The following is a 115,343-nucleotide window of genomic DNA, read 5'->3' as shown; positions in this document are numbered from 1 at the left end:
GGACTAGACCTAGCCATTAGTTCGGTATCAGAAAGCAGCAATTGCCTTAATATTAATCAACCTTTAGCAACGCAAGTAGACAATTTTGAATGCAATTTAATTGCTGCTGAGCTTACTAAACCACACTCTTCTTTAAGGGAAGTGGCTGAAGCTTTGCAGTTACCGCGTAAAACCCTGCACGACAAACTACGTAAATACGGACTTAATCTCTCGACCAGTGGCGAAAATCCGCCAAGTGGCGGCTGATTATGGCGAAAAATCGCCTATAAAAACAATCAATACGGCGTATTGATTCATAACCTTTTCCTTTAATCAGCACTATTCCAAATAAAAACAGTTGTCTTAGGCATCAACACACTAAACTTTAGTTGCATAAAGCAATCATTAGGCACGCAACCTGCATGATTAGCTGCATGAGTTTGGATACTTGAGTTCTGTCTAAATGCTGTCCACTCTAAATAGCATTGATCCTAAAACAATAAAATTACCCTATTGCGACAATTCTAAAAGAAAGAGGAAATCTTAATGTTTAAAACAGCTACTAAAGCATTGTTTTGTGCTGCATCACTGACGGTGGCAAGCTTGGCGCTTGCTACTGATCCTATTGTTATTAAATTTTCACACGTTGTAGCCGAACACACACCTAAAGGTCAGGGTGCTTTATTGTTTAAAAAACTTGCTGAGGAACGTTTGCCCGGTCAAGTGCGTGTGGAGGTTTACCCTAACTCTTCGTTGTTTGGTGACGGTAAAGAGATGGAAGCGTTATTGCTAGGTGATGTGCAGTTAATTGCCCCTTCTTTGGCTAAATTTGAGCATTATTCAAAGCCAATCCAAATTTTTGACCTGCCTTTTTTGTTTGACGACATTCATGCTGTTGACCGTTTCCAAAAAGGCCCTGTTGGTCAAGAATTGCTAACCACGATGGAAAGTAAAGGCATTACGGGTCTAAGCTACTGGCACAACGGTTTAAAGCAGCTTTCTGCTAACAAAGCATTGCGTGAACCTAAAGATGCACGGGGCTTAAAATTCCGTGTGCAAGCGTCTGCTGTACTGGACGAGCAGTTCAAAGCCATTCGTGCTAATCCACGTAAAATGAGCTTTTCTGAAGTTTATCAGGGTCTACAAACCGGCGTTGTTAACGGTGCAGAAAACCCCTACTCAAACATCTATTCACAGAAGATGCATGAAGTTCAGTCACACATCACTGAATCTAACCACGGTTTGTTAGATTATATGGTTATTACCAATACTGAGTTTTGGAAAGGCTTACCTGCCAATATTCGTACTGAGCTAACGGCAATCATGGCGGAAGTTAGTATGGAAGTGAATAAGCAAGCTGAAAACATTAATCAACGTGATAAACAAGCCATTTTAGACGGTGGCAACACTGAAATTCTTTATTTGACTAAAGCTGAGCGTGAAAAGTGGCGTAAAGCAATGAAGCCAGTGTGGAAGAAATTTGAGTCAGACATTGGTGCCGATCGCATTAAAGCCGCAGAAGCAGCTAATAAGCAGTAAAAAAACAACACCCGTTAGTCCATGAAGGATTAGCGGGGGTTTTTTCTGGAGATTTTTTATGCAGCAGCTACGCCTAATTTGGGATCGTTTTGAAGAAGGATTTATTGTCTTTTTATTGACCGCCATGACTTTGGTTACTTTTGTTTACGTTATCTTGAACAATTTTTATACTTTTTTTTATAGCTTAGGCGATCGCTTTGAAGCTAGTTCAGTAGGCCTGTCAGAATTCTTTTTTACGATTGGCGATTTTATTTTAGACATGGCTCAAGACATGACTTGGAGTAACGCCTTAACCAAAGCTTTATTTGCTTGGCTGCTATTTTTTGGCATTGCTTATGGTGTACGCGTCGGTGGACACATCGGCATTGATGCGTTAGTTAAATTAGCCTCCAAAAAGACTCAAAAATACATAGCGCTACTTGCCTGTGTGATTAGCCTTGGCTATGCAGCACTGATAACGGTCGCCAGCTTTGAGTGGGTAAGTGCATTATTTGAGGTTAATATTGGTGCCGATGATTTAGGTCAGTTTGGCATTAAACAGTGGCATATCACTTTAATTGTACCTTTAGGTTTTACCTTGGTTTTTATACGCTTTGCAGAAATATTGGTACGCATCCTGCGTAATGAGCAAATTGGCTTAGGCTTAGCCGATGAAGCTGCTGATGCAATGAAACTAAGTGAACAGAAAACCAATAACAAAGAGGAACAACAGTAATGACGATTCTTTTCCTCTTTATGGCACTTTTTGCACTGATGTTTATTGGTGTGCCAGTAGCGGTTTCTTTGGGTTTGGCAGGTTCTGTCACCATTATGCTATTCAGCCCAGATTCTGTACGGTCACTGGCGATTAAGCTATTTGAAACCAGTGAACACTACACACTGTTAGCGATTCCTTTCTTTTTGCTGGCGGGTTCTTTTATGACCACTGGCGGTGTTGCAAGGCGTTTAATTGACTTTGCTAATGCTAGTGTTGGTCATATTCGTGGTGGTTTAGCGATTGGCGCAGTTATGGCCTGTATGTTATTTGCTGCACTTTCTGGTTCAAGCCCTGCCACGGTTGCTGCAGTTGGCTCTATTGCGATTGCTGGTATGGTGCGCTCAGGTTATCCACAACCTTTTGCTGCAGGTATTGTGACTAATGCCGGTACGCTAGGTATTTTAATTCCACCTTCCGTGGTTATGGTTGTTTATGCTGCAGCAACTGAAACTTCCGTCGGCAAGCTATTTATGGCCGGTGTTGTACCAGGCGTATTATTAGGTTTAGTGCTGATGGTGGCAATTTATGTGATTGCTGTTAAGAAAAACCTACCAGCCTTACCCAAAGCTACGCCACGCCAGTGGTTTGCTGCTGCACGTAAAGCCGCTTGGGGTTTGTTGTTGATGGTGATTATTCTGGGTGGTATCTACTCAGGAATGTTTACCCCAACCGAAGCTGCTGCCGTTGCTGCGGTTTATTCGGCATTTATTGCCTTGTTTGTTTACAAGGATATGACGTTTAAAGAAGCACCTAAAGTAGTGCTTGAAGCCGCTAAACTTAGCATCATGCTGATGTTTATTATTGCCAATGCCATGCTTTTTGCGCACGTTTTAACTACCGAACAAATACCCCAGCAAATCACCGCAATGGTATTAGAAGCCGGTTTACAGCCGTGGATGTTCCTTTTAGCGGTGAATATTCTCTTGCTGATTGCCGGTGCATTTATGGAGCCTTCAGCGATTATTTTAATTTTGGCACCGATTCTGTTCCCTATCGCTATAGAGCTAGGTGTCGATCCTATTCACCTGGGTATTATTATGGTGGTGAATATGGAAATAGGACTGATAACACCTCCGGTGGGCTTAAACCTATTTGTCACCTCTGCTGTAACAGGAATGTCTTTGGCTGAAGTGATTCGTGCTGCTATGCCTTGGCTAATGCTACTACTGGGTTTCTTAGTTCTGGTTACCTACGTTCCAAGCATCTCCATGGGTTTACCCAACCTACTGGGTATGTAATTAATTTTGCACTCCTTCTTCACAGTCTGTTAATTCATGGCTGTGAAGAGGAGGCAAGTATATAATTCTGCAATGCCTAACCAACCTTTGTTACAAAACCTAGCCCAACACATTAAACACCTAGCCCGTGAGCTGGGTTTTTCTGCCTGCGGTATTAGCGGTATTAATTTAGGTGAACACCCTGCTTATTTAGAAAAATGGTTAGCGGCTGGCTACCAGGGTGATATGCAATGGATGGCCAACAACCTAGACAAACGCCGTGATCCCCGCTTGTTAGAAGCAGGCACGCAAGCCATTATTAGTGTGCATTTAGATTATTTACCACCAGAAACCCAAGCCATTAAAATACTCAATAGTGCTGACAAAGCTTATGTGAGTCGCTATGCGCTAGGGCGTGATTACCACAAGCTTATTCGTAAACGCCTGTCTAGTTTGGCAGAACACATGAATCAGCAGCTAGCCCAAATGCCTGAACTGCAAGCAGCTTTTCCAGATTTTCAAGCCCGTGCTTTTACCGATTCTGCTCCTGTTTTAGAAAGAGGTATCGCCCAGCAAGCCGGTTTGGGCTGGATAGGTAAGAATTGCATGTTAATAACACCCAAGGCAGGTAGCTGGTTTTTTCTTGGCGAACTTTACATTAATCTACCGCTACCAGCCGACGAGCCTTTTAAAAAAGACCATTGTGGTGCTTGCACGGCTTGCCATACGGCTTGCCCTACTCAAGCTTTTGTTGCCGATGGCGTTTTGGATGCTCGCCGTTGCATTAGCTATCTAACTATTGAGCTAAAAGGTAGTATTCCAGAAGAGTTACGGCCTTTAATGGGCAACCGTATTTATGGCTGCGATGATTGCCAGTTAGCTTGCCCTTGGACACGTTTTTCACCCACCACTAAAGAAGCCGATTTTTACCCACGCCACCAATTAGATAGTAGCGATTTAATTGATTTATTTAACTGGAATGAAGCGACCTTTTTAAAAAATACCCAAGGTTCACCCATTCGCCGCAGCGGTTATATTAACTGGCTGCGTAATATTGCGGTGGCTTTGGGTAACGCGCCCACTAGCGCTGCGATAATAGACACTTTAACGACTAAATGTGATTACCCAGATGCGATTGTTCAAGAGCACGTGCTTTGGGCTTTAGCTAGGCATAAGCAAACGGGCTATTAAAAAACTAGCTATCAGAAAACTAGCTATCAGAAAACAACAAATAATCTTCTAAATAACTCATTAAATCCCTTTCATTGGTTAGGCGTTTACAAACATCAAACACCTGCTGCGCTTCTTCACCCCACCTTAAACGAAACATCACTAACCATTGCTTGGCTCGCATTACTCTTACTATTTCTTCATAAAACTGTGCGTCCAATACTAACCATTGCAGTAAAAAGCCCAGTACTCTTTTAAAGTCGACTTGCTCAACTTCTTTACCCGTAAGGTGCTGTTTAATTTGTTTGGCTAACCAAGGGTTGGTCATGGAAGAACGCCCTAGCATCACGTCTTTTACACCGCTGACTTCAACACAGCGTTGATAATCAGCGACCGTCCAAATATCACCATTGGCAAAGACGGGTACATCTACCACTTCAGCAATTTTGGCGATCCATTCCCAATGTGCCGGTGGTTTATAACCTTGTGCTTTGGTTCTGGCGTGAACAACTAGCTGGGTAATGCCTGCAGCATTCAGTGCCCGAGCGTTGTCGAGGGTTAATTCGGTATCGTCATACCCTAAACGCATTTTTGCGGTCAGCGGTGTGTTGGACTCTTTTAGTGCTTGTGCAACCGCGTGGGTTGCTGCATAAAGTTTATCGGGGTAACGCAGCATACTTGCGCCGCCCAAGTGTCGATTAACTGTTTTAGCCGGACAGCCATAATTAAGGTCTATTACTTTAGCACCGGCGGCAACGCCAATTTGAGCATTGATAGCTAAGGCTGCTGGATCGCTGCCCAACAATTGTAAATGCACTGGCGTACCTATAAGCGTTTGGGCATTTTGTCGCAGCTCTGGGCAAATACGTTGGAAAACTTTTAGTGGTTGTCGACCTTGCGTTACACGTAAAAACTCGGTGACACAAAAATCCCAACCACCTTGACGGGTAATTAGGTCGCGCGTGGTGGCATCCATAACGCCCTCCATTGGCGCTACAGCAATTAAAGCAAGGGTCTTGGTATTCAAAAGTTGCTCACAAATCAAAAAAAAGGTGATTTTTCAAGGTTCGCAGTTTACCTAGCTGCTTTAGCAAATACACGACTCTTAGCCAGTTTTTGATTAAAAGTTTAAAAAGGTAGTCATTCTTGTAGTTGCTACAAAAAAAAATCTGGTGCAAGGTTAAGCCTGCAAATTAAAGCACCGAAAGAGGACGTGCAATGCAATCAACCGATCTAATGATGGAAGGTTTTAACCTAATGCTGATGGGCATGGGGTTTGTTTATGCCTTCTTGACATTGCTGGTAATCGCTACCACTTTAATGTCGAAAATTATTCTGCGTTTTTCTAAACCTGAGCCTGTTGCAATACCTAAGAACAAAGCTTTTGCTAACTCAAATCAAGGACAAAACCCAGACTTAATTGCTGCTATTAGTGCCGCAATTCACCTACACAGACAGCGTAAATAGTACGACAAAAATAGCAAGACAAAAAACTTAACTATTAACGAACCCCATTTAGACTTTATAGGTAATGATGATGACTGCACCCAAGAAAAAGCTTGGTATAACTGATGTTGTGCTTCGTGACGCTCACCAATCGCTATTTGCAACACGGATGCGTTTAGACGATATGCTACCCATTGCTGAAAAGCTTGACCAAATTGGTTACTGGTCGTTAGAAAGCTGGGGTGGCGCTACATTTGATTCATGCATTCGCTATTTGGGTGAAGATCCTTGGGATCGTATTCGTCAACTTAAAAAAGCCATGCCTAAAACACCACAGCAAATGTTATTGCGTGGTCAAAACTTACTCGGCTACCGCCATTACGCTGATGATGTAGTCGCAAAATTTGTTGAACGTGCTGCCACTAACGGTGTTGATGTATTCCGCATTTTTGATGCCATGAACGATCCACGTAACCTAGAAAGTGCCATTAAAGCGGTTAAAGCTTGCGGTAAACACGCGCAAGGTACGATTTCTTATACCACCAGCCCAGTACATACCACAGAAATGTGGGTCGACTACGCCAAAGTATTAGAAGACAAGGGCGCAGATTCCATTTGTATTAAAGATATGTCGGGTATTTTAACGCCTTACAATGCTTTTGATTTAGTCACACGCCTTAAAGCTCAAACAGGTTTAGAAGTTCAGCTGCACGCCCACGCAACGGCTGGCTTGTCTGATATGACCATTCTAAAAGCCGTTGAAGCCGGTATTGACCGTGTGGATACCGCTATTTCTTCTATGTCGATGACCTACGGCCATTCAGCCACAGAATCAGTAGTGGCAGCACTTGCTGGCACCGACCGCGATACAGGCTTAGATTTACTGGCATTAGAAGAAGTCGCCGCTTATTTTCGTGAAGTGCGTAAAAAATACGCTCAGTTTGAAGGTTCTTTACGCGGTACTGATTCACGCATTCTTGTTGCACAAGTACCAGGCGGTATGTTGACCAACATGGAAAGCCAGCTTAAAGAGCAAGGTGCTGCGGATAAGTTTGATGAAGTATTAGCTGAAATTCCTCGCGTACGTGAAGACCTAGGTTTTATTCCTTTAGTTACGCCAACGTCACAAATTGTGGGCACGCAAGCCGTTATTAACATTCTAATGGGCGAACGTTACAAATCCATTTCAAAAGAAGTGCAAGGCATTTTAAAAGGCGAATATGGCGCAGCGCCAGCACCTTACAATGCAGAACTGCAAGCCCGTGTTTTAGAAGGCAAAGCAGCCATTACTTGCCGCCCTGCCGACATGATTGACGATGAAATGGACAAGCTAGCGGTTGAAGTTAAAGCGAAAGCGAAAGAAGAAGGCATTAAGCTAGCCACGGGTGAGCAAGCAATTGATGACGTATTAACCTACGCGCTGTTCCCACAAATTGGTCTTAAATTCTTAAAGAACCGTGGCGATGCTTCTGCCTTTGAACCTGTGCCAACTTTAGAAAGCGCTCAAGCTACAACAGCACCAGCGGCTAAAGCTTCAGCAACAGCGGCGAATGACTCTGGCGTTTACACGGTTAAAGTTAATGGCCAAGCCTATGTGGTTGAAGTGGCTGAAGGTGGTGATGTTTCCGCGATTAGCACGGCTGCGCCCATTGCCACTGCTACAGCAGCGCCCGCGGCAAGTTCTGGTTTAACAGTGGATGCACCGCTGGCGGGTAACATTTTCAAAATCATGGTAAAACCCGGTGAAGCGGTTGAAGCGAATCAAGTGGTTATTATTATGGAAGCCATGAAAATGGAAACTGAAATTCGAGCAGCAAAAGCTGGTACTGTCAACGAAGTCACTGTGCGTGAGGGTGATGCCGTACAGGTTGGCGATACCCTACTGACTCTCTAAGTGGAGCTGATACATGGATAAAATTCTACTACTGTGGGAAGGCTCCGGGCTATATAACCTAAGTTTACCGCAGTTTGTGATGATTACTATTTGCCTATCGCTGCTTTACCTAGCCATAGTCAAAAAGTTTGAGCCTTTGCTGCTATTACCGATTGGTTTTGGTGGTTTATTAGCGAACATTCCTGAAGCGGGTCTTGCACTATCAGGCTTTGAGCAGGCATTAGCCGTATTTGATACGCACACCATGCAAATGTTTGCTGATAAAATTGGTGTGGTGTTAGATGGTGGTAGCAAGGTAGCCAATAAAGAGATATTGCTGCCTGCTATTAAAGGTTTGCAAGATCCATTAGCGCTACACGAGCTTAAAGGCATTGCAGCAGCGGCAGGCTACACCGATGGTATGCTATACACTTTTTATAAGATCACTATTGCTTCTGGTGCTGCACCTTTAATTATCTTTATGGGTGTTGGTGCTATGACTGACTTTGGTCCACTGCTAGCTAACCCGCGCACGTTATTTTTAGGTGCTGCGGCGCAGTTTGGTATTTTTGCTACCGTGCTAGGTGCAGTCGGACTTTCAAGCTTAGGCATTGTTGATTTCAACATTAACCAGGCAGCTGCTATTGGTATTATTGGTGGTGCTGATGGCCCGACAGCTATTTATGTTGCCAGCATTTTAGCGCCTGAGTTATTGGGTGCGATTGCGGTTGCGGCCTATTCGTATATGGCGCTAGTACCATTAATTCAGCCACCCATTATGCGTTTGCTTACCACTAAAGAAGAACGTGCGATTGTGATGAGCCAGCTACGCCCAGTCACCAAGCGTGAAAAAATTATTTTTCCGATTGCGGTACTGGTATTAGTGGCACTCTTTTTACCTTCTGCGGCACCTTTGTTGGGTATGTTTTGTTTGGGTAATTTAATGCGCGAATCGGGTGTGGTTGATCGTTTATCAGACACAGCACAAAATGCGCTAATCAACATTACCACCATCTTTCTTGGCTTGGCGGTAGGTTCTAAGTTGGTTGCTCATTTATTCTTAACGGTAGAAACCTTAGGTATTCTAGCGCTAGGTATTATTGCTTTTGGTATAGGTACAGCAGCAGGGGTACTTATGGCCAAGCTAATGAACAAGATGAGTAAAATACCAATTAACCCTTTAATAGGCTCTGCCGGTGTTTCAGCAGTGCCTATGGCCGCTCGCGTTTCTAACAAGGTAGGCTTGGAGTCTAATCCTCACAACTTCTTGCTGATGCACGCGATGGGACCTAACGTTGCAGGTGTTATTGGTTCTGCAGTGGCTGCAGGTGTGATGATTATGTATTTAAAATAGCGATTAATACTTCAGTAATACAATAAAAGGCCGACGCATTACACGTTGGCCTTTTTTTCTAGCTTCTCTTAATGGAAGCTTAGTATTGTAATTTATGAATGTTATGCAGCCAGTTTTAATTTTGCTTGTTCAGTTTCGCTATAAAGCGCTTCTTCCCAAGCCTGACGCAAACGTAACTCTTCAGCAATTGCTAATAAAGTTTCAATATTCATATTAAGGCCCCTCTGCCTGTTTTCTACTACTTTGGGCGAATGCCCATCTACAATATAGCAGGTGACTAGCAAGTCAGCCACCTTATATCAATAAAGATTTTTTATAAGGTTTTCATTAAGTTATGATTGATTTTATCTCGCATCTGCACAAAATTTAAACGTTGTTTATTACCCGTTAATTTAAGGAGTTACGCTATGGTTTTTGCGATTTATGAACAAGGTCTACGCATTCATACGCCTAAAGAACAGCTATTAGTAAGACCCAGTATTCGCCAAGCACAAGCCATTAGCGCTAGCCGCCGTTTGCTGGATCACAAAGGTGATACCGGGCATAGCCAAGACATAGGTAATGACATCTGGAATAGCAATTACATAGATCCAATAGCCAGAGAAAAAGAACAAGGAAAAGAATCAGAGCAAGAACAAGAAAAAGAGATACATCAGCAAAAAAAAGCTGCCAAAGCTTATATCGACGTTGAGCACAGTAAAAGAAAAAGAGTGCCTTTATTGCCGGTTAGTTTAGTCATGCGTAGTCATGTTATTACCCTACCGGCAACGGCAAATTTAAACGAAGCTTGGAAATTAATGCACAAAGAGCAAATCCACTATTTGATTTTATTGGATGAAGCAGGCGAATTAGCCGGTGTGTTGGATGACCGAGAATTATTAAAAGAAGCCGCGGGTGTTGGCGAACTTAGCAAACAAGAAGGCATTGATTTAGCTAATACTCAAGCCATTTTACTCGTTAATGCGCCTTTAGTTACTGCCACTGATGAAACAGACATTCGTGACATTGCAAGGGTTATGCTGGCGCAAAAAGTTAGAGCCATGCCGATCATTGATGCTGAAGGGGTGTTACAGGGCTTGGTGACACGTTCTGATTTAATGCTAGGGCTGGCTAACCAAACCCTAGAACTTTGGACTTAGCGCGTATTTAGCTGCATTAAAGCCGAGAGTTTATTTTGTAAGCGATCGGTTATTAAGCGCTCTTCTTGTTTGGCTTGCTGCTGTTTTTTTTGCGCTTCACGCTGTTTGTTATTTTGTGCTAACTTTTGCAACTGCGCTTGTGCAAAGTCGGCTTCTTGTTGCGTCACACTACCGGCAGGCTGACCTTGTAAATCTAATCTAACAGCACCTGCTTTTAAGCAATGTAAGTAACGTGGTAACTTTACATAGCCTGCTAACGCACGCTGAATTTTTTTCAACTCGCCACCTTCTGCTGCTAAAAGGTCATCATGGATGCCGACTTTTAAAGGTTTTGGCTGGCTAAGTATAAATGCGCTGCTATAGATTTTTATCCAATGTTTTAAGCGTTGCTGTGAATTCAGTTTATCTAACGCACTCGTCGCTTCTACAGCAGCAACGACTGCTGCTGGTGCGGTTGGCACTGCTGGTACGGTTGGCAGATCAAGTTGCTGAGTTAATTTTTCTAGCTTTGTTTCTAATTGTGCAACGCGCTTGGTTAGTTGCTGAATGTCTTGCTGAGCAGTGCCTAGTGCGCCCAAGCCTTTATCAGCATAACTTTCTAGCTGCTCAAGTAGATTATTCACATCCAATATTGATTCTAATGACATAAATAGCCCAACCTAAAATTTACGCTGTAAACAGCGAATAGCATAAGCATAACGATTGCCTTCTTGTGCAGAATAGCTATCACGACTCGTTTCTAACCATTCATCCTTATTCACTTCAGGAAACCAAGTGTCACCTTCTGGCATGGCATCGACTTCGGTTAAATAAAGGTAGCTAGCCAAAGGAAACGCTTGCTCATAAATTTGTCCACCACCAATCACCATGATTTCTGTAGCTCCATCAATAACAGCTTGAGCATCAGCAATTTTTAATGCGGCAGCAAGATTGGCGGCTATTTTTATGCCCGAATGGTTAAACTCAGGATTACGACTAATCACGATATTGGTGCGCCCTGGTAACGGACGACCAATCGACTCAAAAGTGTTACGTCCCATTACTAAAGGCTTACCTAGTGTGATGCGTTTAAAATGCTTTAATTCTTCTGGCAAATACCAAGGCATGGAATTTTTATGGCCTATCACGCGATTTTTAGCCGCTGCAACAATAATGGCTATGGGTGTTTCTAGTGGTTGATTAGCTAAAGTCATACGGCTACCGGTGCTTTAATAGGATCATGGTGCTGATAATTTTCAATGCTTATATCATCAAACGTAAACTGAAATAAGTCTTTTACAGCAGGGTTCAGTTTTACCTGTGGTAAAGCAAAGGGTTCACGGCTTAGCTGTAAATCCGTTTGCTCTAAATGATTAGCATACAAGTGTGCATCGCCTAGTGTGTGTACAAAATCACCCACTTCTAAATTACAGACTTGTGCAATCATGTGGGTTAGCAAAGCATAGCTGGCAATGTTAAAAGGTACGCCTAAAAAAATATCGGCGCTGCGTTGATACAACTGGCAAGAAAGCCTGCCATCAGCAACATAAAACTGAAACAAACAATGGCAAGGCGGTAATGCCATTTCATCCACTAACGCAGGATTCCAAGCACTAACTAACAAACGGCGTGAATCGGGGTTGGTTTTAATCTGCTGAATTAAGTTACTTATCTGATCGACAGAATCACCCTTGCCGCTAGGCCAAGAACGCCACTGATAACCATAAACTGGCCCTAAATTGCCTTGTTTATCTGCCCACTCGTCCCAAATTGAAACACCATTTTCTTTTAAGTAAGCGATATTGGTGTCACCTTTTAAAAACCACAGCAGCTCGTGAATAATGGAACGCAAGTGTACTTTTTTAGTGGTGACTAACGGAAAACCTTGCTGCAAGTCATAACGCATCTGATAACCAAACACGCTGTAAGTGCCAGTGCCAGTACGATCTGACTTATAAGTACCTTGGGTACGCACATAGCGCATTAAATCTAAATAAGCTTTCATTGCCTTAGCCCTTAAAAATAGCCTTTCAAAATCTAGCTAGTATGCCTTTTTTAAGCTGTTTTAGCAGTAGAGCGGTAAGCAAAAAATATAAGCAGCGCCCCAGCCAAAATCATTGGTAAAGACAATAACTGTCCCATGCTTAATCCAGCCGACAATAAACCTAAATGGGCATCGGGTTCACGGGTGAATTCAACTAAAAACCTAAGCGTACCATACCCGATTAAAAACAAACCGCTAACGCTACCAGCGGGGCGAGGCTGGCGCGAAAACCACCAAAGTAATGCAAATAACAACACGCCTTCTAAAGCAAACTGATACAGCTGTGAAGGGTGACGCGGATCAGCGCCAGCAACGGGAAAAACCATGCCCCAAGACACATCCGTGACGCGCCCCCATAGTTCACCATTAATAAAATTACCAATGCGTCCTAAACCTAAGCCTATTGGCGTAAGTGGGGCAATAAAATCGCCAAGCTGTAACCAGTTAATTTTATGCTGCCGTGCAAATAACCACACTGCTAACGCAACACCCAAAAAGCCACCATGAAACGCCATGCCGCCTTCCCACACTTTAAATAACCATAAAGGATCAGCCAGCACGCGATCAAAATGGTAAAACAACGCATAACCCAAACGCCCACCTAAAATAACGCCAACAGCACTGTAAAACAGTAAGTCCCCTATTTGGTCTTTGGTTAAACCCATGCGTTCAGCTCGACTACGTGCCAACCACCAAGCCGCCAAAAAACCCACCAAATACGTTAAACCGTACCAATGCACTTGCAACGGCCCAAGACTAATAGCCACAGGATCAATGTTAGGATAAATCAACATAAATGCATCAACTCTCGTATAAAAATATTCTATTATTAGAAAAATAGCAGCTTAAAACCCACTATAAATAGCAAAGCTGCAAACAAACGCTTTAATAGCAGTTCAGGTAAAAAGTGGGCTAAACGCGCGCCAACACGCGCAAAAGGCACACTAGCCACACTAATACCAATGAAAGCAGGCCAATAAATGTAACCCGTCGCAAGTTCTGGTAAATCTGAGTGTTGCCAACCTGCCCACAAGTAACCCAAAGCACCAAATAAGGCAATCGGAAAACCCAAAGCAGCAGAAGTACCGACCGCTTGGCGCATACCTCCATTACACCAGACCAAAAAAGGGACGCTTAACGTGCCGCCACCAATGCCAAAAATTGTTGAAGCCCAACCAATCACGCCACCTGCTGCTGTTAGTACCGCCGAACTCGGCTCGCCTTCTTTAGGTTTAGGTTGCAGTTTTAAAACCATTTGGACTGCCACCAAGATCACAAAACCACCAATGATTGCTTGCAACGCTACACCACTTAATAAATTAGCCGTCCAAGCACCGACCAGCGAACCCAATGCTAAACCTAGCGTAATTTTTTTAACCCACGCCCAACGAACGCCCTGCTTTTTATGGTGTGCAAAACTTGAACTTAACGAGGTCGGAATAATGGTTGCCAAAGAAGTACCTACGGCTAAATGCACCAATATTTCCTGCGAAAAACCTAATGTAGAAAAAGTAAAGACTAAGACAGAAACAATAACTAGGCCACCACCGATACCAAATAAACCGGCTAAAAAACCAGCCGCAGCGCCTAAGACTAAATAGGTTAAATAAACCACAAGTTTGACCTCATTTTTTTTGTAACCAACGTAGCACCAGCTCGCGCAATTCGTTGGGCTTATAGGGTTTAGCTAAGTAATCGTCCATACCTTGCTGTAAAAAACGCTGGCGCTCCACCGCAATAGTATTTGCTGTTAAAGCGATAATCGGAATAAGGGCATTGGTATTAGGTAACTGTCGCCAGCAACGCGTTGTTTCAAGACCATCCATATCAGGCATAAAGATGTCCATCAATACCAAGTCATAGTTTTTTTCTTGCCCTAACACTAAAGCTTTTGCCCCATTTTCTGCAACATCAACCTGATACCCTGACTTTTCTAACACACTGGCAGCTAACATGGCATTCACGGGACCATCATCCACCACCAAAATGCACCCTAAAATAAGCTTTTCAGATTTGGCTGCTAGCAACCGCGCAGGCAATTCAATTTGTATCTGTAAACCACCCGTAGGCAAAGCTTCAATATTTAAGCTACCACGCATTTCATGCACTAACTGACGGGTTAATAATTGCCCTAATCCTAAAGCACCAGACGTTGACTCATAACTGCTGCTCATCGGCGTGGTTAACTGAAAACGGCGCAGGCGTTCACTTTCAATCAAGCCGCCCCCTTGGTCTTTAAGGGTTAATTGCAAACGATTTGAATCTGTCCAGTTTAACAGTAGATAGATATCACCTTTGATAGACATCTGAATAACTTGCCTTAATAAATGACGCATTAAACGTAATAATTTACGTCTATCTAGTGTCAACTGTTTAGGCATATTTGATTTTGAATTAATAACTAAACAACGCCCAGTATCAGTTAGCAAGTTCTTACTTAAATTATGACAGTCATCAATTAATAAATCAATAATTAAGCAGTCCTCCGATAAGGTTTTTATTTCTAGTTCGTCTGTATCTGATATGTCTTGCATATCATCTAATAAATACTGCAAATCTAATAGCTTCACTTGACAGTAGCTAGTTAAATTTTTATCGAAGCCTTGGGCGTTTTTTATTAATTCTAATAATAATTGATTAGCATCATTGACTGCTACTTTAAAAAATGCGGCTTTCATTTTTGCTGCTAAGTTTGCGCGTTGCTTATCACCTATTAACTGCTGTTGAATTTTTTTAAATTCGCTAATATCAAGTAATAACAGCAAACCTTCTTGGTCGCTAGTGTAGTGAAAACTAACCCAGTAGCTGCTAGTATCTTGTTTGCCAATTCTTAGTTCGAATTCATTTTTTTGAGTATTCATCATTAAGCTTTTTAAACCTAATAACCCAGCTAAATTTGCTCCTTTTAAATTACTTTTAGTGCTACCAGTAAGGTGCTCAAAAGTAGCATTGCAAGTAACCACCAAACCGGCTGCATCAAACTGGCAAACCATTAAAGGGCCATTAATTAAATTTATAAAGTCTGATTTATCAATAACTAATGGTGAAGCTATTGAAAGGCTTTCTTCTTGTAATGAATTTGGTTTTTGATTATTAATCAATTGTTGGTCACGGCGAAACACTAAAGAAACCAACACAAAAAACATAATGAATAAGAAAGCCCCACATAAAAAAATCATTAAACGATAATCGTCTATCAGTTGGTTTTCAACTATGAAAGCTTTCTCTGCTGCGACAATGTTAATTACCTTCCAATTAACAAGAGTAATTGTTGACCAACTTAATAATATTTTTTTACCTTTAACCTCAAGATTAATTAAACCAGAAGCGTCTAAACGTAAAGGATCTAATGCATTAGCAAGATTAGGCTGCTTTAAAAAATTGACGTCGACTTTATCAAATTTTTCTTGTGATTTTTTGTCAACCATTGCTTGCCAAGGTATATTCGACCAATCTGATTCGGCTTGATAAGGAAACACTAACAGCTTACCTGTTGCATCCATCAGCAAACTATAACCGCTCCAAGGAACAGACATCTGTACTAAACGTAACGCCAATTTATCTAAATGAGCACCTGATTCATCATCACCCAACAACTCAACCTTTAACGGTTCATTGGATAAATGCTGCGCCATTTGGCTAGCTGATTCAAGCAAGCGTTCTTCAATTTCTCGTTCAGCAAGGTTTTTTATTGAATGAAAATTAAGATTTATTAACAACGCCATTAATAAAAAAAGCATTGAACCTATAATTGCCATGGGCATTAATAAGCTAAACCAACGGCTTTTAATTAGTTGTTGCTGTGTAATAATGAATGAAGAATCAGAGGCTGGCACTGAAAACTCCTTGTCTAAAACGATTAAAAAAACGAGTATAGCAACACAAGCAGCAGGGAGCTTTGGAAAACTTTTACTTTGCAGCGTGGAACTAATAATGTGTCTATTGGCGTTATCTTGGCAACAAAATGCTGACTACCCTTTTTTACTGGCAACCAACCGAGACGAATTTTTACAGCGTCCGACTCGCCCTGCTAATTTTTGGCCAGAGCAGCCTGATATTCTTGGTGGTAAAGATTTAGAAGCGGGTGGCAGTTGGTTACTTACAAACAAACACGGTCGCTGGGCAACTTTAACCAACTTTAGAGATGGCCGTGACCTAGCCGCAGGTAAATGGTCTCGTGGTGAATTAGTACTTCAGGCTTTGCAGCAGCCTTTAGGCGAGTTACCCACTTGGCTAGAAGCTAATCAAGCCAATTTTGCAGGCTTCAACTTGCTTTGGGGTGATGAGCAACAAGCTTGGTATTTTTCAAACCGTTTAGCCAAACCAGCACGTCAATTAGGATCGGGTCTTTATGTATTAAGTAATGCAACACTAGAAACTGAATGGCCAAAAACACGCCGCTTAAAAACAGCGATAGAAACTTGGCAAACAACGGATGGCTGCCATCCAAATCAGCTTTTTGCTATACTTGCAGACCCAACACTAGCCGCCGATAAAGACCTTCCTGATACGCATATTGGTTTAGAAACCGAGCGTTTTTTATCGTCTATTTTTATTAAAGGCGAGCACTACGCAACGCGTACCTCGACACTGGTGTGGCAAACAGCCGATGGCTACTGGCACTTACATGAAAAAAATCATCCAGCTAATCAGAAGCTAGTTAATGAACAGCAATTCAAATGGCAAAGTTGCCCGTCTAATTAAAATATTGTATTTTTTAAAGCTAATGCATTTAAAACCAACATTGGTATTTAGCTTGCTGCTACTGCTAAATGCTTTGCCTACTTACGCAGTCGGTTTATCAAGCTCGTCAAACATTCAATTTAAAACACCTAGCCATGAAGCTTTGGTAAGTTGGGTTGACTCAACACTCATCAGTTATTACCCAGAAGAACAATTACAGCAGCGTGATTACTTAGCTCAACTTTACCAACAAGCGGAGTTTAATCATTTTTGGTTTGATAAAGATGGCAAGCCTAATAGTGCTGCACACTTATTATTAAGCGACCTTAAACCTTGGTTAGCGCTTGAGCCTCACCCTAAGCTAAAGCGTTATCAGCAATTGGCAGAATTGTTGCAGCAGCCAGTCAACACCAGCCTACCAAGGCATCGTCAAGCCACGGACTTATTAATTACTGACCTATTTCTTAGCTACCAAACTGACTTATTACAAGGCTATTGGGCAACATTTGATTTAGATCAAGATCATGGTATTACTAACGCTTACGAGCGCTGGGATAACTGGCCGGATGAAGTAGTTAGGCGAAACTTAGCTGATGTTTTTCCTATTTGGCTGCAAGCACTTCACGGTCAGTCGCCGGTTATTTGGGCCGTTAATCGCATTCAAGAAACGCAACCCAACAGCCGTTATTATCAACCTTGGCGGCAAGCTTTTGCTGAATTAGAAGCCATAGCTAAGTTAGGTGACTGGCCAATAGTCGCTGACGATTTACAAGAAGGTATGCGTGATGCCGAAGTAACTAGGCTAGCATTACAACTCATACACCAAGGTGATCTACAGAATTTAAATGCCTATTTACCAGATGGTCTTCAGCAGCCATTATTTGATGAAACACTAACCGCGGCTTTAATCAATTTTCAACAAAGGCATCAACTTAAAACCACGGGCATCACTGATGAGCAAACGCGTGCTTGGCTAAACCTTGCCCCTCAAGAAAGAATGCGATTACTTGCGCATAACATCCGCCGCTTACATCACCTTCCTAAACAACTGAATCAACGGCATATTATGGTGAATATGGCTGACCAGCGGCTCACTTTTATCGAGGCGCAGCAACTTAAACTTGACATGAAAATTGTGATTGGGCGTAATGGTTTACGCACCCCCATTATGAACCAGTGGCTGACATCCATTGTATTAAACCCACTTTGGAATGTACCTAACAGCATCGCTCGTAAAAGTATTTTGCCACGCGCACAACAAAACCCTGAATATTTAAGTTCACGCGACTATGCCTTGGTCAATGGTTGGCACACGCCATCGCGCTTTGTGTCATTAGATCAATTGCCTGCTGATGCGTTTGAAAATGAAAAATCTGGCTATCGCATTGTGCAAAAAACAGGCAACTACAATCAGCTAGGCAAAGCCAAATTTCGTTTATCGAATCAACAAGCTATTTATTTGCATGACACGCCTTATCGACAGGTATTTAGCGCAGAGAATCGTGACCTAAGTCACGGTTGTGTGCGTCTAGAAGCAGCAGATCAACTGGTACTTGCTGTATTAAACAGCGATACAAATTGGACTGAAGACAAAGTAAATCAAACTTACCAGCAAGGCGAAGAGCGTTATTTAAAGGTTTATCCTAAAGTGGCCGTTTATTTAATGTATTGGTCGGTTTGGACTGATGCGGCAGGACGTTTACAATGGCGCAAAGACATTTACCACAAAGACACGCTAGCAGAAGATAAGCACCTAGCTTTTCGGCCCTGATAACCAACCCAAACCTAACTCACCCATAAATACACCTAAATGCCCAACCACTTGATCGGTACTGGCGCATTTAAGCACACGTGCTAGTAGTTCACGCGCCTGCTCAAGCGTCACGCGGCGAATCACGGCTTTAACCCTTGGCAAACTGGCTAGGTTCATAGAAAGGCTTTGATACCCCATGCCCAGCAACAAAATAGCACCCGCCGGATCACCAGCAAGCTCACCACAAATACTTAATGGCAAGCGTGAAGCGTGCGAGTCAACAGCAATTTTTGCCAATACTTGCAGCACTGCTGGATGATAACCACTGTAAAGTCGTGCTACCTTGGGATTATCACGGTCAATAGCTAACATATATTGAGTTAAGTCGTTGCTGCCTACCGATAAATAATCCACTCGTTCAGATAAGGCTCTTATTTGAAAGACTGCAGCTGGTACTTCAATCATTGCGCCTACTAAAGGTTTAGCAATGCGTAGTCCTTCATTTTGACGCAATTCTACCCAAGCGCGGCGAATTAATGCTAGGGCTTCTTCTACTTCACGCACTGAAGAAATCATCGGCAATAAAATACGCAAATTATCTAAACCTTCGCTAGCACGTAGCATGGCGCGTACTTGAGTTAAGAAAATTTCGGGGTGATCTAAAGTAAAGCGAATGCCTCGCCAGCCTAAAACAGGGTTGTCTTCTTCAATCGGGAAATAAGGCAAAGGCTTATCGCCACCAATGTCTAGCGTACGCATAGTCACTTGGCGTGGTGCAAAAGCGGATAACTGCTGTCGATAAAGACTAACCTGTTCTTGCTCACTAGGAAAACGCTCAGCCATCATAAACTGTACTTCGGTACGGTATAAGCCAACGCCTTCAGCACCATAAGCCAACGCCCGACCATGATCGACCGATAAACCCGTATTCAGCAATAACGGCACGCGATGCCCGTCACGGGTAATGCACGGCAAACCAGCTTCGGCTTCTAATGCATCCGACAGTGCTCTGTCTTCTTCAATAAAAATTTCATATTGGCGGCGCAGTAACTCATCAGGATAACTAATTACCTGACCACGGTAGCCATCAAGAATTAATAACTGCCCTTCTAACTGAGCAAAGGGCAAGTCAGTCAAACCCATCACAACCGGAATACCCATCGCACGGGCTAAAATGGCTAGGTGGGAGTTACTTGAACCTTTTACACTAATTAAACCAGCTAATTTTTCTTTAGGTACTTCACCTAAAAGTGCGGGTGATAATTCTTCACCCACTAGCAAGGTATTATCTTCATATTCCCGTGGCGCTTCGCCACCGGCTTGTAAATAAGACAGTACCCGACGACCCAAATCACGAATATCCGCAGCGCGTTCTCTTAGGTAAGAATCTTCAACTTTTTCTAAATACTTAACGTGGCGTTTCACTACAAAAGCTAAAGCACCTTGTGCCCAATCGCCTTCTTCAATGTGCTTTAATACTTCTGCACCCAAAGACTCTTCATCCAACATTTGAATATAAGCATCAAACAGCGCTTGTTCTTGTGGGCTAACTCGATTAGCTAGTTTTAAACCCACGGCACGAATGTCATCACGTACCGATTTAAGCGCCGCTAAAAAAACCTTTTTTTCCTCTTCAATGCATTCACACTTGCGCTCTGGCACGCTGTCTAAATCGGCAGGCGGCATAATCACCCTTGCTCGACCAATTGCAGCACCCGATGAAGCAGGCAAACCTTGGAAACGCACCATAGCTTGACGCTGACCAGGAATGATTTTTAAGCTACCACTTAATTGAGCATGGGCAAGAACAGCCGCTAATTGAGCAGCGATAGTGACTAAAAAAGCTTCTTCACCTTCATCAAATTTACGTTTAGCCATTTGCTGTACGACCAGCACACCCATCGCACGGCGTTGATGAATAATCGGCACACCTAAAAAGCTGTGGTACCGCTCTTCACCCGTTTCTGGTAAATAACAATAACGTGGATGCAACGGCGCATCATCAAGATTAATGGGTTCTTCACGCTGCCCAACATAACCAACCAACCCTTCTGAAGGCGCTAAGCTAACTTGCCCAACAGCAGCAGCATTTAAGCCCAGCGTATTCATTAAGACATAGCGTTCTTGGCAGGCATCCATTAAATACACAGAGCAAACATCGGTATTCATGGCTTTACGAACCCGACGTACTACAATAGACAGTGCCGTTTGTAAATCTCTGGCAGCACTCACTTCTTGCACAATTTTACGCAAAACATCCAGCATATTAAACGTGGTTGGCGTATTAGTCATTTATGTCCACCCAGCATTCGATGTAATCTAGGGCCTAACTCTAATAACGCACGGCGGTAAACATCGCGCTTAAAAGGTACCACTTGACCCAATGGATACCAGTAACTTACCCAACGCCAACCATCAAACTCTGGTTTAGGTGAGCAATCAAAACATACTTTTGAATCAGCGCAACGAATTTGCAACAAAAACCATTTTTGCTTTTGACCAATACACAAAGGACGGCTATTACGGCGTACCATGCGTTTAGGCAAGCGATAACGCAGCCAGCCGCGTGTTGCACCTAGCAGCTCAACTTGATCTGGCGACAAGCCAATTTCTTCTTTTAATTCGCGGTACAGGGCTTGCTCCGGTGTTTCATCATTTTTAATACCACCTTGTGGAAACTGCCAAGCGTCTTGACCACAGCGCCTCGCCCAAAGCAACTGACCATCACTATTTGTGATAATAATGCCAACATTCGGGCGGTACCCATCTTCGTCAATCAACGTTACGCCCTCAAAAAATTCTTTATTAAGCATTGTTCCACAAAGAATGAAAAGTATTCAACTTAACACTGATGTAAAATGTAATAAACCTTCTTAATTTAGTTACTTGGAGTTTAATACCGTGAGTTTAGCTTTGTTTGACCTAGACAACACCTTGATAGCAGGTGACAGCGATCATGCTTGGGGTGAATTTTTGGTAAATAAAGGATTGGTCGATGCTGACGAATATAAAAAAGCCAATGACCGCTACTACGCTGCTTATCAGCAGGGCACTTTAGATATTCACGATTATCTCGCTTTTTCGTTGCGCCCTTTAACCCAGTATTCCACCCAAGCAATGTTGGCTTGGCGTGCGCTGTTTATTGAAGAAAGTATTCTTCCATTGATGCTTCCCAAAGCTGTCGCACTTTTAAACCAGCACCGCGAACAAGGTCATCAAATTTTAATTATTACGGCAACTAACCGTTTTATTACCGAACCCATCGCTCAGTTGCTGGGCGTAGAATCAATGATTGCAGCAGAGCCAGAATTTATTGATGGTAGCTACACTGGAAATATTGTTGGCGTGCCTAGTTTTCAGGAAGGAAAAATTACCCGCTTAAATGAATGGCTAGCCAACAAAGATTTAAGCTTAAAAAATAGCTGGTTTTATAGCGATTCACACAATGATTTGCCGTTACTAGAAATTGTTGATAACCCCGTTGCAGTCAATCCAGACGATACATTACGTGTCCGTGCTAACCAAGCAGGCTGGCCCATTATCAGCCTACGCGACTAAGCAAGATGAGTTGGTCTTTAAAAACACTAGGCATTATGCATTCTTGTTATCAAGAAAAATTTGCTGTGCCTCGGCAACCAGGCCTAGCACCTAGCGCTTATGCCACGCTAGAGCTACTACCGCCTTACAATCTGCCAGAATGCGTTGCAGGCTTAGACGACTTTTCGCACCTATGGGTCAGCTTTATTTTTCACCAAAATATAGATCAAGGCTGGAAACCTAAAGTTCGCCCACCGCGTTTAGGTGGTAATAAAAAGGTCGGTGTATTTGCCAGTCGCTCCACTTTTCGACCTAACGGGTTAGGTTTATCTGTGGTTAAACTAGAAAGCATTGATTTAACTGAAGGGGTAAAACTTCATTTATCGGGTACTGATTTAATTGACGGCACACCCATAGTCGATATTAAGCCCTACATTCCTTGGGTTGATGGTCAGCCTGAAGCCTTTGCAGCGTGGGCGCACGACCCCCCCGAACTGTTGACCGTAAAAATACACGATTTAGCGGAGCAACAATTAGCAGCCCATCCAAAAGGTAGTCAATTAAAGCAACTTATTATTGAAGTATTGGCGCAAAATCCACGACCGGCTTACCAAAAAATAGACCCTAAGCGCATTTATGGCGTAAAACTAGCAGGCTTAGATGTACGCTTTTCTTATCAGTCCGATGCTAGCCTAGAAGTGATAACTGTTTACTAACAGCCATCACTTCTTAAACCCAAAAAAGCCTAGTCGAAGTTAATACCTAAACGACGACCCACTTCTTCATAGGCTTCAACCACGCCACCCAAACCTTGGCGAAAACGGTCTTTGTCAAGTTTTTCACGGGTGGTTTTATCCCATAAGCGGCAACCATCGGGTGAAAATTCATCACCTAAAACAACGTTACCTTTGAAAATACCAAACTCTAATTTATAGTCAACCAACAGCATTCCAGCAGCATCAAACAACTGCTTTAAAATCGTATTTACTTTATAAGTAAGCACTTTCATTTCATCAAGTTGAGGCTGTGTTGCCCAACCAAAAGTAATACACAAGGCTTCGTTAATCATCGGATCGCCTTGTGCATCATTTTTTAAGAATAATTCATAGGTGGGTGGGCTTAGTTCTAAGCCTTCTTCCACACCTAAACGGCGCACTAAACTGCCTGCACTGATATTACGCACTACGCATTCTACCGGCATCATCTTCATGCATTTAACTAAAGAATCACGGTCATTTAAGCGTTTTTCAAAGTGGGTAGGAATGCCTGCTTCTTTTAATTTTTCCATAATAAAGGCGTTAAAAATATTGTTTACCTTGCCTTTACGTTCTAGCTGTTCTTTTTTCTTACCATCAAAAGCACTGGTATCATCACGAAAGTGCATGATTAATAAGTCAGCATCATCCGTTTTATAAACAGACTTGGCTTTACCTGCATAAAGTTCTTCGCGCTTTTCCACAAATTTCTCCGAAAAGGTAGGTCATTGATTAGGTTAAAAATAACAGAGTAAACAAAAATACTAAGCTTGAATATCACGCCAACCAAAACCCTCTGCCTGATCTGCCAAAGCAACCCAGTCAGGCGTAGTATTAATGGCTTCAGCTAGCCTTGTACAAGCCAAGTAAGGTTGGTTATTTTGCTCGCTTAAATGTGAAGCGACTAGATGGGTTAAATGCTTAGTGTCGATTTGCGTTAAAAAATCAGCCGCCTGCTGATTGCTTAAATGACCGAAATCACCCCCCACGCGTTGCTTTAGCGAAGCAGGATAAGGGCCACGCGCCAGCAATACTGGATCATGATTAGCCTCTAATACCAAAGCTTGACAACCACTAAAATGGCGTAATACATGGGGTGTAATGCTACCCAAGTCGGTTAAAACACCTAAACGATTAGCACCGTCACTGATTACAAATTGAATTGGTTCTCGTGCATCATGTGGCACAGTAACGGGGCAAATTTCTAAATCATTAATCGCAAAAGCCGCTTCTGGATTGATGCCACGCCAATCGGGTATTTCGCCTTTAATACGGCCAGAATTGTTAGTGCCACTGGAGGTGTATAAAGGCAACTGATAACGCCTTACCAACGCACCTGCACCGGCAATATGGTCGGTGTGTTCATGGGTAATTAACACAGCAGTTAGTTGTTCAGGTTCTAAACCTAGACGCTGCAAACGGCGTGTTGTTTCTTTCATCGCAAAACCACAGTCAATCAACACATGGGTGCTGCCACAACTAACCAAAGTAGCATTACCTTGACTACCGCTACCCAATGAAGCAAACCTGATTTTGCGACTTTTCCTCAACGCAACTGCCGCTCTAGCCAAGTTAATAACTCTGATTCAACCGCTGACGGTGCTGCTTGGTTTGGGCTAATGTCCAGTACCAGATCCAGCTCTTGACTGTACTCGGTTAAATAAAGTTGATAATGGTGTTCTTCTGGCTTAGGGCCACGGCTAAAGAGGCGAGCAAAAAAACCAGAAGGGCGCAAGTCTTGGGGCACATAGCGAATGTATAAACGGCCTTCGCTGCGGTTAATGTCTTCAAGCATTTGCCAATCGTCGGTAAACTTATCGTCTAAAAGGTTCACCAGTTCTGCCCAGGCGCGTTCGTATTCCAGTTGCATCACCAATACTTGCCTATCATCGCGGTCGGTTAAGCGCACCAGCTGATTGTCTTGTAGCGATTGCGCCTGCAAAGAAACGCTGTGGCTACCTTCACTTAAACTAGCGATCAAAAACTCAGCTAAAGATTTAAGGCGGCTACGGTCATAATCACTCCAAGGCAAATTTCTACCAGCTTCATACGAATTTAAACGTATCTCTGACGTGCCACGGCGTACACCTTGGCGTAAATCCATGCGCTGTGCAGGTAATCGACTCTCTGAATCAGCGGCAAGGGTTAATTCGCCACGGCGTGGACTTGCCGAAACCATCGCTACATCAAGGCTTTCAGCAAAAGCACGTAAGCTAGTCCACACTTCACTGGGGCTACGCATTACCAACAGCCAAGCACCTTGCTCATCAACCCGTTCAGTGACTAAACCTTCCGTTTCATTCATCACCCTTAACGACTCAGGACGAGGTGCTTTTAGCTGAGACTCATTAAAACTACGGTTAGCCTCAGCAATGGGCATTACATCATGCTCAGAATAATTAGCAGGTAAGTCATTTTTTACCTGATGAGCTTGGTGATAGTCACTATTACGATCACGGTACTCACTGCTGCTGCAACCGGCTGTTAGCCCTACTAGCAACAGTAAAGGCGGTATAAACAGGCGCAACGGCAGTTTGGCTAGCGTCATTTTTGTAAAACTCCAGCCAACTGTAAGGCTTCATGAATAGTGGTGTGGTATTTGGTCGATAAAGGCGTTAGCGGTAAACGAATACCGATATCAATTAAGCCCATATCGTAAAGCGCCCACTTGGTAGGAATCGGATTAGATTCAACAAACAAGCCCGTGTTTAAAGGCATTAAACGGGTATTAATTTGATGCGCTTTGCTGCTGTCGCCCGCCATCGCTGCTGCACACATTTCGTGCATTTGCTTAGGTGCAACGTTAGCAGTCACAGAGATATTACCGCTGCCGCCCATTAAAATTAATTCACAAGCGGTGGCATCATCGCCTGAAAAAATCTGAAAATCCGTGCCTGCAACGGCATCAATCAATACTTTGCCACGCTCTAAGTCGCCCGTTGCATCTTTTAAAGCGACAATTTTATCAAGCTGAGCAAGGCGTAATACTGTTTCATTGTGCATATCAACTGCAGTACGGCCGGGCACATTGTAAAGAATAATCGGTAAATCACTGGCTTCAGCAATGGCTTTATAGTGTAGGTACAAGCCTTCTTGCGTGGGTTTGTTGTAGTAAGGTGTGCTGATTAAGCAATAATCAACGCCTACTTTATTAGCGTAACGGGTGAGCGCAATCGCTTCTTTAGTTGAGTTAGAACCTGTACCAGCAATCACGGGAATTTTACCATCAACCCTTGCCACAACTTTGCGAATAACCTCAAAGTGTTCTTCAAAACTTAAGGTAGAAGGTTCACCCGTTGTTCCAGCGGCAACTATACCGTCGGTACCGTTTTCTAGGTGGAAGTCTACCAAACGATCCAATGCAGGCCAATCAACCTCGCCTTGCACTGTCATGGGCGTTACCAAAGCTACTAGGCTGCCTTTAATCATGCCGCTTCTCCAAAAAATTCAGAAATAAAACCTGTGCTCTATTGTCACGCCTCAGGCACTTTGTCTCAAGCAGAAAATTGAGCCTGTGCTATATTTAACGTTAATTTATTGAATAACGGAGCTAAAACATGAGCTTAACGCTAAATCAAACAGTCCCTAATTTCACCGCAGCCGCAACCAGCAATCAGCAAGTTGCTTTAACGGCATTGCAAGGTAAAAAGCTTGTGTTGTATTTTTACCCTAAAGATAGCACGCCCGGTTGTACCACCCAAGGTGGTAACTTTCGTGACTTATACAACGAATTTCAAGCCGCCAATACTGAAATTTTTGGCATCTCGCGGGATAGCCTTAAAAGCCACGAAAAATTCAAAGCTAAACAAAGCTATCCTTTTGAATTAATCAGTGACGAAGACGAAGCCTTGTGCCAATTGTTTGATGTGCTGAAACTAAAAAAGCTGTTTGGCAAAGAATACATGGGCATTGAACGCAGCACCTTTTTAATTGATGAGACCGGTAAGCTGGTTAAAGAATGGCGTAAAGTTAAAGTAGCTGGGCACGTTCAAGCAGTGCTAGCAGCGGTTAAAAGCTAATAGCGGCAGCAAACTCAAACTACATTTCCATTAAGCTGCGTAGGTTTTCTAATTCCCTACGCCGCTCACGAATGGACGACTGCACCACCCAAGGCTGATTTTGTAAACGAGCTTGTTCTAACGCTAAATCCAGTTGTGTAAAGGCTTGTTTAAACTGCCCATTCAATTGAAAGTATTCTGCCCTAGCGCGATGTAGTTGAATTTGTTTATCAACTTTACCGGCTGCTTCTGCTAGCTGAAACCAGACAGCAGGGTCTTTAGGGCGAGCTTGACTTAGCTGCTGCAACACACGCAAGGCTTGACTCCACTGTTGCTGGCGACTAAAAACATCTGCCCGTAGCTGTTGTGCTGGGTAATAACTGGGTGCATAAAGCAACAAATCATCCAGCTTATTGATAGCAGCATCCCCACGCTCTATTTCAGCTAAGGCTTCGGCATACAAATACTGCATCAATAACCAATCCGGCGCTTGATTCGCCAAATCAGCTATAAGCGCCAAATACTCATCCAGTTTTTTATTAGATTTAGCACGCAATGCATTAGCATATTGCAAAGACTCTGTTGAATTTTGTTGGCGTGAAAATAAGCTATAGGCATCATCAGGGTTGGCGTATTGGTGAAAAATTACCCGCGCCCGAATCATTTCATAATCTTTACCAGCAATTCGCGCTACCTGTTTAGATTGCTGATCGGCGCGTGCCTGAACATCAGCAATGCGCGATTCCGTTAAAGGGTGAGTTAAAAGAAACTCGGGCGGCCTGCCACTTAGGCTAGCAATGCGCTGCATTTGTGCAAACATTTGTGGCATGGCTTCAGGCGAATAACCTGCTGCAACAAGGGTTTCCATACCAATACGGTCGGCCTCTTGTTCATAGCCACGACTCCAAGCCAGCTGATTTTGAATAGCGGCTGCTTGAGTACCAGCAATAGCGGCAATACCTGCATTGGCATGACCTTGGCTAGCCACTAGAATACCAGCCAATAAACCGGCCATCGTTTTCCATTGCACATCTTGCGAAGCTTGTACTCGCCGCGCAAAATGCCGCTGACTAATGTGCGCTAATTCATGAGCAATAACAGAAACAAACTCATCTTCATAAGGCGCAAAAGTAAACAGCCCAGTATTAATCCCTACGACACCACCAGGCACAGCAAAAGCATTTAACTGGCGCTGATCAACCAATAATACATCTAACGACTTCTCTTCAAGGTGACGATTCCAAGTGGCTAGGCTTTGAATTAAGCGCTCAGTATAATCTTGCGTTAAAGGATCGTCATACAACTTAGTTTGTGAACGAAATTGCCGCAGCCAACCCTGCCCCAACAGCTTTTCTTGGTTAAGGCTAATATCGTAAAAACTAGACAAACCAAGACTAGGCAATTCTGGCCCTTCTGCTGTTATACTTTGTTGCGGAATAAAAATAAGCAAAGCAAACGCTAGATAAATCAATGGGTTATTTTGATGCATTATTAGTTTTTTCTGGTAATGGCTTGGGTATCAAAACATTTCTTATAAGACAAGGTTAAGCCTCATGAATTCAGAAGATAGTTATGACCAGTATTTAGATACTCGTAACCTTAGTTGCCCTTTGCCTTTGCTTAAAGCAAAACAATGCCTTAACACGTTAAGTATCGGCCAAGTGTTGTTTGTGCAAACCACTGACCCTGGTTCTTGGAATGATTTTGCAAGCTATGCCGAATTAAGTAAACACCAATTAGTTAGCCGTAAAAAACTAGGTAACACCTTCCACTTTTTATTACAAAAAGGAGAATAAAATGTCTTTTCGTGATGTAACACTTAACTGGCTACACCGTTATTTTTCTGATGAGGAAGCCGTTATTTTTGCGCTGCTTATCGGTTTTTTCTTTACGGCATTGTTTTTCTTTGGCGCTATGTTACTGCCTTTTTTAAGCGCCATCGTTTTTTCTTATTTGCTACAAGGGATAATAACGCCTTTAAAAAAGTACTTCAAAGTACCTGAATTTTTAGCTGTTTTGCTGGCTTTTAGTTTGTTTATGGGCATTTTGCTAACACTTATTTTTTGGATTTTTCCGCTGCTATGGAATCAATCATTAAGCTTAGCGCGCGAGCTTCCAGTTATGGTTAAGGCCATGCAAGTTTGGATCGATCAACTGCACAAAGCTTATCCACAGCTAATTACCCAACAGCAAGCCAGTAATCTACTTAACGAAGCCGTGAATGATATGCGAATGCTGGGGCAAACCTTGGTATCTTTTTCACTCGCCAGCATTCCTAATTTAATTGCTTCATTAATTTACCTAATTCTAGTACCCATTTTAGTATTTTTCATGCTGAAAGATAAGCGCCAGCTTGTTAGTTTTATTACTTCATTAATGCCTAGAAAAAGAACGCTGATGACGCAAGTTTGGCATGAAATTGATGCTCAAATAGCCAATTATATTCGTGGCAAGGCATTAGAAATCATTGTTGTGGCAACGGTTAGCTGGGTTAGCTTTATGTTTTTAGGATTAAATTACGCCGAACTACTCGCACTTTTGGTAGGGTTATCAGTATTAGTGCCTTACATAGGCGCAACGGTAGCAACCTTGCCAATAGCTTTAGTGGCTTTCTTTCAGTTTGGATTTAGCAGTGAATTTATGTGGGTAATAGGCGTTTATGGAGTGATTCAGGCCCTAGACGGAAACGTGTTAGTGCCCCTACTCTTTTCTGAAGCGGTCAACTTGCATCCAGTTTCAATTATTTTAGCAGTGCTTTTCTTTGGTGGCTTATGGGGCTTCTGGGGTGTTTTCTTTGCCATTCCTTTAGCAACCATGTTTAAAGCTATTTTTAATGCTTGGCCCACGGCTTTTTATCCTGAAGAAAAACAACCAGCACAACTGGCTCAGCTAGATTAAACGCATTCAATTAAAGGCTGCTTAATCGCAGCCTTTTTTTTGTATTTAATCTTTAGGAAAATCAAGCATTTTTTGCAGCGGCACTAACGCTTTTTGAATCAGTTCAGCAGCAACCAAAATCTCATCGCTACCCTCACGTAACGAATGTCCCATACGCTCTAGGCTATTCATTGCCATCCAAGGACAGTGAGCGCAACTACGGCACGCAGCGCCATTACCCGCCGTTGGTGCTTCCAAAAAACGCTTAGCAGGGTTTTGTTGCTGCATTTTATAAAAAATACCGCGATCCGTTGCCACAATAAAAGTATCGTTAGGCAACTCACCTGCCGCTTTTAATAGCTGGCTGGTAGAACCTGTTACATCGGCAACATCCACTACACTTGCCGGTGATTCTGGGTGAACCAGCACCGCTGCAGTTGGGTGGATTTTTTTAAGATCCAAAATACCTTTAGCTTTAAATTCTTCATGCACGATACAAGCACCGTCCCACAAGAGCATTTGTGCGCCAGTTTGACGGCAAATATAATCACCTAAGTGCTTGTCGGGTGCCCAAAGAATTTTTTTACCTTGTTCGTGTAAATGCGAAACAACCTGCAAAGCGATACTTGAAGTCACCACCCAATCAGCACGCGCTTTTACCGCTGCTGAAGTATTGGCATACACAACCACTGTATGGTCAGGGTGTTCATCACAAAACTGGCTGAATTCATCTACATCACAACCAATGTCTAGCGAGCAAGTTGCTTCTAAGGTTGGCATTAATACACGTTTTTCAGGCGAAAGGATTTTGGCGGTTTCGCCCATAAAGCGCACACCAGCCACCACTAAAGTTTGAGCTGGATGCCTTGCACCAAAACGCGCCATTTCTAAAGAGTCGCCAATAAAGCCGCCCGTTTCTTCTGCTAAGGCTTGAATGATTGGGCTGGTGTAATAGTGTGCAATGAGCACAGCGTTGTGCTCAGTAAGCAATTGCTTTACCTGTTCACGCTGTCTATTTTCATCCATCTCAGAAAGACTAGCTGACGGGGTCGCGTGGGAAAGGTGCTCACGCACCAATAACTGATCATAAACACTGTTCATTTTAGGCGAATATCATTGTTCTTAATAATGGGTTAATAACGAATGATAGCATAATGCCAAAGTCGTAACCCAATACAAAGCTTATTCGTAGTGTAGAAAGTGTAAAAATTTAGGCATAAAAAAAACCGCCCTAAAATAAGGCGGTTTTTTAAAATCTGGTGGGTCGTGAGGGATTCGAACCTTCGACCAATTGGTTAAAAGCCAACTGCTCTACCACTGAGCTAACGACCCAGATTAGGGTGTACTTTAACCTGTACTTAGGCTTGCGTTGGTGGGTCGTGAGGGATTCGAACCTTCGACCAATTGGTTAAAAGCCAACTGCTCTACCACTGAGCTAACGACCCCCTTAACGCGGCGCATATAGTAACTTTTCTGGGGATTATTGCAACCCCTTAAAGCAAAATAATTCTAAAATAATGCATATTTATTTAGTTCGACGACCAATCGCATGAACAGGTTTACGTGAATGACCACGATTTTTTTGTCCAGGACGCCCAGTGGGTATGGCTTCAACTGCTTTCTTAGCAAGGCCACCCAAACCAGAAAGGTCATCCACTTCTGTTTGCGTTAATTCAATCCACTCACCCATTTTTGTGCGCTTATCTAAAGAAATATTGCCATAGCGAACGCGTTTTAGACGGCTAACGGTTACACCTTGTGATTCCCATAAACGACGAACTTCACGATTACGCCCTTCATTGATTACAACGTGGTACCAAACGTTAATGCCTTCACCGCCCACCAATTGAATGGCAGAAAAACTGGCCAAGCCATCTTCTAACATCACACCATCGCGCATAGCCTGCAACATTTCATCCGTGACTTCACCCATCACACGTACGGCGTATTCACGCTCAACTTGGTGCGAAGGATGCATTAAACGGTTAGCCAGCTCGCCATCATTGGTAAACAACAACAAGCCTGCAGTATTAATGTCTAAACGACCTATCGCAATCCAACGCTCACCACGCAACTTTGGCAAGTGGTCAAACACCGTGCGACGGCCCTCAGGGTCCTTACGCGTCACCAGCTCGCCTTCTGGCTTGTTATACATGATAACCCTGCGAGGTAGATCACTTTCAGCTTTAAGCTGCACTGGACGGCCTTTAACAGTGACTTGATCTTGCTCGCCGATACGATCACCCAAAACAGCGGTACGACCATTAATAGTGACTAAACCTGCATCAATCACTGTTTCCATTTCGCGGCGCGAACCTAAACCAGAACGCGCTAACACTTTTTGCAATTTTTCAGTTTTTTCTGGCACAACTTCTGTTACTACATTTTTAGAAGCATTAAAATATTGTTTATTTTTCATGGGTGTTCACACACGGTAAGAAAATGGGTGGAGAGTTAGTCTCCGTCGGTTTTAAAACGCGCTGCTAAATCAGCAAAAGTTAGCTCTTTAACATCGGGTAAATTTTTATCTAGCAAATCACCAAAGCTTACCGATTCATCGACTTGATTATCGGTTTCATTAGCCACTTTATCATCCTCTAAATCTAACAAAGGTGAATGCAATGTTTGGTCTAAATCATCTTGCCATTCTTGCTGCTCATTTTCTGCTAGCGCACGCAAAGCAGCAAGTGTTGGCAGCTCATTTAAGCTTTTTAAATTAAAATAATCTAAAAAATGCCGTGTAGTGGCATAAAGCGCTGGTCTACCAGGGGCTTCACGGTGTCCAATCACTCTTATCCACTCCCTTTCTTCAAGAGTACGAATGATTTGTGAACCCACGCTTACACCCCGCACATCTTCAATTTCACTGCGGGTTACTGGCTGTCGATACGCAATTAACGACAGTGTTTCTAATAACGCACGCGAATAACGTGGTGGTTTTTCATCCCATAATCGGCTAACCCAAGGTGCATAATCCGCCTTAATTTGGTAACGAAAACCACCCGCGACTTCAATTAATTCTTGGCTAGAATCAGCCGCCTCTTGTTGCAAAATTGCCAAAACTTCGCGCAGTTTATAAGGGTATGGACGCTGATATTCATCAAATATCGCTGCAAGCTGTTCAAGTGTTAAAGGTGTTTTTGCCGCTAACAATAAAGCCTGCACAATGCGCGTTAATTGCGGCAAAGAAAATTCATTCATTCAAAAATTTCGTCTTTTATCTTTATGTGAATCATTGCAAATAACTGGGTTTGGACTAGCTCAACTAACTGTTCTTTAACCAATTCTAATAATGCTAAAAAAGTAACGACCCAACCTTGGCGACCTTCCGTTAAATCAAATAGTGCGTCAAAAGCTAGGTAATTCGATGCGGCTTTTAAAGTGTCTAAAACCTGCGTCATGCGTTCACGAATCGACAATGGTTCACGGCTAACTTGGTGATGTACCAATAGATCAGAGCGCTGCATTAAACGCGCAAAAGCCAGCAGAACTTCTTGCAAATCAACGTCAGGATGCAGCACACGGCTTTCTAAACTTGGCAAACTTGGATTAACGGGAAAAATATCGCGCTCTTGGCGTGGTAAATCATCTAAACGCTCAGCAGCGGTTTTAAAGCGCTCATACTCAAGCAAGCGACGAATTAACTCAGCGCGTGGGTCTTCTTCACAGACTTCATCTAGCACGGCATGGCGCGGTAATAAACTTTGTGATTTTATTTCAGCTAACAAGGCTGCCATGACTAGGTATTCGGCAGCGAGTTCTATTTTTAAATCTTGCATTAAATCTAAATAGCCAATGTACTGACGAGTAATTTCAGCCACATTAATGGTTAGAATATCGAGATTATGCTTACGAATTAAATAGAGCAATAAATCCAGTGGGCCTTCAAAAGTCTCTAAAAAAACCCTTAATGCCTCGGGTGGAATAAATAAACCTTCTGGCAGTTGCGTATATGGCTCACCATCAACCTTAGCTAAAAGTTCTAATTGCACAGGCTTAGCTAAGGTTGACGACACGGATTAACCACCAAAAGCCGATAAATCACCTCGACCTTCACGGGTAATTTCTGGTACGCCCGTGCAAAGATTGATAACAGAAGTGGGTTCAATAGAACAAGTACCACCGTCGATAACCAAATCAACCAACTTACCTAAACGCTCTTGAATGGTTTGTGCATCAAATAAAGGGAATTCTTCATCAGGCATAATCAGCGTAACACTCATCATTGCTGTGCCAAGTTCAGCCAATAAAGCACGGGTTAACGTATGGTCAGGCACACGCAAGCCTATAGTACGACGCTTAGGGTGCAGCAGCAGGCGTGGCACTTCATTGGTGGCATTTAAAATAAACGTATAAGGGCCAGGCGTGGTGTTTTTAAGCAGTCGAAATACCGCATTATCAACTTTGGCATAGGTCGACAAGTCGGATAAATCGGCACACATCAAGGTAAAGTTATGCTTATCATCAAGGTTACGAATACGCTTAATTCGCTCAACGGCTTTTTTTTCACCCACGCAACAACCCAGTGCATAAGCAGAATCGGTTGGGTAAGCAATCACACCACCTTCGCGCAAAATAGTGACGGCTTGCTGAATAAACCTGTGCTGTGGATTGTCTGGGTGTATTTCAAAAAATTGGCTCATAAATAATCACTCTAAAGTTAAATACTTCACTTAACGATTAAAAACTTGACTTAAAGGAATGCAAGTATCCGGTAACGCAGCATAACGACCCGGTGCAGGACAGATAATCCCCGGATGATGGAAGTCACTGCCCCAAGTTGATTTAAGCTGTAACTCTTGTGTTAAGCGCACTAAACTTTGGGTTTGTTGAGGATCTTGCTGACCACTCACCACTTCAATGGCATGACCACCCGCTTCAGCAAAAGCCACAACTAAGCGCTTACGCTTACTGCGCGTTAATTTATAATGCTGAGGGTGCGCTAAGCTAACAAAAGCGCCGGTTTCAACTAACCAAGGCACGGCTTCGCTTAGCAGTTTCCAATGGCCTTTAATATCGCCAAGTTTACCGCTGCCTAACCATTTACGAAAAGCCTGACTGTGGTTAGTCACATAGCCTGCAGCCACCATCGCTTCCGCAAAATGTGGGCGACCCGGTACACCACCGTTAGAATATTTTAGTACTGTTGCTAATTCAAGCGGCGCTGCTGTTTTTGCTAGGCGCTCAATGATTTGTTCTGCGCGACTCCAGCGGGCTTTACGCTGTGCTTCGGCTAAATCATGGGCCGCTTGATTTAAGCCTTGTGGCCACAAAGCCACTAGGTGAATAGTAATGCCCAGCCAGTTACAAGAAAATTCCATAGCGGGTATTAAGCGTATACCTTGCTGCTCAGCAGCAGCAGTGGCTTCTGCTACGCCGTCGAAGGTATCATGGTCGGTCAGCGCCAACTCTTTAATGCCCTGTTCAGCAGCAAAAACCATTAGTGCAGTGGGGCTTAACGAACCGTCTGATGCGGTGGAATGCATATGATAATCGCATTCTTGAATCAATAAAGAAGACATAACAACCACTGATTACTTTTAAGGCAATCAGATTAACATTTTTGTAAGGAGAACAGTTGAATGTTTTATGCACTTATTTGCACCGACAAACCCAACACATTGCAACAAAGAATGCAGGCAAGGCCTGAACACCTAGCCCGCTTAGCGGTGTTGCGTGATGAAGGGCGTTTATTACTGGCAGGCCCTAATCCAGCCATTGACAGTGAAAACCCAGGGGATGCAGGTTTTACTGGCAGTTTAGTGGTAGCAGAATTTACTAGCCTAGAAGCAGCGCAAGTTTGGGCTGATGCTGACCCCTATGTTGCAGCCGGTGTTTATCAGCAAGTCAGCATTAAACCTTTTAAGAAAGTGCTACCTTAAAACAGCTTGCTTAAATCAATTATTGGCGGGTTTGTACCTGCCCATCTTGTAAATAAAAAGTCACTTTATCTAACTCTTTGTTTACTTCAAGGTGCGAACCTGCTAAAGCAATAAAAGTACCCGGATAAGCCCGTTGTTTAACGACCACTTTAGCAGCGTAAAAGCGTTTTAATTGCTCTTCCATCACCACTAAAGCTGCGTTAAGCTGGTGCGCTTCTTCTTGTATTTTTTCTTTAGTTGCAATGAGCTTATCTTTCATCTTTAAAACTTCAGCACGGCCTTTTTGACGCACTTTACGTGCTAGCTCAATAAGCTGGTATTTTTTATCATCTATTTTATTCAGCATTGCCAATAAAGCCGTGTATTGCATTTGTAACTCAGCACACTCACCCACTTCTAAACGGGTTTCGCTATAAGCAATCGCACCGCTAGTATTTAGCTCAATATAATCAACCGCTTTCATACTACCGCCCACAACCCGTCCTTTCCCCAGCACCTGAATAAAACTACCCGACGTTAGCTTAGAGTGCATCACTTGGTTACTAATAATAATTTCGTGACCTGCTTCCATCACCGCTTCATGCGCGAAACGTGCCTTAATACTGTAGGCTGCTTTTAGTGCCGCTTTTCCCGTTGTAAATTCTGCATTTTGATGACCTATAGCGCCACCAATAAGTTCTATATGACCGCCGGCTTTAATAAAAGCGGCATCAATAATACCACCAATTTTTATATCGCCCGTTGCCACCACCTGCATACCATCACGCACATCACCTTTAATCTCAATACTGCCTCGGTAACGCACATGGCCGGTAGACAAATCAACATTATCAATCTTTAAAGTTTGCTCGATTTGAGCACCTTTATCATAAAGCACTGGCAAACCAGCGACAGCGGCAACCAAAAGATCCTCATCAGCTTCAGACATTTTTACACTGGCATCTTTAATGCGAAACTGAATATCTTTACCATCTTTAGCACGAATAACTTTACCGTTCACCGTCATGCCTGGCTTGCCTTTAGTGGGCGGATAACGCCTTAACAAAGGTGTTTCTTCTTCTATATAAGGAAAGTCACCTTTTTCAAGGTAATGCATTCGGCCGTGCTCGTCTTCCAAAGGTCGACGGTCAGAAGCGTCTTCTATTAACACTTCTAAACTAGCATCTTGACCATTAATGTGGATTTCACCATAAGCGATAACCGTGCAATAACTATTGCCCGTGTTACGTAAATTAATTGCCAGTTTAGGGTTAATTAGTTCATCTAAAATACCCTCAATTAAACCTTCAATAATTTTAGATTTTCTAATTGCTTCATCTAAAACTTCACGATTAACAGGCTTGCCCAAACCTTGAGCGCCATACAGCACCATGCCAGCTAAAAGCTTATCAGGGCTTAAAAAAACCTCAACATGGGCATCTTGCGGAATACTAATGCAACTAAGCTGCGGTTGACGACGACGTATAGCATCTAAAAAAACGGCTATATTGGCAGCAATCAGTGGGTAGTCTTCAGGCAAATAACCCGCATCAAAAGTAAGTGAGGTAAATTGCTCAATACTCAGTTCACGCGTTGCTTCTTGTGGATTAAACTCTACCCATAACTCATGGTTGTCTTTTACACTAAAAACGATACCTAGCCGATCAAGCGTTGGCAGTTCGGTGGGTTGAGTGTTATTTTTGTCGACTTTTTTATCCATAAAACCACCCCAATATAAAACCACCAATCAAAATATAATCCAAGCTAGCATATTTTGTTAATACCACAAGCAAAAAATATAAGTGCGGCTGATAGCGTCAGCTATTTAATCTTTCCTAATAGATCAATTTAAAGGTAAGCTGGCTCACCATTCTAAGTAAGCATTAAAACAAAAGGAGAGAAATGCATGAGTCAAATATTAAGCATTGCATTAATTGGGGCTGGACGAACAGGAACACCGCTACTACAAGACTTATTGAAATATGACTACATTAATATTCTTGGTGTTGCGGATGTGGACGCTCAATCACCTGGTATGCAACTAGCAGCCGAGCAAAAAATCCCTTGCTTTACCGACCCAATGGCGCTGGTTAAAGCAGCAGAACAAGTTGATATATTGGTTGAAGTTTCAGGTGACTTACAGTTAAAAGAGCGCATTAAAAGCCACTACGAAGAAACTAATAACCGCAAAACACTGATTATGCATGATTTAATCGCGCGTTTACTTATCAGCCTTTGCAGCGGCAGTAGCGAATTAACGGCTTCCTTTCACCCTGAAGATCAGGGCATAGGCTAGCAACACTGAAAGCCTAAAATGCTCTACAGCCTTAAAGCTGTAGGGCAACAATACCAATAATAATAAAAATAACACCAATCACGCCCTGTTTACCCAAGCGAGACTTGAAGACAAAACGGTCGATTAATACCGTACCTAGCACACCTAAGCCACCCCAAACAGAATAAGCAATGCCCAAAGGTATATAACGCACCACAAAACTTAGCAACACAAAGGCTGCAATCAGCGCTAACAAACCAACGATACCCCAAGCCATGCGCTTAAAGCCTTTTGAACGCTTAACGCAATAAGTTGCAACTAAATCTAAAGAAACCGAACCCAACAATAAAGACACTGGAATAATCATACTGCTAACTCCTTAGCGACATGAATAACACCTTGTTCTTTTTCTTGTTCTTTAGGTCCTTTATCAAAAGTCACCAAAATTAAACCAAACATCATTAAGGCAACACTTAGCATCTCGCCAGTACTTAATTTTTCACCAAAAAAAAGTACACCAGCTAACCCAATTAAAAATAAGCCAAGACCTTCCCAAATAGCATAAGAGATAGCTAAAGGAATACGAATAATTGCACGTGAGAAAGCATAAAAGGAAAAGGTGACCATCACAGCCATTAATAAATAACCCAGCACAGGTGAACTGGTCGTGGCGAATTTCATGCCGATAGTACTAATAACTTCAGCAAGAACGGCTAAAGCAAGCATTATCCAATAATACATTTTAAAACCCCTTTAGGGATTCTCTGAAAAAACACTGCTAATAAATAACGTAATAAATCAGCATTTTTTTAGAGCTTCCATATTTTTTTAAAAATCAATATAACAACTAAAAACGATAGCTAAGATGAGGCAAAGCAAAGAGTGCTTTAGAGCTCACCGCGCCAAGTGATTTCAAAAAGATGGGGTTTTAAGGAGGTGCTGAAGCCTAAGCTGCAACTAAACATAAATTCCTAAAAGTGGCTAAGAAGTAGTTATTTTAACACACTAGGACAAAAAAAGCCGCCAAAAAAACCAGCCGATCTTTCAAAGGGCTGGTTAGTTAAGTTTTTTTAATTGTTTTTTAGAAACGCATATTCGCTGAAATCCAGAAGTTGCGTGACTTATCAATCACTTTGTAATCATCTAGCTTAGTGGCTTCCCAAGTACCTGCATTGTCTTTCCAATCCACTTCATAATCTGAAAAGTCTCGATCAAGTAAGTTGTTTACACGGGCTGAAATTGTGAGTGTTTCTGACACATTATAACTGCCGCCTAGGTGAAAAACTTGGTAGGCTTCATAGTCTGGCAAATACTTACCATCAGCATCCCAGCCACGCACTCGGTCTGCTTCGGCATAAACACCAAAATACATGTTTAAATCTTGGTTAGCCTGCCAATCTAAGGTTAGGTTCGCCATGTGCTTAGCAGGCGTATCCGCTGAGCTTGCCGAAGCACTGGTTGGATCACCCGTTAAAGGACGACCTTTAGCGGGCCCTTTGGTTACTTCAGTATCTGTAAAAGTATAGTTAGCTTTTAAAGAAAGGTTAAACGGCAGAAGGTAACGACCAGCCAGCTCTAAACCTTTAATTTCTGCTTCTGAAACATTACCTTTATAGTTAATACTACTGTTAAAGCCACCATTAGCAGTACTGGCCATCCACCTTGGATCAATATTGGCACAGGCTTTGCTACCAGAAGGGTTATCTTGGCAGTTATCTATATTTTGAATTTTATCTTTAAACTGCGTCATAAATAAAGTGGCGTTAAAGGTATGGCCTTCATCTGCTGTAAAATACGCCGCCAACTCACCACTAATGCTGGTTTCAGGTTCTAAATCAGGATTACCTGCCCAAGGGCTGGTACCTTGCCCACCAAAACCAGTTAAACCAGCATACAAGTCAGAAGTTTTGGGTGTTTTATAACCTGTACTTACGCCCCCTTTAACCGTCCAAGCATCGGTTAAATTATAAACACCATAGACTCTAGGTGAAATATGCCCACCAAATTCACTGTGATCGTCGTAACGCATACCACCAGTAAAGGTAAAGTCTTTAGTTATTGCCCAATTATCTTCAGCAAATACTGAAAACTGTTTGTGTTCTTGTGTTGAGCTGTTGTTATACCCAGTGCGTAGCAAGCCAAAAACATTGTCGGTCATTTCTTGGTCAATCACTTGTCCACCCACTACAACAAAGTGGTCGCCTAAGGGCAATTCCAACTTAGCATCGATTGTTAACCCTTTGCTGGCTAATTCACGATTAGGACGCGGTAGTAAGTTATTGTCTATCCAAGCTAAATTATCTGCTTCAGAACCTGTTAGATCCCTAACTGCAATGCGCTGTTCTAAACTTAGCGGCAATGATCGCCCTTTATTTTTAGTTTCTAGGTGCGTCAAGGTAACTTCACTACGTCCAAAATCCCATTTACCAATGTGTGTTAAAGACATTTGATCGCGCGAAGTCCGCTGAGTTTCTTCATAGCCCACTCTTGATCTAGCTAAAATCGTTTCAGCAGAGTCTAAAGTACCAAACTGAGCCAAGCGGTTATCATATTTTTGGCGCGAAATATCATAATCAAATAGAATTTCATTTTGTTTATCAGGTGTTAAGGCTAAACGAAAGCCAGAGGTGTAATTAGTATTATCAGATGTTGAGCCACCACCACCAAAACCGGTGCTAGGTTGATAAGGATTACCTGATGGGTCTTTGGTTGCTGTGTATTCTGGTGTCGATTCTTCTTTGTCGTAAATAGAGCCACGCACGGTCAAACCTAATAAGTTTTTAATCAACGGGCCTGACACTGCAAAATCAGTGGTTGTGTCATTGCCTAAATCAGAATTTTCTTGAAACGTGCGACTATGAGTAATTGAGCCAACCCATTTATCAGAAACTTTCTTGGTGATAATGTTAATTACACCACCCATCGCATCAGCACCATAAAGCGTTGACATTGGGCCGCGTACTACTTCGATACGCTCAATCATATCTAAAGGTGGAAGGTACGCTGACTGAAAGCCACCAAAACCATTAGGGTAAATATCACCATTATTATTTTGGCGTTTACCGTCAATTAAAACCAAGGTGTAATCACTGCCCAAACCTCGCATAGAAATGGTACCTTGCCCACTTTTATCTTGACCCGTGCCTAAATCAATGCCTTCAACATCACGCATAGCATCCAGTAAATTGGTGTAAGGGCGTGAACGCAATTCAGCAGCAGTAATCACTGTAACACTGGCGGGTGCATCGGTTAGTTTTTGCTCATAACCCGCGGCAGTAACAACTAAAGTATCCATCTCTTGTGCATCTTTTGCATAAAGTGAAGTAGAGCCAGCGAACAGGCACACAGCAATTGCTGTGCTAAGTGGTGTTGTTAAGAAGGCAGGCCTTCTAGCAAGGTGAGCCATTTTGGAGTCTCCAGTCAAAAAATTTTAAGGAATTTTTAGGCTGGCTGGCTAGGAATAACATTCACAATTTTTTAAAAAAAATGGAACTTTTTTGGCTGGCTGACCCACAAGACAAATACTAATCTTTCTTATTAGCATTTGTCTAGGACGAAGTTGTTAAAACGGCATAAAAAAGCCTGACTGGTTGCTCTTATGCCTAGTCAGGCTTTGTGGACTAATAAACTAAATTAAAAACTAAGGCAGTGCAGGAATTTCTATGTGTGGCATTTCACCCGTTAAAGAATGCAAGAAGGCAACTATATCGGCCACTTGGTTCTTTTTATATTCACGACCTAGCATTTCTTTACCCATAACTTGTACTGCTTCTTCTAATGTCGCCGTGCCACCATTATTGAAATATGGGTAGGTAACAGCAACATTACGCAAGGTTGGGGTTTTAAAAGCGTGCTTATCCGCTTCATTTTTTGTTACCAAAAAGCGCCCTAAATCAGTCGATCCTGGCACTTTAATAACGTGAAAATAGCTATCAGTCATTGCTGGACCAGAGTGGCAGGCATTACAACCACTGTCAGCAAATAATGCCATACCACGTTTTTGTTGATCGGTAAGTGCGGCTAAATCACCTTGCAGGTAACGATCAAAAGGTGAGTTAGGCGTATTTAAGGTGCGCTGAAAACTTGCCATAGCGTGCGCTACGTTATTTGGTGTAATTTGCTTTTCACCATCACCACCATAAGCTCTGGCAAAAGCATCTTGGTATTCTTTAAAACCTTTTAAACGTGTGATAGCGTCGTCAAGCGACATATTCATTTCAATATCCGCTTCAATAGGGCCTAGTGCTTGCGCTTCTAAATCAGCTGCACGACCATCCCAAAACTGAGCGGCAAAAAAACCTGAGTTAAGTACAGTGGGAGTATTGCGCTCACCCACTTGGGCAGCATGGCCGGTTGCGCGTGGGATGCGGTCTGTCCAACCTAAAGCTGGGTTATGGCAAGTTGCACAGCTAATCACACCACTACCTGAAATGCGTGGTTCAAAAAATAGCATTTTACCTAACTCAATCTTAGATTCCGTCAAGCTATTATTGGCTGGAATTGGTGAAATAGCCGGTAAAACTTCAAAACGGTTTGCATATTGAGCATGATAACCATCATCCGCCAGCAAATTACCGCTTAAAGTAAGGAGTCCTACGACTCCCAAGATAGAGCTTGTAGCATATTTAAAATGTCTAATTAAGCGCATTTTTTTATTCCTCATCTATTTTTAATGTAGCCTTATAGTTGAACCCTGTTTTATTGTTATTTATAAAAGAATCAATATTATAAAACAGATAAGACTAATTAACTTTATAGCTTATTGGCATTATTTTTAACAGTAAAAAGTAAAGCAACCGATTAATCCACGCGCCAGCCACCACCCAATACCTTATACAAGTTTAAGCTAGCATTAAGACGATCTTGGTAAAGCGCTAACAACTGATCTTCTGCTTGTAATTCTTCTAGTTGAGCATCCAGTAAATCGGTTAGTTTTTCTGCACCGGCGTTGTAAAGCTTTTCGGTGTTTCTGGCAATTAAGCGATTCTCTGCAATTAACTGCTGCTGCTGAATTTCTAGTGTATGGCTTAGCTGCTCGTTGCTTAATGCGTCTTCTACTTCGGCTAACGCAGTTAAAACCGCCTTGTAATAACTTAACAGCATTTCTTGCTGCTTGGCTTCGCTTAGCGTTATTTGGCGGCGGCGTTTTCCAAAATCAAAAATGCTTTGCGTAATGCTTGCACCTAAATTTAAGCTTTGTGTTGGATCACCAAAAATTAAGCTATTAGCGCTTGCCAGCCTTACGGATGCACTTAGGTTAAGACTTGGGTAAATGGTCTTTTTAGCAATGGCTAAATCAGCATCAACTGCTTTTAACTGTGCTTCTTCACGGGCTAAATCGGGTCTACGGCTTAAAATATCAGTAGGTAAACCTGGGTTAGGGCGTGGAATTTGTAGCTGCATTAACTTCGCCTGAGGTGGCTGAAAGTGCTGCGGTGATTCGCCCAATAACAAAGCCAAAGCATTGCTAGCTTGCAGCTTTTGATGGGTTAATTTTGTTAAATTGGCTTGGCGTGTTAAGACTTGTTTACGCTGTCGCGCTAGCTCGACGCGGTTAATACTACCGCGTTCATAACCCGCTTCAATGAAATTGAGTTGCTGTTCAGAGGCTTGTAAATACCATAAGGCATTGCGTTGCTGACCATCTAATACCAACCATTTAAACCAGCTGCTAGCCACAGCAGCCGTTAGCGTTAAACGCGTTGCGTGCCAGTCATAAACTTTACTCGCTAAGGTTGCTTCACTAGCAGAACGCTCTGCTGCTAAGCGGCCCCATAAATCAATTTCATAACTGGTATTTAATCCAAAACTTGACGATTTACTATTACTTGAACGACCGCTGCTATGACTTAAACCCAGTGAACCGCTAGCATCTAAATGGGGTAAAGTATCCGCCCGCGTAATCCCTAACTGCGCCTCAGCTTGCAAAATACGTTGATAGACCATTAACAAATCGGGATTTGACTCCAGTGTTTTGGCAATTAACGCGTTTAGCTGCAGTGATTCAAAAGACAACCACCAATCACTGTTAGCTGCGGTATATTCAAGCGTTGAGTCTTTTTGAGCCGCTTGCCACGCTTTACTAAACTCAACAGGCAAGGTTTCGTGCTGAGGGTTATAGCCACAAGCACTTAACAACAATACCCCAATACTAATAACCACTAATCTAAAACGTACTTTTTTAAACAAGCACAACAACATTACTGCTACTCCGTAGACAAGGCTTTGACTGGATCTAAATGCGCTGCTTTGCGTGCTGGCAAAAAACCAAAAATAAGCCCTGTAGCAAATGCACAACTAAAAGCTAATACCACAGGAAAAACAGAAAAATAGACCGTTGTACCTAAATAACCCACCAGCCAAGCCGTACTTAATCCAATCATCACGCCGATTAATCCGCCCAAGGCAGAAATGGTTAACGCTTCGATTAAGAACTGTTGCAGAATATTACGTGCCCGCGCACCTGTCGCTAAACGTATACCTATTTCTCGGGTTCGCTCATTCACCGAGACCAGCATAATATTCATTACGCCAACACCACCTACTAGCAATGAAATGGCCGCCACAGAACCTAGCAATAAAGTAAATGTATCTTGAGTCGCCGTTACATTTTCAATTAACGAAGCCATATTACGAATTTGAAAATCCTCATCGCCATGACGCGCTAATAACAAGTCAAAAATCTGATTTTGCGTTGCCTCCATTTGACTAACATCGTCTACTGCTACCGTGACGTTACGTAAAAAACGCTGCCCAAAAATCCGTAAACTGCCGGTACTATAAGGCAGTAATACCAAGTCGTCTTGGTCTTGCCCCATCGGTGAAGCGCCGCGCTCACTCATTACGCCAATCACCTGTAACAGCGTACCGCCTGCCATCACGTATTCACCCAAAGGCGAACGGCCAGCAAATAAATCATCCGCAACGGTTTTACCTAATACTGCTACGGTGGCATAAAGTGCTTCATCTTCAGCACTAAAAAAAGTACCTTGTGCCACATTCCATTGCCGAACCAGCGGAAAAGCAGCAGAAGTCGCATTCATGCTGGTACTTTTATCACGGTTGCCATAACGTAACGTAGCTGTACCAGTCAACTCAGGAATGGCTGCCAACACATTAGGTATTTCAAGGTTAATAGCATCCACATCTTCAGGCACCAAAGTTGCGATACTCCATCGTCCACGCTGGTTAGGCGCACCCGGGCGCACCAATAATAGGTTGCTACCTAACGAACTAATGCGTTCAACAATTTCATTTTTAGCGCCATCCCCAATCGCCAACATAGCAATTACCGACGCAACGCCAATCACGATGCCCAGCAAGGTTAATAACGTACGAAATAAGTTACGGTGCAACGCAGAAAACGCAGCTTTGGTGGATTCCCACACATCAATTAACGGCTGCTCTTTTGCTACTTCTAGCAAAGGCAAGCGTGCTTTAGGCTCTTGTACTGCTGCAGATTTTTGATCGCTGATAATTTCGCCATCACGTATTTCAATAATGCGATCAGCATGAGCAGCGACTTCAGCATCATGGGTAATCAGTAATAGCGTATGACCTTGTGCCGATAGTTCTTTTAAGAGCTGCATCACTTCAATGCCACTTTTAGTATCTAAAGCCCCCGTTGGTTCGTCAGCTAAAATAATTTGCCCACCGTTCATCAAGGCTCTGGCAATAGAAACCCGCTGCTGCTGCCCACCCGATAACTGGCTTGGCAAGTGATTAATGCGGTCGCTTAAACCTAAACGCGCTAACAAAGCCAAGGCTCTTTCACGGCGTTGTTCAGGTGGTAAACCGGCATAAATCGCCGGCAATTCAACGTTATTAATCGCTGGCGTACCGGGCAATAAATGATAACCTTGAAAAACAAAACCAAAAGCATCACGGCGTAAATAAGCTAATTCATCTTTACTTAGCTGGCTAACAGGTCGTCCACGAAACCAATACTCGCCAGAATTGGGTCGATCTAAACAACCCAAAAGATTCATTAACGTTGTTTTTCCTGAACCAGAGCTACCAATAATGGCAACAAACTCGCCTTCTTCGATGATTAAATCTAAACCTTTTAAGACTTGTAAGGTTTCTTCGCCGTTACTAAAGCTGCGGGTGATTTTTTCTAATCGAATTAAGGGGACGTTTGATACGTTTATATTGACTGGCTTATTCATTAGCGTGGCATTCTTGGCATAGCATTCGCTGGTTTTTTGGCACCGGCTTGCAGCAGCAGGGCTTCACCTTCGCTTAAACCTTCTAACACTTCGGCTTGAATGCGGTCATTCACACCTACTTTAACGTCACGTTGTTCTTGGCGACCATCGCTATGCAATACAGTGGCTTGGTAAGTGTTACGTTTTATGCGCTGTAAGGCAGCGGTTGGCACCAATAAGGCATTTTTTGTTTCGGCGACAATAAAAAAAACCTGAGCGGTCATTTGTGGCAACAGTTTGCCTGCTAGGTTTTCAACATCAAAAGGTGCGTTATAAAGCACTACGTTATTTTCAACCACCGGCGTAGGTTCAATGCGTAATAACTTACCTTGCCAACGCTCACCTTGACTGCCTAATGTGGTGAAATACGCCGACATACCCACGTTTAAACGACTAATATCCGCCTCAGAAACTTGGGTTTCTACGCGCATTTGTTTTAAATCAGCCACTTGCAATATAACCGGCGCTTGTTGATTAGCATTAAGCGTTTGTCCTTGTTGCGCTTTAATTGATACGACCGTACCGCTCATTGGTGCAAGAATTCGGGCGTATTCTAGGTTGGCTTCATCGGCGGCTAAAGACGATTGATTTTGTTCAATTTGGGCTTGCAGTTGATCGACTTGTGCTTGCGAGGATAAAAAACTGGCTTCGGCCTGCTGCACCGCTTCTTCAGTCACAGCTTCATCTTTACGCAATGCTTTTTGGCGTTGATAATGCAAGCCAGCCAGTTTTAATTGTGCTTTACGGTCTCTTAATTGCGCTGCTTGAGCACGTAATTGGGCACGGCTTGCCGCAACATTGGCTTCTAAAACCCGCGCATCAATTTCTGCTAAAAGCTGACCGGCTTCAACTTCGCTTCCTACTTCAACGTGCAAATGCACCAACTGCCCAGAAATTTGTGCGCCCACATCGACATAGTTTTTAGGGTTCAGTGTGCCAGTAGCCGTGACTTTTTCTTGCAAATTACCACGCACAACTTTAGCGGTCGGTAAATGCTGCTCAACCTTGCTATCACTTAAAAACCACCCAGTTAAACCGGCGATTAACAGTAATAAAATAACGATCATTATTGCCCGCTTATTTTTTTTAGAAAGCGCCATAATGCTGGGGTTTCCTTAACTAACTGCTGAATTAATGGGTGTTTTTAGACTAGATAAAGCCAACAAGGTTGCAGAAAATCTATTCTATTAAAGCCTGTTGCAAACTCACCACCACCGATTCTAGCCAAGCTTCTAAAGTTTTAGCACTAGGGCGTAGCAGTGGATCAATGACCCAAGTTTTTTTGCCCGCTTCGACTCGCGTGCTTAACACTAAATCAGCAACGTCCGCCTCGACTAAAGGCAAAATCGTAACCTGAGCCAGTGGCATTAATTTTTCATCACTAAGCGCTAGCGAGTTAACATTAGCTAACAGCAACAACTCATCCACTTGCAAAGCCAACTGCTGAATTTGACGCAATACTTCCCCACGGTTGTGATTAATTTGCTTAGCATATTCGGGCCATAAACGGGCTAAATCCCGTGCGGCGATATTCACCATCAACAAAAGATTGTTAGTATCTAACCAAAAGTAATCTGGCTCGCTAATGCCTTGACGCTGGGTAATGCCTGCACCCTTTGGTGTGATTTCTTGGGCTAAATCTATAGCGACTAGACGAATATTTTTTTGGCGCAGCAGCGAAAAAACGGCTAATCCGCGCGAAACTGATTCAACCGTTAATACGGCATCAGTAACGGCTAATTCATTACTGCCAACACTATTCAACCAAGCGGGAATACGATTAATGGGTAAGCGTTTTGGCGGCAAATAAATCACTTGAACGGGTGTTTTTTCTAATAAAGCTTGGGCAATTAAATCCACCACCGGCACGGCAGTGGTGACGCTAGGCTTGGCTGCCAACGCCGTCCCGCTTATGAGTAAAAAAAATATAATTAAAAACTTAAACCTCATCACGCTCTCCAACGTCTGATAGCCAAAGCTAGAATAAAGCCCAAAGAAGCCACCAGCACGATGGCTGCACCTGAAGGAATCGGCAGCGCACCCGCCATTGGCAATAAAATACCTAATACACAGCTAAGCGTGGCAAATACCACCGATAACCAAAAAAACTCACGACCAGTGCGGCTAATCATTCGCGCTGAAACTGCTGGTACCAGTAGCAGCGCCCCTACCAAAATAGAGCCAATGATTTTTACCGAAGCCACGGTAATCAGTGCAATTAACAGCACAAATACATAGTCATAAAAAACAACTTTAATGCCTCTAACCTTGGCTAAATCGGGTGCAAGACTGCTGATTAAAGCGCGATTGCCACTGAATATCATTAAACCAATACAGACGATGGCTAGTAGCAGCATCACCAATAAGTCTTGGTCTTTGACGGTTAAGATTGAACCAAATAAGACGTTTTCTAAAATGTGGACATTAACTTTCTTTGCTACGTATAATAGCAACGAAGCACCTAACGCGATAGCAAACGCTAAAAACACCCCAACTAACGCATCATAAGGAATTTGGGTACGGCTTTTAATCCAGTGCAGCAGCAGGGCAAACACCACACAAAAAGCAAATAGCGCGGCTAAGGGTTGCGTTGCTGGTTCACCTAACAAAATGCCTAAAGCCACGCCGGTTAAAGCACCATGCCCAACCGCTTCAGAGAAAAAAGCTAAACGTTTAACCACCACCAAAGGCCCTAACGCACCTAATAATGGCCCAACAATTAATGCTGCAACCAAGGCGTTGGTTAAAAAAGCATAGCGAAACATTTCGGGTAAATAACCCGCTTGCTGTAGGTTAAACACCCCTTCACGCAATGCATCCATCATGGCTCTTGCCCTTTTGCTGTGCTTGAAAAACCTTCAAATAAACCATTATCTACGCACCAAACTTGGTCAGCATACTGCTGCACCCAGTGAGGATCATGGTGAATAACCAATAAGGTTGCACCTTGTTCACGTAGCTGTTTAATTTCTTGGTTAATCAATGCTTGGGCTTGTAAATCTAGGCCAGTCATGGGTTCGTCTAAACACCATAATAAAGCATCACGCTCTAAAGCTTGGGCAAACAATAAACGCTGCCGCTCACCACCCGACAATTCACCTAAACGTAAATGCCCTTTATCTTGCATACCAACCCGCTGCAACAGGCTTTGGGCTTTTTTTAAATCAGTCATTTTACGCCAAGCAAAAAATGGCCGCCTTGTTAAGCTAGCCAATAAAAATTCATTAACTGTAATGGGTAATGACGGTTCAAATGCACTTTGTTGGGGTACATAAGCCACCGGCCTTACCTTGCCTTTTGTGCCATCTGTGCCCTGCCAATGGCGTTCAATACGGCCTTGATGTGGCGCTAAACCTAAAATGGCTTTTAATAACGACGATTTACCCGAACCATTTGCACCCGTAATAGCGTGTAATTGACCGGCGTTAAAATGGGCGTTAATAGTAGGTAAAATGTCTACGCCATTAATCGCCAAGCTAAAGTGCTGTAATACAATTGCTGGGCCCATTAGCGATTCGCCTTAGCTGCTAACACTAAAGCTTTTACTAACGTAGCAAGATTATGTTCCATTTCACGTAATACTTGTTCAGCATCGTAATCACCATGCGTCATGTGTGAAAAATGATAAATTTTAATGCCGGTAGCTTTTTCAATTACATCAACATAACGGTTATCCATATTAAGCTCGGTAAATAACACCTGTATATTGGCATCTTGAATGCGCTGAATGGTCGTTTGTAATTGGCTGGCGCTGGGTTCAACACCGTGTGCTGGCTCTATAACAGTATCAATACCAATACCGAACTCTTGCAATAAATAACCATAAGCATTATGCGTGCTAGCAATACGCACCTTACTTAAATCAGCATCCAATAATTGGCTACGGTAAGTGTTTTTTAATTGGCGTAATTGCCGCGCATAATTCAGCGCATTTTGTTGAAAATAACTCGCATTGTCTGGGTCTAGTTTGCCCAAGGCTTTGGCAATGGTATAAACCTGACGAATCGCTGCATCAATTGATACAAAGCTATGTGGATTATAATTAGCATTGCCACCGCCAGAAGACAGCAGCGGTACGTCTTTATTGGCATTAATTAACGTTAAATTGGGTAAATCTAAACCTTCCAAAGCATGAACGGCAAATTCATCATGCCCAATTGCATTTAACACCAGCGCATCCATACGATTAAGGCGCTGAATATCCGTAGGCTGTAATTCATAATTATGCGGGTTAAAGCCGCTTTCAATTAACGGCAATAAAGTGGCACGATCACCCACTACTTGCGCGGTATAGCTGTAATAAGGATGCAAAGTAATGCCGACAACTAAAGGTTTAGCCACTGCTAAGCTAGGTAAAGCTACTAGAACTAAATAGCTAATAAAGCGCATTAAATAAGGTTTCATGGGTGGTTATCCATTCGTAGCCAAGTATCTAACTGGTTACAGCTATTAGGTATCGCTGCTAATTCAGGTGTAAAAAAAATTGCTGGGTGATTAGTCTTTAAGTGCTCGGTTTGCATCTGCAACACAAAAGCCGCGCTAGAATTAGGCTGGCGTAATAGAAAACAGCGGCTAGAAACTTCTTGCCATGCGGGTAATTTCTGACCAAAAAATACCGGCAGTTCAATACCTTCAACACCACCGGCAAACTCAATTTCTTCAGCGGTAATCGACAACTCTAACAGTAACTGGCGCTGTGGTTGATTTAAACTCGCGGAAGGATCGGCAACTAAAGCCGGTTCTTGCCTTGCTAAAATGCCTAGCCCACCCAAAAGCAATACTGAAAAAATAAACAAAGCCACCCAAAAACTTTCTAGGCGGCCATCGTCAGGGCGAACAAGGTCAACCATCGCTGGTTCATTCAACCTAGAATTCAACATAGTCAAACTCAGCAGCGTCTTCATGTCCCGCATCAAATTGAATATAAAATTCACCTTCTTGCCAAGCAAACTTAGCCACAGAACGCCCGTCAGCAACACTTTTTGCTAATACTTCATCGTCATAAGAATAAATAATCACCGCTTGCCCCTGTGCCAAAGTGCCGTCACTAAAACCCACCCGACAAGCAATTTCTTCACCGTCACGGCTACAATCCATCACCGGATAATGCGCCCAAGCAACAAGCGGCATAAGCGCCAATAAACTGACCAGAACAGACAAGCAATGCCGAAAAAACGGTTTAATCATGGTGGGTTCCTTAATTTAACTAAACAGTCATTATTGAGATAAAACTTCAAAAGTTAGGTGATAATTAACCCCTGCGGCATCGGCTAAAGGGCTATCAATTGCTTTACGCATACTGGTCATTAACAAATGCGGGCCAGCGACTTTAGGCTTAAAAGTAACGACGCCATTTTTATCGGTTTTTAAATCCATTTGATCGCGTGAATCGCGCCAAGCTGTACCGTGCGAAGTGATTTCTACAGCCATATTAGCTAACGGTTCACCATCAAAAGTAAATTTGAAACGTGATTGTTCTTTAGCAACCACATCACTTGGGTGTGTTAACGGATGCAACTCAAACCCCTTGCCGGTTGCTTCTAATACTTTATTGCTGGGCGCACGTTGCGTAACGTAAAAAGTTGATAACGTTTGCATAACCGTGGTTGTAACGTTTTTAGCCCCTTCAGGAATTTCGGCTTCTTGCTTATTAGCAAAAATCCTGCGTTTCGTATTACGTGCGCCAATTTCATAAGTCGTCACATAACGCTGCGGGCTGCTTAGCTCAACTTTATAAGTACCATCAGTGTTAATTTCTAAATCAAATACGCTGCGGCGCTTACCTTTAAAATAAGGCCCCATACGCTGACGATCACCAGCAGGGGTATAAATACTGACATTATCCAAACCGACCGCTTTATCAAAAGTGAACACGCCATGCGCGGCACTTGCATCAACGGTAATCCAAAAAGCGTCTTCTGTGGAAAGGTTGAATTCGCTAGGCAACATCCATAAAGGGTGTGCTTGTACACTGGGTGCTAGCAAAGCTAAAGACAGGGCTGCTGCACCCAACCAGTTACGTTTTTTCATTATAAAACTCCTGTATTGTCAACTAGCCTAGTGGCTTACTTTAATTGCTTACTTTAATCGTCATACTGCCCAATTCTTCAGCAGCCTTAGTGGTATAAACTTGATTCTTGCCGCCTAAAGTCATTGGCTGACGAATCCAGCTTCGCCCACCATGTTCTCTGGATGCTTCAATATTGATGGTGTATTTACCTGCTGCTACTGGCTCACCTTGTTGATTTGTCGCATCCCATTTAACGAGGTGAATACCTGCACGACGCGTTGCACCCGTTACGCTGTCTAATTCACCTTGGTCATAACGCCCAGCTTTACGCCACCAACGGCGCATATCTTTTAACCAATCCGCTTCTTTACGCCATACCGCTACGGTTTTTACGGTTTGGTCATTTTCATCTTCAATCCATACCGCAACGTAAGGACGGTAATTCATCGAACCTTCACTGGCTGGCAAATTAACTTCAATACTGACTTCTGCTGCAAAAGCATAAGGCACGCTGGTTAAGGCACTCACTAATAATAAGGTAGCCAGCTTTTTTACTTTTTTTGTTTGATTCATAACAATATCCAAAAATAAAGAATCACCATTAATAACGTACCAAAACCGCTCAGTAATAAAGTGCGGCTGCGGCGCTTAGGATGAAACAACACTAACCAAAAACCCGTTAAAGTGAAGAGCAACATCACCACGGCGGACAAGTCGATAAACCAGCTCCAAACCTTGCCGCTGTAACGCCCCATGTGTAAATCATTCACGATAGCCATCCAGCCCAAACTGTGATTTTCATACCAAACGGTTTGTTCTTCTGGCAGTATTTCCACCAGCGTATAACCACCGGGGCGTTTAATATCCAGCATCAACAAAGACTCATCGGCTGACCACTGCACACTTAATTCGCCGCCTGATAAACCCTGCTCATTTTTTAACCATTGCCAAACTGCCTGACCTTGTTGTTCTGCTGTATCTGTTGCAAAAACAACATCACTAAACGCTTCAGCCAAGGGCAGCTCTACATCGTTAGAAATACTAGGTGTAGGCAACCACTGACGGTTATTAAGCGTTAAGCCAGTTAGCGTAAAAAACAATAGAATAAACAGCATCAACATAGAGCTGTAAGCGTGCAAGGGACGAACCCAGCGCTGGCTACGCGATAATTTGAATTTAGGGAGAGAAAAAGCCTTCATAACCACCGGTCAATAAATAGGAATGATTTACAGTTAACATCGGAGGTGAAGCTTAACGCCATACAGAAGCAAAATCAAATGATAACTATACGCATAAGCAGCTATTGTTTAAGTGTTTTTTTAGAGCAAAAAAAAAGCTAAACCCCTGAAGGTTTAGCTTTAATGTCGAGTTAAAGCAGCGTTAAAAAACTTAGTTGCCGTATACGTCGTTAATGGTTTTTAACGGGTAATGAGCAGGGAAAGGTAGGCGTGCTACACCTGTATCAACAGCGGCCTGGGCAACGGCTGAAGAAATAACACCTAGCAAACGGCTGTCCATTGGCTTAGGAATGATGTATTGCGGGCCAAATTCTAAAGCGTCTAACTCATAAGCAATTAAAACTTCAGCAGTAACCGGCTCTTTTGCCAAGTCTTTTAAGGCGTTAACTGCTGCAATTTTCATTTCTTCGTTAATTACGCTGGCACGAACATCCAGTGCGCCACGGAAAATGAAAGGAAAGCCTAGTACGTTGTTAACTTGGTTAGGGTAGTCGGAACGCCCCGTAGCCATAATAACGTCAGGACGTGCTGCATGAGCAACAGCCGGATCAATTTCTGGGTCTGGATTAGAGCAAGCAAAAATAATAGGCGTAGCCGCCATTTTTTTAATTTGCTCACCGTTAACAAGATTAGGGCCTGAAAGACCGACTAGCACATCAGCACCATCCAGTGCATCGTCTAAAGTACGCTTGGTTGTATCGTTAGCAAACATTGCTTTGTACTGATTTAAGTCATCACGACCCGCATGAATAACGCCTTTACGGTCGACCATGTAGATGTGTTCACTTTTTGCACCACAAGCAACCAACAATTTCATGCAAGCAATCGCTGCAGCACCTGCACCAAGGCAAACGACTTTAGCCTCTTCAATTTTTTTACCGGCTAGTTCTAGCGCGTTAATCATGCCCGCAGCAGTAACAATTGCCGTACCGTGTTGGTCATCATGAAAAACTGGAATGTTGCACTGTTCAATTAAGGTGCGCTCAATTTCAAAGCACTCAGGCGACTTAATGTCTTCTAAGTTGATACCACCAAAGGTGTCAGCAATACGCGCAACGGTATCAATAAAAGCTTGAGGGCTTTCAGCATTCACTTCAATATCAACAGCGTTAACGCCAGCAAAGCACTTAAATAATACACCTTTACCTTCCATAACGGGCTTAGAAGCCAAAGGCCCTAAGTTACCTAGACCAAGAATGGCAGTACCATCAGAAATAACTGCAACCAAGTTACCTTTACCTGTGTATTTGTAGGCTAGGTCTGGGTCTTTAGCGATTTCACGGACAGGTTCAGCAACGCCAGGGCTATAAGCTAAGGCTAAGTCTTTTGCAGTTGCAGTAGGTTTAGTTAGTTCAATGCTTAACTTGCCAGGAATTGGCAGAGCATGATAATCGAGAGCAGCTTGCTTCATATCTTGTGACATTATGATTATTCGCTATATGGGCAATAAAAAAAATTGTTACTAATGTCTAATTAGCATATATAAGTTTGCAGTGCCTCACAAGCATTTGAAGCGATAGGAAGGGGGGTGTAAAGCTGCGACCTATGGCCGCAAGAGTTGTAGCTAAGATCATCAAACGATAAAAATAATAAAAGAAACGATAAAAAAAGCCAGAATCCACTAAAGCGAATTCTGGCTCTTATAAAAGCAATAAAATTACTTAGTCGTACGTGCACCAAAACGTGCAGAGAAACGTTCAACACGGCCACCAGAAGAAGCCTGCTTTTGCTTGCCGGTGTAGAAAGGGTGGCAGCTAGAGCAAACGTCTAGGTCAATTGTTTCTTTGCCTAGCGTTGAATTGAAAGTAAAGGTGTTACCACAAGTACAGGTTGCAGCAACTGTATTGTATTTTGGGTGAATGTCTTGTTTCATGTTCAGCCTCGTTAAAGCTGTGCCGCCGCTTGATCTAATGCCAAGCACCGCACAGGGTGTCAATAGGATTTAAGGTGGCGTATTCTAACAGGCAAAAGGCTCAGCGCCAAACATTTTCAGGTAAAGTCATGCCCTTAATACAAGTTGCCTTAGCCACACCTTTACGGCGTTTATTTGATTACTGGCCCGTAGCAGGCGAGCCTTTACCCGCTGTAGGCGTTAGAGTAAAAGTACCTTTTGGTAATCGGCAGATGATTGGTTTGGTCATGGGGCAGGTAGCTGCTAGTGACTTACCCAATAATCGTATTAAAGCAGCGTTGGCTTATTTAGACACTAAGCCCTTGTTTACTCAGCATCATTTAGATTTTTTACGCTGGGTCGCTAGTTATTATCATCAGCCGATGGGCGAGGTTTTACAAGCGGCGTTACCGGCATTATTACGCCAAGGTCAAAACTTACACCCGCCACAAGAGCCGCGTTGGGAGCTAACAGAGCTAGGCAAAACCACACCCTTGTCAGAACTGCAACGTGCGCCTCGCCAAGCAAATCTATTAAAACTACTGCAAACCAGTGCTCAGCCTAAAACCCAAAAAGCGTTGCAAGCCGAAGGTTACAGCCTTGCTATGTTGCAAGCGTTGCAAACTAAAAACTTAATCGCTTTGCAAAAACTAGCCACCAAAACCCAAGGTATTGGCTTGCCACAGCTGCCGCTCGATGAACATTTGCCTAAAAGTGTGCTGGCTGAAGTGCCTTTAACGCTAACCGCTGAACAGCAACAAGTTATGCAAATCCTTACAAAAAAATTAGGCACGTTTAGTCCAGCGCTGTTGCAGGGTGTAACCGGCAGCGGTAAAACAGAAATTTATTTGCAGCTGATTCAACAACTTTTAGAAGCCGGTCAGCAGGTGTTGGTGTTGATTCCTGAAATTGGTTTAACACCACAAACGTTAAAACGTTTTGAGCAACGCTTTAACCGCCGTGTGGTGTCAATGCACTCGGCCATGACCGATAAAGAGCGCCTTGATGCTTGGCGCAGCGCTATGCAAGGCCGTGCTGCGGTGGTGCTGGGAACACGCTCGGCTATTTTTACGCCTTTGCCTAAATTAGGCTTAATCATTGTTGATGAAGAACATGATACTTCGTTTAAACAGCAAGACGGTTTGCGCTATCAAGCTAGGGATTTGGCCGTGTTGCGGGCTAAGCAAGAAAATATTCCTATTTTGCTAGGTTCTGCTACGCCTGCGTTAGAAACGCTGGTTAAAGCAAAAGACGGTGCTTATTTATGGCTGCATTTACGCCAGCGCCCCGCTCAGGGTGTGAAAGTACCTGAACCTAAATTGTTGGATATACGCAACCGTAAATTATTTGGTGGTTTTTCAGAGCCGCTGTTGTTGGCGATGGATAAGCATTTAAAAGCCGATAATCAAGTGTTAGTGCTGTTGAACCGCCGTGGTTTTGCGCCGGTGTTAATGTGTACTGGTTGCGGTTGGATAGCTGGTTGCTTGCATTGTGATTCGCGCATGACTTGGCATAAAGAGCCGCCTAAACTGCATTGCCATCACTGCGACCAACAGCAGCCACTGCCTACTTCTTGCCCGCAATGCGTTGACGGTGAATTAAAGCCTTTGGGTGTGGGTACCGAGCGTGCAGAGGAAGTCTTGCTTGAGCGCTATCCTGATATTCCGGTGATACGCCTTGATAGAGACAGCGTGCGTAATCGTAATGATTTAGCGGCTAAGCTGGAGCAAATTGCCCGTCAGCGTCCGGCTATTTTGCTAGGCACACAAATGTTGGCAAAAGGGCATCATTTCCCGGATGTCACTTTAGCAACTTTGCTTAATGCCGATCACGGTCTGTATTCCAGCGACCCTCGTGCTATGGAGCGTACGGCGCAGCTAATTATCCAAGTGGCTGGACGCGCTGGACGCGAAGAAAAGCCTGGCGAGGTGATTATTCAAACCCACCACAGTGACGACCCAAGATTAGAAAAACTGTGCATAGAAGGTTATGAGGCGTTGGCGTTGGATTTATTAGATGAAAGGCAAAAAACCAATTGGCCGCCTTATGCTTACCTTGCGATGTTTAGGGCGGAAGCGCCGAAAACGGAACAGGTAGACGCCTTGATGCGTCTGTTAGCTGGGCAGGCCAATGCCCTTAATCAAGAACACCTTACTTTGCTTGGGCCAGTGCCTGCGCCAATGGAAAGGCGACAAGGCCGCTATCATATGCAATTTTTGCTGCACGCTAAAAAACGCGCCCCGCTACACCGACTGGTTGCTCAGCTTTTAAGCTGGCTAGAAAAAAGCCCAGAGGCGCGGCGGGTACGTTGGTCTTTAGATATTGATCCTGAAGACCTGTTTTAATCTAGGATTAGAACCGTTTCGATTTTTTTGTGCTGCTTGCTTTTGGCTTGCCTACTTTTGACGTGCTTCTAGGGGGTAAGCCGGTGTGTTGGGTAAGGATTCTAGTGGTTGATTTAACCTTGCCTGCTTGGGCTGTGCCTTTAATAGGGTCGGTGGGTGGTATAAGGTGTTTTTTGCTATAGCCAATTAAATCGCTTCTGCCCATCGCGGTTAAGGTTTCACGCAGCAGTGGCCAATTTCTGGGGTCGTGGTAGCGCAAAAATGCTTTATGTAGCCTTCTTTGCCTTTCACCTTTAATGATTTCAACCTTCTCACTTTTATAATCCACTTTGCTTAGCGGATTACGTTCAGTGTGGTACATGGTCGTTGCTGTTGCCATTGGTGACGGGTAGAAAGCCTGTACTTGATCGGCGCGTAAATCTTTTGTTTTAAGCCACAGCGCCAAATTCATCATATCTTCATCGCTGGTGCCGGGGTGGGCAGCAATAAAGTAAGGAATCAGGTACTGCTTTTTACCGGCTTCTTTAGAATACTTAGTAAATAACTGTTCAAAACGGTCATAGCTGTCGATGCCTGGCTTCATCATTTTAGACAGCGGGCCATTTTCGGTATGTTCGGGTGCTATTTTTAAGTAGCCGCCAACGTGATGGGTGACTAACTCTTTAATGTATTCGGGTGATTCAACGGCTAAGTCGTAACGTAAACCAGAGGCAATCAATACTTTTTTAACGCCGGGTAATGCACGGGCTTCTTTATACAGCTCGATTAGCGAAGAGTGATCGGTATTTAAGTTAGGGCAGATGCCGGGAAATACACAGGAAGGTTTTCGGCAAGCCGCTTCTATTTCTGGTTCTTTACACGCTAGGCGATACATATTGGCGGTAGGGCCGCCTAAATCTGAAACCACGCCAGTAAAACCACTAACCTTATCGCGCATAGCTTCAATTTCACGAATAATTGAACCTTTTGAGCGGTTTTGAATAATGCGACCTTCATGCTCGGTAATGGAGCAAAAAGTACAGCCACCAAAACAGCCGCGCATAATGTTGACTGAAAAACGAATCATATCCCAAGCCGGTATTTTGGCATCACCATACACAGGGTGCGGCGCACGCGCGTAAGGCTGATCGAATACCGAGTCCATTTCTTCCGTGCTTAACGGAATGGGGGGTGGGTTTACCCACAAGTCTTGGTCGATGTGTTTTTGTACTAAAGCCCGTGCATTGCCTGGGTTAGTTTCTAGGTGTAGCACACGGTTAGCGTGGGCATAAAGTACAAGGTCTTTGCTGACTTTTTCAAAACTGGGTAAACGAATGACACTTTTATCACGGTGTTTTCCGGTTACAAGCCGTTCGAGTTGTTTACGCTCTTTGGCTTGCTCGGTGGTTAGTAATTCAAGGGCTTGTTCGGTTTGATCGTCTAACTCAGTATGGCTTAACGGATTCTGCTTTTGTTGTTCAACGGCACAAGCTTCGGTGTCTTGCGTGTTGACATAGGGATTAATGACTTTATCAATTCGCCCTGGGCGGTCAACACGGGTTGAGTCAATTTCTAGCCAGTCGGCGGGGGTATCTTTACGGATAAATGCAGTGCCACGTATATCGGTAATATCGGCGATCTTTTCGCCTTGTGCAATGCGGTGCGATACGTCGACTAGAGCGCGTTCGGCGTTACCAAAAAGCAACATATCTGCTTTGGAATCGAGCAAAATGGAGCGGCGTACTTTATCTTGCCAGTAATCGTAATGAGCAATGCGGCGTAATGACGCTTCAATACCGCCAAGTATAACGGGAACATCGCTCCAAGCTTCTTTGCAGCGTTGTGTGTAAACCACGCTGGCGCGATCGGGACGTTTACCTGCCATACCGCCTGGGGTGTAGGCATCATCAGAACGGATTTTACGGTCAGCTGTGTAGCGGTTAATCATTGAATCCATGTTGCCTGCTGTTACGCCAAAATAGAGTTCTGGCTTACCAAGCTTCATAAAGTCGTCTTTAGATTGCCAGTCGGGTTGGGCAATAATGCCGACCCTAAAGCCTTGCGCTTCTAATGTTCGGCCGATCACTGCCATGCCAAAAGAAGGATGGTCGATGTAAGCATCACCGGTGACAAGAATAATGTCACATCTATCCCAGCCGAGTAAGTCCATTTCTTCGCGGCTCATGGGCAAAAAAGGTGCTGTGCCAAAACATTCAGCCCAGTATTTAGGGTAATCAAAAATTTTACGAACAAACATGAGGAGTACCAAGTGCAGCAGGAAGGAGAGTTGATGCGTTGCATTTTACCTTATGTAAATTAAAGCGTCAGATAAAAAACACTGTCCTGTTGTAACTGTGGGTGGGAAGGGCTGGTAACTTTTGGCGAGGGGAATAAATATGGGCGGCAATGCCGCCCTGGGGTATGTCCTTATTGGGTATCCTTTACCAACTTTTCTATCCTGAAAAGTTTCCTTTATCGCTGTTTTTAAACATCCGTTTACAGACTAAAGCTTACCTGCTGTTCAACTTTTCCAAAGTTGCTCCTAAGTGCTTTCTGGTTTGGCAATCCTAGCCTCCTTCAACCTTGCACCTTACTTCCTTTTATCCTTGTCATCTTGCTTCCTAGCTCCGTGACGACAGGTGTAGATTAGCATTTTCTTTATAAAAAAAAAGGGCAATAAATGGCCTGCATAAATGCGCGACAATTATTTTATCTATATAAAACAATAACTTGAAAATAGTGCTAATATAAAAACAACTTAAACAACCGTTGCTACTGTTAATATCATTCGCATAATGTATGCAAATGCGTACATAAAAAAACCGACTGATGACAGTCGGTTGGATTGGGTAATGCTTTTTAGCGGCTGGTTTTATTAGGCAGTCAACAATGCGTCCCTGTTTATACCTTGTTTATCTAGGATGTTTTTTAGTTTTTTTAAGGCTTCCATTTGAATTTGGCGGACTCTTTCGCGGGTTAAGCCAATTTCTTTGCCAATCTCTTCTAAAGTAGTGGCTGTATAACCTTCTAGTCCAAAGCGCCTGATAATAACGTCACGTTGTTTTTTGGTGAGTCGAGTGATGCAGTTTTCTACATGAATACTAACGCTTTCTTGTTGAGTCGCATCCAGTGGATCATCGGCATCATCGGCTAAGGTTTCTAGCAGTGGTCTATCGTTGTTAGACCCTGTTGGCAAGTCAAACGATGTAATGCGTTCATTCAGTCCGATTAAATTTTTAATGGTTGCAAGGGGTTTTTTTAGGTATTGAGCAATTTCTTCAGTAGTTGCTTTTTGGTCTAGGTGTTGGGCAAGTTTGTTTTCTGCGCGTAAATAGGTGTTAAGTTCTTTAACCAAGTGAATGGGTAGTCGAACAATGCGCGTTTGGCTCATTAAAGCGTGCTCAATGTTTTGCCTTATCCACCAAGTTGCATAGGTCGAAAAACGAAAACCAAGTTCAGGATCAAATTTTGCAACGGCGCGAATTAAACCTAGATTACCTTCTGCTATTAAATCCAGTAACGTTAAACCACGATTGTTGTAACGGCGGGCTATTTTGACGACCAATCGTAAGTTGCTTTCTATCATGCGTTGGCGAGCAGCTAAGTTACCTTGGCATACTAAACGCCCAAAAAAAACTTCTTCTTGGGCGGTGAGTAAGGGTGATTTACCGATTTCATTTAAATAAAGTTGCGTTGAATCTAATGCGGCAGTGTTGACTTGTTTTAGTGTTTTTTTAGTCATTACTTTACTCCCTTAAAAAGATGACTGGGTAAAACACTATAAAAGCAAGCAAATTATATGCCGTATAATTTAGCCTTAGTTATTTTTTATGTGAAGCCAGAGACAACACCATTAATAGCCCAACAAGCATTAATATAATGACTGTTAGCGAATAAGAGGCTTGCCCTGTTATGTCTGAAAAGTGCCAAGGTGGTAACACTTGTGTATCTAAAGGAAGCATTTTGCCTTGGTTACTAATTTTATAGCGGGTTAAAAACTGCCAAGGCCAAATGTGCTTGAGTGAGCCAATAACAAAACCAAATAAAACCGCAAAAGTTGCCGCTCTAAAATGGTCAAATAACCAACCCAATAAGTGTGAAAAAGCCAATAAACCAGAGCCAGCACCCACAGCAAAAGCAGCTATAAAAGTTAGATTAAATACTTTAACGGCTTCAATTAAAGGGCCATAAAGCCCCAGCGTTAAAAGTAAAAAGCTACCCGAAATACCGGGCAGTATCATCGCGCAAATGGCGATCATGCCAGCAAAAAAGAAAGTAATCGGCGTAATGCTGCCAATACTTGGCAATACTTGGCTAATAAAAGTAGCCATAAAAGCACCTAACAAGATTAAAAGTAATTGGTTGAGTGTCCATCCTCCCATTTCACGAGAAATAATGACGGCTGAACCAACCACTAACCCAAAAAACAAACCGTTAAGGTGCAGCGGATAGCTAGCTAATAACCAGCTTATAAAGTGTGATAGTAGTAAAACACTGGACAAAATACCGGCTAAAAGTGTGACAAGAAAAATAGCATCAACTGCTTTAAGCACGCCAGTAAAACCTTGCTCTTTCCAAACTTTCCACAGTGTTAAATTAAAGCTGCGTAGGCTATTAATTAAGCGTTCGTAAATGCCGGTAATAAAGGCAATGGTGCCACCAGAAATGCCCGGTACAATATCCGCAGCACCCATTAACATACCGCGTAGATAAATTTGCCACAGTTTCATTAGTTAGCTCCAGACAGCAGCGGCACAAAGCGTACTGGCTGAATATCAGTTTGCATCAGTTTGCCATCCTGTTTATCAAAAATGCTTAACATTTGCTGTTCATCACCTACAGGAATAATTAAACGTCCACCTTCGGCTAGCTGGTCAAATAAGCTGGCAGGTATTTCTTTAGGTGCAGCGGTGACTAAAATGGCATTAAAAGGTGCTGCGCTAGCTAGACCAAAACTACCATCAGTATGGTACAGATGCACATTGTTTAGGTTTAACGTTTTAATGCGCTGGCGGGCTTTTTCTAGTAAAGAATCTAAACGCTCTACACTCCAAACGTTAGCCACCAAACAGCTTAAAACAGCACATTGATAGCCAGAACCTGTGCCTATTTCCAATACTTTTTTAGGGCTTTTTTCTAGCAGTAACTCGGTCATTCGCGCCACAATATAGGGCTGGCTTAGCGTTTGACCTAAACCTATTGGCAAAGCCGTATCTTCATAAGCGTGGTGCGATAGGGCTTCGTCGACAAATAAATGCCGTGGTAGATTACGCAAAACGTCTAATACTGCTTTATTTTTTATTCCTTGCTCCACAAGGCGCTCAATCATACGATTACGCGTGCGCTGGGAAGTAAAGCCAATGCCTCTGAATTGGGGGTTTAGCTGCAAGCGTTCAACCATTTTTCCACCTGATCAAGGCTTTCATGCCGAGTCATATCAAACTGTAAAGGTGTAATGGATACATACCCTTTGCTGATGGCGTGAAAGTCAGTGCCTTCACCTGCTTTTGCGGCATTACCGACACCGCCTATCCAATAACGTGCTTGACCACGAGGATCAATGGTTTTGATGGGGTCAACGCCTTTATGTCTATGCCCTAGCGTGGTTATTTTATAACCTTTTAATGCAAATAAAGGTACATCGGGTACATTGACGTTTAATAAACTGCGTGGCGGGAGTTGTAGCTGGTTAGTTCCTTCAATAAAGCTTTTGACCAGTTTACGCACAACCTCTGCTGCGGTAGCAAAGTGAGTATTGCCAGCCAACGATACTGCAATGGCAGGTAAACCCAAAAAACGCCCTTCAGTAGCCGCAGCAACGGTGCCGGAATAAAGCACATCGTCACCCAAGTTAGCACCGTGGTTAATGCCCGAAATAACTAGGTCGGGTAGATCACCAAACACGCCACCGACTGCTAAATGTACGCAGTCCGTTGGTGTGCCATCAACCGACCAAAAGCCGTTATTAAGCTGTTGTGGATAAAGTGGGCGGTCTAATGACAGTGAGTTACTGGCACCGCTGCGGTTACGCTCTGGCGCAACTACTAATAAATCACCTAAATCTTCTAAAGCGGCTGCAAGTGTTGCCAAACCATCGGCATGAACACCGTCGTCATTGGATAAAAGTAGTTTCATTCAGCTCTCTCTTTAATTCAAAACACGCCTAAGCAAGTTGAGCATCACTGGCATCCATGAGCTCACGCAGCAAGCTGGTCGCAAAACAACCGCTGGGCAAAGCAAAACTTAGGGTTAACCAAGGAGCTTGCCAATTAAATTCAGCGGCTTGAGGTAACATTCTTAATGGGCGGTATTCGACTTTTAAGCCTTGGTTTTCTAATGCCTGCCAATAGGGTAAATAAGCTTCACGAAACGTTTCTTCGGCTTGCAAAGCAACCCCAGCACTTTCTAAACGCCCTTTACCGGCCAAAGGTCCTGCTAGGTTTATATCGCCTTTTTCTAAACGGCTGCTAAGGTTGGCTGCGGTTGGGTCAGCAAAATAGCTACGCGTACCTTGCAAGTTAAAGCAACTGCCAGCTAAAGGCGTTAGCCAGTGTTGTTGTGTAATGGTTTTTGCTAACCAAACATTAAATAATGCACTGCGTAATGATGAAAGGTACATACCTTTTTCTTGGCGCTTGGGTGGTTTTTGTGGCGTGTCAGCCATTAACCAATCCATCGCTTTTTGAATATTTTGTCCGCCGCGCCCAAAACGCTGTGGCCCAAAATAGTTGGGCACGCCTTGTTGAATAATTTGCTGCCAGCGCTCTTTTAACCAGTTACCTGTGTTTTCATCGGCATTATCAACACGCAAGCGTAAAGTGAAACGGTTGCTGCGGTGCGTACCTCGCTTTAATTTACGCGGATGACGTGCCATTTTTAATACTTGCCAGTTGGCGGAATTAAGTGCTTCTACTGCTGGGTCTGCTTTACCGGGTAGGTGCAAAGAAAACCACTGACGGGTAATGGCATGGCGATCTTTTAAACCTGAATAAGCCACCGCAGCAGGGTGAATACCGGCACTTCTAGCCAGTTCTTGGGCAACAAACACCGTGTTGCTGCCGTTTTTTTCTATCCATAAGTAAAGGTGTTCGCCTTGCCCTTCGGGTTCAAAGCCTAGTATTTCTTCTACTTGGAAATCGTCTGGTTGTAAACGGTAAACGCCCTGCCAAGGTGAGGCAGGCAAAACTGTCGGCAGTTGAGTTTGTAGTATTGTTAATGGATCTTGTAACGCGACTACTGGCTGCATGAGGTGGTTTCCAATAATACGATGGCTAGGGCACTAATGCCTTCTTTTCTGCCAACAAAACCTAATTTTTCTGTGGTAGTGGCTTTGATGTTTATTCTATCCACAGGGGCATTCAAATCAGCCGCTAGCTTTTCTAACATGGCGGGTAAATGCGGTAGCATTTTGGGTGCTTGGGCAATAATGGTCATATCCGCATTGGCTAGCTGGTAGCCACGCTGTGTTACGGTTTGCATCACTTTGCGTAATAAAATGCGGCTATCTACACCAGCAAAAGCTGGATCGGTATCAGGGAAGTGATAGCCAATATCGCCTAAACCACACGCACCTAACAGCGCATCGCAAATGGCATGAATCAGTACATCACCATCAGAATGGGCTTCTAAACCTTGGTGGTAAGGAATTTGTACGCCACCTAAAGTGATAAATTCGCCAGGGCCAAACTTGTGAACATCAAAGCCTTGTCCGATACGCATGATTTAATTGTTTTCCAAAGTAGTGGGTTGGTGAGTGGATTGATGGCTTAATAATTGCGCTGCAAAAGGCAGGTCTTCTGGGTTGGTGATTTTTATATTATCCCTGCGTCCTGCAATTAACAGTGGCTGAAAACCTGCGGCTTCTAATGCGGATGATTCATCAGTTAAATTTAAACCTGCTGCCAAACCTTTAGATAAAGCTGAAGACAACTTGTTAAAACGAAACATTTGCGGCGTTAACGCGTGCCAAAGCTGATGGCGATCTACCGTTGCGCTGACTTGATTAGTATCACTGCCACGTTTCATGGTGTCGGCAACGGGTGCTGCTAATAAACCGCCTACTGGATGGTTTTCTAACACGGCGTAAAGATGGTGTAAGTCTTGCTGTGTAACGCAAGGTCGTGCCACATCATGTACCAATACCCAATCATCGGGCTGGGCAAAAGCGGCTAGGGCATCAAGCCCATTGAGAACGGAGTCAGCACGTTCTTTGCCGCCTAAGCAGGTAAGCAATTTTGCATTTGGATAACGTTTTAACCATCGCTGCTCTGCTGCTGGCCACCAAAGGTCTTCAGGGTGCAGCGGTAATACCAAGATGGCGTGAGGAAAAGCTAAATGCAAACGGCTTAGCGTAATTTCAATCAGGGTTTGGTTGGCTAAAGGTAAATATTGTTTAGGTAAATCGGCTCCCATGCGTTGACCGATACCTGCTGCGGGTAGTAGACACCAAAGTGTTGCGTTATTTGTTGGATGGGCGGTAGGGTTCATGGCATTGGCTCCATTGCCTGTTCGGGTATTTTAACGCGCTGTGGTGGATCACCAATTAACCAAAAAAAAGTTTCATCCTTGCCTATCATGCCCAAATCAAAGCGGGCGCGTTCTGCAACGGCATCTAAACCACTTTTTAAATCTTGTACTTGCGCGTTAAGCCGCGTGTTGCGTTTTTTTAGTTGTTGATTATTTTCTTCTAGGCTGGAAACAAGTTGTTTAGTTTGCCAATATTCTAGCAAGCCATTTTCGCCCCACCACAGCCGGTATTGGGTCAGTAGCAGCAGTAGTAGCACTAGCGTAGATAGTAATCGAGGCATGGTTATCAGCAACGCAGAGTAAAGAGTGAAGAGTAAAAAGGTGATTATACAAAATACAGTAACGGCTTATCAGTTTTACTTTTAGCTATAAAAAACCCTGAAGTTTGGATGGCCAACTTTCAGGGTTGATTTTTACACAGAAGGGCGTTTGGCTAGGCTGAGTTTTAATCGTAAGCTTTAGCGCCCCACCATAATAATGTACAGCGTATCACCTTCTAACCACTCATCATGGACAACGGCATTAACAACACTGCCTTTAACACTTTGTTCAGAGGTTGCTGCCATATTAGTGCTGCTGCCCATGCTGGTGTGTTGCTGGTTAATCACCATAATGCTGCTGACGGTAACACCCATTTGCCGTGCAATTTCATCTAATGCACGACTGGTAGCTAGCTCACGCTGTGCTGCTTTGCCATTAAAGTGAAACCCAGCTTGCCCCAGCCCTACAATGTCACCCACGGCTCTTGGGTTATCCATCCAAGCGGGTCTTTGTGGCTTTTTAGGTTGCGGTTGTGCGATACAGCCAAGCAAGGTTGTTGTTAGTAAAGCAATTAACAGCATTTTAAAAAGATGTTTCATTATTCTTTCCTTGTCCCTTCCTTAGTTTAGGCAAGCTGTATGCCAACTAATGTATTTAGTTTACTGACCTTTAATGGCTTTTAAGCCTGCGTAAGGTGCTTGGCTACCTAACATTTCTTCTATGACTAATAAGCGGTTGTACTTAGCAACGCGGTCGGAACGGCACAGTGAGCCGGTTTTAATCTGACCTGCTGCGGTACCTACGGCTAAATCAGCAATGGTTGCATCTTCGGTTTCGCCAGAACGGTGTGAAATAACCACTGAATAACCCGCATCTTTTGCCATTTGAATGGCTTCTAGGGTTTCCGTTAGCGTACCAATTTGGTTAAATTTAATAAGGATGGCGTTAGCGATATTTTTGCTAATGCCTTCTTGTAAAATTTTAGTGTTGGTGACAAATAAATCATCGCCCACTAGCTGAACTTTAGCACCCAGTTTTTCGGTTTGAATTTTCCAGCCAGCCCAATCGGATTCATCTTGACCATCTTCAATAGAAACAATCGGGTAGGTTTGGCAAAGGTCTGCTAAATAATCACTAAATTCTTCAGCAGTAAAAACTTTACCTTCGCCAGCTAGGTTGTATTGACCATCTTTGTAGAATTCAGAAGCCGCACAGTCTAAGGCGAGAGTAATGTCTTTGCCAAGCTCGTAGCCAGCATCGGCAACGGCAATTTTAATAACTGCTAGGGCTTCAGCATTAGAGGCTAGGTTAGGTGCAAAACCGCCTTCATCGCCTACTGAGGTGCTAAGGTTTTTATCTTGTAAAACTTTTTTAAGGGCATGAAAAATTTCTGCACCGGCGCGCAAAGCTTCAGCAAAGTTAGGTGCTGAAACCGGCTGTACCATAAATTCTTGAATATCAACGTTGTTATCGGCGTGCTCGCCACCATTGATAATGTTCATCATGGGCACTGGCATAGAGTAAACGCCGGCCGTACCATTAATGTTGGCAATGTGTTCAAACAGCTCAATACCTTGGGCATTCGCGGCTGCTTTGGCGGCTGCTAAAGAAACCGCCAAAATTGCGTTAGCACCTAGCTTGGCTTTGTTTTCTGTGCCGTCTAAATCTAGCATAATTTTATCAATAACGGCTTGTTGGCTAGCATCTTGACCTAGCAGCGCATCACGAATAGCACCGTTAATATTGGCGACGGCTTTTAACACGCCTTTACCTAAGTAACGCGACTTATCGCCATCACGCAATTCTAATGCTTCACGCGAACCCGTGGAAGCACCGGAAGGCGCACAAGCGCTGCCTTTGAAATTGCCTTCAACCAGCAGGTCAACCATAACCGTTGGGTTGCCGCGTGAGTCCAGCACTTCACGCCCTTTGATATCGATAATTTTAGCCATGAAAAGAAGTCTCCAATTGAGTCAGTTAGGATAGTTGGTTATTAATTAAGGGGGTTAATCTATGTGCAGTGCTGGCAAGGATTTTATTAAGTCATCCACGGCTTTCATCTGCTGTAAAAAAGGTTCTAATTTGTTTAGCGGTAAGGCTGAAGGGCCATCACATTTCGCTTGGTCAGGATTAGGATGCGCTTCTAAAAATAGTCCAGCAATGCCTTGGCTTAAACCAGCACGCCCTAGTTCTGCAACCTGTTGACGACGACCGCCTGAAGCAGCACCCGTAGCAGCACGCATTTGTAATGCATGAGTCACATCAAAAATAATGGGTGCATTATTAGCAGCTTGTTTCATTACCCCAAAACCTAGCATATCCACCACTAGATTATCGTAACCAAAACAAGCGCCACGTTCACAGAGCATCACTTGGTTATTGCCGTTTTCAGCAAATTTCTCAACCAAATTACTTACTTGGCTAGGCGACATAAATTGCGGCTTTTTCACGTTAACAGGCTTGCCAGTTTTAGCCATAGCAGTGACTAAATCGGTTTGACGTGCTAAAAAAGCAGGCAGCTGCAAAATATCTAACACTTCGGCGGCTGGCGCTGCCTGTTCCCATTCGTGAATATCACTAATCACGGGCACATTAAACGTAGTTTTAATTTCTTGTAAAAGCTTTAAGCCTTCATCTAATCCAGGGCCACGAAAGGAATGAATGGATGAGCGATTGGCTTTATCAAAGCTGGCTTTAAACACGTAAGGAATACCCAGTTTTTGGGTCACTTTAACGTAGTGTTCAGCCACTTCTAACGCCATGTCACGCGATTCCAGTACATTCATACCACCCAATAAAACAAAAGGGCGGTGGTTGGCTAATGTAATATCTGCAACCTGTATTGTGCTTAAATTTAAACTGCTTGAACTCATACAGCAGCGCCAGTGCTTTTACGTTCAGCTTTATGGGCTAATGCAGCGTTTACAAACTGAGTGAACAGCGGATGACCATCACGCGGTGTTGACGTAAATTCTGGGTGAAACTGGCAAGCCACAAACCAAGGGTGATCGGGTAACTCAATCATTTCAACAAGGGCTTTGTCTTCGCTGCGACCTGAGATAATGAGGCCAGCTTTTTCTAGCTCACCAATAAACTGATTATTCACTTCGTAACGGTGGCGGTGACGCTCAATGATTTTTTCTGCACCGTAGCTAGCAAAGGCTTTAGTGTTGGGTTCTAGGTGGCAAATTTGACCGCCTAAACGCATCGTGCCACCTAAATCAGAGTTGGTGTCACGGGTTTCAATTTTACCATCAGCCGTGAGCCATTCAGTAATTAATCCAACCACTGGATGCTGAGTATCAAGGGTGAATTCGGTAGAATTGGCATCACTCCAACCAGCAACATTACGTGCAAATTCAATGACGGCTACTTGCATTCCTAAACAAATGCCCAAGTAAGGGATTTTATTTTCACGCGCAAATTGAGCCGTCAAAATTTTACCTTCAACGCCACGCTCACCAAAGCCGCCAGGCACTAAAATGGCATCTTTATCGGCTAGGCGACCTGTGCCTTTGCGTTCAACTTCTTCTGAATCAACAAAATCCACTTCAACCTTAGTGCGAGTTTTAATACCAGCGTGTTGAATGGCTTCAATTAATGATTTGTAAGCATCCAGCAACTCCATGTATTTACCAACCATGGCAATTTTAATGGTTTTTTGTGGATTAAGTTTGGCATCAACCACTTGTACCCATTCGCTTAAATCGGCTTCTGGGCAAGTAAGGCCAAATTTTTGCACGACAATTTCATCCAGCCCTTGTTCATGCAACATACCCGGAATGCGGTAAATCGTGTCGGCATCGGGTAAAGAAATAACCGCATTTTCATCGACGTTGGTAAATAGCGCAATTTTGCGGCGCTCGTTTGCTTCAATGGTTACTTCTGAACGGCAAATAAGAATATCGGGTTGAATACCAATCGAGCGGAGTTCTTTAACCGAGTGTTGCGTTGGTTTAGTTTTAGTTTCACCGGCGGTTTTTAAATAAGGTACTAGGGTTAGGTGCATAAACAAAGCGTGCTGTGAACCCACTTTAACCCTTAGCTGACGAATGGCTTCTAAAAAAGGTAAGGATTCAATATCGCCTACGGTGCCGCCCACTTCAATCAGCGCTATGTCATAACCTTTAGCGCCTTCAATAATACGGGTTTGAATCTCGTCAGTAATGTGCGGTACTACTTGTACTGTGCCACCAAAATAATCACCACGGCGTTCTTTGCGTAAAACATTTTCGTAAACGCGCCCCGTCGTGAAATTATTTTTCTTAGTCATGCGCGAACGAATAAAACGTTCGTAGTGACCAAGGTCTAAGTCAGTTTCTGCGCCGTCTTCAGTAACAAATACTTCACCGTGCTGAAAAGGGCTCATGGTGCCTGGGTCTACGTTAATGTAGGGGTCCAGTTTCATGATAGTGACTTTTAGGCCACGGGCTTCAAGAATTGCTGCCAAAGATGCAGAAGCTATGCCTTTTCCTAAAGATGAAACAACACCACCAGTTACGAATATGTAACGCGTCATGAAAACCGTCCGAAAATAGATCAGGTTCTAACCTTGTTAAGGCTAGAACAAAAAAACAGGGAGGAAGAGCTTTAGATGGGAAGCTAGTCTACCAGAAGGGCTAAAAAATCCAAAGCAAGAATCGACTCAATTAATGATTTGCCAGCCTTCTGCGACCAGAAATTTATCCACCGCAATTAGCTGTTGCTGCTGCCAAATAAAAACCAATTGGTTACGCTGCCAAGGGGGTAATTGTAATTCTTGCAGCAATCGCTTTACATCACGCTGTCCACGCTGAGCAAGGCGTAGTACCTCACCCCCTTGGCGGCTTTGTAATGTAAAAGCTTGGGTTTTATTAGCGGCTAGCAAATGGGTTAGCTGAAAATTAATGCTGCCAACGGGTGTGCTAATAGGGCTTATTCCATCCCAAGTGGTTTGCCAAGTTTTAGGCAGGGGTTGGAAATAATGACTGGGCGCAATAAAAAGCTGTTGCTGAAAACGCCGTGCTTCTACCTGTTGTTCACCTTTGTCCCAACTGACCAACGGTTGAGAATCAGTCGATGCATGATATAGCTTGGTTAATTCGTGCCAAATTTTATGATTGGGTAGGGTTAAACACCTAATGCTTAGCCAATAACGCAGCAGGTTAACTTGGCGATACGCTGCCAGTTTTAAAAAACTTTCTAAGTTAAGGCTGTGTTCGGTGCGTTGACAGGTGGCTAAATCTATTTGAGCAAGGTCTTGGTTAAGCTGTTGGCTGGTTGCTGCTAGCTGAGTAACACGGGCTAAATTTTGGTTGGTGTTAGGGAAGCGCTCTTGTAGCAGCGGTAGCACTTTTAAGCGTAAATAATTGCGGTCAAAATTGACTTCAAAATTACTGTTATCTTCTACCCATTCTAATTGGGCTGCTTGGGCAAAGGCTAAAAGTTCAGACTTAGCTGTTTTCAATAGAGGGCGTAAAATCAGCCCTTTTCCTAACGGCCGTTGCAGCGGAATACTGGCTAGCCCAAGCGTGCCAGCACCTCGTAACAGTCGCAGCAGTAGTGTTTCTACTTGGTCATTTTGGTGATGGCCTTGCAAAAGCACCTCGTTGGTTTGCAGCTCTTGTTCAAAAACAGCATACCTAGCACGCCGCGCACGGTCTTCTAAACTAGCATTGGATAAACTTTGTGGATCGACTTTATAAATGCTAATCGGGACTTTGGCCGTTTCACACACTTGCTGTGCAAAAGCCGCCCAATCATCAGCAAATGGTGACAACTGGTGGTGAACATGAATAGCGCGTAATACTAAGTTTGGCTGCTGCTGCTGCTGTTGCGCTTGCCGCGCTAGTTCAAACAATACACGTGAATCTAGCCCACCACTGAACGCCACGCAAATTTTTGTGGTGTTAGTTGGTAGCGCTAGCAGCAGTTTTTTAAGCAATGGCGTTCTTTAAGCGATGTCATTTAAAGAAGAATAGCTCATTAGGCGCTGGTAACGTCTTTCGACCAGTTCTTCTGAGTTATTTACATCAAGTTTGTCTAATGCTTGAATCAGTGCAGCTTTTAAGCTAACAACCATTGCTTCTGGGTTGCGGTGTGCGCCACCCAGTGGTTCTGGAATAAGGGTATCTACTAGGCCCAGCTCTTTTAGGCGTGGTGCAGTTAGCCCCATCGCCTGTGCTGCATCAGCCGCTTTGCTGGCGCTTTTCCACAAAATAGACGCACAACCTTCAGGCGAAATAACCGAGTAGGTTGAGTATTGCAGCATCATTAATTCGTCACAAACACCGATGGCTAGCGCTCCGCCAGAACCACCTTCACCAATGACGGTAGAAATAATCGGTGTTTTTAGGCGTGACATAACTGCCAAGTTAAAGGCAATCGCTTCAGACTGACCACGCTCTTCGGCATCAATACCTGGGTAAGCACCAGGTGTGTCAATAAACGTTAAAATGGGCATTTTAAAGCGTTCGGCCATTTCCATTAAGCGCAGCGCTTTGCGATAACCTTCGGGACGTGGCATACCAAAATTACGTTTTACTTTTTGTTTAACGTCACGGCCTTTTTGATGACCAATCACCATCACAGGACGACCCTCTAAGCGTGCCATACCACCCACAATAGCGGCATCATCACTAAAATGGCGGTCGCCATGCAACTCATCAAAATCATCAAACATTAAGTTTAGGTAATCTAAGGTATAAGGACGCATCGGGTGACGTGATAATTGGGAAACTTGCCAAGCCGTTAAATTAGAAAAAACTTGCTCGGTCAGCTTGTGGCTTTTTTCTTGCAGGCGGGTAATTTCATCGCTGATATTAAGGTCTGAATCGTTACCAATTAGACGTAATTCTTCAATTTTTACTTCAAGGTCAGCAATGGGTTGTTCAAAATCTAAATAATTCAAGTTCATAGTTTTTTTCTGCCTGAAAGAGATTTATTAAGTAGCGCTTGTGCAAGGTAAAAATTGTGCCGCAACTTTAAATAATTTGCGGCAACTATAGACGAAACAACGGACAGACTCAAAATTTATGCGATAGTTTGTTATGTAATAGTTTGTTACACAATAGCTTGGCTAAGTCTGTCGGTTTTGTCCTTCATTTTGATAAACCAGACGAAAATTGTCTTTACCAAGCAATTGGCTGAGTATTTCTAGTAGTTGATCGTTAGGTGTTACTCGCCAATCAGTGCTAGGAAAAAGGGTGGCTTTTCCTAAGTGGCTAGTATGAATAAGGTGTAACGCTAAACCCTGATCTTTTGATGCGTATTTTGCTAAGCATTGGCTGAGTTGATTGACTTGATTGGCATCAAAGCTTTGTTCATCAAAATGTACCTCTAATGCGTGAGCAAACTTACTACGCGCTTCAGTGATCGGAGTGATTTCTTTGCAGCGCATGGCAAGCCCACCAGTAAAGTTATCTTCGCGGACTTCGCCTTCTAAAATCAGCAGTGCATCTTTAGTGAGTTGTGATTTACAGCGTTCGTACTCTTCACCAAAAATTGAAACTTCAATGCGCCCCGAGCGATCATCTAAAGTCATAAAAGCCAAGGTTTCGCCACGCTTATTTTTCATGGTACGAAATGCCATCACTAGACCCGCTATGCGTTGCGGTTCGCGTGAAGGCTGTAGGTTAGCAATTTTTTTGCTAACAAAGCGCTTTAATTCGGCTTCATATTCATCAATAGGATGACCGGTTAAATACAAGCCAAGTGTTTCTTTTTCACCGGCTAGGCGTTGTTTGTCCGTCCATTGTGGTGTGCTTAAATAAGGCGCGTAGGGGTCGCTGTTTGTGTCTTGTTCAACACTTAAACCACCAAATAAATCGTTCATGCCTAAGCTTATATTGCGGTTGGCTTGATCCGCGGCTTTAAGTGCATCTTCTAAGGCTGCTAGAAGTAGGTTGCGACTGGGCGCTAATTTATCGAAAGCGCCGCTGCGAATTAATGCATCAATGCTACGTTTGTTAAGACGCTTCATGTCGACACGGTTACAAAAATCAAAAAGGTCGCTAAAAATACCCCCTTGGTTTCTTGCTTCAGTTAAAGCTTCAACAGGACTTTCGCCCACGCCTTTGATTGCGCCCAAACCATAGATAATCTCACCTGCTGCGTTTACGGTAAAATACCAGCTGCCCAAGTTAACATCGGGCGGCATAATGGTCAGTTTCATGGCACGGCTTTCTTCAACCAGCATCACCACCTTGTCGGTGTTGTTCATTTCAGTCGACATAACTGCTGCCATAAAAGATGCGGGATAATGCGTTTTAAGCCAAGCAGTTTGGTAAGAAACTAGACCATAAGCAGCAGAGTGAGACTTGTTAAAACCATAACCTGCAAACTTTTCTACTAGGTCAAAAATCTGCCCTGCTTTAGTGGCATCAATGCCATTTTTTTCACTGCCTTCCAAAAAAAGTTGGCGCATTTTCGCCATTTCTTCTGGCTTTTTCTTACCCATCGCCCGCCGTAGCATATCGGCACCACCCAAAGTAAAGCCTGCCATCACCTGTGCGATTTGCATGACTTGTTCTTGGTATAAAATAATGCCGTAGGTGGGTGCTAATACCGGTTCTAATGCTGCGTGCTGATAATCGGGGTGGGGGTAAGAAATGGGCGATTCGCCATGTTTACGCTGAATAAAATCATCAACCATGCCTGATTGCAACGGGCCGGGTCGAAACAGTGCAACCAGTGCGATCATGTCTTCTAAGCTATCGGGTTTAAGTTTTTTAATGAGCTCTTTCATACCCCGCGATTCAAGCTGGAAAACGGCGGTGGTTTCGGCTCTTTTTAATAGATCAAAGGTTGTTTTATCGTTAAGTGAAATGCCGGTAATTTCTAAGGCATCTTCACCCATTAAATGGCGCTTTTCGTTAATGTCTTTTAAGGCACGATCAATGATAGTTAAAGTACGCAAGCCTAAAAAGTCAAACTTAACCAATCCGGCTTCTTCAATGTCGTCTTTATCAAACTGCACCACCCAGCCGTTGCCTTCTTCATCGGCCATAACGGGGGCAAAGTCGGTCAGTTTACTGGGCGCGATTACCACACCACCCGCGTGCTTGCCTGTGTTACGCGCAATGCCTTCTAATTCGCGTGCCATTGCCCAAACTTCATAACCTTCTTGGTCAAGGTTTTCTAACATTTGTTCGGTGAGTTCGCTAGTCAAGCTGGCTTGGTAGGCGGTTTCAAGTAGTTTAAGCTCTTCAACTTCATCCGCAGCTTTAGTTAAAGTCATGCCAACTTCAAAAGGAATGGCTTTAGACAGCCGGTCGCCAATTGCATAGGGCTTGCCTTGGGCGCGGGCTACGTCGCGTAACACGCCTTTAGCAGCCATCGTTCCAAAGGTAACAATTTGCGAAACGGCTTCACGCCCATAAGTTTTTGTGACGTATTTAATGACCTTTTCACGGCCTTCCATGCAAAAGTCGATGTCAAAGTCGGGCATAGAAACCCGTTCAGGATTAAGAAAACGCTCAAACAGCAGGCTGTAATGAATGGGATCTAGGTCGGTAATATTCAGTGAATAGGCGACCAAAGAGCCCGCACCCGAACCACGACCAGGGCCTACGGGAACTTCATTTTTGAGCGCCCAACCAATAAAGTCAGCAACAATTAAAAAGTAGCTAGGAAAACCCATTTGAATAATGGTATTAAGTTCAAAATCCAGTCGATCACGGTATTCTTGCTGTATTTCTGCAAAGTTTTCTGGGCGTGGCTGGTGAATTTTTTCAAAGCGTTGTGTAAGACCATCGTGAGACTTTTTGCGAAAATGTTCATCTTCAGTCATACCTTCAGCAATCGGCAGCTTAGGTAAAAAATATTCGCCTAAACGTACTTCAACGTTGCAACGCTTGGCAATTTCTACGCTATTAGCCAGTGCTGCAGGCAAGTCGCTGAACAGCGCCTGCATTTCTTGTGGACTTTTTAAATATTGCTCTTCGGAATAATTATTCTCACGGCGTGGATCATCAAGGCTACGGCCTTCGCCAATAGCAACACGCGTTTCATGTGCCCAATAATCTTTACGTTGCATAAAACGCACATCATTGGTGGCAACTAAAGGGCAGTTTAGCTGTTGAGCAAGGGTTACACTGGCATGAAGGCATTCTTCATCACCTAAACGTGCGGTGCGTTGTATTTCTAAATAAAAAGTATCAGGGAAAATACGCATCCACTGCTGGGTTAGTGCGGTGGCTTCTTCGAGGTGTCCTGCTAATAGTAGTTGACCGATAGGCCCTTCTTTTGCACCCGACAACACAATTAAACCTTCGGGTTGCGCTGCTAGCCACTCAAACTTTAAATAGGGTTTACCTAAGTGCTGACCTTCTAACCAAGCGCGTGACAAAATTTCGGTTAAGTTTAAATAACCCGTATTGTTCATTGCTAGCAAAGTAATGCGTGCTGGGGGTGATTTTTTGTCCAGCGGCGCTAACCAAATATCACTACCAATAATGGGTTTAATGCCTGCGCTTTGTACGGTTTTATAAAACTTAACCAGTGCAAAAAGGTTGCTTTCGTCGGTGAGTGATAATGCTGGATAACCCAGCTCAGCGGCTTTTTTAGCTAAGGGTTTAAGGCGTATCAGACCATCATGGAGCGAGAATTCTGTGTGTAGGCGTAAGTGAATAAAAGGTGTCAATATAAGATTCCAGCAGGTGATGTGGCAAAACACCATTCTAACTAAAACAAGCTGGTCTGTGCGAAAATGACTGTAATCAAATGAGATCAACACACTATGGTCAATAAAATTAGAGTAGACGTTAACGTGACTGAACGACCGGCTGCTAAGGCTGCTGAGCAAACTTTGTCCGATGTATTAGCCGTTTTACCCGCGGGTTTGGTGCTGTTGGATCAGCGTGGAAAAGTTAGTCAAGTCAATCCATCAGCGGTTGCCATTTTGGGTGAACCGCTGCTGCATGAGTCTTGGTTGTCGGTGGTGCAGCGTGCTTTTGCGCCGCGCAACGATGATGGACATGAGATTTCTTTGCGTGATGGTAAACGCGTGAGTTTATCCATTAGTTCTTTATCTGAAGGTGCTGGGCAGTTGATATTATTGCAAGATTTAACTGAAACGCGCCGTTTGCAGGAGCAGTTGGCTCGCCATGAGCGTTTGTCTTCAATGGGTAATATGGCGGCTTCTTTAGCGCATCAGTTACGTACACCGCTATCAACAGCACTACTTTATGCGGGTCATTTACAAAAAGACAACTTAGAGCTTGAGCAACAAAAAAAATTTGCTGCCAGAATTAAAGGACGCTTGCAGCACATGGATCAGCAAATCCGCGATATGCTTATTTTTGCCAAGGGTGAAACTCGAATGGCACGGCGCATGGACGTTGCTGCTTTTTTACAAGCGTTGCAAGAAGCGGTTCAGCCAATAGTCGAAAGAAATCAACTCGATTTTGTTTGGGCGGTCGGTTGTGTTGAAGGTCAGCTTGTTATTAGTCTTGATTCGTTGGTTGGCGCGGTACTTAATTTAATTAATAATGCTGTAGAAGCGATAAGTCCAGCACCGCAAATTACTTTGCATTTAGAAGTAGTTGATGACTTACCGGGCTTGAATGGACGGCATTTATTGCTGTGTGTTGCTGATAATGGCCCGGGTATTGATTCAGGTTCAGTACAAAAATCACAAGAGCCTTTTTATACCACTAAATCACAAGGAACAGGATTGGGTTTGGCGATTGTTCAAGCCGTTATTGAAGCACATAAAGGCCGTTTTTGGTTGCAAACCCGTTTAGGTGAAGGTGTAAAAGCTTGGCTGGCTTTACCGACTGGTTCTGATCCGACGGCGTCTAATTCAATTAATTCTGATTAAAAAGTGTAGATATGGCACTAAATTCTGGAGAGTGTTAATGCAGCAAATTTTGATCGTAGAAGACGATGCTGATCTTCGTGAAGCGCTAGAAGATACGCTTTCTTTAGAAGGTTGGTCTTATGTTTCTGCAGAAAATGGTAAAGAAGCGTTGTTAAAAATGAAGAAGCACGCCATTAGCTTGGTCGTTTCTGATGTGAATATGCCTATGATGGACGGTCATCAACTATTAACAGCGGTGCAAGAAAATTGGCCCGGTGTGCCGATGGTGTTGATGACGGCTTATGGCAGTATCGATCAAGCCGTTGATGCGATGCGTAAAGGTGTAGCAGATTACCTTGTTAAGCCTTTTGACCCAGACGTGTTAGTTAAAGTATTAAAGCCTTTATTACAGGGGCAAGGGGGTAGTCAGCAATCAGCGATTAATCAGCCGATTGTTGATGATCCAGCCAGTAAAGAATTGTTACTGTTAGCCAGTCGTGTGGCTAAAAGCGATGCTTCAGTCATGATTGGTGGTGAATCGGGCACGGGCAAAGAAGTTTTGGCACGCTTTATTCACACTGAATCAGCGCGAGCGCATAAACCTTTTATTGCCATTAACTGTGCAGCAATACCAGAAAGCTTATTAGAGGCTACTTTGTTTGGTTATGAAAAAGGTGCTTTTACCGGCGCTAATGTGAGTACAGCAGGTAAATTTGAGCAGGCTGACGGTGGTACGCTGCTGTTAGATGAAGTCACCGAAATGCCGCTAGAACTACAGGCTAAGCTATTGCGTATCTTGCAAGAGCAAGAAGTTGAGCGCTTAGGTGGACGTAAAGTGTTGAAGTTAAATGTGCGGGTGTTGGCAACAAGTAATAGAAACCTTAAACAAGCGATTGCTGAGGGTTTATTTCGTGAAGATTTGTATTACCGATTAAACGTTTTCCCCTTGGCTTGGCCGCCTTTACGCGCTAGACCTGCTGATATCGTGCCTTTAGCTAACTTTTTAATGGCCAAGCACGCGCAGCGTATGGGCGTGAAAAAGCTACCAGAGTTGCATCCTGAAGCAGCTAAAAGGCTAAAAGAACATACTTGGCCGGGTAATGTGCGTGAACTTGAAAATGTAATGCAGCGTGCATTGATTTTGGCGACAGGCGATCAGGTTACTTTACAAAGCTTAGTCATAGAAACGGATTTATTAGCATCAATCAATGAGCCGCCCGTTAGTGAGTCGTCTATGAGTGGATCTAAAGTAGAGTTTTTGGGTGAGGCATTAAAAGAGGATTTGTGGGGGCAAGAAAAGCAAATGATTATTGATGCTTTAAAGCAGGAAGCTGGCCGCAAAAAAGAAACAGCAGAGCGTCTGGGGATAAGTCCACGAACTTTACGTTATAAATTAGCGAAAATGCGCGATGAAGGTTATTTTTAATTAAGTTTAATTACTAAATTGGTTATTTTTTTACCTAATGAAACTTTGAGTTGCATTACAGATCTGTATTTGCCGATGAATTGTGGGATTATAGTGTAGTCATCAGGCAAGCAATTCGGTAAAGTAAGCAACCTGTAAACCAGATAAATTAAAGTGTTAATGGAGTAAAAGTAACCCATCTTTAATAATTTTAAATCGTTGGGTTGTAATCTCACTGGTTTGTTACATATTTTTAACATTAAATATAAAAAGGGTGTTCTAACATGATTGAACGCGCTGATATTTCAGGTGTGTTGACACAAATACGATCAGCACAAAGCCAGATAAATCACGGCATGAATGCATCGCAAGTTGGTTTATCACCTTTGGTGAGTGGACTACAAGAAAATTCAATTAATTCAGTTTCTGGTGTGAGTGCTGCTTCGGACGTTAAAGAAGTTCCGTCTTTTGCTAGCATGCTAAAACAAGCGATAGACAACGTGAATGGCCATCAGCAGCAGGCAAGTGATCTGCGTACCCGTTATGAAATGGGTGATCCTGATGTGGATATTGTTAACGTGATGATTTCTGCACAAAAATCATCGGTAGCTTTTGAGGCTATGTCGCAGGTGAGAACCCGCTTGGTAAGTGCTTACCAAGAAGTTATGCGGATGTCTATTTAATGTCTGAGCTAACATTTGAGTTGTCAGAATGGATTAACTGGGGTTAATGAATGGAAAATGCACCTGCCAATGTGGCCAGTGATTCAGGATCAGCTAACTTACCTGACACTGTGCAGCCAGAGGCGAGCGGTGTTGCTGCAGGTCAAGCCAATAATGACAAGCAAAGTAAAGGTGGCTTTTTAAAGAGTGGCAGTAAAGCAGAAACTATGCTTGCTAACTTTAATCAGTTAAATGTATTGCGTCAGATGGCTTTATTGGTAGGTTTTGCTGCCAGTATTGCCTTAGGTTTTGCTGTAGTACTCTGGTCTCAGTCAGATAATTATCGACCTTTAATGTCTAGCCTTAATGAGGTGGATTCTTCGGCTATTGTAGAGGTTTTAGAAAGAAATCAGATTCAATATCGGGTTGATCCTTCTTCTGGTACTTTGCTTGTAAAAGAAAGCGATATACACCGTGCGCGTATGCAAGTTGCTGGTGCGGATATACAGCAACCTAATACTGTAGGTTATGAACTTTTAGAAACTGAACAAGGCTTAGGCACTAGTCAGTTCATGGAAAATGCGCGTTATCTACGCAGTGTTGAAGGTGAACTTGCTAGAACTATTTCTAGTTTAGATGCTATTCGTCAAGCACGCGTACACCTTGCTGTGCCACGCCAATCCGTTTTTTTACGTGATCAGCGAAAATCGACGGCTTCAGTTTTTCTAAATTTAACACCGGGTAGAACGATGGATGCCGTTCAAGCCAACGCTATTATGCGCTTAGTTGCTTCCAGTATTCCGCAAATGGATTCAAAAGATGTCACCATTGTGGATCAGCGCGGCAATCTTTTATCACAAAAAGAAGAAAGTGAAACTGATAAAGCGATGGCGATGCAGCTAGAACATACTCGCCTTGTTGAACAAAGAGTTAATGAGCGTATTCGCTCTATTTTAGAGCCTATTGCAGGTCCTGGTCGTTTTCAAGCAGCCGTTGCTGTTGATGTTGATTTTACTAAAATTGAGCAAAGTACCGAGCAATTTAATCCTGATATGCCAGCTATACGTAGCGAGCAAACGGTTGATGAACAGCGGGGTGGCGATTTTGGCCCTTTAGGTATTCCCGGTGCTTTGTCTAATCAGCCTCCTCAAGATGGTTTTGCACCAGAGAATGCTAATGGTAGCACAACGTCAGAAGCGGCAACCAATCGTCGCTCACAAGCAACACGTAATTTTGAGTTAGATAGAACCCTTAGTTATTCACGCAACGACTCGGGTAGAATCGCACGTTTAACCGTAGCGGTTGTTGTTGATGATTTAATTCAGCGTAATCCAGATACAGGTGTGGCCGAGCGCTTGCCTTGGGATGCCAATGAGATTGAAAGACTAACCTCTTTAGTCCGTAATGCGGTTGGTTATAGCGCGGCTCGTGGTGATAGCGTGAGTGTTATCAACTCACCTTTTGTTGAAGGTGCAGTGGATGAGATTCCAGACATACCCTTGTGGGAACAGCCTTGGGTCTGGGATTTAGCCAAGCAGGTTCTAGCGGGTCTTTTTGTATTGATTCTTATCTTTGGTGTGTTACGCCCAATTCTACGTAACTTGGCAGCACGTTCTGATAAAGATCTTAATGATTCTGAGCTCGATTCCTTGGCAGCACTTGATGATGGTCTGTCAAACGATCAGGTTACGTTAAGTGCTTCTGATGATCCTTTACTTGCACCACAAAGTGATCTTTATGAGCGGCAACTGAATGCAATTCGTGCCTTGATTGCTGAGAATCCGGGACGGGTAGCTCAGGTAGTCCGCCAGTGGGTAGCAAACGATGAGTGATGATGAATACGGTGAAAGCCTTTCTAGTTTAGAAAGAGCAGCAATACTTTTAATGTCGTTGGGTGAAACTGATGCAGCGCAAGTGCTTAAACACATGGGACCTAAAGAAGTTCAGAAAATAGGTTTAGCCATGTCGCAACTGCAAAACGTTAGCCGAGCAGATGTTGAAGAAGTTTTAGGTGACTTTTTAGAAGATGTTGGCGAGCAAACAGGTTTGGGCGTTGGTGCGGACAGTTATATTCGCCGTATGCTAAGTGAAGCTTTGGGTGAAGATAAAGCTAACGGTCTTATCGATCGTATTCTATTGGGCGGTAATACCACAGGTTTAGATACACTTAAATGGATGGAGCCGCGTGCTGTAGCCGACATTATTCGTTTTGAACACCCGCAAATTCAAGCCATTGTGTTGTCTTATTTGGATTCAGATCAAGGCGCAGAAATTATTCGCTTCTTTGATCCTAAGGTACGTTTAGACGTGATGTTACGTGTTGCTGCATTAGAGTCGGTGCAACCACAAGCCTTGCAAGAGCTTAATGATATTTTAGAAAAGCAATTCTCTGGTTCAGGCGGCACACAAACTACCAGTATGGGTGGTGTTAAAGTAGTTGCTAATATAATGAACAACCTTGACAGTAACGTTGAGGGTGAGTTGATGGATGCTATTAAAGAGATTGACGAAGCGCTAGGTATAGAAATCGAAGATTTAATGTTTGTATTCGACAACCTTGCCGATTTGGACGACAAAGATTTGCAAGTATTGCTGCGTGAAGTTAAGCCAGAAACATTAACCTTGGCACTTAAAGGCGCTGAACCTAGGGTTCAAGAAAAAATCTTTAAGAATATGTCTAAGCGTGCTGCAGAACTATTACGTGATGATTTAGAAGCACAAGGTCCTGTTCGTATTAGTGAAGTTGAAAGCTCGCAAAAAGAAGTGTTGGGTGTGGCGCGTCGTCTTGCTGACGATGGCACTATTAATCTAGCTTCTGGTGGTGATGAAATGGTTTAACAGTATTCTGTTTTGTTGGCTCTTAGGTAGGTTAAGTGCAAATAGGTAGGTTAAGTGCAAAACAAAAAACGTATTCCGGTTAGTGACAATGTAGCTTATACCCACTGGGAAATGCCTGATCTTACCGGTGTTAAGCGACGTATTGCTCAGCGTTTAAAGGAGTTGAAAAAGGAAGATGATCTACCAGAGGAAGTATCTTTGGTAGAGCCTGTTATTGCTGCACCTACACCGGAAGCACTTATTGCACAAGCTGAAGAAGCGCAGCAGCAGGGCTATGCTGTTGGTTTTGCTGAAGGTGTTGCAGCAGGGCAAGAGGAAGGCCGTGCGCTGGGTTATCAAGAAGGTGAAAAAACAGGTCAAGAAGTTGGGTTTCAATCAGGTTATGAACAAGGTTTAGGTCAAGCAGAGCAAGAAATTGACCAGCAATTGGCTCGATTACAAGGTTTAATTGAGCAGTTGCAAGGCCCTGTGGCTGCTTTGGATCAAGACGTAGAAAATGCACTGCTTTCGTTAGTTGATCTGGTTTGTCGGGCTATTTTGCGTCGTGAAGTAAAATTAGAGCGAAATTTTTTAATAGATGTTTTACAAGAATCCGTTGCAGCATTGCCAGTGGGTCATCAACGGCTCAGAATTTTTCTTAACCCTGAAGATTTAAACCTTGCAGAAGCTGCTTGTGAAAACTTATTAGACGAATATCGCTTAGTGGGTGATTCCGAAGTTACTTTGGGTGGCGCTAGAATAGAAACGCTGCAAAGCTTGGTTGACTCTACTTTAGAAGGCCGTTACAAAAAAATTATTGATAAACTGTTAGGTAGCGCTTATCGACCAGTGGCTAGCAACTTTGCACCACTTGCTGATGGTGTGCTTGATACACCGGATACGCCGCCTTTAGATCAAGCTGTTTTTTCTGAGCCTTTTATTGCTAGCACTGAACCGCAAGCTAATTTGGCGATAGCGGAATCTGAACTAGACACTGTATTAGAAAGTCCATTTTTAGAAAAGAACGCGTTATTACAACCAGAGCAAGAATTAGGGCAAGCGCTAGCATTAGAACCAGAGCAAGAATTAGCATTAGAACCAGAGCAAGAATCAGAGCCACGACTACAACCAGAGCCAATTGCTCAGGTGAGTTTGCAGCGAGGAAAAACGCCACGTCACGAACGTCCTAAAGATACGGCGCTTGAAGATGATTTAGTTGATTTGCCTATGGCGATGCCAGTAGCCAAGCCAATGCTTGAGCCGCTAGATGATGTCGTCAATGCTTCTGAAGTTGCAATGATAGCTTCAGAAGAAGAAAATATTTCAGAAACGGATGATTTTTTGCAAGGGTTCGACCTAAACGATGCAGAAGCTGATTTAGAAGCCCTTTTTTCAGAAACTGAGCCTAGAGCCGCTGCGGTTGAAGAGGCGGCTGTAACAAACGAAGTTAAAGACAGTAAAGTGGTTGAGCTTGTGGATGAGTCAGTTGAAGAAGAGCGCTGGTCGCCTGAGTCTATCCATGATGACCGCTATGTTGTTGAAAATAATTGGTTAGATGATTTAGAAGACCTGCCCGATAATGATGCTTTAAACGTGATTGACGAACAGGATATTCCGCATGGTTAATTTAAGCCTTGCCGAGCGTTTGATGGGCCATCAAAACAATATCCCTAAAGATAAGCCTCTAGTTGAAGGTCGTCTAGTACGCATGGTGGGCCTTACGCTTGAGGCAGTAGGTTGTAATCTGCCGGTGGGTTCTTATTGTAATATCGAATCAACTACTGGCATTCCTGTTGAAGCTGAAGTTGTGGGTTTTTCTGGTGAAAATATTTTCTTGATGCCGCTTAAAAACTCGGAAGGTTTACGCCCAGGTGCCAGAGTAACGCCTAACCTTAATGCCATGAATGTGCCGGTTGGTTTTGGTTTGTTAGGTCGCGTATTAGATGGTTATGGTCGACCTTTAGATGATAAAGGGCCTTTGGTGACTGATGGTAAAGCCAGTTTAGATGGCCGTACAATTAATCCTTTAGATAGACACCCGATTGATACGCCGTTGGATGTTGGTGTTGGTGTTATTAATTCCATGCTAACCGTTGGTCAAGGTCAGCGTATGGGCTTATTTGCCGGTAGTGGTGTGGGTAAATCAGTATTGTTGGGGATGATGACTCGCTTTACGCAAGCCGATATTACGGTCGTTGGTTTGATTGGTGAGCGTGGTCGAGAAGTAAAAGAGTTTATTGAAGAAATTCTTGGCCCTGAAGGTATGGCGCGTTCGGTGGTGATTGCTTCACCGGCTGATGACGCTGCTTTAATGCGTTTGCGTGCAGCACAGTTAACGCACAGCATTGCTGAGTATTATCGTGATAAAGGCAAGCGAGTGCTGCTGCTGATGGATTCTTTAACTCGTTATGCCCAAGCACAGCGTGAAATTGCTTTGGCGATTGGTGAGCCACCCGCAACAAAAGGCTATCCGCCTTCAGTGTTTGCTATGCTGCCTAAGTTGGTCGAGCGCACAGGCAACTCTGCAAAAGGTCAAGGTTCAATTACTGCATTTTATACCGTATTAACCGAAGGCGACGACCAGCAAGATCCGATTGCTGATTCGGCACGCGCCATTTTAGATGGTCACATTGTTTTGTCACGGCGTTTGGCAGAAGAAGGGCATTATCCAGCGATTGATGTAGAAGCTTCAATTAGTCGTGCAATGCCACAAATTGTTACCCCAGACCACTTAGCTCGCGTTTATCGTTTTAAGCAAATTTATGCGAAATATCAGCAAAATAAAGATTTGATTAACGTGGGTGCTTACACGCGAGGCAGTGACCAAGAAATTGATTTGTCGATTGCTTTAATGCCAGTGATGCGTCAATTTTTACAACAGCGCTTAGACGAAAAAGTTGATTTGTTGACAGGTCAGCAGCGATTAGAGCTTTTGGCTAAGAATATGGTGCTGAATTGATGCTTGTGAGGTGCTTAAATGAGTCGTGGTAAGCGTTTGCAGCCAGTTCTTAAATTAGCTCAAGGTAAAGTAGAAGAAGCGGCCAGAGCTTTGGGTTATTTAAATCAAAAAATAGCCGCTGAGCAAGCAACACATAGCCAGCTTAAAAATTATGAGTCTGAATACCTACAATTGATGCGCGGTGGTGATGAGCCGGGTCGAAGAATGGATATTCATGCTGTTATGCGCTACCAGTTATTTATTCAGCGCTTAGAAGCGGCGCAGATACAGCAAAATGAGCAGATAAAATTGTTGGAGCAGCAAAAAGAACAAGTAACGAAGCATTGGATTAAGACACAAGCCCGTGCTAAGGGGATTGATAGCGTTATAGAGTCAGCGCGTAAAGAAGATGAAATTATTGCTAATCGACAAGAACAAAAATTATTTGACGAATTTAATAGTCAAAAGGCATCAAGGCAAACTTAGCGGTTGGCACGAATCCTGCTTTAAGCCTAGTCATAGTATTTTTTTATCCTGTTAGACAGGTTGAAATAAGGGATTTAATTGATGAATAATTATTCACACACCGATTTTTTACTTAATGCGACCACTAATAATAGTCACTCTACGACTAAGTCTACTTATACATCCACTGCAACTTCTGAGTTCAAGACACAATTTAAAAGCCAATTACAGACCGCTGATAGTCAGTTAGTAAGTCTAGCCCAGCAATTGCGTACTTTGACCAACAATACCGCTAAACTGAGTGGCGGAAGTTTGCCGATACCTGAAGTTTCACGGAATTTTCTTGCCGATTTACCGGAAGATAAGCAACAGCCGGTTATTGAAGGTGTTAGTCGCTGGTTAGCAGATATGTCACCTGAAGAGTTGCAAACGTTAAAAAAAGATTTTGAGGACGATCCTGAAAGTGTTATCGAAAAAATGCCACCTGAACTGCAAGAGCTATTGGCAGGTTTAGAAAACACAGAAGGTTTTTCTGAATTTTTAGCGGGCTTGTTGGGTGCTGATATTGACTTTCAGCGTTTAGCCGTTTTAGCGCGTGGTGATTATTTGTCTTTAGTAGCTAAAGATTTGACGGTTAAGGCAGATGATGCCCAAAATGCTTTTAATAATAAATTAACCATTAAACAACAAGCCACGGATAGTCATGCTTTAGCTAAAGATAAAGTGGGTGATTTAGTCAGTAGCTTAAATAAAATAAGTGCTACGGGTGGCTTGGCTGCTGTAAGTCCTGTTCGTGCTGGCGGTGAAAACTTGAATCAATTATTGCAGTCAGCAGGCATGGGTTTGGTGGGCACGCAAGCGGCAAATACGGCAACACAAACTGCGCCTAGAATAACAGCCGGTGTAGCTGCGTTACCTTTTATGATGCAAGCCGCAGCAGATTCTAACGCACAAGCTTTGGCGAATCGTATTAATTTGATGAATGCCAAGAATATGCAAGTAGCCGAAATGCGTTTAGATCCACCTAAATTAGGCAGTGTAAAGGTAAAAATACGAATACAGGGCGATCAAGCTTCGGTTGCTTTTCAGGCAGCTAATCCCCATGCACGTGAATTACTAGAGCAATCGCTACCCAAGCTGCGTGAAATGATGGAGGCTCAGGGCTTAATGTTGGCCGATGTAGAGGTGTCAGACGAGTCGCTTGCTGGTCAAGGTCAAAGGCAGCAGCAAGGCGAGTTAAAGCAGTCGAATCAATTGACAGGCTCTAATTTTGCAGATGAAGAGGGTTTAGATGGAATACAGATTCCACTCTTAACTCAGCCGCTAGGTCTGATAGACTATTACGCCTAGATTTTATCAGGTTTGGTTTTACACTCAGCGAATTAAGTTAAAAGTTGGTTTAGGAGAAGCGCATGGCCGAAGAAGGTGAAAAGAAAAGTAAGTTACTATTAATTGGTGGTTTAGTGGTTGGTTTAGCCATTGTTGGTGCGCTAGCAGTCGGTGGTGCTATGTATTTTATGGGTAGTGACTCAGAGACAGCTGAGGAGCAGGATGCTAACACAGCGAGTAATAAGCCTGCTAAAAGCACTTCTTTTTATTATTCTTTTCCAGAAGCTTTTGTAGCACCTATGGTTTCTTCTGATCGTAGACAGCGTTTTATGCAAATTTCTTTGGCGATTAAAACCAATAATTTAGACATAGCTTTAGCAGTAGAAAAACATATGCCACTGCTTAAAAATAATTTGAATATGTTATTTACCAAGCAAGACTACCAAACGATGCAAACACCTGAGGGTAAGCTTCAACTACAAATGAGTGCGTTTGAAGTAGTGCAGGCGATTATGGATCGTGAGAAAATGAAAATTGATGAAGTGCTGATTACTGATTTTGTAATGCAGTAGTGGTTGTTGTCGCTCTATTTGACTGATTAAATTTGACTGATTAAGGTGAGATGTTATGGCAGTTCAGGATCTACTCTCGCAGGATGAAATCGATCTGCTACTGCACGGTGTTGATGATGATGATTTGCCTGATCCGTCAAGCGCTAATGCAGAGGCGGGTGGTGTACATAGTTATGATATTACCAGTCAAGACAGGATTGTGCGTGGACGAATGCCTACGCTGGAAATGATTAACGAGCGTTTTGCACGTTATACACGTATAAGTCTATTTAATTTATTACGTCGTAGTGCTCATGTTGCCTCAGGTGGCGTGCAAATCATGAAGTTTGGTGAATATGTTCACACGCTTTATGTGCCTACCAGTCTTAACCTAGTAAAAATTCGTCCATTAAGAGGTACTTCCCTCTTTGTTATGGATGCCAAACTGGTGTTTAAGTTGGTAGATAACTTTTTTGGTGGTGATGGTCGTCACGCTAAAATTGAAGGTCGTGAATTTACACCTACTGAAATTCGTATTGTTCAAAAAGTATTAGAACAAGTTTTTATTGATTTAAAAGAAGCTTGGGCAACGGTTTTGCCGCTTAACTTTGAGTATATAGGTTTTGAGGTTAATCCTGCGATGGCTAACATTGTTAGCCCTAGTGAAGTTGTTGTGGTCAGCACTTTTCACATTGAACTTGATGGTGGTGGTGGTGATTTGCACGTCACTATCCCTTATTCAATGATTGAGCCTGTTCGTGAAGAACTGGATTCGGGTGTACAGTCAGACGTTGATGATATTGATGAGCGTTGGGTTAGAGCATTGCGTGCTGATATTATGGAAGCCAAAATTCCTCTTGATGTTAAGATTGTTGATAAAACCTTAACGTTAAGGGATTTGGTTCACCTTGAAGCAGGCGACATTATTCCGGTTGATATGCCGGATTACGTTACTTTATTAGCCAATGGTGTACCTGTTTTTAAATGTGAGATGGGCCGTTCAGGTGAAAATCTAGCATTGAAAGTTAAAGAACAAATCAGGTTGGTTCGCTGATTCCAAAAATGTCTATTTTATTTAAAGGTTGTTAGGAATAAGTTATGAGTGAAGAAAATAACGACGACTGGGCAGCAGCACTCGATGAATCAGCTGGTGACGATGATTGGGCTTCAGCGATGACCGAGCAAGCAGATGCTGATTCTGGTGGTGGTGATGATGATTGGGGTGCTGCTTTAGAAGAGCAGGCATCTGCTGCTGATGATAATGCACTGACAGAAGATGATATTCAATCTGCACCACTGGAATACTTAGAAGATGATTCGGCTGGTTTTGATGGTGAAAACCCTAACCTTGAAGTCATTATGGATATTCCCGTTAATATTGCGATGGAAGTGGGTAGTACCGAGATTGCTATTCGTAACTTACTGCAGCTTAACCAAGGGTCAGTTATTGAGTTAGACAGGCTGGCAGGTGAGCCGCTGGACGTTAAAGTAAACGGCACTTTAATTGCACATGGTGAAGTCGTAATGGTTAACGAAAAGTTTGGTATCCGTTTGACTGATGTTGTCAGTCCATCGGAGCGTATTAAGCGTTTACGTTAATCTGATGATGCTTAGTAAAATACGTGTATTTTTTAAACAGCAGGCAGGTATTTACTGCCTGCTTTTTTTCTCATTGGTTAATCAGCCTTTATGGGCTGCTACTGAGTCGGGTATTTTTACAACCAGTGAGTTAGCCGTTCAGGTGGCGATTGGTTTAGTGGTTGTTTTGTCGCTGATGTTTGCCTTGGCTTGGTTGGCTAAGCGAATGCGTCTAGTGCCGGGCGCATTAGGTAATAAAGATATTATACGTACTTTAGCTGTTTTGCCTTTAGGTAATCGTGAAAAATTGTTGTTAGTGCAAGTTGGCGAAGAGCAGTTATTACTTGGTATTACTACTCAGCAAATTACTTGTTTACATGAATTAAAAAAACCTATCGATTTTAATGCGACAGCATCAAAACCTGCTTTTGCTCAGTTTATGCAGCATTGGTCTGCTAAAAATCAGCTAACTGCGACTAATAATGAGGAGAAAAAGGTTGATAAGAAGGATTAGTCAGCTAGGTCGATTGTTGCTATTAGCGTTTGTCTGTTTGCTACCGCTAAATGCATTTGCTGACCCCTTAGGCATTGAAGCTTTACGTCTAGTGCAAAATGATGATGGTAGCCAAACTTACTCGGTTACAATTCAGATTTTAGCCATTATGACAGCCTTGACGCTTTTACCGGCGATGCTGATTATGATGACAAGCTTTACCCGAATCATCGTTGTTTTATCAATTTTGCGTCAAGCGATAGGTTTACAACAGACACCTTCCAACCAAATTGTTTTGGGGTTAGCACTTTTTTTGACTTTTTTTATTATGACTCCCGTTTGGGAACGTGTTAATGCCGAAGCATTACAGCCTTATATTGCTGAAGAAATAGGCCCTTTAGAGGCTGTTAATTTAGCTAGAGCACCAATACAAGAATTTATGTTATCTCAAACACGTGAGGTTGACTTAGATATGTTTGCGCGTATTGGTGGTTATGATGTTATTGCATCCCCTGAAGAAGTTCCTTTTGTTGTTTTAGTACCTGCTTTTGTAACCAGTGAACTAAAGACAGCTTTTCAAATTGGTTTTATGTTGTTTATTCCTTTTTTAATACTGGATATGGTAGTGGCAAGTATTCTTATGGCGATGGGTATGATGATGTTATCGCCGGTTATTATTTCATTACCGTTTAAAATAATGTTGTTTGTATTAGTTGATGGCTGGACTTTGGTTATGGGTACACTTGCTGCTAGCTATGGTTATTAGTCTTACATTAATATTGCCAAAGACTGGAGGCTTAAAATGACACCTGAAGTTGCTGTAGATTTATTAAGAGAAGCCCTTTTTCTAGTCATTATCATTGTCGTAATTGGGGTTGTGCCAGGCTTGCTGGTAGGGTTAATGGTTGCTGTTTTTCAAGCAGCCACGCAAATTAACGAGCAGACATTAAGCTTTTTACCACGCCTTTTAGCGACGTTGTTAGCATTGATTGTTGCAGGTCCAACGCTTTTGCGTATGTTGATGGAGTATTTTCAGCGTCTTGCAGATAATATACCCTATATGATTGGTTAGCGGATTAAATGACAGCCCTAACCGATGCTGAATTAACGGCTTGGATCGGCGATTTTTTGTGGCCTTTCTTTCGTATTGGTGCTTTTTTTATGGTAGCGCCTATTTTTGGTGCCAATATGGTGCCAGCTCAGGTGCGTATTGGTTTGGCTTTTTTTCTTGCGCTGGTGCTTTTACCGCTTTTACCACCCGTACCAGTCATGGATGCTTTGTCACCACAAACTTGGTTGCTCATTGCACATCAGATATTAATTGGCGTTAGTTTAGGCTTTTTAGTACAGTTGTTATTTCAAGTGTTTATTATTTTTGGTCAAATAGTTGCAATGCAAATTGGTATGGGTATGGCACAAATGGCTGATCCATCCAGTGGTGTCAATGTTACAGTATTAAGCCAATATTCACTTATCTTAACTAACTTTGTCTTTTTGGCGACTGGTGGGCATTTAGTTATTATTTATACTTTATCAGAGAGTTTTACGATTATTCCTATTGGCTTAGAAGGTTTAACACGGGAGCGTTCATGGATGATTGTTACCCAAGGTGGTTGGCTTTTTAAAGGTGCTTTATTAATGGCGATGCCGATTATTGTTTCTAAACTGGTCGTAAACATTGCTTTAGGTGTTGTTACGCGTGCTGCACCTCAGTTAAACATCTTCGTTATTGGTTTTCCCGTTATGATGATTTTAGGATTGGTAGAGTTGTGGATGTGGAGTACTGAATACCTTTTTTATTATAATAGAGCCGTTAGGGAAGTGTTTGATCTCCTTAAAGTCTGGTTAGAGCTGCAGTAATGGCTGAAAACCAAGATGGGCAAGAAAAAACAGAAGAACCCACGTCGAAAAAGAAAGAGGAATCGCGCCGTGATGGTGAGGTTGCTCGATCTAAAGAATTAACAACTGCTGTGTTATTAATTGCTAGTGGTTTTGCGTTATTAACTTTTGGTGCTTGGATGGGTGGTAAAGCATTAGAATTATTTGCTTTTAATTTTACTTTAGATCGTAATGACCTAATTACCCATGATGCTATGTTTACGCATTTTAGTAGTTCAGTGTGGCGTGCTTTATGGGTGGTTATGCCGCTGTTGCTGGTATTGTTTTTTACTGCTATTTTGTCGCAAATTGTTGTGGGTGGTTGGAATATCACTGCCAAAGCATTAATGCCTAAGTTCAGTAAAATGAATCCTATTTCTGGTATTAAACGTATTTTTTCTAAAAACTCTTTGGTTGAATTTATTAAATCTGTTGCTAAGGTTCTTTTAGTTGGTAGTGTATCTTTTATCATTATTTGGGGTTTAAGAAGTGATTTCTCAAGTTTGGGTGCAATGGCATTGGAACCAGCTATTGCTAAAGGTAGCTATTTAATTATTTGGGGTTTTTTAGCAATAAGTTCGTCGTTAATCGTGGTTGTTTTAATTGATGTGCCCTGGCAAATTCATCAGCAAAATGAAAAATTAAAAATGACTTTGCAAGAAGTTAAAGATGAGTTTAAAAATACAGAAGGTAAACCTGAAGTTAAGGGGCGTATTAGGCGTATGCAAATGGAAATGTCGCAAAGACGAATGATGTCTGATGTTCCTGATGCTGATGTTGTGATTACTAACCCTACTCATTATGCTGTAGCATTAAAATACGATGAGTCAGGCAACGCTGCACCCACTGTTTTAGCTAAAGGTGGTGATAACATGGCGGCAAAAATTAGAGAAATTGCTGACCATTATCAAATTCCAGTGTTGCAGTTGCCGCCTTTAACACGGGCGATTTATTATTCGACTGAAATTGGTGATGAAATTCCGCAATCACTTTATATGGCCGTTGCTCAAGTGTTGGCTTATGTGTTTCAAATGAAGCAGCATAAAGCGGGTAAAGCAAAGAAGCCTAGTAAAATTATTAAAGTGGATGTTCCACCCGAACTAGACCCTGAACAGGGTTGATTTACAAAATTACTTAGAATAGAAATATTCCATGAGTTTATTTCATGGTCAGATTTTGGCATACTCCTGCGGCTTTGCTGTCAGCTTGCCCGACATTTGTATGCTAACCAGGTGATACATGGATTTAACTCAGCTTCAAAATCATTTGCGGACAATAGTAAAAAGCCAAGTAGGTATTCCTATTATGCTCTTGTGCTTGCTGGGTATGATGACCCTGCCAGTACCTGTGTTTTTACTGGATATATTTTTTACTTTTAATATCGCTTTCGCAATAGTCATCTTGTTGGTTGCCGTTTATGCTATGCGACCGCTTGATTTTGCTGTATTTCCTACTATTTTATTGATTGCAACGTTACTGCGTTTAGCATTGAATGTTGCCTCTACGCGTATTGTATTACTGAATGGCCATGAAGGTGGTGATGCTGCGGGTAAGGTTATTGAAGCCTTTGGTGCCGTCCTTATTGGCGGTGACTATGTGGTTGGTGCCATTGTTTTTATGATCTTAATGATTATAAACTTTGTAGTAATTACCAAGGGTGCTGGACGTATTTCTGAAGTAAGTGCCCGTTTTACCCTAGATGCGATGCCCGGTAAGCAAATGGCGATTGATGCTGATCTTAACGCCGGATTAATTGATCAAGCTGATGCAAAGATACGTCGTGAAGAGGTTGCTGCGGAAGCGGACTTCTATGGTTCAATGGATGGTGCGAGTAAGTTTGTTCGAGGTGATGCGGTTGCTGGCATAATGATTTTAATCATTAACGTTGTTGGCGGCTTGTTAATTGGTATGTTTCAGCATGATTTAAGTTTTGCATTAGCGGCTGAGCGTTATGTTTTGTTAACGATTGGTGATGGCCTAGTTGCACAGATTCCTTCTTTAATGCTTTCTGTTGCTGCTGCTATCATGGTAACGCGGGTTAACTCTAGCCAAAACCTGTCGGTTCAAATTTCCTCACAGATGTTTGGGACACCTAAGGCTTTGGCTGTTGCTGCAACGCTGATGGTTATTATGGGGCTTATTCCGGGAATGCCGCATACGGCCTTTTTAGGTTTAGCTGCTGTTGCTGGTGCTGGTGCTTACCTTGTACACCGTAAATTGCAAAAAGAAGCCGCTGATGAAGCGGCAGCAGTGCAGGTTGCTAATCAGTTACCTATGACGCCTGATCCTGATGTTATCGATCAAAAGGAGTTAAACTGGCAAGATGTTGCACCCGTTGATCTACTTGGGTTAGAAGTTGGGTATCGCTTAATTCCATTGGTTGACAAAACGCAAGGTGGGCAGTTATTAGGCCGTATTAAAGGTATACGTAAAAAGCTATCCCAAGATTTAGGTTTTTTAATGCCTTCGGTACATATACGCGATAACTTAGATTTAACACCTAATAGTTATCGAATTATTCTTAAAGGCGTTGCTTTGGGTGAAGCAGAAGTTCATCCAGAAAGAGAGATGGCAATTAATCCTGGGCAGGTTTATGGTCCAATTAATGGTATTAAAGGTCGTGATCCAGCGTTTGGTTTAGAGGCGGTATGGATTAACTCAAGTCAGCGTGAAGAAGCACAAACACTGGGTTATACTGTGGTTGATGCTAGCACCGTGATAGCAACGCAGCTTAATCAAATCATGCATGATTTTGCCCATGAGTTAATTGGACATGATGATGTACAAAAAATGCTTGATATGTTGGCGCAAACAGCACCTAAACTTTCTGAGCAGCTAGTGCCTGAGAGTGTTACTCTATCTGTCTTGCTGAAAGTTTTGCAGAATTTATTAACCGAACAAGTGCCGGTTAGAGACTTTAGATCCATTGCACAAGCTTTGGTTGAAGCAGCACACACGACACGCGATCCAATACAGTTAACTTCTGCTGTTCGTGTGGCTTTATCACGCTCAATCGTGCAAGCAATTACCGGGCCAAGTGAGCATTTAGCTGTTATTACGTTAGAGCCAAAGTTAGAGCAGTTATTACTTAAAAGTGTTCAGCAGGCCGCGCAACAGGGTGGTGAAACCGATCAGTTAATTCTTGAACCTGCAATGGCTGAAAAGCTACAGCAGTCTTTAAGTGAGGTTGCTCAGCAGCAAGAAATGGCCGGGAATCCGGCTGTATTAGTGACAGCAGCACCGGTTAGACCTGTTATGGCAAGGTTTGTGCGTTATGGTATTCAGAATGTACACGTTCTGTCTTATCAAGAAATACCCGATAATAAACAGATTACTATCGTGGCAACCATTGGTCAGTAAATTATTTTGAAGAGCAGGCAGAAAGAGGTTTATTAATGAGGGTAAAACGCTTTTTCGGGGCAGATTCCCGGCAGGCCATGCGTCAAGTTCGTGATGAGCTTGGTGATGATGCTGTTATCCTCTCTAATAAGAACGTAGATAATGGCGTAGAAATTGTTTGTGCGCTTGATTATGACGGCGAAGCGACTCCACGCAAATTCGCCGATGCACTTAAAAAAGCTGATCAAGGCGATGCTTTGCAGCGTGAGTTAGATGATGCTCGGCAGCGTATTATGTCGGGTGCAACATTTGATTCAGGCAACAGCGAAAATGCTTTCCAAAAAAAAGCACGTATCCGCCAGCTAGGTGCTTTATCTGAAGGGTATAAGGCAGATATGACGCAGCAAACCTCTGGTTTTGAAGACTATTCACCACCAGCTGCTACGCGCTCTAATGCTTTAGGAAATGATCAAGTTGTTCAGGCATTACAATTAGAAATACAAAGTTTACATAATTTGCTTAAAGATCAAATGAATGAGCAGAATGCCGTTAGAAATCCATCGGAAGCTTTAGTTCGTAAACGGTTACTGGCTGCTGGCTTTAGGGATGTTTATGTTAAACGCTTACTAAAATTAGTTAAAATAACACCTGATATTGATAATAAAACGGCTTGGCAATTAGTTTTAGATCGTTTGAAAAGCGAAGTTCAAACGCTTGATGAAGAATTTATTGATAAAGGTGGTGTTGTTGCGGTGTTGGGGCCTACCGGTGTAGGTAAAACTACGACACTTAGTAAATTGGCTGCGCGTTATGTACTTAAACATGGCGCTGAAGGTTTAGCCTTGGTTACAACAGACTGTTATCGGATTGCTGCTTATGAACAGTTGCGTACAGTTGGACGTATTCTAGGCGTTACCGTTCGTGTTATTGATGAAAATAACTCGCTTGATATGACGTTAAAGTCGTTGAGAGGTAAAAGCCTTGTGTTGATAGATACTGCGGGGTTAAATGTACGTGATCCTAACTTGCAAACACAAGTGAATCTATTAGCTTCAACACAAGCCCGTATTCGTCGATTTTTAGTGTTGCCTGCGACAAGTCAGGCAAGAGTATTATTGGATACTTATGAAGCTTATCGTGAAGCTGGTTTAAATGGCTGTATATTAACTAAATTAGATGAAGCGATGCACTTGGGTGAAGTATTAGGTTTGGTGCTAGAAAAAAGACTTCCTGTGAGCTATCTCACTAACGGGCAAAAAATCCCAGATGATGTACAGCTGGCAAATCCTACCTCTATTTTGGCGCGTTTTGTCAGAGACGTAGAACGTAGTGAAGAAACTTAGGGAACGTGAGTGGGTTTAATGAATGACAGCAACCAAGGGGCTTAGTCTCTATTCACGCAATCAACAGCTGGCAGATGCTCGATTGCTTGAGCAGTATTCACTTTTGGTACGCAAAATTGCCTATCATCTTTTAGGTCGTTTACCAGCTAGTGTGCAGCTAGATGATTTATTACAAGCGGGTTCAATGGGATTAATTGAAGCTTCGCGTAATTTTGATGCCGAAAAAGGTGCTAGCTTTGAAACTTTCGCTTCCATTCGTATTCGTGGATCTATGCTTGATGAAGTGCGTCGCCAAGATTGGGTGCCCAGATCTGTCCATAAAAATAGTCGTAGAGTTAGTGAAGCAGTAAGAAGTATTGAGGGTCGTACAGGATCTGATGCAAAAGATCATGAAATAGCCGAGGAAATGGGTATTTCATTACAAGAATATAATCAGTATTTATCCGATACTGCTGGTTCTAGATTATTTAGTTTTGAAGAACTAAATAGCCAAGAAGATTCAGCCTATGAGGTGCCTGACCATAATGCGCCAGAACCTTATGCTGAAGTACAAGAATCACGTTTTCAGGAATCGTTGGCGGATGCAATTTCAGCTTTGCCTGAGCGTGAACAAATGGTACTTTCCCTGTACTATAACGAAGAGTTGAATTTGAAGGAGATCGGGGCCATTCTGAGTGTGAGTGAGTCACGAATCAGTCAGATTCTTAGTCAAGCTGCAGCGCGGTTGCGCGGAAGGCTTGCCGACTGGAAAAATGTATAGCATACCTTTCTTCAGGTATGGTTTTACTAATATGATTACCGCTGCTTGCAAGGTTTAACGGAGGTTGCCTTGAATAAAGACATGAAGATTCTCATTGTCGATGATTTTGCTACTATGAGAAGGATCATAAAGAACTTGCTTCGTGACCTAGGTTTTAATAATACCTACGAGGCAGATGACGGTTTAACAGCAATTCCCATGCTGAATACTGGTAATTATGATTTTTTAGTAACCGATTGGAATATGCCAGGTATGACAGGTTTTGACCTGTTAAAGCATGTGCGTGCAGATCCTGATCTAAAAAACTTGCCCATTCTTATGGTTACTGCTGAATCTAAGCGTGAGCAAATAGTTGCAGCAGCCCAGGCGGGTGTAAATGGTTACATAGTGAAGCCTTTTACTGCTGCTGTACTAAAAGAGAAAATTGAGAAAATCTTTGAGCGTATCCAAAAATAATGGCTTTTTTCAATTTAATATAGAGCCAAGGTGGATACATGTCTGATCAAAGCGAACAGCTAGAAGATTTTGAAGTGCTACTGCGAGATTTAACTGATGAGTTGGTTAAAGAAATTGAGCGTGGCGCTCTGGCTGATGCTGTCAATTTGTTACAGACAATCAATGATGCACGTAATAAGGACTTATATCAGCAGGTAGGGCAGTTAACACGCGCTCTGCATGACGCTATCCGGGATTTTCAGCTGGAGGGTCGTGCAGCAGCTAATCAGAAAGGTGCTTTTTCTGAGATGGCTGATGCCACTGATCGGCTTAATTACATTATTAATCTTACCCACAATGCAGCTAATCGCACTTTAGATAAGGTTGAAGAATGTGAGCCTATTGCCCGTAATTTAGGCAAAGAAGCTGCTTTGTTGCGTAACGAATGGGGTCGTCTGATTCGAAGAGAAATGAAGCCACAGGAATTCCGGGACCTGTATCGCCGCATTGACTTATTCTTAATAGAAACTGAATTACAGACGGGTGTGCTAGGTGGTAACTTTAGTGAAATTACGCTAGCACAAGATTACCAAGACTTAACCGGTCAAGTGGTAAAAAAAGTAATTACCCTAGTACATGATGTAGAAGACAGGTTGGTCGATCTAGTTAGAATGGCCAGCAAAGTCGACAGAATAACCGGTATTCAGCCTATGAATGCCAATAAAAAAACTGAGGTTATCGACAAGCAGATTCCTGAAGGACCTGTAGTAAACGCCGAAAAACGCGGCATTGAAATAGTGTCAAGTCAGGATGATGTGGATGATCTTCTCTCCAGTCTCGGGTTTTAAAGGAGCCGATGGATGAGTCTCGACGCAGATCAGGATATTCTGCAGGATTTCCTTGTAGAAGCTGGTGAAATCCTGGAACTTCTTTCAGAGCAGTTGGTGGATTTGGAGCAATCTCCAAACGATCCCGACTTACTCAATGCTATTTTCCGTGGATTCCATACCGTAAAAGGTGGTGCTGGTTTTTTACAAATCACGCCTCTAGTCGAATGCTGTCACAACGCTGAAAACGTGTTTGATACGCTTAGGAAAAATCAGCGTCAAGTAACACCCGAATTGATGGACGTAGTGCTTAGTGCGCTTGATGCCGTTAATGAAATGTTTGAAACCGTTCGTGCTAACGAAATGCCGGGTGATGCTGATGAGGCGCTTTTAGAAGCGTTGGCTTATTATGCTTATCCTGAAGGCGAAGAAGTGGGTAGCGCACCAGGCGCTGAATCTGCTGAGTCTGAATTTGAACTAGCTGAAGTCATTGACAACGAACAAGAGTCTGAATCTGTTGATGGTGATGGTGATGGTGATGGTGATATTACCGATGCAGAATTTGAAAGCTTGCTAAATGCGCTTAGCCCAGAAGACCGTGCAGCAATGGAGAAAGAGGCCAAAGTGCCTGCTGCCCCTGTTGCTAGAAAAAGCTATGGCCCACCTAGCGATGATATTTCTGAAGATGAATTTGATGCTTTGCTTGATGAATTGCATGGTAAGGGTAAAGGCCCAGGTTTAGTTGCAGAAAAACCTAAACCTAAAAGAGCAGCAAAACCCCCGCCGAGTGATAATATTACAGAGGATGAATTTGATGCTTTGCTAGACGAGCTACATGGTAAAGGTAAAGCGCCGAATTTTGCTGATGCAGGCAGTGCAAAACCTGCCATCAAACCCGTAACAAAACCTGCTGCTAAATCTATTGCACCTGAATCTACTGCTGCACTTCCGGCTGTCGCTGCTAAAACACCGGCGCGTAAAGAGCCGCTGGTTGATACAACTGTGCGTGTAGATACTTCTCGCCTTGATGAAATCATGAATATGGTTGGTGAGTTGGTTTTAGTTCGCAATCGCTTGGTTCGATTGGGTTCAGACAGTTCAGATGCAGAATTGGCTAAAGCAGTCGGTAATTTAGATGTTGTTACCGCTGATTTGCAAAGTGCGGTAATGAAAACGCGTATGCAGCCAATCAAAAAAGTATTTGGTCGCTTCCCGCGGGTTGTTCGAGATTTATCTAGATCCATGAAAAAAGAAATGGTTCTAGAAATGATCGGTGAAGATACTGATTTAGATAAAAATTTAGTTGAAGCATTGGCGGATCCCTTAGTCCACTTGGTGCGTAACTCAGCAGATCATGGTATTGAAATGCCAGATGTGCGCGAAAAAAATGGCAAAGATCGAGTCGGTAAAATTGTTCTTTCAGCTGAACAAGAAGGTGATCATATACTGCTAATCATCGCGGATGATGGTGCAGGTATGGATCCAGAAGTATTGAAGCGTAAAGCTGTTGAAAAAGGTCAATTAGATCAAGACGCAGCAGACCGATTGACAGACCAAGAAGCGTTTAATTTGATTTTTGCTGCTGGACTTTCCACCAAAGACGAAATCTCTGATGTGTCAGGGCGTGGTGTGGGTATGGACGTAGTTAAAACTAAAATTTCGCAGCTTAATGGTACTTTGAACGTTTGGTCCGAGTTAGGCAAAGGTAGCAAAATTATCATTAAAGTACCTTTAACGCTGGCAATTATGCCAACGCTAATGATAAAACTGCAAGATCAGACTTTTGCTTTACCGTTGGTTAACGTTGACGAAATTTTCCAGCTTGATGTTTCGCGTGCTAATAAAATTGATGGACATGAAGTTATTATTATTCGTGACCGCACTTTGCCACTTTTTTACTTGCGTCGTTGGCTTGTTAGAGATCCTGCTAAGCGTGAAATATCAAAAGAAGAAATGCGTGAAGCACACGTAGTTGTAGTTGCTATAGGTAATATGCAAGTCGGTTTTGTCGTCGATGATTTAATCGGTCAAGAAGAAGTTGTTATCAAACCTTTAGGTACTATGTTGCATGGTACACCTGGTTTAGCGGGTGCAACCATTACTGGTGATGGCCGAATTGCTTTGATACTTGATATTCCTGGTTTATTAAACCATTACACAGGTCGTCGTTGAATTGGTTATGAATAGGTTTGGGAGATAAAAATGCCAATCACTGTGCTGGTGGTTGATGATTCAGGTTTTTTTAGACGTAGAGTGTGTGAGCTATTAGAAACAGACCCACGTTTAAAGGCGATAGGTACAGCCTCTAATGGTCGTGAGGCGGTTGAAAAAACGCTTGAGCTAAAACCTGATGTCATCACTATGGATTATGAAATGCCAGTAATGGATGGTATTTCTGCAGTTCGTGAAATTATGGCAAAACAACCGACGCCAGTATTAATGTTTTCCTCGCTAACCCATGAAGGTGCAAGAGTTACGCTGGATGCTTTGGAGGCAGGTGCTGTTGATTATCTGCCAAAAAACTTTGAAGACATTTCTCGCAATACAGAAAAAATGGCGAGTGTTTTGTGTGAGCGTTTGTTGACTGTTGCTAGAAGTGGTGGTTTATCAGCCCGATCAAAATTAGTAAGGTCTTCAGCACCGGCAACAAAAACTGCTACGCCAATAAGAAAACAGTTTGAAACAGAAGCTAATAGTCGTTTAAGTCTTGCTGAGCGTATTGCTGCACGGCGTGATGATGCGCGTAAAAGTCAGCAGCAGCTTCAAGCTGAACGGGCGGTTGCAAAAGCTAATCTTGCCCCAGCACCTAAGCCTAAGCCTCAGCCACGCCATTTTTCTTTGTTGATGATAGGCACTTCAACGGGTGGCCCTATGGCATTACAAACGGTTTTAACGCGTTTGCCCGCTAGTTTTCCTGCGCCTATTGTTTTAATTCAACATATGCCCTCAACTTTTACTGGAGCATTTGCTGAAAGGTTAAATAGCCTGTGTAAAATTGAAGTAAGGGAAGCACAAGATGGCGACCAGTTAAGACCTGGCTTGGCATTATTAGCACCCGGTGGCAAGCAAATGATCGTTGATAAGCGCGGTGGTGGTACAGTCAGGATTTTAGAAGGTGACGAGCGTTTAAATTATAAACCTTGTGTTGATGTGACTTTTGGTTCAGGCGCCAAAGTTTATTCTGGCAAAGTGTTAGGTGTGATTTTAACCGGCATGGGTTCTGACGGCAAAGAAGGCTGCCGCCTGCTTAAAGAAACGGGTTCTGTTGTTTGGTCGCAAGATGAAGTGAGCTCTGTTATTTACGGTATGCCAATGGCGATTGCTAAGGCAGGGTTAGCTGATGAAATCATTAATCTTGCTGATATTTCCGATAAGTTAATTAGTGACGTCACCTGAGTGTTGGCGGCAAATTTAGGAGTTTAATCAGGTATGCATGTCTGGGCAGTCGCTAATCAAAAAGGCGGTGTTGGCAAAACAACCACAGCAGTGACGCTTGGCGGTATTCTTGCAGACCGTGGACATCAGGTTCTGTTACTTGATATGGATCCGCATGGCTCGTTAACTAGCTATTTTAAATATGATCCAGACAATGTTGAAAAAAGTATCTATGACCTTTTCCAGCATAAGCAAATTCCTGAATCTTTGCCTGCGAGTTTATTACTAAATACCAGTCACGATCGCATCAAACTTATCGCAGCTTCAACGGCCTTAGCAACGCTAGAACGGCAAATGAGTGGTAAAGGCGGAATGGGTTTAGTCATTGCTAAAGCTTTAGCTCAGCTATGGAATCGTTTTGATTATGTATTAATTGATAGTCCGCCTGTATTGGGTTTATTGATGATTAATGCATTAGCTGCCTGTGAGCAGCTGGTTGTTCCTGTACAAACAGAGTTCCTAGCAATCAAAGGCTTGGAGCGTATGATGCGTACCTTGAAAATGATTAATCGAGCGCGTAAACACGATTTACCTTATACCGTAGTACCAACGCTTTATGATCGACGTACGCAAGCATCCATTCAAAGCTTACGTCTGTTACGTAATAGTTATGGTGATGCTATTTGGCATTCTGTGGTGCCTGTTGATACTAAGTTTCGGGATGCAAGTGTAGTAGGAATGCCTGCTTCTATGCTAGATCCTAATAGCCGTGGTGTATACGCTTACACTGTATTATTAAAGTTTTTACAAGAAAAAGAAGTCGAGTTACGTAAGCAAGGAATGCTTGGTAAGGAGAATAACTAATGAGTTGGCATGATACTCCTCAGCAAGCGATAGAAGACTACCTTGATGCACTGCTGCACGATGATTTATTAGAAAATTCATTAGAAGAATCGTCAGTAAAGCCAGTTATCGAGCACCATCAAGTTTATGATGAATCGCCATCAGAAAAATTTTCTGAGCCATATGATGAATCTTTACAGGCTCGGCAATTACGCGAATCAATGTTGCAATTTAACCCTGTTGCCAAACCTCTGGCTAGCAATTTTGAGCGTCCGGTATTATTAGATGAGCCTTTTCTAGGTGCTCAGGTTATTTTGCCAAATATAAACTTACCTAGCCTTGAAACAAAAGTAGAAACATTAGCCGACGTAATACAAGAAATTGAAAATAAAGCTTTAGTTGTAGAAGAACAGATTGAAGAAGAGCAGATTGTAGAAGAACAGATTGTAGAAGAACAGATTGTAGATACTTCAGAAATGTCTATTACTGGCCAGCCACCTTCACCACCCGGCTGGAAAGATGGTCGTCCAGTTTGGGCGCAAGAACGTTTTGAATGTTTGTTATTTAAAGTTAAAGGTCTAACTTTAGCTGTGCCATTAGTTGAATTAGGCGGCATTATTAAAATTGAAAAACACCCAACCCCGTTGTTTGGCCAGCCAAGCTGGTTTATGGGTATATTGCGTAATAATAAAATGAATGTATCAATGATTGATACGGCGCAATGGGTTTTGCCACCCGCTTTAATTAAAAAAATTGATCCTTATAAATTAGTTATTCGTATTCATGAAAGCACTTGGGGCTTAGCTTGTAACGAGGTAGATCGCTCTATCTCCCTTAAACCAGAACAAGTACGTTGGCGTACATCTTTAGGTAAGCGCCCTTGGTTAGCAGGGACTGTTATAGAGCATATGTGTGCCTTAATTGACGTTGCTGCTTTTGCCCGATTATTAAAAGAAGGCCATGGCGATTTAGAGCCAATAAATTTGAAAGCATTGAATAATATAAAGTGAGTAATAATGTTATTTAGTAATAATTAGCAACAAAAAGAGATCGCTATTTAGGTACTGTTTTTGTTACCCAAGGTGTATTAGTATTAACGCTAATGGGTGTTCCCCAAATATGAATGAAAGGATTGATCTATGTCTAGCCCACAAAAAATTCAAGCTGAAAGTAGCTCTGATTTAGTACTTCAATATGTAACTTTTCGCCTTGCTCAAGAAACGTATGGCATCAATGTCATGATGGTTCAAGAAGTGCTTCGCTACTCAGAAATTGCACCGGTTCCTGGTGCGCCAGATTACGTTCTGGGCATTATTAATCTGCGTGGTAATGTAGTAACGGTAATAGATACGCGCCAGCGCTTTGGTTTGGATGCTAGCGATGTTAGTGACTCAACACGTATTATGATTATTGAGGCCGATCATCAGGTGGTTGGTATTATGGTCGATTCTGTTGCTGAAGTGGTTTACTTAAAGCAATCTGAAATTGAAACTGCACCTAATGTAGGTAACGAAGAGAGCGCCAAGTTTATTCAAGGTGTTTGTAATAAAAATAACGAACTACTCATTTTGGTAGAGCTTAACAAGCTTATGTCAGAAGAAGAGTGGTCGGAATTGGCGGCTATTTAATGATTATACCTATGATTGGCTTGTTTGAGATAATAGCACTCTTGTTAGCCATTCTAGGTTTGGTTATGTCATTTATTTGCTTTTCACACATCGGCAAGCTAAATAAAAAGCTGGCTGATGCGCGTAAAGAAACGCATTTGCTGGTTAAAGCGTTAAGAAATGAAACCCATGCTATGGGTAGTGGTGCGATAGGTGTGGGTCAGCGTTTAGTTGAGGTAGAAAAACGCCTTAACTCAACGATGGAAAGGCAAATGGAGTTTGAGCAGCGTGATCCAGGCAGCCTTCCTTATGCTTATGCGGTACGTTTAGTTGAAATGGGTGCTACGGCAGAAGATTTAATCAATAACTGCGGTTTAGCGCGTGTTGAAGCTGAGCTGATTACTTTGGTTCATTCTGAGCTGAAATCAAAAAAAGACCACCCCAGTCAAGAAGAGCGTTATGCGCTTAATTAGTTAATTGTTTATGCGTTTACAGCTTGCCGGTTTTGCTACGCAGCGTATCCAAATCATAAACAAAAGCTAAGACCTCAGCAATTGCTAAATACAGCAGTTCAGGTATTTCATCGCCTAAATCTAAATGTGCTAAAGCGGCTGCTAATTCAGGGTCTTCATACACAGGAATACCATTTTCAGCGGCTATTGCCATAATTCTTTCTGCGGTTTCAGCGCAACCTTTTGCTGTTAAGCGTGGTGCGCCTAAGCCGTCGTATTGCAAAGCAACGGCACGTTTAGGGCGGGTGAAGTTGTTTTTATCAAGGCGCATATTAAGCCTGTGTATCAATAATTTGCTGGTGATGACTTGCCCTTGCTATGGGCGGCGGTGTACCTAAATGGCAAGCAACTTCTTCTAAATCGGCTCCTAATCGCCTTAAACGTGCGGCTAAAATTTCGGCTTGATTTTTAATGGGCGTAAATGAAGTGTCAGTTTCTACCCAGATATCAGCTTTTAGTTGTTCACCTTTAAGGCGTAGTAATGTATGAATTTTACCCCATTTTTCTAGGGTAAAGCTTAATTGAACGTCCCAGCTGCGCGTTTTTCTTTCCATATCTTCTAACGCTGCTTCAGCTTCTTTTTCTTCTATCCAATGGCGTATTTCTAATTGTGCTTGAAACCAGTCGCCTCTGACGGAATAGGGTAAGTCCATTTGTATAATTTGAGCAGGTTGCCCACGGTCATGTGCCGCTTGTGTAGATTGTAGGCTACTTTGTTGCAGCACTTGAATGCGTGATTGAGCACTTTGCACTTGCTGGGCCAGTTGCTGTAATAGCTGCTGTTTAGGCGCTGCATTACTTGGATTGGCTAAACCTTCACGTAAAAGACTGCTAGCTTGTTGTAATAATAGCTTTAGATCACCGCCAGCCGGATTCGTTTGTACACCGCGCAAAAGGTTGGCTTCTAGTAATAAACCACTAAAAGGAATCAGCTGTTGTAGGCTAGTGGCTGAAGGTGTTTGATTGCTTTGGGGCACTAAGTTAAGTATTGCTGATAATTTTTCAGTGACAGTGATTAAAAGCTTATCGCTAGTATTGACTGCTGCTGTCGCTGTTGTGTTAACCGCTGCGGTTGGCGTTGTTGTCGTCGCTGCAGTTGCAGTCGAGCTATTAAGCGGTGTTAGCTGACTGACCAACTTAGTGAGTTGTTGCATGGCTTGGGCTAAAGGTGCTTGCCGAGGTAAAGCGTGGCGCAACTGAGCACTGGCACTGGCTAGCATCGTTTGTAGGCTGTTAGCTGTTGTTGTTACTGGTTTGCTGACTAGGCTAGGTACAGCAGTCAGCGGTATTTTTATTTGGTCTAATAGTTGTTGCACTTCACGATTAGGAATGCGTACTTCTAAATCACCCTTGCTGCTGTGGCTTAGGTGAACTTGGCTTGCCACTGGTAACGGGGTATTGGATGTTAAATTAACCTGCTGCCCTGAACTTAATTGAAGGCGTAAATTGTAACCTTGCCCATTGGCTGCGGGTTGACTGGCTAATACTTCAGCACGGCTGGCTTGCCCTGCGGGTATTGGCGGTGTTTGTCCAGATGGTAGTGTTACTTTAATGATGGGAAGCTGACTGAGCGCCGTGTTAGCGGCTTGCTGTAGGGCGGCTGGTGATAAAACCTTTACTTCAACCACGCCTTCAGAACGTCCTGTTAATTGTATCTGTTGCCCTTCAGGTAAAGCTTTTTCAGCCATTAGATTCACCCGCTCACCGCTACTTAATTGCACTTGAATACGATGACCTTTGCCTTGTGGCAGGGATTCACTCGTCAGCACTTGGGCGTTACTGGTTTGTCCTGAAGCAAGCGCTGGGCGACCACCTTCAGTGCTTGCAATAAACGTTGTGCTTTGCGTTCTAGCAAGGCTGCTGGTTTCATTCACCGATGAAGGTGCTGGTGGTAGTCCTTGCATCGTTTCTCTCCTGAAATGCCTTTGTTAATTAGGGCTGGGTAGCGGTTTAAGCGGGATCATAGTAAAGTAAGCGCCCTATTTATACCGTATTTTTGTAAGCTTCTCTCTTTTTACTGCGCTATCTTTTATGGTTTTATCTTTTAAGGTTGGCTTGCTTTGATGACAACAACGGCTAAAAAAACTACGGCTGCTTTATTATCAGCTTCTAAGCTTGCTTGTGAGCGCGATGAGCGGTTGCTATTTAGTGATTTAAGTTTTGAATTATACGCTGGCGATCTTTTGCAGTTAGAAGGCCCTAACGGGGCAGGTAAAACTAGCTTAATGCGCTTATTAGCGGGTTTGTTGCCTTTCAGCGAAGGTGAATTAACTTGGCAAGGGCAAAGCCTTAATACTTGCCGCGAAGATTTTTACCAATCAATGCTGTTTATTGGGCATTTGGCTGGTATTAAAGCTGAACTAAGCCCTTTAGAAAACCTACATTGGTTTGCGGCGTTAGAAGGTGTTCAAGACGAAGCGTTGCTAGAACAAGCTTTGTACCAAGTGGGTTTAGCCGGTTATGAAGACCACCCTTGCCATCAGCTTTCAGCCGGTCAAAAACGCCGCGTTGCCTTGGCAAGATTGCTATTTACCCAGCGCCTTGTGTGGTTATTAGACGAGCCTTTTACAGCATTAGATAAAGCAGCAGTTGCAGCAATAGAAAATTTGTTACTTGAACATTGCCAAGCGGGTGGTGCGGTTATTCTTACCAGTCACCATGCGTTAGAAAATCTACCTAACCTAAAAGTGCTTTCTTTAGGTGCAAAGCTTTCGGGTAGCCAGCCATGAGTGTATCCAATAAAACCCCTGTGGCTTTTTGTCGCTTAGTACCAAAAAAAATGAACCCACTCAACTTGTTTACTGTCTTTAGTGCGGGTTGTAAACGCGAGTGGCAATTACAGGTACGACGTAAGGGGGATTTACTCAATCCTTTGGTGTTCTTTGCGTTGGTGGTGGTGCTGTTTCCTTTAGGTGTTTCGCCAACAGAAGAAGTTCTAGCACCTGTTGCACCGGGCGTGTTGTGGGTAGCTGCATTATTAGCGGTATTAATGTCGTTAGATGCGTTGTTTCGTCCTGATTTACAAGATGGTTCGCTTGAGCAGTTATTGGTCTGCGGTTATCCTGCTGCACCTTTAAGCTTGGCTAAAGTGTTGGTGCATTGGTTATTAAGTTGTGTACCGTTAGTTTTGTTAGCGCCGCTGTTAGGGGTGATGCTGTATTTACCTTGGCAGGCGCAAGGCGTATTAATGCTGTCATTGTTGTTGGGCAGTTTAACGCTTAGTTTGGTGGGCGCAATTGGTGCTGCACTCACCACGGGTGTAGGCAAATCGGGTGTATTAATGACTTTGCTAGTGTTGCCTTTTTATATGCCAGTCCTGATTTTTGGAACGGGTGCGATGCAGGCAGCAGTGGGTGGGCATGATGCAACCGCACATTTAGCTTTGTTGGGCGCTTTGGCTTTGTTGGCCTTAGTTTTAGCGCCGTGGGCAATTGCAGCAGCGTTACGCATTGCTGTTTCTGGTGAATAACTTTTAAGACAGGTAGTTGATCGTGTGGAACTGGCTAAAAACACTGTATCACCGTTTAGGATCTCCCAAGTGGTTTTACCAAATTACTGGTAAATGGCTGCCTTGGTTTGCTGTTAGCAGTGTGCTTTTTTTGGCAGTAGGTTTGGTGATGGGTTTGGCTTATGCGCCAATGGATTACCAGCAGGGCAATAGTTTTCGGATTATGTATGTACACGTTCCCGCTGCGTTTTTAGCCCAGTCGGTATACATGATGATGGCAGCGGCTGGCGTGGTGATGCTGGTCTGGAAAATAAAAATGGCCGATGTGGTGGCACAAGCCTTAGCGCCAATTGGTGCGGTGATGACGTTTATTTCCTTAGTCACCGGCGCTATTTGGGGGATGCCAACGTGGGGTACTTGGTGGATGTGGGATGCCCGTTTAACCTCGATGCTGATTTTATTTTTTCTTTATTTGGGGGTTATTGCGCTGCGTGAAGCACTTAGCCCGCAAGAAGTGGCAGCTAAAGCTTGTGCGCTACTTGCCATTGTTGGTGTTATCAATATTCCTATTATTAAATACTCGGTGGATTGGTGGTATACCTTGCATCAGCCAGCCAGTATTAAATTAACTGAAAAACCTTCTATGCCTGCGTCTATGTACCTGCCTCTGTTATTTATGGTGCTGGGTTTTTATGCCTTATTGGGTTGGTCGGTGCTGTTGCGGGCTAGGTCAGAAGTGCTGCGCCGCGAAGCTAAATCGGGCTGGGTTCGTGAATTACTCAAGGATAAATGAACTATGTATTTTGATAGCTTGTCTGAGTTCTTCAACATGGGGGGGCATGGGCTTTATGTGTGGAGCTGTTATGCCATTAGTTTGGTGTTAATGGCAGCCAGTATTTTATTGCCTTGGCTGAAACTAAAAAGCACCCGCAAACAGCTGGCTCGCCAATTTGCGCGTGAAGCCACTAATTCTGAGAGAGACATTAAGATATGACACCTAAACGTAAGCAAAAGCTATTTTTGATTGGTTTAATGGTTGGTGGGCTTTCATTAGCTATAGGTTTAACGCTTTATGCGCTTAGTTCAAATATTAACTTGTTTTATGCACCTACACAGATTGTTGCTGGCGAAGCACCTCAAGGTGTAGAGATTCGTGCAGGTGGCATGGTTGTTGAAGGGAGTATGCAGCGCGATACCCAAAGTTTGAAAGTGCGTTTTGCGGTGACAGATTACGATCAAGAAATTTGGATTAACTACGAGAAAATTTTGCCTGACTTGTTTCGTGAGGGGCAGGGCGTGGTGGCGGTTGGGCATTTGAATGCTGAAGGTGAGTTTATGGCTAGCCAAGTTTTAGCGCGTCACGATGAAAATTATATGCCGCCTGAAGTGGCTGATGCCTTAAAAATGGCGGGTAAAATGCCTGAAGGTGCGCCTTTTATTCGCGCCAGTTCTTCTACAACTATAAATAATTAAAACCATAAATAATTAAGATTGCTCGCTAACTAATCAGGATGCTTTTGATGGACGTTCTTTTTTTACCAGAATTTGGTCAGTTTGCACTGATTCTGGCCTTGGCTATGGCTTGTGTGCAGGCTTTCTTACCTCTTATTGGTAGCTTTACGCGTCAACCCTTGTGGTTGGCTTATGCACAACCTGCGGCTTGGGCACAGTTTACCTTGTTGTTGATTAGCTTTATTTTGCTAAGTCTTAGTTTTTTATTGGATGATTTTAGCCTTGCTTACACCGCTGCTAACTCTAACTCGGCTTTGCCTTGGTTTTATAAGCTAAGCGCGGTATGGGGCGCACACGAGGGTTCTTTACTCTTGTGGTTGCTGATTTTGGCTGGTTGGACGTTTGCGGTTTCTCTTAGTCGTGGTTTGCCGGTTGAGGTATTGGCGCGGGTGTTGTCGGTGTTGGGCTTTGTTAGTGTCGGGATGCTGTTGTTTGTTATTTTTACGTCTAATCCGTTTAATCGTTTATTACCGAATATTCCGATGGATGGGGCCGACTTAAATCCGCTGCTGCAAGACCCTGGATTAATTTTTCATCCGCCGTTGTTGTATATGGGTTATGTGGGGTTTGCGGTAACTTTTGCATTTGCTTTAGCAGCGCTTTGGTCGGGGCAGTTAGATTCGGCTTGGGCACGTTGGAGTCGTCCTTGGACTACCAGTGCTTGGGCATTTTTGACGGTAGGCATTGCGCTGGGTTCTTGGTGGGCTTATTACGAGTTAGGTTGGGGTGGTTGGTGGTTTTGGGACCCTGTAGAAAATGCTTCGTTGATGCCTTGGTTAACGGGTACGGCTTTAATGCATTCACTGGCAATTACCGAAAAGCGCGGGGTGTTTAAAAGCTGGACGCTGCTGCTGGCTATTTTTACTTTTTCGCTTAGCTTGGTGGGTTTCTTTTTAGTGCGCTCTGGCGTGTTGAATTCGGTACACGCTTTTGCCAATGACCCTGAGCGTGGTTTTTTCTTACTGATTTTATTGGCGGTAACGGTGGGTGTGTCGCTGTTGGTGTATGCGATTCGTGTGCCTAATTTAAAGGCACGGGTCAGTTATTCACTGCTGTCTAAAGATGTGCTGCTGTTGGCGAATAATTTGGTGTTGGTGATTGCGGCGCTGATGGTGTTGTTGGGGACTTTGTATCCACTGATTTTGGATGCTTTAGGTTCGGGCAAAATTTCGGTGGGCCCGCCGTATTTTAATGCGTTGTTTGTGCCTTTGATGCTGCTGTTGGGTGTATTTATGGGCTTAGGGCCCTTGTCTGATTGGAAGCAAATGCGTTGGCAGAAACTCAAGAAAAAAATCTGGCTGGCAGCAGCAGTAACTTTAGTGCTGGGTTTTGTGGTGTTGCCTTGGGTTTATGATGGTGAATGGCATTTGTATGTGGCGCTGGGCTTGACGCTGGTGCTGTGGATTTTTACCACCAGCTTTAGGGATTTGTGGGAAGCTTCACAAACCAAACAGGGTTGGAAGGGCATTAGCCGTAGCCGCTTAGGTATGTTTTTTGGGCACATAGGTGCGGCGTTAATTGTGTTGGGCGTGACAATGGTTTCTAACTACGGTGAGGAACGTGATTTACGGATGCAAATTGACCAGCCAGTGGTGGTTAAAGGCTATGAGTTTACCTTGAAAAAACTGATTCACCGTGAAGGTGCTAACTACATAGCTGACCGTGCGGTGGTTGAAGTACGCAACCCTAGCGGTAAGTTAATCAATACCTTAATGCCTGAAAAACGCTTGTACACAGTGCGTGGTATGCCAATGACCCAAGTTGCCATTGAGTGGGGTTTTTTAAAAGATATTTATGTGGCAATGGGTGAGGAATTAAGCGCGGATGCTTGGGCAATGCGTGTGCATTACAAGCCCTTTGTGCGCTGGTTGTGGTTGGGTGCGTTGATTGCTGCTTTGGGTGGTGTGCTAGCAATTACCGATCGCCGTTATTCCAGCAAAAAAGCGCAAGAACAACTCACGGCTATGAACGCTGCTACTACGCCTCCTTCTGCTATCAATTCGGTGGAGTCGTAAATGAAGCGTTTTTTATTATTTTTACCGCTGATTGCTTTTGTGTTGGTGGGTGTATTTCTTTACAAAGGTTTAAGTATGAACCCTTCGGCCAGAGAATCTGCGTTGCTGGGTAAACCCATGCCTGAGTTTAGTTTGCCTAACTTGCATGACCCTTTGCAGCAAATTACCCACGAAAACTTATTGGGTGACGTGTTTATTCTTAATGTTTGGGGCAGCTGGTGCCCCAGTTGTTATGACGAGCACAACGAAATTGTACGCATGGCACAAATGGGTGTGCCTATTGTGGGTTTGAATTATAAAGATGAACGCAGCAAGGCTTTTCGGTACCTTGCCCAACTTGGCAACCCTTATAGTGTGGTGTTGTTTGAAGAAGATGGTTTGCGTGAACTGGCATTCAATTTAGGGGTGTACGGTGCGCCAGAAACCTTTTTATTCGACCGTGATGGCATAGTGCGCTATCACTTGGCTGGGGTGATTACGCCCCAGTTGGTGGATGAGGTGATTATGCCGGAGGTGCGTAAATGGCAAGCAAAGCGCTAATTTTTTATAGAACGCTAAGTTTATTCATGTTTGTGCTGCTGGTGTTGTTTGCGTCCAGCAGTTATGCCGCCATTGAGTTATACGATTTTACTGATGACAGTTATCAGGCACGTTACAAGGATGTGGGTGGTAAATTGCGCTGCCCTAAGTGCGAGAATCAAAGTATTGCCGATTCTAATTCGCCCAGTGCCTATGATATGCGCCAAGAGCTTTATCGCTTATTAGAAGAAGGTAAAACTGATTCGCAAATTTATGACTTTATGGTGAGTCGTTTTGGTGATTACGTTTTATACGAGCCACCCATGCGTAAAGACACTTGGCTGCTTTGGTATTTGCCACCAGCTTTAGTGGTGCTGGGTTTGTTATTGGCATTTTTTCTGGTGCGTAGCCGCAGTTCAGCTAAACCAGCAATAACCTTGTCTGCATCAGAAAGGCAAGCCCGTATTCAGCAAATTCTTGAACTAGAGAAGGAATCTTCATGACGGCCTTGTGGATTGGTTTATTTTTATTGGCGGTTTTGGCTGCTGCATTTTTAGTTTTACCGCTGTTACGCCGGGAAAAGCTGACAGAGAATCTTTTAGCGCAGCAGAATGCACGTCAGCTAGCGAACATTACCTTGTATCGTCAAAAAATAAGTCAGTTGGATTTGGATTTAGAAGCGGGGCGTGTTGAGGCAGATGCTGTGTCGCAAATGCGGGCTGAGATTGAAGACCTGCTGTTAGATGATGCTGCGATTCGTCAAAAAAAACCTTGGCATACACCCAGTTCGCTCTTAAAAAATACGGCCTTAGTTGTGGTGGTGGGTGCGGTGTTGAGTGGGGCTGTGCTGACTTATGAGCAAATTGGTGGACGTTTAGGCTTAGAAGCTTGGTATGCACAGCAAGCATTGATTGAAGAAGGCAAAAAAGATTTTGGTAGTTTGTTACGCAAATTAGAAGACACGGTTAAAGCTAACCCTAATGACGTTCAAGGACATTCTTTGCTGGCGCGGGTTTATTTGGATTTAGGCGAACTAGAAAAAGGTGCGGATTCGATTGGTGAAATTATAAGAATTCAAGGTGCTTCTGCAATGTTATTAGCACAGCAGGCACAAGCTTTGTATTTTGCCGACAATAATCGTTTAACCAAACGTGTGCAAACCTTGATTGATAAAGCTTTAGCGTTAGATGCCAAAGACCCTGCAACGCTAAGTTTGCTGGGTATGGCGGCTTATCAGCAGCAGGATTGGGACGGGGCGCGTAATTATTGGGAAGCGGCTTTACCGCGTGCTGGTGGGGTTGAGGCGGATAAATCGTTGCGTGATGGCATTGCTGATGTACGCCAACGCTTAGGTATGCCACCGCTCGCCGTGGGTGGGCCACAGTTTGCAGTGACTATTTCATTGAGTAATGCTGCCAGTTTGTTAGCCAATACCAATGCGACAGTTTTTGTATTTGCCCAGCCAGTAGGCGGTGCAGGTGCGCCTTTAGCTGCCGTACGTCTTAAAGTCAGTGAATTGCCTAAAACCATCATACTTAGCGACCAGCAAGCGATGATGCCACAAAATAATTTATCTTCGGTTGAACAGGTGGTGATTCAAGCGCGTATTGCGATTGGTGGCACGCCACAAGCACAAGAAGGTGATTGGCAGGGACAAACACAAGTATTGAAAGTGGACGGCCAGCAGCGTGTTGAGCTTGAAATTAATCAACAGTTGTAAGCAAATAACCACTTAGGTACTTACTACTTATGCGCCTAAAGTCCATCAAGTTGGCAGGGTTCAAATCTTTTGTAGACCCCACCACGGTGAGTTTTAAAAGTAATATGACGGCGATTGTTGGGCCTAATGGTTGCGGCAAATCCAATGTTATCGACGCTGTTCGCTGGGTAATGGGCGAATCATCGGCTAAGTATTTACGCGGCGAATCAATGACTGACGTTATTTTTAACGGTTCACGTCATCGTAAGCCCGTTGGTCAGGCTTCGATTGAGCTGCTGTTTGATAATAGCGCAGGGAAAATGGGTGGTCTTTATGCCGACTATGCTGAAATTTGTGTTAAGCGAGTCGTTACCCGTGAAGCAGTATCTTCCTACCTTTTAAATGGCACTAAATGCCGTCGCCGTGATATTACAGATTTATTTCTAGGTACGGGTTTAGGTGCGCGTAGTTACGCCATTATTGAACAAGGTATGATTTCTCGTTTAATAGAAGCACGGCCT

The 115,343-nt window shown here is 43.2% G+C and carries 114 protein-coding genes and 2 tRNA genes (2 of these 116 cut by a window edge); 57 read left to right on the top strand and 59 right to left on the bottom strand.

The genetic code is table 11. The features are described 5' to 3' along the window. From VJY63_RS11455 to queG, 5 genes are all read left to right on the top strand, one after another. Positions 1–246, top strand: partial view of a sigma-54 dependent transcriptional regulator gene (locus VJY63_RS11455; protein ID WP_324050959.1) — the final stretch only. 1,149 nt of this gene lie to the left of the window's left edge; only the last 246 of its 1,395 coding nucleotides appear in the window; the start codon falls outside the window, past its left edge; the stop codon is at positions 244–246. Positions 247–525: 279 nt separating this feature from the next. Further along, positions 526–1,518 carry a TRAP transporter substrate-binding protein gene (locus tag VJY63_RS11450; protein ID WP_324050958.1) on the top strand — a complete coding sequence of 331 codons (993 nt, stop codon included), beginning with the start codon at positions 526–528 and terminating at the stop codon, positions 1,516–1,518. A 58-nt stretch (positions 1,519–1,576) separates the two neighbouring features. Then, entirely contained in the window at positions 1,577–2,233 is a 657-nt protein-coding gene (locus VJY63_RS11445; protein WP_324050957.1) for a TRAP transporter small permease, read from the top strand. Then, on the top strand, positions 2,233–3,513 hold the full coding sequence (gene dctM / locus VJY63_RS11440) for a C4-dicarboxylate TRAP transporter large permease protein DctM (RefSeq protein ID WP_324050956.1): 1,281 nt from the start codon (positions 2,233–2,235) through the stop codon (positions 3,511–3,513). The genes VJY63_RS11445 and dctM overlap by 1 nt, the downstream gene beginning before the upstream one ends. A 72-nt stretch (positions 3,514–3,585) precedes the next feature. Then, positions 3,586–4,683 carry a tRNA epoxyqueuosine(34) reductase QueG gene (gene queG, locus VJY63_RS11435; RefSeq protein ID WP_324050955.1) on the top strand — a complete coding sequence of 366 codons (1,098 nt, stop codon included), beginning with the start codon at positions 3,586–3,588 and terminating at the stop codon, positions 4,681–4,683. Positions 4,684–4,702: 19 nt separating this feature from the next. Here the strand turns inward: queG and VJY63_RS11430 are convergent, their stop codons facing one another. Continuing rightward, positions 4,703–5,689 carry a tRNA-dihydrouridine synthase family protein gene (locus tag VJY63_RS11430; protein ID WP_324050954.1) on the bottom strand — a complete coding sequence of 329 codons (987 nt, stop codon included), beginning with the start codon at positions 5,687–5,689 and terminating at the stop codon, positions 4,703–4,705. A gap of 191 nt (positions 5,690–5,880) precedes the next feature. On the opposite strand from VJY63_RS11430, the gene VJY63_RS11425 reads away from it, so the two are divergent. The 4 genes from VJY63_RS11425 (at position 5,881) to VJY63_RS11410 (ending at position 10,474) form a co-directional block, all read left to right on the top strand. Continuing rightward, on the top strand, positions 5,881–6,129 hold the full coding sequence (locus VJY63_RS11425) for an OadG family protein (protein ID WP_324050953.1): 249 nt from the start codon (positions 5,881–5,883) through the stop codon (positions 6,127–6,129). A gap of 70 nt (positions 6,130–6,199) precedes the next feature. Next, the gene (oadA, locus tag VJY63_RS11420; RefSeq protein WP_324051035.1) at positions 6,200–8,002 is read left to right on the top strand and encodes a sodium-extruding oxaloacetate decarboxylase subunit alpha; all 1,803 of its coding nucleotides are present in this window, start codon (positions 6,200–6,202) and stop codon (positions 8,000–8,002) included. Positions 8,003–8,015: 13 nt separating this feature from the next. Continuing rightward, positions 8,016–9,335 (top strand): sodium ion-translocating decarboxylase subunit beta, encoded by a 1,320-nt coding sequence (locus VJY63_RS11415; RefSeq protein ID WP_324050952.1) that lies wholly within the window; start codon positions 8,016–8,018, stop codon positions 9,333–9,335. Positions 9,336–9,742: 407 nt separating this feature from the next. After that, on the top strand, positions 9,743–10,474 hold the full coding sequence (locus VJY63_RS11410) for a CBS domain-containing protein (protein WP_324050951.1): 732 nt from the start codon (positions 9,743–9,745) through the stop codon (positions 10,472–10,474). Here the strand turns inward: VJY63_RS11410 and VJY63_RS11405 are convergent. From VJY63_RS11405 to VJY63_RS11380, 6 genes are read right to left on the bottom strand one after another with little or no spacing between them, the layout of a single operon-like run. Then, positions 10,471–11,121 carry a ProQ/FinO family protein gene (locus tag VJY63_RS11405; RefSeq protein WP_324050950.1) on the bottom strand — a complete coding sequence of 217 codons (651 nt, stop codon included), beginning with the start codon at positions 11,119–11,121 and terminating at the stop codon, positions 10,471–10,473. The two genes, VJY63_RS11410 and VJY63_RS11405, sit on opposite strands and share 4 nt — an antisense overlap. Positions 11,122–11,133: 12 nt before the next feature. After that, positions 11,134–11,667 (bottom strand): dihydrofolate reductase, encoded by a 534-nt coding sequence (locus VJY63_RS11400; RefSeq protein ID WP_324050949.1) that lies wholly within the window; start codon positions 11,665–11,667, stop codon positions 11,134–11,136. After that, positions 11,664–12,458, bottom strand: coding sequence for a thymidylate synthase (locus tag VJY63_RS11395; protein ID WP_324050948.1), 795 nt, complete (start codon positions 12,456–12,458; stop codon positions 11,664–11,666). The genes VJY63_RS11400 and VJY63_RS11395 overlap by 4 nt, the downstream gene beginning before the upstream one ends. Before the next feature lie 50 nt (positions 12,459–12,508). After that, complete coding sequence (lgt, locus tag VJY63_RS11390; RefSeq protein ID WP_324050947.1) at positions 12,509–13,291, bottom strand: prolipoprotein diacylglyceryl transferase; 783 nt, start codon at positions 13,289–13,291, stop codon at positions 12,509–12,511. Positions 13,292–13,326: 35 nt separating this feature from the next. Continuing rightward, positions 13,327–14,112 (bottom strand): sulfite exporter TauE/SafE family protein, encoded by a 786-nt coding sequence (locus tag VJY63_RS11385; RefSeq protein ID WP_324050946.1) that lies wholly within the window; start codon positions 14,110–14,112, stop codon positions 13,327–13,329. A 10-nt stretch (positions 14,113–14,122) separates the two neighbouring features. After that, positions 14,123–16,333 (bottom strand): response regulator, encoded by a 2,211-nt coding sequence (locus VJY63_RS11380; RefSeq protein ID WP_324050945.1) that lies wholly within the window; start codon positions 16,331–16,333, stop codon positions 14,123–14,125. A gap of 97 nt (positions 16,334–16,430) precedes the next feature. Here VJY63_RS11380 and VJY63_RS11375 point away from each other — a divergent pair, with 97 nt between their 5' ends. Beyond that, on the top strand, positions 16,431–17,201 hold the full coding sequence (locus tag VJY63_RS11375; RefSeq protein WP_324050944.1) for an NRDE family protein: 771 nt from the start codon (positions 16,431–16,433) through the stop codon (positions 17,199–17,201). Beyond that, complete coding sequence (locus VJY63_RS11370) at positions 17,161–18,951, top strand: L,D-transpeptidase family protein (protein WP_324050943.1); 1,791 nt, start codon at positions 17,161–17,163, stop codon at positions 18,949–18,951. Before VJY63_RS11375 ends, VJY63_RS11370 begins: the two co-directional genes overlap by 41 nt. On the opposite strand, the gene ptsP is transcribed toward VJY63_RS11370, so the two are convergent. Together ptsP and VJY63_RS11360 are read right to left on the bottom strand one after the other, a co-directional pair. Continuing rightward, the gene (ptsP, locus tag VJY63_RS11365; RefSeq protein WP_414674857.1) at positions 18,934–21,198 is read right to left on the bottom strand and encodes a phosphoenolpyruvate--protein phosphotransferase; all 2,265 of its coding nucleotides are present in this window, start codon (positions 21,196–21,198) and stop codon (positions 18,934–18,936) included. The genes VJY63_RS11370 and ptsP overlap by 18 nt on opposite strands. A 23-nt stretch (positions 21,199–21,221) precedes the next feature. After that, entirely contained in the window at positions 21,222–21,713 is a 492-nt protein-coding gene (locus tag VJY63_RS11360; protein ID WP_324051034.1) for an RNA pyrophosphohydrolase, read from the bottom strand. Positions 21,714–21,834: 121 nt separating this feature from the next. Between VJY63_RS11360 and VJY63_RS11355 the strand changes: the two genes are divergently transcribed. Together VJY63_RS11355 and tsaA are read left to right on the top strand one after the other, a co-directional pair. Next, positions 21,835–22,491 (top strand): HAD family hydrolase, encoded by a 657-nt coding sequence (locus VJY63_RS11355; RefSeq protein ID WP_324050941.1) that lies wholly within the window; start codon positions 21,835–21,837, stop codon positions 22,489–22,491. A gap of 5 nt (positions 22,492–22,496) precedes the next feature. Next, positions 22,497–23,186: a tRNA (N6-threonylcarbamoyladenosine(37)-N6)-methyltransferase TrmO gene (gene tsaA / locus VJY63_RS11350; protein WP_324050940.1), complete on the top strand. Its 690-nt coding sequence runs from the start codon at positions 22,497–22,499 to the stop codon at positions 23,184–23,186. 29 nt (positions 23,187–23,215) lie between these two features. On the opposite strand, the gene purC is transcribed toward tsaA, so the two are convergent. From purC to dapA, 4 genes are read right to left on the bottom strand one after another with little or no spacing between them, the layout of a single operon-like run. Continuing rightward, positions 23,216–23,929 carry a phosphoribosylaminoimidazolesuccinocarboxamide synthase gene (gene purC / locus VJY63_RS11345; RefSeq protein ID WP_324050939.1) on the bottom strand — a complete coding sequence of 238 codons (714 nt, stop codon included), beginning with the start codon at positions 23,927–23,929 and terminating at the stop codon, positions 23,216–23,218. Positions 23,930–23,989: 60 nt separating this feature from the next. Then, entirely contained in the window at positions 23,990–24,775 is a 786-nt protein-coding gene (locus tag VJY63_RS11340) for an MBL fold metallo-hydrolase (protein ID WP_324050938.1), read from the bottom strand. Then, positions 24,772–25,773, bottom strand: coding sequence for a hypothetical protein (locus tag VJY63_RS11335; protein WP_324050937.1), 1,002 nt, complete (start codon positions 25,771–25,773; stop codon positions 24,772–24,774). Before VJY63_RS11335 ends, VJY63_RS11340 begins: the two co-directional genes overlap by 4 nt. Beyond that, complete coding sequence (dapA, locus tag VJY63_RS11330) at positions 25,770–26,654, bottom strand: 4-hydroxy-tetrahydrodipicolinate synthase (RefSeq protein WP_324050936.1); 885 nt, start codon at positions 26,652–26,654, stop codon at positions 25,770–25,772. The genes VJY63_RS11335 and dapA overlap by 4 nt, the downstream gene beginning before the upstream one ends. A gap of 128 nt (positions 26,655–26,782) precedes the next feature. Between dapA and VJY63_RS11325 the strand changes: the two genes are divergently transcribed. Next, complete coding sequence (locus tag VJY63_RS11325; protein WP_324050935.1) at positions 26,783–27,244, top strand: peroxiredoxin; 462 nt, start codon at positions 26,783–26,785, stop codon at positions 27,242–27,244. Positions 27,245–27,263: 19 nt separating this feature from the next. On the opposite strand, the gene VJY63_RS11320 is transcribed toward VJY63_RS11325, so the two are convergent. Further along, the gene (locus tag VJY63_RS11320; RefSeq protein WP_324050933.1) at positions 27,264–28,712 is read right to left on the bottom strand and encodes a M48 family metalloprotease; all 1,449 of its coding nucleotides are present in this window, start codon (positions 28,710–28,712) and stop codon (positions 27,264–27,266) included. A gap of 64 nt (positions 28,713–28,776) precedes the next feature. On the opposite strand from VJY63_RS11320, the gene VJY63_RS11315 reads away from it, so the two are divergent. Both VJY63_RS11315 and VJY63_RS11310 read left to right on the top strand, forming a co-directional pair. Next, entirely contained in the window at positions 28,777–29,019 is a 243-nt protein-coding gene (locus VJY63_RS11315) for a sulfurtransferase TusA family protein (protein ID WP_324050932.1), read from the top strand. Between the two features lies 1 nt (position 29,020). Continuing rightward, complete coding sequence (locus VJY63_RS11310) at positions 29,021–30,121, top strand: AI-2E family transporter (RefSeq protein WP_324050930.1); 1,101 nt, start codon at positions 29,021–29,023, stop codon at positions 30,119–30,121. Between the two features lie 45 nt (positions 30,122–30,166). On the opposite strand, the gene nadA is transcribed toward VJY63_RS11310, so the two are convergent. From nadA to VJY63_RS11270, 8 genes are all read right to left on the bottom strand, one after another. Next, positions 30,167–31,201 carry a quinolinate synthase NadA gene (gene nadA / locus VJY63_RS11305; protein WP_324050928.1) on the bottom strand — a complete coding sequence of 345 codons (1,035 nt, stop codon included), beginning with the start codon at positions 31,199–31,201 and terminating at the stop codon, positions 30,167–30,169. Positions 31,202–31,357: 156 nt separating this feature from the next. Next, positions 31,358–31,432, bottom strand: a tRNA-Lys gene (locus tag VJY63_RS11300). Between the two features lie 38 nt (positions 31,433–31,470). Next, positions 31,471–31,545 (bottom strand) — tRNA-Lys (locus VJY63_RS11295). A gap of 80 nt (positions 31,546–31,625) precedes the next feature. After that, positions 31,626–32,519, bottom strand: coding sequence for a 23S rRNA pseudouridine(2605) synthase RluB (rluB, locus tag VJY63_RS11290; protein WP_324050926.1), 894 nt, complete (start codon positions 32,517–32,519; stop codon positions 31,626–31,628). A 35-nt stretch (positions 32,520–32,554) separates the two neighbouring features. After that, entirely contained in the window at positions 32,555–33,301 is a 747-nt protein-coding gene (gene scpB, locus VJY63_RS11285; RefSeq protein WP_324050925.1) for an SMC-Scp complex subunit ScpB, read from the bottom strand. After that, complete coding sequence (locus VJY63_RS11280) at positions 33,298–34,116, bottom strand: segregation and condensation protein A (protein ID WP_324050923.1); 819 nt, start codon at positions 34,114–34,116, stop codon at positions 33,298–33,300. Before VJY63_RS11280 ends, scpB begins: the two co-directional genes overlap by 4 nt. Before the next feature lie 3 nt (positions 34,117–34,119). Next, on the bottom strand, positions 34,120–34,743 hold the full coding sequence (locus VJY63_RS11275; RefSeq protein WP_324050921.1) for an L-threonylcarbamoyladenylate synthase: 624 nt from the start codon (positions 34,741–34,743) through the stop codon (positions 34,120–34,122). Positions 34,744–34,773: 30 nt separating this feature from the next. Continuing rightward, a complete protein-coding gene (locus VJY63_RS11270) occupies positions 34,774–35,622 on the bottom strand; it encodes a PHP domain-containing protein (protein WP_324050919.1) in 849 nt (282 codons plus the stop codon). A 60-nt stretch (positions 35,623–35,682) separates the two neighbouring features. Here VJY63_RS11270 and VJY63_RS11265 point away from each other — a divergent pair, with 60 nt between their 5' ends. After that, entirely contained in the window at positions 35,683–35,982 is a 300-nt protein-coding gene (locus VJY63_RS11265; RefSeq protein ID WP_324050917.1) for a YciI family protein, read from the top strand. A 19-nt stretch (positions 35,983–36,001) separates the two neighbouring features. Here VJY63_RS11265 and VJY63_RS11260 read toward each other — a convergent pair whose 3' ends face one another. Further along, on the bottom strand, positions 36,002–37,681 hold the full coding sequence (locus VJY63_RS11260) for a FapA family protein (protein ID WP_324050916.1): 1,680 nt from the start codon (positions 37,679–37,681) through the stop codon (positions 36,002–36,004). A gap of 186 nt (positions 37,682–37,867) precedes the next feature. Between VJY63_RS11260 and VJY63_RS11255 the strand changes: the two genes are divergently transcribed. Next, positions 37,868–38,257 (top strand): hypothetical protein, encoded by a 390-nt coding sequence (locus VJY63_RS11255; RefSeq protein ID WP_324050914.1) that lies wholly within the window; start codon positions 37,868–37,870, stop codon positions 38,255–38,257. A gap of 31 nt (positions 38,258–38,288) precedes the next feature. On the opposite strand, the gene VJY63_RS11250 is transcribed toward VJY63_RS11255, so the two are convergent. The 18 genes from VJY63_RS11250 to rpmE all read right to left on the bottom strand — a co-directional run bounded on the left by VJY63_RS11250 (position 38,289) and on the right by rpmE (position 55,564). Beyond that, positions 38,289–38,603, bottom strand: a complete 315-nt coding sequence (locus VJY63_RS11250; RefSeq protein WP_324050913.1) for a DMT family transporter — start codon at positions 38,601–38,603, stop codon at positions 38,289–38,291. Beyond that, positions 38,600–38,977, bottom strand: coding sequence for a multidrug efflux SMR transporter (locus VJY63_RS11245; protein WP_324050912.1), 378 nt, complete (start codon positions 38,975–38,977; stop codon positions 38,600–38,602). Before VJY63_RS11245 ends, VJY63_RS11250 begins: the two co-directional genes overlap by 4 nt. Before the next feature lie 340 nt (positions 38,978–39,317). After that, positions 39,318–41,642: a TonB-dependent receptor domain-containing protein gene (locus VJY63_RS11240; protein WP_324050910.1), complete on the bottom strand. Its 2,325-nt coding sequence runs from the start codon at positions 41,640–41,642 to the stop codon at positions 39,318–39,320. A 234-nt stretch (positions 41,643–41,876) separates the two neighbouring features. Next, entirely contained in the window at positions 41,877–42,884 is a 1,008-nt protein-coding gene (locus tag VJY63_RS11235) for a cytochrome-c peroxidase (RefSeq protein ID WP_324050909.1), read from the bottom strand. A 152-nt stretch (positions 42,885–43,036) separates the two neighbouring features. Beyond that, positions 43,037–44,437 (bottom strand): efflux transporter outer membrane subunit, encoded by a 1,401-nt coding sequence (locus tag VJY63_RS11230; RefSeq protein ID WP_324050907.1) that lies wholly within the window; start codon positions 44,435–44,437, stop codon positions 43,037–43,039. A 5-nt stretch (positions 44,438–44,442) separates the two neighbouring features. Further along, positions 44,443–46,404 carry a MacB family efflux pump subunit gene (locus VJY63_RS11225; RefSeq protein WP_324050905.1) on the bottom strand — a complete coding sequence of 654 codons (1,962 nt, stop codon included), beginning with the start codon at positions 46,402–46,404 and terminating at the stop codon, positions 44,443–44,445. Next, positions 46,404–47,543 carry an efflux RND transporter periplasmic adaptor subunit gene (locus VJY63_RS11220; protein ID WP_324050904.1) on the bottom strand — a complete coding sequence of 380 codons (1,140 nt, stop codon included), beginning with the start codon at positions 47,541–47,543 and terminating at the stop codon, positions 46,404–46,406. The genes VJY63_RS11225 and VJY63_RS11220 overlap by 1 nt, the downstream gene beginning before the upstream one ends. A 79-nt stretch (positions 47,544–47,622) precedes the next feature. Further along, on the bottom strand, positions 47,623–48,393 hold the full coding sequence (locus VJY63_RS11215) for a hypothetical protein (protein WP_324050902.1): 771 nt from the start codon (positions 48,391–48,393) through the stop codon (positions 47,623–47,625). Next, positions 48,393–49,265, bottom strand: coding sequence for a metal ABC transporter permease (locus tag VJY63_RS11210; protein WP_324051033.1), 873 nt, complete (start codon positions 49,263–49,265; stop codon positions 48,393–48,395). Before VJY63_RS11210 ends, VJY63_RS11215 begins: the two co-directional genes overlap by 1 nt. Further along, entirely contained in the window at positions 49,265–49,951 is a 687-nt protein-coding gene (locus VJY63_RS11205) for a metal ABC transporter ATP-binding protein (RefSeq protein ID WP_324050900.1), read from the bottom strand. The genes VJY63_RS11210 and VJY63_RS11205 overlap by 1 nt, the downstream gene beginning before the upstream one ends. Beyond that, entirely contained in the window at positions 49,951–50,847 is an 897-nt protein-coding gene (locus VJY63_RS11200; RefSeq protein ID WP_324050898.1) for a metal ABC transporter solute-binding protein, Zn/Mn family, read from the bottom strand. Before VJY63_RS11200 ends, VJY63_RS11205 begins: the two co-directional genes overlap by 1 nt. After that, entirely contained in the window at positions 50,844–51,323 is a 480-nt protein-coding gene (locus VJY63_RS11195) for a hypothetical protein (RefSeq protein ID WP_324050896.1), read from the bottom strand. Before VJY63_RS11195 ends, VJY63_RS11200 begins: the two co-directional genes overlap by 4 nt. Beyond that, entirely contained in the window at positions 51,310–51,630 is a 321-nt protein-coding gene (locus VJY63_RS11190; RefSeq protein WP_324050894.1) for a hypothetical protein, read from the bottom strand. Before VJY63_RS11190 ends, VJY63_RS11195 begins: the two co-directional genes overlap by 14 nt. 30 nt (positions 51,631–51,660) lie before the next feature. Beyond that, positions 51,661–52,473, bottom strand: a complete 813-nt coding sequence (locus VJY63_RS11185) for a DUF4198 domain-containing protein (protein WP_324050892.1) — start codon at positions 52,471–52,473, stop codon at positions 51,661–51,663. A gap of 40 nt (positions 52,474–52,513) precedes the next feature. Beyond that, complete coding sequence (locus VJY63_RS11180; RefSeq protein WP_324050890.1) at positions 52,514–53,026, bottom strand: DUF2271 domain-containing protein; 513 nt, start codon at positions 53,024–53,026, stop codon at positions 52,514–52,516. Then, positions 53,023–53,652, bottom strand: a complete 630-nt coding sequence (locus VJY63_RS11175) for a PepSY-associated TM helix domain-containing protein (protein ID WP_324050888.1) — start codon at positions 53,650–53,652, stop codon at positions 53,023–53,025. The genes VJY63_RS11180 and VJY63_RS11175 overlap by 4 nt, the downstream gene beginning before the upstream one ends. A 190-nt stretch (positions 53,653–53,842) precedes the next feature. Further along, positions 53,843–55,114, bottom strand: coding sequence for a malic enzyme-like NAD(P)-binding protein (locus VJY63_RS11170; protein ID WP_324050886.1), 1,272 nt, complete (start codon positions 55,112–55,114; stop codon positions 53,843–53,845). A gap of 234 nt (positions 55,115–55,348) precedes the next feature. Beyond that, entirely contained in the window at positions 55,349–55,564 is a 216-nt protein-coding gene (gene rpmE, locus VJY63_RS11165; protein WP_324050884.1) for a 50S ribosomal protein L31, read from the bottom strand. Between the two features lie 128 nt (positions 55,565–55,692). Here rpmE and VJY63_RS11160 point away from each other — a divergent pair, with 128 nt between their 5' ends. Beyond that, entirely contained in the window at positions 55,693–57,927 is a 2,235-nt protein-coding gene (locus VJY63_RS11160; protein ID WP_324050882.1) for a primosomal protein N', read from the top strand. Positions 57,928–57,934: 7 nt separating this feature from the next. Here VJY63_RS11160 and VJY63_RS11155 read toward each other — a convergent pair whose 3' ends face one another. The 16 genes from VJY63_RS11155 to dnaE all read right to left on the bottom strand — a co-directional run bounded on the left by VJY63_RS11155 (position 57,935) and on the right by dnaE (position 77,317). Next, positions 57,935–60,163, bottom strand: a complete 2,229-nt coding sequence (locus tag VJY63_RS11155) for a YgiQ family radical SAM protein (RefSeq protein ID WP_324050880.1) — start codon at positions 60,161–60,163, stop codon at positions 57,935–57,937. Positions 60,164–60,781: 618 nt separating this feature from the next. Next, positions 60,782–61,648: an RNA polymerase sigma factor RpoS gene (gene rpoS, locus VJY63_RS11150; RefSeq protein WP_324050878.1), complete on the bottom strand. Its 867-nt coding sequence runs from the start codon at positions 61,646–61,648 to the stop codon at positions 60,782–60,784. A 79-nt stretch (positions 61,649–61,727) separates the two neighbouring features. Further along, entirely contained in the window at positions 61,728–62,636 is a 909-nt protein-coding gene (locus tag VJY63_RS11145) for a DUF368 domain-containing protein (protein ID WP_324050877.1), read from the bottom strand. Further along, the gene (locus tag VJY63_RS11140; RefSeq protein WP_324050875.1) at positions 62,636–63,307 is read right to left on the bottom strand and encodes a protein-L-isoaspartate(D-aspartate) O-methyltransferase; all 672 of its coding nucleotides are present in this window, start codon (positions 63,305–63,307) and stop codon (positions 62,636–62,638) included. Before VJY63_RS11140 ends, VJY63_RS11145 begins: the two co-directional genes overlap by 1 nt. Next, positions 63,286–64,041, bottom strand: a complete 756-nt coding sequence (gene surE / locus VJY63_RS11135) for a 5'/3'-nucleotidase SurE (protein WP_324050873.1) — start codon at positions 64,039–64,041, stop codon at positions 63,286–63,288. Before surE ends, VJY63_RS11140 begins: the two co-directional genes overlap by 22 nt. A gap of 28 nt (positions 64,042–64,069) precedes the next feature. Then, positions 64,070–65,152 carry a tRNA pseudouridine(13) synthase TruD gene (gene truD, locus VJY63_RS11130; protein WP_324050871.1) on the bottom strand — a complete coding sequence of 361 codons (1,083 nt, stop codon included), beginning with the start codon at positions 65,150–65,152 and terminating at the stop codon, positions 64,070–64,072. Beyond that, a complete protein-coding gene (gene ispF, locus VJY63_RS11125; protein WP_324050869.1) occupies positions 65,140–65,625 on the bottom strand; it encodes a 2-C-methyl-D-erythritol 2,4-cyclodiphosphate synthase in 486 nt (161 codons plus the stop codon). Before ispF ends, truD begins: the two co-directional genes overlap by 13 nt. Before the next feature lie 3 nt (positions 65,626–65,628). After that, a complete protein-coding gene (gene ispD, locus VJY63_RS11120) occupies positions 65,629–66,393 on the bottom strand; it encodes a 2-C-methyl-D-erythritol 4-phosphate cytidylyltransferase (protein WP_324050868.1) in 765 nt (254 codons plus the stop codon). Continuing rightward, complete coding sequence (ftsB, locus tag VJY63_RS11115) at positions 66,390–66,713, bottom strand: cell division protein FtsB (RefSeq protein WP_324050866.1); 324 nt, start codon at positions 66,711–66,713, stop codon at positions 66,390–66,392. Before ftsB ends, ispD begins: the two co-directional genes overlap by 4 nt. 177 nt (positions 66,714–66,890) lie before the next feature. After that, a complete protein-coding gene (locus tag VJY63_RS11110; protein ID WP_324050864.1) occupies positions 66,891–67,292 on the bottom strand; it encodes a hypothetical protein in 402 nt (133 codons plus the stop codon). A 60-nt stretch (positions 67,293–67,352) separates the two neighbouring features. Beyond that, a complete protein-coding gene (gene eno / locus VJY63_RS11105; protein ID WP_324050863.1) occupies positions 67,353–68,645 on the bottom strand; it encodes a phosphopyruvate hydratase in 1,293 nt (430 codons plus the stop codon). A 54-nt stretch (positions 68,646–68,699) separates the two neighbouring features. Continuing rightward, the gene (gene kdsA / locus VJY63_RS11100; protein WP_324050861.1) at positions 68,700–69,566 is read right to left on the bottom strand and encodes a 3-deoxy-8-phosphooctulonate synthase; all 867 of its coding nucleotides are present in this window, start codon (positions 69,564–69,566) and stop codon (positions 68,700–68,702) included. After that, positions 69,563–71,212 carry a CTP synthase gene (locus VJY63_RS11095; RefSeq protein ID WP_324050860.1) on the bottom strand — a complete coding sequence of 550 codons (1,650 nt, stop codon included), beginning with the start codon at positions 71,210–71,212 and terminating at the stop codon, positions 69,563–69,565. Before VJY63_RS11095 ends, kdsA begins: the two co-directional genes overlap by 4 nt. Before the next feature lie 126 nt (positions 71,213–71,338). Then, positions 71,339–72,616, bottom strand: a complete 1,278-nt coding sequence (tilS, locus tag VJY63_RS11090) for a tRNA lysidine(34) synthetase TilS (RefSeq protein WP_324050858.1) — start codon at positions 72,614–72,616, stop codon at positions 71,339–71,341. 9 nt (positions 72,617–72,625) lie between these two features. Beyond that, complete coding sequence (gene accA, locus VJY63_RS11085; protein WP_324050856.1) at positions 72,626–73,588, bottom strand: acetyl-CoA carboxylase carboxyl transferase subunit alpha; 963 nt, start codon at positions 73,586–73,588, stop codon at positions 72,626–72,628. A 162-nt stretch (positions 73,589–73,750) separates the two neighbouring features. Further along, a complete protein-coding gene (gene dnaE, locus VJY63_RS11080; protein ID WP_324051032.1) occupies positions 73,751–77,317 on the bottom strand; it encodes a DNA polymerase III subunit alpha in 3,567 nt (1,188 codons plus the stop codon). Between the two features lie 93 nt (positions 77,318–77,410). Between dnaE and VJY63_RS11075 the strand changes: the two genes are divergently transcribed. The 28 genes from VJY63_RS11075 (at position 77,411) to VJY63_RS10940 (ending at position 105,590) form a co-directional block, all read left to right on the top strand. Further along, on the top strand, positions 77,411–78,493 hold the full coding sequence (locus VJY63_RS11075; protein ID WP_324050854.1) for a sensor histidine kinase: 1,083 nt from the start codon (positions 77,411–77,413) through the stop codon (positions 78,491–78,493). Positions 78,494–78,530: 37 nt separating this feature from the next. After that, positions 78,531–79,898: a sigma-54 dependent transcriptional regulator gene (locus tag VJY63_RS11070; RefSeq protein ID WP_324050852.1), complete on the top strand. Its 1,368-nt coding sequence runs from the start codon at positions 78,531–78,533 to the stop codon at positions 79,896–79,898. 263 nt (positions 79,899–80,161) lie between these two features. Further along, complete coding sequence (gene fliE, locus VJY63_RS11065; protein ID WP_324050850.1) at positions 80,162–80,560, top strand: flagellar hook-basal body complex protein FliE; 399 nt, start codon at positions 80,162–80,164, stop codon at positions 80,558–80,560. A 50-nt stretch (positions 80,561–80,610) separates the two neighbouring features. Continuing rightward, entirely contained in the window at positions 80,611–82,371 is a 1,761-nt protein-coding gene (gene fliF, locus VJY63_RS11060; protein WP_324050848.1) for a flagellar basal-body MS-ring/collar protein FliF, read from the top strand. Next, a complete protein-coding gene (fliG, locus tag VJY63_RS11055) occupies positions 82,364–83,377 on the top strand; it encodes a flagellar motor switch protein FliG (RefSeq protein ID WP_324050847.1) in 1,014 nt (337 codons plus the stop codon). The genes fliF and fliG overlap by 8 nt, the downstream gene beginning before the upstream one ends. A 54-nt stretch (positions 83,378–83,431) precedes the next feature. Beyond that, the gene (locus VJY63_RS11050) at positions 83,432–84,982 is read left to right on the top strand and encodes a flagellar assembly protein FliH (RefSeq protein ID WP_324050845.1); all 1,551 of its coding nucleotides are present in this window, start codon (positions 83,432–83,434) and stop codon (positions 84,980–84,982) included. After that, complete coding sequence (gene fliI / locus VJY63_RS11045; RefSeq protein WP_324050843.1) at positions 84,975–86,315, top strand: flagellar protein export ATPase FliI; 1,341 nt, start codon at positions 84,975–84,977, stop codon at positions 86,313–86,315. The genes VJY63_RS11050 and fliI overlap by 8 nt, the downstream gene beginning before the upstream one ends. Before the next feature lie 18 nt (positions 86,316–86,333). Further along, a complete protein-coding gene (gene fliJ, locus VJY63_RS11040; protein ID WP_324050841.1) occupies positions 86,334–86,780 on the top strand; it encodes a flagellar export protein FliJ in 447 nt (148 codons plus the stop codon). 81 nt (positions 86,781–86,861) lie between these two features. Further along, the gene (locus tag VJY63_RS11035; RefSeq protein WP_324050839.1) at positions 86,862–88,109 is read left to right on the top strand and encodes a flagellar hook-length control protein FliK; all 1,248 of its coding nucleotides are present in this window, start codon (positions 86,862–86,864) and stop codon (positions 88,107–88,109) included. A gap of 62 nt (positions 88,110–88,171) precedes the next feature. Beyond that, the gene (locus tag VJY63_RS11030) at positions 88,172–88,660 is read left to right on the top strand and encodes a flagellar basal body-associated FliL family protein (protein ID WP_324050838.1); all 489 of its coding nucleotides are present in this window, start codon (positions 88,172–88,174) and stop codon (positions 88,658–88,660) included. A gap of 55 nt (positions 88,661–88,715) precedes the next feature. Then, positions 88,716–89,693, top strand: a complete 978-nt coding sequence (fliM, locus tag VJY63_RS11025; RefSeq protein ID WP_324050837.1) for a flagellar motor switch protein FliM — start codon at positions 88,716–88,718, stop codon at positions 89,691–89,693. Between the two features lie 44 nt (positions 89,694–89,737). Further along, entirely contained in the window at positions 89,738–90,238 is a 501-nt protein-coding gene (gene fliN, locus VJY63_RS11020) for a flagellar motor switch protein FliN (RefSeq protein WP_324050835.1), read from the top strand. A gap of 4 nt (positions 90,239–90,242) precedes the next feature. Next, on the top strand, positions 90,243–90,731 hold the full coding sequence (gene fliO / locus VJY63_RS11015) for a flagellar biosynthetic protein FliO (RefSeq protein WP_324050833.1): 489 nt from the start codon (positions 90,243–90,245) through the stop codon (positions 90,729–90,731). Continuing rightward, positions 90,715–91,476 carry a flagellar type III secretion system pore protein FliP gene (gene fliP / locus VJY63_RS11010; RefSeq protein ID WP_324050831.1) on the top strand — a complete coding sequence of 254 codons (762 nt, stop codon included), beginning with the start codon at positions 90,715–90,717 and terminating at the stop codon, positions 91,474–91,476. Before fliO ends, fliP begins: the two co-directional genes overlap by 17 nt. A 36-nt stretch (positions 91,477–91,512) precedes the next feature. After that, entirely contained in the window at positions 91,513–91,782 is a 270-nt protein-coding gene (gene fliQ, locus VJY63_RS11005; protein WP_324050829.1) for a flagellar biosynthesis protein FliQ, read from the top strand. An 8-nt stretch (positions 91,783–91,790) separates the two neighbouring features. Beyond that, positions 91,791–92,570, top strand: a complete 780-nt coding sequence (fliR, locus tag VJY63_RS11000; protein WP_324050827.1) for a flagellar biosynthetic protein FliR — start codon at positions 91,791–91,793, stop codon at positions 92,568–92,570. Then, positions 92,570–93,709, top strand: a complete 1,140-nt coding sequence (flhB, locus tag VJY63_RS10995; RefSeq protein WP_324050826.1) for a flagellar biosynthesis protein FlhB — start codon at positions 92,570–92,572, stop codon at positions 93,707–93,709. The genes fliR and flhB overlap by 1 nt, the downstream gene beginning before the upstream one ends. 118 nt (positions 93,710–93,827) lie before the next feature. Then, a complete protein-coding gene (flhA, locus tag VJY63_RS10990; RefSeq protein ID WP_324050824.1) occupies positions 93,828–95,948 on the top strand; it encodes a flagellar biosynthesis protein FlhA in 2,121 nt (706 codons plus the stop codon). 35 nt (positions 95,949–95,983) lie between these two features. Next, positions 95,984–97,270, top strand: a complete 1,287-nt coding sequence (gene flhF, locus VJY63_RS10985; protein WP_324050822.1) for a flagellar biosynthesis protein FlhF — start codon at positions 95,984–95,986, stop codon at positions 97,268–97,270. A gap of 22 nt (positions 97,271–97,292) precedes the next feature. After that, positions 97,293–98,030 (top strand): RNA polymerase sigma factor FliA, encoded by a 738-nt coding sequence (locus VJY63_RS10980; protein WP_324050820.1) that lies wholly within the window; start codon positions 97,293–97,295, stop codon positions 98,028–98,030. A 69-nt stretch (positions 98,031–98,099) separates the two neighbouring features. Then, positions 98,100–98,486, top strand: coding sequence for a chemotaxis response regulator CheY (locus tag VJY63_RS10975; RefSeq protein ID WP_324050818.1), 387 nt, complete (start codon positions 98,100–98,102; stop codon positions 98,484–98,486). Between the two features lie 38 nt (positions 98,487–98,524). Continuing rightward, positions 98,525–99,313, top strand: coding sequence for a protein phosphatase CheZ (locus VJY63_RS10970; RefSeq protein WP_324050816.1), 789 nt, complete (start codon positions 98,525–98,527; stop codon positions 99,311–99,313). 12 nt (positions 99,314–99,325) lie between these two features. Then, positions 99,326–101,464, top strand: coding sequence for a chemotaxis protein CheA (locus tag VJY63_RS10965; protein WP_324050815.1), 2,139 nt, complete (start codon positions 99,326–99,328; stop codon positions 101,462–101,464). A 30-nt stretch (positions 101,465–101,494) separates the two neighbouring features. Continuing rightward, positions 101,495–102,688, top strand: a complete 1,194-nt coding sequence (locus tag VJY63_RS10960; RefSeq protein ID WP_324050814.1) for a chemotaxis response regulator protein-glutamate methylesterase — start codon at positions 101,495–101,497, stop codon at positions 102,686–102,688. Between the two features lie 33 nt (positions 102,689–102,721). Next, positions 102,722–103,531 carry a ParA family protein gene (locus VJY63_RS10955; RefSeq protein WP_324050812.1) on the top strand — a complete coding sequence of 270 codons (810 nt, stop codon included), beginning with the start codon at positions 102,722–102,724 and terminating at the stop codon, positions 103,529–103,531. Then, a complete protein-coding gene (locus VJY63_RS10950) occupies positions 103,531–104,520 on the top strand; it encodes a chemotaxis protein CheW (RefSeq protein WP_324050811.1) in 990 nt (329 codons plus the stop codon). The genes VJY63_RS10955 and VJY63_RS10950 overlap by 1 nt, the downstream gene beginning before the upstream one ends. Before the next feature lie 129 nt (positions 104,521–104,649). Then, positions 104,650–105,138 carry a chemotaxis protein CheW gene (locus VJY63_RS10945; RefSeq protein ID WP_324050809.1) on the top strand — a complete coding sequence of 163 codons (489 nt, stop codon included), beginning with the start codon at positions 104,650–104,652 and terminating at the stop codon, positions 105,136–105,138. Then, positions 105,138–105,590 (top strand): DUF2802 domain-containing protein, encoded by a 453-nt coding sequence (locus VJY63_RS10940; protein ID WP_324050807.1) that lies wholly within the window; start codon positions 105,138–105,140, stop codon positions 105,588–105,590. The genes VJY63_RS10945 and VJY63_RS10940 overlap by 1 nt, the downstream gene beginning before the upstream one ends. 16 nt (positions 105,591–105,606) lie before the next feature. Here the strand turns inward: VJY63_RS10940 and VJY63_RS10935 are convergent, their stop codons facing one another. Together VJY63_RS10935 and VJY63_RS10930 are read right to left on the bottom strand one after the other, a co-directional pair. Then, positions 105,607–105,900, bottom strand: a complete 294-nt coding sequence (locus VJY63_RS10935; protein ID WP_324050805.1) for an EscU/YscU/HrcU family type III secretion system export apparatus switch protein — start codon at positions 105,898–105,900, stop codon at positions 105,607–105,609. Position 105,901: 1 nt separating this feature from the next. Then, a complete protein-coding gene (locus VJY63_RS10930; RefSeq protein ID WP_324050803.1) occupies positions 105,902–107,533 on the bottom strand; it encodes a flagellar hook-length control protein FliK in 1,632 nt (543 codons plus the stop codon). A gap of 159 nt (positions 107,534–107,692) precedes the next feature. On the opposite strand from VJY63_RS10930, the gene ccmA reads away from it, so the two are divergent. The 10 genes in view from ccmA to smc are tightly spaced (at most 50 nt apart) and all read left to right on the top strand, a layout consistent with a single transcriptional unit that may run on beyond the window. Continuing rightward, positions 107,693–108,358 (top strand): cytochrome c biogenesis heme-transporting ATPase CcmA, encoded by a 666-nt coding sequence (ccmA, locus tag VJY63_RS10925; protein WP_324051031.1) that lies wholly within the window; start codon positions 107,693–107,695, stop codon positions 108,356–108,358. Between the two features lie 50 nt (positions 108,359–108,408). Then, a complete protein-coding gene (gene ccmB, locus VJY63_RS10920; protein ID WP_324051030.1) occupies positions 108,409–109,098 on the top strand; it encodes a heme exporter protein CcmB in 690 nt (229 codons plus the stop codon). Between the two features lie 22 nt (positions 109,099–109,120). Beyond that, positions 109,121–109,870: a heme ABC transporter permease gene (locus VJY63_RS10915; RefSeq protein ID WP_324050802.1), complete on the top strand. Its 750-nt coding sequence runs from the start codon at positions 109,121–109,123 to the stop codon at positions 109,868–109,870. Positions 109,871–109,873: 3 nt separating this feature from the next. Beyond that, positions 109,874–110,071, top strand: coding sequence for a heme exporter protein CcmD (gene ccmD / locus VJY63_RS10910; protein WP_324050800.1), 198 nt, complete (start codon positions 109,874–109,876; stop codon positions 110,069–110,071). After that, entirely contained in the window at positions 110,068–110,550 is a 483-nt protein-coding gene (gene ccmE / locus VJY63_RS10905) for a cytochrome c maturation protein CcmE (RefSeq protein WP_324050798.1), read from the top strand. The genes ccmD and ccmE overlap by 4 nt, the downstream gene beginning before the upstream one ends. Before the next feature lie 47 nt (positions 110,551–110,597). Next, positions 110,598–112,604, top strand: coding sequence for a heme lyase CcmF/NrfE family subunit (locus VJY63_RS10900; protein ID WP_324050796.1), 2,007 nt, complete (start codon positions 110,598–110,600; stop codon positions 112,602–112,604). Further along, positions 112,605–113,144 carry a DsbE family thiol:disulfide interchange protein gene (locus VJY63_RS10895; RefSeq protein WP_324050794.1) on the top strand — a complete coding sequence of 180 codons (540 nt, stop codon included), beginning with the start codon at positions 112,605–112,607 and terminating at the stop codon, positions 113,142–113,144. After that, complete coding sequence (locus tag VJY63_RS10890; protein WP_324050792.1) at positions 113,126–113,626, top strand: cytochrome c-type biogenesis protein; 501 nt, start codon at positions 113,126–113,128, stop codon at positions 113,624–113,626. Before VJY63_RS10895 ends, VJY63_RS10890 begins: the two co-directional genes overlap by 19 nt. Next, on the top strand, positions 113,623–114,843 hold the full coding sequence (gene ccmI / locus VJY63_RS10885; RefSeq protein WP_324050790.1) for a c-type cytochrome biogenesis protein CcmI: 1,221 nt from the start codon (positions 113,623–113,625) through the stop codon (positions 114,841–114,843). The genes VJY63_RS10890 and ccmI overlap by 4 nt, the downstream gene beginning before the upstream one ends. A gap of 29 nt (positions 114,844–114,872) precedes the next feature. After that, positions 114,873–115,343: the 5' portion of a chromosome segregation protein SMC gene (gene smc / locus VJY63_RS10880; RefSeq protein ID WP_324050788.1), read on the top strand. The gene runs 3,084 nt beyond the window's last position; the window shows 471 of its 3,555 coding nt (coding positions 1–471); its start codon is at positions 114,873–114,875; its stop codon lies beyond the right edge, outside the window.

It is taken from the genome of Marinospirillum sp. (assembly GCF_035271045.1).
Lineage (GTDB): Bacteria > Pseudomonadota > Gammaproteobacteria > Pseudomonadales > Halomonadaceae > Marinospirillum.
The sequence above is the reverse complement of the archived record's forward strand: the minus strand, read 5'-3'. Positions and strand labels throughout refer to the sequence as shown.

Bases quoted from the DNA above. Each gene is read 5' to 3' on its own strand.
- fliE (WP_324050850.1), top strand. From the start codon at position 80,162: ATGATTGAACGCGCTGATATTTCAGGTGTGTTGACACAAATACGATCA.
- flhB (WP_324050826.1), top strand. From the start codon at position 92,570: ATGGCTGAAAACCAAGATGGGCAAGAAAAAACAGAAGAACCCACGTCG.
- fliO (WP_324050833.1), top strand. From the start codon at position 90,243: ATGATGCTTAGTAAAATACGTGTATTTTTTAAACAGCAGGCAGGTATT.
- VJY63_RS11250 (WP_324050913.1), bottom strand. From the start codon at position 38,603: ATGATTATTCCAGTGTCTTTATTGTTGGGTTCGGTTTCTTTAGATTTA.
- ccmI (WP_324050790.1), top strand. From the start codon at position 113,623: ATGACGGCCTTGTGGATTGGTTTATTTTTATTGGCGGTTTTGGCTGCT.
- VJY63_RS11370 (WP_324050943.1), top strand. From the start codon at position 17,161: ATGAACAGCAATTCAAATGGCAAAGTTGCCCGTCTAATTAAAATATTG.
- ftsB (WP_324050866.1), bottom strand. From the start codon at position 66,713: ATGCCTCGATTACTATCTACGCTAGTGCTACTACTGCTGCTACTGACC.
- ccmA (WP_324051031.1), top strand. From the start codon at position 107,693: ATGACAACAACGGCTAAAAAAACTACGGCTGCTTTATTATCAGCTTCT.
- VJY63_RS11200 (WP_324050898.1), bottom strand. From the start codon at position 50,847: ATGAAACCTTATTTAATGCGCTTTATTAGCTATTTAGTTCTAGTAGCT.
- ccmB (WP_324051030.1), top strand. From the start codon at position 108,409: ATGAACCCACTCAACTTGTTTACTGTCTTTAGTGCGGGTTGTAAACGC.
- VJY63_RS11240 (WP_324050910.1), bottom strand. From the start codon at position 41,642: ATGGCTCACCTTGCTAGAAGGCCTGCCTTCTTAACAACACCACTTAGC.
- VJY63_RS11325 (WP_324050935.1), top strand. From the start codon at position 26,783: ATGAGCTTAACGCTAAATCAAACAGTCCCTAATTTCACCGCAGCCGCA.
- VJY63_RS11225 (WP_324050905.1), bottom strand. From the start codon at position 46,404: ATGAATAAGCCAGTCAATATAAACGTATCAAACGTCCCCTTAATTCGA.
- ccmD (WP_324050800.1), top strand. From the start codon at position 109,874: ATGTATTTTGATAGCTTGTCTGAGTTCTTCAACATGGGGGGGCATGGG.
- VJY63_RS11405 (WP_324050950.1), bottom strand. From the start codon at position 11,121: ATGTCATTAGAATCAATATTGGATGTGAATAATCTACTTGAGCAGCTA.
- rpoS (WP_324050878.1), bottom strand. From the start codon at position 61,648: ATGACTAAAAAAACACTAAAACAAGTCAACACTGCCGCATTAGATTCA.
- fliF (WP_324050848.1), top strand. From the start codon at position 80,611: ATGGAAAATGCACCTGCCAATGTGGCCAGTGATTCAGGATCAGCTAAC.
- VJY63_RS11445 (WP_324050957.1), top strand. From the start codon at position 1,577: ATGCAGCAGCTACGCCTAATTTGGGATCGTTTTGAAGAAGGATTTATT.
- VJY63_RS11205 (WP_324050900.1), bottom strand. From the start codon at position 49,951: ATGGGCCCAGCAATTGTATTACAGCACTTTAGCTTGGCGATTAATGGC.
- ispD (WP_324050868.1), bottom strand. From the start codon at position 66,393: ATGAACCCTACCGCCCATCCAACAAATAACGCAACACTTTGGTGTCTA.
- VJY63_RS11075 (WP_324050854.1), top strand. From the start codon at position 77,411: ATGGTCAATAAAATTAGAGTAGACGTTAACGTGACTGAACGACCGGCT.
- rpmE (WP_324050884.1), bottom strand. From the start codon at position 55,564: ATGAAACAAGACATTCACCCAAAATACAATACAGTTGCTGCAACCTGT.
- VJY63_RS11270 (WP_324050919.1), bottom strand. From the start codon at position 35,622: ATGTCTTCTTTATTGATTCAAGAATGCGATTATCATATGCATTCCACC.
- VJY63_RS11160 (WP_324050882.1), top strand. From the start codon at position 55,693: ATGCCCTTAATACAAGTTGCCTTAGCCACACCTTTACGGCGTTTATTT.
- VJY63_RS11140 (WP_324050875.1), bottom strand. From the start codon at position 63,307: ATGGTTGAACGCTTGCAGCTAAACCCCCAATTCAGAGGCATTGGCTTT.
- VJY63_RS11195 (WP_324050896.1), bottom strand. From the start codon at position 51,323: ATGTTGAATTCTAGGTTGAATGAACCAGCGATGGTTGACCTTGTTCGC.
- VJY63_RS11095 (WP_324050860.1), bottom strand. From the start codon at position 71,212: ATGACGCGTTACATATTCGTAACTGGTGGTGTTGTTTCATCTTTAGGA.
- VJY63_RS10890 (WP_324050792.1), top strand. From the start codon at position 113,126: ATGGCAAGCAAAGCGCTAATTTTTTATAGAACGCTAAGTTTATTCATG.
- fliJ (WP_324050841.1), top strand. From the start codon at position 86,334: ATGAGTCGTGGTAAGCGTTTGCAGCCAGTTCTTAAATTAGCTCAAGGT.
- tsaA (WP_324050940.1), top strand. From the start codon at position 22,497: ATGAGTTGGTCTTTAAAAACACTAGGCATTATGCATTCTTGTTATCAA.
- ccmE (WP_324050798.1), top strand. From the start codon at position 110,068: ATGACACCTAAACGTAAGCAAAAGCTATTTTTGATTGGTTTAATGGTT.
- VJY63_RS11395 (WP_324050948.1), bottom strand. From the start codon at position 12,458: ATGAAAGCTTATTTAGATTTAATGCGCTATGTGCGTACCCAAGGTACT.
- VJY63_RS10935 (WP_324050805.1), bottom strand. From the start codon at position 105,900: ATGCGCCTTGATAAAAACAACTTCACCCGCCCTAAACGTGCCGTTGCT.
- VJY63_RS11035 (WP_324050839.1), top strand. From the start codon at position 86,862: ATGAATAATTATTCACACACCGATTTTTTACTTAATGCGACCACTAAT.
- scpB (WP_324050925.1), bottom strand. From the start codon at position 33,301: ATGAATGAATTTTCTTTGCCGCAATTAACGCGCATTGTGCAGGCTTTA.
- surE (WP_324050873.1), bottom strand. From the start codon at position 64,041: ATGAAACTACTTTTATCCAATGACGACGGTGTTCATGCCGATGGTTTG.
- ptsP (WP_414674857.1), bottom strand. From the start codon at position 21,198: ATGCTGGATGTTTTGCGTAAAATTGTGCAAGAAGTGAGTGCTGCCAGA.
- VJY63_RS11400 (WP_324050949.1), bottom strand. From the start codon at position 11,667: ATGACTTTAGCTAATCAACCACTAGAAACACCCATAGCCATTATTGTT.
- VJY63_RS11310 (WP_324050930.1), top strand. From the start codon at position 29,021: ATGTCTTTTCGTGATGTAACACTTAACTGGCTACACCGTTATTTTTCT.
- VJY63_RS11175 (WP_324050888.1), bottom strand. From the start codon at position 53,652: ATGAAGGCTTTTTCTCTCCCTAAATTCAAATTATCGCGTAGCCAGCGC.
- VJY63_RS11180 (WP_324050890.1), bottom strand. From the start codon at position 53,026: ATGAATCAAACAAAAAAAGTAAAAAAGCTGGCTACCTTATTATTAGTG.
- fliQ (WP_324050829.1), top strand. From the start codon at position 91,513: ATGACACCTGAAGTTGCTGTAGATTTATTAAGAGAAGCCCTTTTTCTA.
- VJY63_RS11415 (WP_324050952.1), top strand. From the start codon at position 8,016: ATGGATAAAATTCTACTACTGTGGGAAGGCTCCGGGCTATATAACCTA.
- accA (WP_324050856.1), bottom strand. From the start codon at position 73,588: ATGAACTTGAATTATTTAGATTTTGAACAACCCATTGCTGACCTTGAA.
- lgt (WP_324050947.1), bottom strand. From the start codon at position 13,291: ATGTTGATTTATCCTAACATTGATCCTGTGGCTATTAGTCTTGGGCCG.
- fliM (WP_324050837.1), top strand. From the start codon at position 88,716: ATGGCAGTTCAGGATCTACTCTCGCAGGATGAAATCGATCTGCTACTG.
- VJY63_RS11110 (WP_324050864.1), bottom strand. From the start codon at position 67,292: ATGAAACATCTTTTTAAAATGCTGTTAATTGCTTTACTAACAACAACC.
- VJY63_RS11315 (WP_324050932.1), top strand. From the start codon at position 28,777: ATGAATTCAGAAGATAGTTATGACCAGTATTTAGATACTCGTAACCTT.
- VJY63_RS11260 (WP_324050916.1), bottom strand. From the start codon at position 37,681: ATGGATAAAAAAGTCGACAAAAATAACACTCAACCCACCGAACTGCCA.
- fliG (WP_324050847.1), top strand. From the start codon at position 82,364: ATGAGTGATGATGAATACGGTGAAAGCCTTTCTAGTTTAGAAAGAGCA.
- VJY63_RS11070 (WP_324050852.1), top strand. From the start codon at position 78,531: ATGCAGCAAATTTTGATCGTAGAAGACGATGCTGATCTTCGTGAAGCG.
- kdsA (WP_324050861.1), bottom strand. From the start codon at position 69,566: ATGAGTTCAAGCAGTTTAAATTTAAGCACAATACAGGTTGCAGATATT.
- VJY63_RS11215 (WP_324050902.1), bottom strand. From the start codon at position 48,393: ATGAGGTTTAAGTTTTTAATTATATTTTTTTTACTCATAAGCGGGACG.
- VJY63_RS10980 (WP_324050820.1), top strand. From the start codon at position 97,293: ATGACAGCAACCAAGGGGCTTAGTCTCTATTCACGCAATCAACAGCTG.
- VJY63_RS11185 (WP_324050892.1), bottom strand. From the start codon at position 52,473: ATGAAAAAACGTAACTGGTTGGGTGCAGCAGCCCTGTCTTTAGCTTTG.
- VJY63_RS11235 (WP_324050909.1), bottom strand. From the start codon at position 42,884: ATGCGCTTAATTAGACATTTTAAATATGCTACAAGCTCTATCTTGGGA.
- VJY63_RS10960 (WP_324050814.1), top strand. From the start codon at position 101,495: ATGCCAATCACTGTGCTGGTGGTTGATGATTCAGGTTTTTTTAGACGT.
- flhA (WP_324050824.1), top strand. From the start codon at position 93,828: ATGGATTTAACTCAGCTTCAAAATCATTTGCGGACAATAGTAAAAAGC.
- rluB (WP_324050926.1), bottom strand. From the start codon at position 32,519: ATGAAAAATAAACAATATTTTAATGCTTCTAAAAATGTAGTAACAGAA.
- VJY63_RS11145 (WP_324050877.1), bottom strand. From the start codon at position 62,636: ATGAAACTGTGGCAAATTTATCTACGCGGTATGTTAATGGGTGCTGCG.
- VJY63_RS10950 (WP_324050811.1), top strand. From the start codon at position 103,531: ATGAGTTGGCATGATACTCCTCAGCAAGCGATAGAAGACTACCTTGAT.
- ispF (WP_324050869.1), bottom strand. From the start codon at position 65,625: ATGCGTATCGGACAAGGCTTTGATGTTCACAAGTTTGGCCCTGGCGAA.
- VJY63_RS11425 (WP_324050953.1), top strand. From the start codon at position 5,881: ATGCAATCAACCGATCTAATGATGGAAGGTTTTAACCTAATGCTGATG.
- VJY63_RS11320 (WP_324050933.1), bottom strand. From the start codon at position 28,712: ATGCATCAAAATAACCCATTGATTTATCTAGCGTTTGCTTTGCTTATT.
- dapA (WP_324050936.1), bottom strand. From the start codon at position 26,654: ATGATTAAAGGCAGCCTAGTAGCTTTGGTAACGCCCATGACAGTGCAA.
- VJY63_RS11245 (WP_324050912.1), bottom strand. From the start codon at position 38,977: ATGTATTATTGGATAATGCTTGCTTTAGCCGTTCTTGCTGAAGTTATT.
- VJY63_RS11210 (WP_324051033.1), bottom strand. From the start codon at position 49,265: ATGGATGCATTGCGTGAAGGGGTGTTTAACCTACAGCAAGCGGGTTAT.
- VJY63_RS11155 (WP_324050880.1), bottom strand. From the start codon at position 60,163: ATGTTTGTTCGTAAAATTTTTGATTACCCTAAATACTGGGCTGAATGT.
- VJY63_RS11335 (WP_324050937.1), bottom strand. From the start codon at position 25,773: ATGACGCTAGCCAAACTGCCGTTGCGCCTGTTTATACCGCCTTTACTG.
- eno (WP_324050863.1), bottom strand. From the start codon at position 68,645: ATGGCTAAAATTATCGATATCAAAGGGCGTGAAGTGCTGGACTCACGC.
- VJY63_RS11410 (WP_324050951.1), top strand. From the start codon at position 9,743: ATGGTTTTTGCGATTTATGAACAAGGTCTACGCATTCATACGCCTAAA.
- VJY63_RS11230 (WP_324050907.1), bottom strand. From the start codon at position 44,437: ATGTTGTTGTGCTTGTTTAAAAAAGTACGTTTTAGATTAGTGGTTATT.
- VJY63_RS10940 (WP_324050807.1), top strand. From the start codon at position 105,138: ATGATTATACCTATGATTGGCTTGTTTGAGATAATAGCACTCTTGTTA.
- VJY63_RS11375 (WP_324050944.1), top strand. From the start codon at position 16,431: ATGTGTCTATTGGCGTTATCTTGGCAACAAAATGCTGACTACCCTTTT.
- VJY63_RS10970 (WP_324050816.1), top strand. From the start codon at position 98,525: ATGTCTGATCAAAGCGAACAGCTAGAAGATTTTGAAGTGCTACTGCGA.
- VJY63_RS10945 (WP_324050809.1), top strand. From the start codon at position 104,650: ATGTCTAGCCCACAAAAAATTCAAGCTGAAAGTAGCTCTGATTTAGTA.
- nadA (WP_324050928.1), bottom strand. From the start codon at position 31,201: ATGAACAGTGTTTATGATCAGTTATTGGTGCGTGAGCACCTTTCCCAC.
- VJY63_RS10930 (WP_324050803.1), bottom strand. From the start codon at position 107,533: ATGCAAGGACTACCACCAGCACCTTCATCGGTGAATGAAACCAGCAGC.
- VJY63_RS11030 (WP_324050838.1), top strand. From the start codon at position 88,172: ATGGCCGAAGAAGGTGAAAAGAAAAGTAAGTTACTATTAATTGGTGGT.
- VJY63_RS10965 (WP_324050815.1), top strand. From the start codon at position 99,326: ATGAGTCTCGACGCAGATCAGGATATTCTGCAGGATTTCCTTGTAGAA.
- VJY63_RS11220 (WP_324050904.1), bottom strand. From the start codon at position 47,543: ATGGCGCTTTCTAAAAAAAATAAGCGGGCAATAATGATCGTTATTTTA.
- VJY63_RS11255 (WP_324050914.1), top strand. From the start codon at position 37,868: ATGAGTCAAATATTAAGCATTGCATTAATTGGGGCTGGACGAACAGGA.
- VJY63_RS10900 (WP_324050796.1), top strand. From the start codon at position 110,598: ATGGACGTTCTTTTTTTACCAGAATTTGGTCAGTTTGCACTGATTCTG.
- flhF (WP_324050822.1), top strand. From the start codon at position 95,984: ATGAGGGTAAAACGCTTTTTCGGGGCAGATTCCCGGCAGGCCATGCGT.
- dctM (WP_324050956.1), top strand. From the start codon at position 2,233: ATGACGATTCTTTTCCTCTTTATGGCACTTTTTGCACTGATGTTTATT.
- VJY63_RS11170 (WP_324050886.1), bottom strand. From the start codon at position 55,114: ATGTCACAAGATATGAAGCAAGCTGCTCTCGATTATCATGCTCTGCCA.
- VJY63_RS11265 (WP_324050917.1), top strand. From the start codon at position 35,683: ATGTTTTATGCACTTATTTGCACCGACAAACCCAACACATTGCAACAA.
- truD (WP_324050871.1), bottom strand. From the start codon at position 65,152: ATGCAGCCAGTAGTCGCGTTACAAGATCCATTAACAATACTACAAACT.
- VJY63_RS10895 (WP_324050794.1), top strand. From the start codon at position 112,605: ATGAAGCGTTTTTTATTATTTTTACCGCTGATTGCTTTTGTGTTGGTG.
- VJY63_RS11450 (WP_324050958.1), top strand. From the start codon at position 526: ATGTTTAAAACAGCTACTAAAGCATTGTTTTGTGCTGCATCACTGACG.
- VJY63_RS11190 (WP_324050894.1), bottom strand. From the start codon at position 51,630: ATGATTAAACCGTTTTTTCGGCATTGCTTGTCTGTTCTGGTCAGTTTA.
- VJY63_RS10955 (WP_324050812.1), top strand. From the start codon at position 102,722: ATGCATGTCTGGGCAGTCGCTAATCAAAAAGGCGGTGTTGGCAAAACA.
- queG (WP_324050955.1), top strand. From the start codon at position 3,586: ATGCCTAACCAACCTTTGTTACAAAACCTAGCCCAACACATTAAACAC.
- VJY63_RS11275 (WP_324050921.1), bottom strand. From the start codon at position 34,743: ATGAGCCAATTTTTTGAAATACACCCAGACAATCCACAGCACAGGTTT.
- oadA (WP_324051035.1), top strand. From the start codon at position 6,200: ATGACTGCACCCAAGAAAAAGCTTGGTATAACTGATGTTGTGCTTCGT.
- fliR (WP_324050827.1), top strand. From the start codon at position 91,791: ATGACAGCCCTAACCGATGCTGAATTAACGGCTTGGATCGGCGATTTT.
- fliN (WP_324050835.1), top strand. From the start codon at position 89,738: ATGAGTGAAGAAAATAACGACGACTGGGCAGCAGCACTCGATGAATCA.
- fliI (WP_324050843.1), top strand. From the start codon at position 84,975: ATGGTTAATTTAAGCCTTGCCGAGCGTTTGATGGGCCATCAAAACAAT.